We start from the raw sequence: 112,209 nt of genomic DNA on the forward strand, positions 1-112,209 counted from the left end.
AGCGGGAATAGCTCAGTGGTAGAGCATCGCCTTGCCAAGGCGAGGGTCGGGAGTTCGAATCTCCTTTCCCGCTCCAATCGGTTGCTCAATATCGGCCAAGGCTCGAGTCACGAGCTGGGGCGCCAGCCCGGTCGAATCTCCTTTCCCGCTCCAATCGGTTCCTCAATACCCTTCAGATTCTTGATCGTGGGCCAGGGCACAAGCCTGGTTGCTGACGACTCCGTCACACCGCGTTCCTGTCTCAACAGATTGCATTATTTCCCCGGTCAGGCCAGGGCTCGAGATATGAGCCGTAGTGTCCGCCCGGCTATTCCTGTTCGTTTGAGTGCGCTATGGTGCCTCCTGGACACGGGGTGCGGCCGCGGCCGCTGAGATGATACCCGTCGAACCTGATCCAGTTCACACTGGCGAAGGGATGTCGGCCGACTCCAGCGCGGCGCCCTTTGCCGCGTACCCAGGAGTCGTCATGACCGTTTCCTCTCTATCCATCGACCAGCAGGCCATCGACCAGCAGGTCGTTCTCATCACCGGCGGTGCCCGTGGCCTCGGCGCTCACCTGACGCGCGCCTTCCTCGGCCAGGGCGCCCGCGTGGTGGTGAACTACTTCCAGAGCCGCGAGGCCGCCGAGGCGCTGGTGGGGGAGGCGCCGCAGCGCGTGCAGGCCGTCCAGGCCGACGTGCGTGACGCCGCGGCGGTCGGGGCCTTGTTCGAACAGGCTCGGGCCCACTTCGGGGCGCCGATCACCACCGTGGTCAACAACGCTCTGCCCGAATTCACCTTCAACGGCGACGCGCGCCCCGACGCCGATACGCTCGACTGGGCACGCCTCCACCAACAGCTCGAGGGCGTCAACCGAGGCGCGCTTAACACCATCCAGGCGGCGCTAGCCGGCATGCGTGAGCGGGGCGGCGGCCGCATCGTCAACGTCGGCACCAACCTCTTCCAGAATCCCGTCGTGCCCTATCATGACTACACCGCCGGCAAGGCCGCGCTGCTCTCGCTGACCCGCACCCTCGCCAACGACCTGGGGCCCGACAACATCACCGTGAACATGATCTCCGGCGGACTGCTGCGCACCACCGATGCATCCAGTGCGACCCCGGAGGCGGTCTTCGACCTGATCGCCCAGAATACGCCCCTGCGTCGGGTGACCACGCCGGAAGAGTTCGCCGACGCGGCACTCTTCTTCGCCTCGCCCTGGGCCCGGGCGGTCACCGGCCAGAACCTGATCGTCGACGGCGGACTGGTGAAGGGATGATGACGCCACGTACAGCCCACGAAAAGCTGCATCTCAATCTGTTCGTCATGGGCTGCGGTCACCATCGCGCGGCCTGGCGGCACCCCGACTCCTGTGCCGAGCGGCTCGGCGACATCGTCTACTATGAATCCCTGGCCCGCACTGCCGAGCGCGGCAAGCTGGACGCGGTGTTCTTCGCCGATGGCATGAGTGTTGGCAGCGTGGAGGACGGTTTTCACTGGCATCTCGAGCCGCTGACCGCGCTGTCCGCCATGAGCCGGGCCACCCGGCGAATCGGGCTGATCAGCACGCTCTCCAGCACCTTCTACACTCCCTTCCACGCGGCCCGGCTGGTGGGCTCGCTGGATCATATCTCCGGCGGGCGCGTGGGCTGGAACGTGGTGACCTCGATGTTCGACAGCGAGGCGCGCAACCACGGCTACCCGGCCATGCCTCCGCATGGCGAGCGCTATGCCCGCGCCGAGGAATTCGTGCAGGCGGTGCTGGCGTTGTGGGACAGCTGGTCCGATGACGCCATCGAGCGCGACCGGCAGGGCCGCTATGCCGACCCGGAGAAGGTGCAGGCGATTCACCATCATGGCGAACACTTCCTGGTGGACGGCCCCCTGAACCTGCCGCGTCCGCCCCAGGGAAATCCGGTGCTGGTGCAGGCGGGCGCCTCGGCCCAGGGGCGCGACCTGGCGGCACACTTCGCCGAGGCGATCTACGCGGTCGCCTACGACCTGGAGGCGGCCCAGGCCTACTACGGGGATATCAAGTCGCGCGTCGCCGCGGCCGGGCGCGCCGCGCCGGTGCCGGTCCTGCCGGGGCTGGTCACCTATGTCGGCTCCACCATGGAAGAGGCCCGCGCCAAGCAGCGCGAGCTGGACGACTGCCTGCCGGTAGCGGCCTCGTTGCGCCAGCTGGGACTGTTCATCGAGCAGGACTGCAGCGACTGGGAGCTGGATGCCCCGGTGCCGCCGTTGCCACCGCTGGCCGAGTTCCGCGGCCCCCAGGGGCGTTATGCCACCATCCTGCGTATCATCGAGACGGAAAGGCCCACCCTGCGTGAGCTGCTGGGTCGGCTCGCCGCCGGTGGTGGTCACTGCACCATGGTCGGCACCCCCGAGAGCATCGCCGACGAGATGGAGCGCTGGTTCCATGGCCGTGGGGCGGACGGTTTCAACCTGATGCCGCCGTCGCTGCCCTCGGGGATCGAGGACTTCGTGGACCAGGTGGTGCCGGAGCTGCAGCGCCGCGGACTGTTCCGCGAGGCGTATGAGGCGACGACGCTGCGTGGCCACTTCGGCCTCGAGCGGCCGCCGGGGCGGCGCGCCTAGCGCTTCACGCCTGGCCCCCAGCGCTTAACACCTGGCACCCAGCGCTTAACACCCGGCACCATCGAGCCCTTGAGAGATGCTCCAGGACGCCAAACGCCCCTCGACGGGGCGTTTTTTAGCCTTCGAAGCGCCGGGCGCCGGCACCCAGCGCGGTAAAGTCGAAGCGCTGCTTCGCCGGCAGCAGGACCAACAGAGTGAGGCCCGTCACGACCGGCATGAAGGTGGCCAGCAGGAAGGATTCCATCAGGGTGTTCAAGGCGTCGCCCGGGGCCGGGAAGAGGATGAGGCCGGCGACCAGGCCGCTGAGGGTGGCGAGTACCGCGGCGCGCCCGTCGAAGCGGCGGTGGAAGAGCCCGAAGAACACCGGGAAGGCGGCCGCGCAGCAGAACAGGTCGGCCAGCAGGAAGAGGTAGAGCACGCTGTAGCCCTGGGCGGCCACGAAGGTCACCGGCAGGGCCAGCAGCAGGATCAGCCAGCGCGACAGGCGCATCAACCGCTGGTCACTGGCCTTGGGCAGCAGGCGCCCGCCGTCGACGGCGATCAGGCTCGAGGCGGCGCTGATGGTGGTATCGGCGCTGCTCATGACCAGCGCCAGTCCCAGCAGGATCAGGCCCACGGCGAACCAGCCGGGGATGTCGGCGAGCAGCACGCTGAACAGTGCGACCGAGCCATCGCCGGCCAGCCCCAGCCCCACGAACGCCAGGCCGAACAGGCCCATCACGAAGATCATCGGGGCGCTCAGCAGGCCGCCGAGCAGAAAGCCCAGGCCCACGGCGCGGTTGCTCCGGGCCGCGTAGACGCGCTGCCAGTTGCCCTGATAGAAGAGCCCGGTCAGCATCACGGCCAGGAAGAAGGTGAGGCCGGCCTTGAGGCCTACCGGGTCGGTGATGTCGAGCAGCTGCGGCGCCGTCGCCTCGAGCCCGGCGAGGGTCGGGCCGACGCCGCCGGCGGCCTGCCAGCCGACGATCAGCAGCACGGCGAGCAGCGGCATGATCACGACCATCTGCACCTTGTCGGTGAAGATCGAGGCGCGCAGGCCGCCATACAGGGTGTAGAGCAGGGTGGCGGCCATGACCACCGAGCTGGTCGCCCATAGCGGGACCGGCGCCAGCAGCCCGACCATCTTGGCGATGGCGGTGATCCCCGCGGCCAGGGAGATGAACAGATAGAACAGCATGATGGCGAGGGTGAAGGCGTACATGGGGCGCCCGTAGCGGCTCATCACGAACTCGGTCAGCGAATGGCCGCCCGGCGAGAGCTCGCGCAGGCGCCGCCCCAGGGGGATCATCACCAGCCGTGGCGCCAGCGAGCCCAGTGCATAGCCGGCAATGGCGCCCAGGCCGCCCCAGGAGGCCGCCTGGGCGGGGCCGAAGAGGATCCAGGTGCCCAGCGTCGAGGCCATCAGGGTCAGTACCGTGGCGGTGGCGCCCTGGCTGTTGCGGGCGATGATGAAGTCTTCGAGGCTCTCGTTGTGGCGGCGGGCATAGAGCATCCCCGGCACGGCGAACAGCACCGAGAAGGCGATTAGCCACCCGAAGGCGTGGGCGGTCGACAGCATGACGTTCTCCCTAGCATGGAAAGGCCCGGTGCGATGCCGAGCGTCGCTACGAGAGGACGCAGTTGCGTTGGGTGAGAAACGTGGCCGTATGGCACTTCCTTCCCTTCGCCGGCATGACCCGGATCAGGTTCGAAGGGTTACCGGCAGCGCGTCGTCTGGACACGGCGTCGGAGTCTCAGTCCGTCAGGACCCCCCTAGGAATGGATGCCAGCTTAGGGCCCCGGCGTCACGGGGTCAACACGGTGCGATGGCCCGCTGAAAACCGCCAGGGCCCGCTTGAATCGGTAGGGCATCGCCCGCATATCGTTAGCAGCTTAGTGATTGCGGCAGCCCCGCACTCAAACCCCGAATCGTTTCAAGGATTGCGCATGGCCGAACCGGCTCTGTCCATCCGTGGCCTGACCAAGGTCTACGGCAATGGCTTCCAGGCCCTCAAGGGCATCGACCTCGATGTTGCCGAGGGCGACTTTTTCGCGATGCTTGGCCCCAACGGTGCCGGCAAGTCCACCACTCTGGGCGTGGTCTGTTCGCTGGTGCAGAAGAGCGAAGGCAAGGTATCGATCTTCGGAATCGATATCGATCGTGACTTCGCCCGTGCCAAGTATCACCTGGGCGTGGTGCCCCAGGAGTTCAACTTCAACCAGTTCGAGAAGGTCCTGGACATCGTGCTGGCCCAGGCCGGCTACTACGGCATGTCGCACCGCGAGGCGCTGCCCCGGGCCGAGGAACTGCTGCGTGACCTGGGGTTGTGGGACAAGCGCAACGGCAGCGCGCGGATGCTCTCCGGTGGCATGAAGCGCCGCCTGATGATCGCCCGGGCCCTGATGCATCGGCCCAAGCTGTTGATCCTCGATGAACCTACCGCCGGGGTGGATATCGAGCTGCGCCGCAGCATGTGGGAGTACATGCGCCGCATCAACCGCGAGGAGGGCACCACCATCATCCTCACTACCCACTATCTGGAAGAAGCCGAAAGCCTGTGTCGCAACGTGGCCATCATCAACCACGGCGAGATCATTCGGAACACCAGCGTGCGTGACCTCTTGATGGAGCTGGATACCGAGACCTTCCTGTTCGACCTGGCGCATGCGCTGGATGCGGCGCCGGACGTGCCGGGCTTCGAGGTCACGCAATCGGAGCCGGCGCAGCTCGCCGTGGCGGTGCATCGCGGCCAGCGCCTCAATGATGTCTTCGAGGCGCTCTCCCGCCAGGGGATCCAGGTGGTGTCCATGCGCAACCGCGCCAACCGCCTCGAGGAGATGTTCGTCTCCATGGTGGAGCAGGGCAACAAGGCCCTGGATGAGTCCGCCGCCGCCGACCAAGACAAGGAGGCACGCGCATGAGCCCCCAGCAGATCGCCATCGCCCTCTGGACCCTGGTCGTCAAGGAGATCAAGCGTTTCACGCGCATCTGGCCCCAGACCCTGCTGCCGCCGTCGATCACCATGACGATGTACTTCATCATCTTCGGCAACCTGATCGGGTCGCGCATCGGGGAGATGGATGGCTATACCTACATGGACTTCATCGTCCCCGGGTTGATCATGATGGCGGTGATCACCAACAGCTACTCCAACGTCGCGTCCTCGTTCTTCTCCAACAAGTTCCAGCGCAGCGTGGAGGAGATGATGGTATCGCCGATGCCCAACTGGGTGATTCTCTCCGGCTTCGTGCTCGGCGGCATGGCGCGCGGGCTGGGGGTCGGCCTGATCGTGACGGTCGTGTCGCTGTTCTTCACCCGCCTGAGCGTGGCGCACCCGGTGCTGACCGTGCTGGTGGTGGTGCTGACGGCGGCGCTGTTCGCCATCGGTGGCTTTATCAACGCCCTGCTGGGCAAGAAGTTCGATGATATCTCCATCGTGCCGACCTTTATCCTGACGCCACTGACCTATCTGGGCGGGGTCTTCTATTCCATCTCGCTGCTGCCGGACTTCTGGCAGGGCGTCTCGATGCTCAACCCCATCCTCTACATGGTGAACGTGTTCCGCTACGGTTTCCTCGGGGTCTCGGACATCCCCGTGGGCTGGGCCCTGGCCGCCATCTTCGCCTTTATCGTGGTGCTGTTCGCCGTGGCCCTGTGGATGCTGGAGCGCGGCAAGGGGATCCGTTCATGAGCCGGCGTCCCGAGACCCTGGCGGAGGCCCCGCTGGGGCGCGAGTCCGCCTATCCCCAGCACTATGATGCCTCGCTGCTCTATGCGATCCCGCGTGCCGCCAACCGCGTACCGCTGGGCATCGAGGAGGGCGCCTTGCCCTTCGTCGGCGAGGACGAGTGGCACGCCTTCGAGGTCAGCTGGCTCAATGCGCGGGGCAAGCCGGTGGTGGCCGTGGCGCGCTTTCGCCTGCCGGCGGCCTCGCCCAACCTGATCGAATCCAAGTCCTGGAAGCTCTACCTCAACGGCTTCAACCAGACCCGCTTCGACGGCCCCGAGGCGGTGATCGAGACGCTGGAGCGCGACCTGGCCCGGGTCGCCGGGGCAGCAGTCGACGTCGAGCTGTTCGGAGTCGATGACGCGGCGCTGATGCCGCGTCGCCTTCCCGGGGAGAGCCTGGACGAGCAGGATATCGAGATCAGCGACTATACGCCGGTTGGCGGCGAGCGCCTGGTCGCCGGTGAGGATATCGTGGAGGAGACCCTTTACTCCCACCTGCTCAAGTCCAACTGTCCAGTCACCGGCCAGCCCGACTGGGGCAGCGTGCTGATCCGCTATCGCGGGCCGCGGCTCGACCGAGCCGAGCTGCTGCGCTACCTGGTGGGCTATCGTCAGCACCAGGACTTCCACGAGCATTGCGTGGAGCATATCTTCATGGACCTGATGCACCATGCCCGGCCGGAGCGACTGTTGGTGCTGGCGCGCTACGTGCGCCGCGGCGGCCTCGATATCAGCCCCTGGCGAGCCACGCCGGGGCAGCGGCCTCCCGAGCCGCTGCGCCTGGCCAGGCAATAGGCCGCCGGGGCGGCCACACCGCCACGTTCAACCCGGCGGGGTGCCCGCAAGCTCTGCCATCGGGTCTTGGCCAGGTTCGCATTCGTCGGCTGAAAAAGACTGCCCCCGTTGCCTTGCGGCAACGGGGGCAGTCTCGTCTGGGACGCCATGGACGGCGATAGGCTTAGTTGCCGCGGTAGGTGGAGTAGCCGTAGGGGCTCAGCAGCAGCGGGATATGGTAGTGGTCCAGCTCGCCGTCGATGGCGAAGACCACCGGCACCTCGGGGAAGAAGGTCTCGGTATCGTGGCTGTCGAACCACTCTCCGGTATCGAACGTAACGCGGTAGGTGCCGTTTTCCAGCTCGGTGTCTTCGGGGTAGAGGGCGCTGACGCGGCCATTGTCACCGGTCACGGCGCTATTGATCTCTTCCCATTCACCGTCGTCGTGACGCTGCTCGAGCGTGACGCTGACGTCCGGCGAGGGCAGGCCGTTTTCGATATTGAGCACGTGTACGCTCATGGGGTTGTCGGCGGCCGTTGCGGTGCCAGTCGTGGCAGCCATCAGGGCGCCGACGGCGAGTGCTGTAGGCAGTTTCATGGTCATGGTGTCTCTCCTGAGCAAAAGCTATTCAAATCTTATACATGATGCTGTGTGTGGGTTAAGTTTTATAGCACTTCGTCGATAGCGTCAAGGACGTCCTTGTCTTCGCGATGGCCTCGAGGGCCATCAGCCGTTTCTTTACTGCCGTATGCGAGACGGCTTCATCCCGTTGCTGATACGCTCATCGCGCGCGCGGCCGAATGGCCGAATGACTGTGCCAGCAAGGCGATACGCGCTGTTTGATCGATGGACCAAGGGAGAGATAACGATGGACGCGATGACGCTGCTGCATGAACGCAGCTCCATGGGCAAGCTGATGGCCCCGGCGCCCGATGCCGAACAACTCGAGGCCATCTATCGTGCGGCCCTGCGGGCGCCGGACCACAAGGAGCTGCGTCCCTGGCGGTTTATCGAGTTTTCCGGCGAAGGCCGGGAGCGGCTGGGGGAGCTGTTTGCCGAGGCGGAGTATCGTGAGGACCCTCATGTCGGAGATACCGCCCTGAACGCCGCCCGCAAGAAGCCCCTGCGTGCCCCCATGGTGATTGCGGTGATCGCCAAGGTTACCCCGGAGGTGCCCAAGGTACCCAAGGTGGAGCAGGTGATCTCGGCCGGCTGCGCGGCCCACGCCATCCTGCTTGCCGCCCATGCCCAGGGCTTCGGCGCCATGTGGCGCAGCGGCAAGTACGCCTTCGACCCCGTGGTACGCAAGGGGTTGGGGCTGAACGAGGACGACGAGGTGGTGGCCTTCATCTATCTCGGCACCCTGGGTGGCCGCCACAAGCCCATCGCCCAGCATGATATCGACGACTTCGTCGAGCGCTGGCGCTGAGATGCGTGAGATCGGCGTTCCCCACCCGCGACTCCCCCTGCCGCCCCAGGGCGGCGAGGATGACCCTGGCGAATTCCTCGCCTGGCTAGGCGAGGCGATTCCCCTGGTTCGGCAGCTGGGCATCCGCGAGATGCGCCGCGAGGGCGACCGGCTCGGCTGGGAGCTGGCGCTCGCCCCCAACCTCAATGACAAGGGCACCGGTTTTGGTGGTTCCCTCGCCGCCCAGACCACCCTGCTGGGCTGGTGCTGGACCACTCTATGGCTGCGCCGACACGGCATTAGCCGCGATGTCGTCGTGGCCGAGGCCGGTCAGCGCTTTTTGGCGCCGGTGACCGGCGACTATCGGCTGGAATGCCTGCCCGAGCAAGAGAAGGGCCCCGATAACCTGGCCCGGCATCTGGGGGAGAAGGGACGCGGGCGCATCACCCTGGTGCAGCGACTATGGTGCGATGACACCCTTTGTCTAAAGGCCCGGGGTGACTATGCGGTGTTGGCGGAGCGCTCGTGACCACGGGTTGTCTCGGCGGTCACGAGCCGGCCGCCAGGCGCGCTTGTCCTATCGGCGCCTGGCGGGGGGGAAGGCTTAGAGCTTGACCAGCATCTTGCCCTGGTTGCCGCCGGTGAAGAGGGCTCGGAAGGCCTCCGGCGTACTCTCCAGCCCTTCCATGACGGTTTCCTGATAGTCAATCTCGCCCTTGGCGACACGCGGGCCGAACTCGTTCAGGAAGTCGCCGTGATGCTGCCAGTGATCGAAGACGATAAAGCCCTCGGCGCGTGCGCGGCGAATCAGCAGCATCGCCAGGTTGGCGGGGCCGGCGGCGGGGCCTTCGTCGTTGTAGCGTGAGATCATGCCGCAGATGGCGATGCGGGCACCGACCCTGAGGTTATCGAGGGCCGCTTCCAGGCAGTCGCCGCCGACGTTTTCGTAATAGACATCGAAGCCCTCGGGGCAGGCGTCCTTGAGCGCCTGGCTCAGCTGGCTAGCATCCTTGTCGCGGTAGCTGACGGCCTTGATGCCGTGGGATTCGAGCCATTCCAGCTTCTTCGGGTCGCCGGCGATGCCGACCACGGTGCCGCCCTTGGCCTTGGCCAGTTGTACCGCAAGCGAGCCCACGGCGCCGCCGGCGGCGCTGACCAGCACGTTGTCGCCTTCCTGCATGTCGGCGATCACGTTAAGGCCTACCCAGGCGGTAGTGCCCGGCATGCCCAGGACGCCCAGATAGGCCTGGGGCGGCACATCGAAGGTCGGCAGCGGCTCGAGCTGGTCGCCGGGGAGCTGGGCGATATCGCGCCAACCGCCCATGTGGCGAACCTTGTCGCCCTCCTTGAAGCGGGCATCCCGGGACTCGATGACCTCACCCACGGCGGCGCCTTCCAGGGGCTTGCCGAGCGTGAAGGGGTCGATGTAGGTCGTGACGCCGGACATGCGTCCACGCATATAGGGATCGACGGAGAGCCAGGCGTTGCGAACGCGCACCTCGCCTTCCGCCAGGGCGGCCAGCTCGGTCGTTTCGAGTTGGAACAGCTCGGGGGCGGGCATGCCCTGGGGATGTTCATGAATCGTGAAATAGCGGCTTTGCATGGAAACTCCTTGGTGTCTCGGGTCTCTGCAGGAGGGCATACGGGTCGAAGTCCCGTTCCTCATCAGCGATGCATCAATGCTACGGCATTCGAGTGATATCACGCCAATGCAAGTTGCTTAAAAGCAATATGCGAAAAGCTGATATCATTGCCATTGAAATACCGATGCCCATCACCATGAAGGCGTGCCCATGCACCTCGCCGATCTCGCCCGCCACGATCTGAATGCCCTGGTGACCCTGCATGCGTTGCTGGACTCCCGCAGCGTCACTCGGGCCGCCCAGCGCCTCAATCTCAGCCAGCCCGCGGTGTCACGCACCCTGTCGAGGCTACGCCTGGCCTTCGATGACCCGCTGTTCGTGCGCACGCATCGTGGGCTGCGCCCCACGGCCAGGGCCGAGGCGCTGGGGCCACCCCTGGAACGCCTGCTGGAAGAGCTGGGGGCGCTGCTGGCGCCGCCCACGTTCGATCCGGCCAGTACCCGTCGCCGCTTTCAGCTGGCGTCCACCGACTATGGCATGCACGCCTTCCTGGCGCCCCAGTGGCAGATCCTCAAGCAGCAGGCGCCCCACCTGCGCCTGGATGTTCAGGCCTCCAGCGGCAGCATCGAGCAGAGGCTCGACGAGGGCGGCCCCGAGCTGGCGCTCTGTGTTCTCGGCGAGCATGTGCCGGCCAACGTGCACGGCCGCGAGCTGGGTCGCGACCATTTCGTCTGTGTGATGCGCGAGGGGCATCCGCTGGCCCGGGCGCCCGAGGCGGCCTTCACGCTGGAGGCCTTCCTGGAGGCCGATCATCAGCTGATCAGCATGGGCGGCGATGATCGCGGTGCGGTGGATCTGGCCCTGGCAAGGCAGGGCCTGACGCGACACGTCAGCCTGCGTCAGCCGCACTTCCTGGCGAGCTTTTCGGCCACCCAGCACAGTGATTTGCTGTTGTGTGTGCCAGGGTGTCTCGCCGCCAGCGTGGTGGAGCACTGGCCGCTGGCGTTGCGGCGGCTGCCCCTGGAGGTGGCGTCCTTTTCCTACTGGCTGGTGTGGCATGAACGCCACCATGCGGATGCCGGCCATACCTGGCTGCGCCAGACCCTCTTCGAAGGCCTAGAGGCGCGCTATCACTCGCTGCGCCGCCGCCTGCCGGCGGTATAAGCCAACCGCCCTCGGAGCAGGAGGCCTAGAGGCGGGCCTTGAGCCACGCGATGGCGTGACGGGCGCGAGCCGTGAGCGGCCATTCGGCGCGCTGCAGAAGCCATAGCGAATCCACGACCCGGGGCAGATTCTCGACGACCTGGATCGCCTCGGGGCGCGCGAATGCCTGGCGGGCAAAGCGCGGCAGGACGCTGAAGCCCAGCCCCTCGGCGACCGGATCAAGAATCAGGCCGATCTGATTGGTAAAGCCTCGGCAGGGCAGCTGGCGCACCCCCGGATTCCCGGGGAAGCAGCGACTCAAGAGTCGAGTGGCCATGTCATGGCCATCCGGATGATCAATGAAGCCCAGCCGCATCAGGTCCTCCCAGCCGTGTACGCCTGCCCCGGCCGGCACCACCAGCTCGAGGGCCTCCCGCGCAAACAGCGACACCGCGAGGCGCGGGTCCTCCGGCTGCTGGCTGGCGAGCCCGAACTCCACACGATTATCGAGCACACTCTCGATGACCTCCGCGGTCGGGCCAAAGCGATGATGGATGGTGAGCCCGGGCGCCTCGCCTTGCAGTGCCAAAAGGTGCGGATAGATGGCCAGGCCGATGCTGCCGGGGGTGATAAGGCTGAGCCTGCCCCGGGTCGCGTCATCGCCGGCCAGGCGCTGTTGCAGGCGCTGGTCGGCGGCCTGCATCTCTCGCTGATAGTCGAGCAGGGCATGGCCCGCGGGGGTCAGCTCCAGGCGCCTCGGCTGGCGGAGCAGTAGCGGGCCGAGCCGGGTTTCCAGGTGCTTGATATGTTGGCTGACCGCGGCCTGGGTCAGGTCCAGGCGCTCGGCCGCCCGGGTGAAGTTACCCAGCTCGACCACGGTCTCGAAGGTATGCAGCCAGTGAGGATGAAGCATAAGATTTTTTTATTGCCGGGATAAGTGAGTGATTATTTTGTTTATGCCACGGGCTGCCTAACATGGCCAGTGTTATCGCCCCAGACGACACCACAGGAGCTTTCGTCATGAGCCAGCCCTATCCCCGCACCTTCTCGCATATCGGCATCTCGGTTCCCGATGTCGAGGCGGCCGTCGCGTTCTACACCGAGATCCTCGGCTGGTACGTGATCATGGAGCCCACCACCATCGTCGAGGACGACTCCGCCATCGGCGTGATGTGCAGCGATGTCTTCGGCCCGGGCTGGGAGTCGTTCCGCATCGCCCACCTGTCCACCGGCGACCGAGTCGGCGTGGAGCTGTTCGAGTTCAAGGGGCAGGAAACGCCCGAGAACAACTTCGAGTACTGGAAGACCGGTGTCTTCCACTTCTGTATCCAGGACCCCGACGTGGAAGGGCTCGCCGAGCGCATCGTCGCGGCCGGCGGCAAGCAGCGGATGCCGGTCAGGGAGTATTTTCCCGGCGAGAAGCCGTTCCGCATGGTCTATATGGAAGACCCCTTCGGCAACGTCCTCGAGATCTATAGCCACAGCTATGAGCTGACCTACTCCGCCGGGGCCTATGCCTCCTGAGGCGAGCCGACGCGACACCGATTCCCAGGTCACGATGCCCGCTATGGAGCGGGCATCGGCGTTGGTTGTTCGGGGGGTGACCCGTAAGCGGGGACGGTGGTCGTCGGCCATGACTCGAGGCTGCTCGGTACAGATATCGGCTGCACGATGGCCTAAGGCCTAAGGAAGGTAGAGACAAAGAAAAAGCCGCTGATTTCTCAGCGGCTTGATCAAAAATCTTGGCGGAGGGGGAGGGATTCGAACCCTCGAAGCCTTTCGGCTTACCCGCTTTCCAGGCGAGCTCCTTCGACCACTCGGACACCCCTCCGCAATGTTATTCCCACGCCAGGGCGGTTGCCTTTCGCGTCAGAACGGCGCATATAGTATCGACCTAAGTATGCGAATGCAAGCAGTTTTCGCACTTCGGCGGGTGAGGACCAGGGCTTGAAGGCCAGGGGTGCGCCCGAGGGCACTGGTTCGCTATGCTGGGGCCGAATCCACGACAGGGAGAGTCCCATGTCCTTACGCACCATGTCTTTACGAACCGTGTCTTTACCCGCCATGTTCGCCGGCCTGCTGCTGGCGCTGCCTATCTCCGCCCTGGCCGAGACGCCCAATATCGTGCCGGGGGAGTGGAAGTTCACCAGCACCACCTCGGTTTCCGGCGACCTGCCGTTTCCCGACCAGACCGAGACGTCCCGGCAGTGTATCGCCCAGGGGGATCTCGATGATCCCGACTTCCAGATGATCGAGGAAGAGGAGAACTGTGAGCTGCTCGAACACAATGTGGGCGTCGATGGCATGGACTACCGCATGGCCTGTCAGGCCGAGGGTGGTCAGGCGGATATCGTCGGTAATATGGAGTTTCTCGGCGAGACCAGCGTGGGTCATGTCGAGGTCACCATCCAGTCGCCGCAGATGGGCGAGATGGAGATGGTGACCGAGGTCGAGGGGCAGCGTGTCGGCGAGTGCTGATGCCCTCGCCCTAGGCACAACGCAAGACGGCCACCCGAGGGTGGCCGTCTTGCGTTCCGGGGTCGGGTGGGGTCAATGCCCCTCCGGGGTCGCCTCCATTTCACGCTCGAGGCGTTTCGTGACATCGCCGGGGGAGCCGGTGTGCCGCGCCAGCAGGTCGTAGGCCACCGGCACCACGAAGAGGGTAAACAGGGTGGCGGCGGCCAGGCCGCAAAGGATGACGATGCCGATCACCAGGCGCGTCTCGGCCCCGGCGCCGGTGGAGATGATCAGCGGTATGGCGCCCGCCATGGTGGTGACGGCGGTCATCACGATGGGGCGCAGGCGAGTCACCGAGGCCTCTACCAGCGCGTCGTGGAAGGCCCAGCCCTGGTCGCGCAGCTGGTTGGCGAACTCCACGATCAGGATGCCGTTCTTGGCCGCGAGCCCGACCAGCATTACCAGCCCGACCTGGCTGTAGATGTTCAGCGACTGACCGGTGACATGGAGCCCCAGCAGGGCGCCGCAGATCGCCAGGGGCACGGTGAGCATGATCACGAAGGGGTGTATGAAGCTCTCGAACTGGCCGGCCAGCACCAGGAAGACCACCAGGATGCCGAGGCCCAGCAAAAAGCCCGTGGCGCCGCTGGCTTCCTGAAAGTCGCGAGAGGCGCCCTTGACGTCGGTCTGGGCCTCGGGGGGGAGTTGTTCACGCACCGCCTCTTCCAGGTACTCCAGTGCCTCGCCCAGCGGATAGCCGTCGGCGAGGTCCGCCTCGAGGGTGATGGCGCGCACCCGATTGAAGCGATTCAGTGTGCTGGGGCCGGCAAAGTCGGTGAGGGTCACCAGGCTGGCCAGGGGAATCAGTTCGCCGCTGCGCTGTGAGCGGACCCGCAGGCTCTCCAGGCTTCGAGGGCTGGGGCGCGCGCCGGGTTCGCCCTCGAGGATGACGTCGTACTCTTCGCCATCGTCGATATAGCGGGTGGCGGTACGCCCGCCCAGCAGGGTCTCCAGGGTGCGCCCGATCTCGGTGACGGTGACCCCGAGCTCGGCGGCTCGCTGGTAATCGACATCGACCTCGAGCTGGGGCTGGGTCTCCTCGTAGTCGCTGTCCAGCCCGGTGAGGCGAGGGTTGTCCTCGCGGATATGGGCGAAGAGGGTGTCGCGCCAGGCCTCCAGCTCCTCGTAGGTGCCGCCACCCAGCACGAACTGCACGGGCTTCTCGACGCTGGCGCCGAAGCCCTGGCGCATTACCGGAAAGGCGCGCACCCCGGGCAGGTCGGTCAGCTTGCCACGGATCTCGTTCATGATGGCCCAGGCCGAGCGGCGCTCCCCCCAGTCGGCGAGGTTGATGATGACGAAACCGCTGTTGAAGGTCTCGATATTGCCCCAGCCCATTGGCGCGCGCACCACCACGCGCTCGACCTCTCCGGCCTCGACCATCGGCAGCAGCCGGGCCTCGATCTCGTCCATGTAGTCGAGCATATAGTCGTAGGTGGCGCCGGGGGGACCATTGACGATCACCCAGAAATTGCCACGATCCTCCTGGGGCGTGTATTCGTTGGGCAGTTCATTGTTGAGCCACAGCATGGCGCCGACTACCGCGAGAAGCAGTACCATCACGACCAGGCGCAGCCTGAGGGCGCGTTCCAGCAGGCGGCGGTAGAGGCGGCGCGAGTAATCCAGGGCCCGCTGTACGCCGCGGGCGAGGGGCCCCTCATGCATGCCCGCCTTGAGGAGTTTTGAGGCCATCATCGGCGTCAGGGTCAGGGCCAGCAAACTGGAGATGGCTACGGCCGCGGCCAGGGTCAGGGCGAACTCCGAGAACAGCCGGCCGATATCGCCCTGGAGGAAACTCAGCGGCACGAATACCGCGATCAGCACCAGGGTGGTGGCGATCACCGCGAAGGCGATCTGGCGGGTGCCGCGTAAGGCGGCCACCAGGGGTGTCTCGCCATGGTCATGCATGCGCCGGTGGATGTTTTCCAGCACCACGATGGCGTCGTCGACGATCAGGCCGATGGCCAGCACCAGGGCCAGCAGGGTGAGCAGATTGATGGTGAAGCCCATGGCGGCCAGGGCGCCAAAGGCGCCGATCAGGGCAATGGGCACGGTTACCGCGGGGATCAGGGTGGTGCGCAGGTTACCCAGGAAGAGAAAGATCGCGACCACCACCAGGCCCATGGCGATAAACAGGGTCTGCACCACCTGGGAAATGGCGCCCTGGACGAATACCGAGGAGTCGAAGTTCAGGCGCAGCGTCATGCCGTCGGGTAACCCCGGCTGCTGGCGGGCCATCTCGTCCTGTACCTCGCGAGAGATCTCCAGCACATTGGCGGTGGACTGCTTGACCATGCCCAGGCCCACCATGGGCGTGCCGTTGCCGCGGAAGATGGTGCGCTCCTCCACGGCACCGACCTCCACCCGGGCCACGTCGCCCAGGCGTACCAGGTAGCCGTCGTCGGCCTTGTCCAGCACCAGGCGTCGGAAATCCTCCGCCGTCGCGAAGCCCCGCGGCAGGCGCACGATAAACTGGCGCTCGCTGGATTCGATGGAGCCCCCGGGGAGTTCGGCGTTATCGGCGCGCAGGGCGTCTTCCACGTCGCCGGCGGTGAGCCCGCGGGCCGCCATGGCATCGGCATCGAGCCAGACGCGCATGGCGTATTCCCGTCCGCCGCCGATGATGACGCGCGAGACCCCCGGCTGGATCGAGAAGCGATCCACCAGGTAGCGGTTGGCGTAATCGGTGAGTTCCGCCATGGTGTAGCCCTCACCGGACAGCGACAACCAGATCACCACCTGGGAGCTGGAGTCGGCCTTCTGGACCTCGGGCGGGTCGGCCTCGTCGGGCAGGTTGCCGGCGGCGTCGGAGATGCGATCGCGGATATCATTGGCCGCCGAATCGATGTCCTGGTCGAGGCCAAATTCGATATTGATGCTGGAGCGACCGTCCCGGCTCGAGGAAGAGATCACCTGGATGCCGGAAACGCCGGCGATACGGTCCTCCAGTACCTGGGTGATCCGGGTTTCCACCACGCTGGCCGAGGCACCCGGGTAGCGGGTATCGACGCTGACGATGGGTGGGTCGATGGACGGATACTCCTGCAGCGGCAGGCGCTGCAGGGCGAGCAGCCCGAAGGCCACGATCAAGGCGGCCAGCACCGTGGCGAGTACCGGGCGCTGGACGGAAATATCGGAGAGGCGCATCAGCCGCTGGCCTCCGGGGTGTCACGATCCGCGCGCAGCAGCTCGGGGACGCTGGTGGATTCGTCGAGGATGCCCAGCAGTCGGGTGGGCTGGCCGTCGCGTACTCGCTCGGTGCCGTGGGCCACCACCAGCTGGCCTTCGCGGAGACCGTCGAGTATCTCCACTTCCCCCCTGCGGCGGGCGCCGAGGGTGATTTCGCGGCGCGTCACCCGGTGCTCGTCGTCCGGGGCCAGGGTCAGCACGAACTGACGGCGTCCCTCGGGGATCAGCGCCGATTCGGGAATCACCAGGGCCTGGCGGGCTTCGCGCTGCACTACCACATTCATCAGCATGCCGGGGCGCAGGAGGCCCTCGGGGTTGTCGATCAGGGCACGCACGGTGAGGCTGCGGCTGACCGGGTCGACCCGGCTGGCGATGCTGTCGATCTCGCCGTGGAAGACGGTATCGCGATAGGCGGCACTGGTGGCACTGAGCGTCAGCCCCGGGGCTATCTCGCCCAGGGCCCGCTCCGGCAGGGTGAAGTCGAGCTTCATCACATCGAGCTTGTCCAGCGTGACAAGCTCGGTGCCCGGCGTCACCAGGGTACCCACGCTGACGTTGCGAAAGCCGACACGGCCGGCGAAGGGCGCCCGCAGGCGATAGTCGTCGAGGCGTGCCTCCAGGGCCTGGATATCGGCCTCCACCTGGCGCAGTCGCGACTGGGCGTCTTCCAGGTCTCCCCGCGGCGCCAGGTTCCGACGCTGCAGCTGGCCCAGGCGATTGACGGCGTTGCGGCGCTCCTCCCTCAGGGCCTGGGCGGCACGCAGGTTGGCCTGGGCCTCGTCATCGGCCAGCCGTACCAGCAGCTGGCCCGACTCGACGCGATCGCCGTCGCGGAAGTTCAGCTCCGCCACGGTATCGGTGACCGTCGCGGAAAGCGTGACACTCTCGTCGGCGCGCAGGGTCCCCAGCGACGCCAGTGGATCGGACCAGGAGACCCGGCGGGCCTCGGCGGCGATTACCGCCGTGGGCTGCTGGGCGTGTAGCGGTGTGGTCACCGCCAGTAGCAGACCCATCAGCAGGGGCAGTGAACGTAACAGGGTGCGTGGCGGCATAGGAGCAGTCTTGTCGTGAAGCGAAGTTGTCGTGAAACGCAGTGTGAGCGGCAGGGACGTCGTACAGCGTAACCGGATGCAGCCGCCGGAGTGTGACAATATTTCACAACCCGTCGAGGGCCCATGAGGGTTAATTGTACAAAGTTTGTACATGTGAGGCTAGCCTCGGCGCCTGGCAGCGCGGCTGCTAGAATGCGCGCCTCGCCGTTGGCGGTACGCGATATAGCCGGGAGGGCTCAAGGGTGACATACGACGTGATAGTGATCGGCGCCGGCGCCGCGGGGCTGATGTGTGCCCTGAATGCCGGCTACGCGGGGCGACGGGTGCTGGTCCTCGACCATGCCAACAAGGCCGGCAAGAAGATCCTGATGTCCGGTGGTGGGCGCTGTAACTTCACCAACCTCAACTCCACGCCGGCCAACTTCTTTTCGGGCAATCCCCATTTCTGCATCTCGGCCCTCAAGCGTTATCGGCCCGAGCACTTTGTGGAGCTGGTGGAGCGCCATGGCGTCGAGTACGTGGAGAAGGCCCCGGGGCAGCTGTTCTGTGCCGACTCCGCCAAGGAAGTCCTGCGCGTGCTGCTGACCGAGTGCGACTGGGCGGGCGTGGATATCCGCCTGAAGACCCGTATCGACGCGGTGGAGCGGCGCGGGGAGGGCATGCGTCTGACCACCTCGACCGGCGTGATCGACGGTGGGGCCCTGGTCGTGGCCTGCGGGGGCCTCTCGATTCCCACCATGGGGGCCAGCGGCTTCGGCTACGAGATCGCCCGCCAGTTCGGGCTGACGGTGACCGATACGCGTCCGGCGCTGGTACCCTTCACCCTGACCTCACAATGGAAGGCGCGGGCCGAAGCGCTGGCCGGGGTCAGCTGCGAGGTGGAGGCCAGCTGCCGCGAGGGGCGCTACCGTGAGCCCATGCTGTTTACCCACCGCGGCCTGTCGGGCCCGGCCATGCTGCAGGCCTCGAGCTACTGGCAGCCCGGCGACGAGATCGCCATCGACCTGCTACCCGGCGAGGATGCCTTCGCGTCGTTATGTGCGGCGCGGCGGGACACGCCGAAGCGCCGCCTCTCTACCTGGCTGGGCGAGCGTCTGCCCAGGCGGCTGGCACAGGCGCTGGTGGAATGGCAGGGCGATGATGGCGTGCTGGCCGAATGCGGCAACGCGCGTCTGCAAAGCTGGGGCGAGGCGCTTAATCGCTGGCGGCTGAAGCCCGCCGGCACCGAAGGCTGGCGTACCGCCGAGGTGACCCTGGGTGGCGTGGATACCGGGGCGGTATCCTCTCGTGACTTCGCCGTCACGGGGCTGCCGCAGCTACGCTTTATCGGCGAGGTGCTGGATGTGACCGGGGAGCTGGGCGGCCACAACTTCCAGTGGGCCTGGGCCAGCGGCGTGGCCTGTGGGCAGAGCCTTTAAGCACGAGCCTTTAAGCACGAGTCTTTAAGTACGAGTCTTTAAGTACATGGGATCCCGACGATGATGAAAAGAGTGTTGCTGGTAGCGCTGTTGGCCCTGGCGGGGCTTACCTGGTTCGAGGAGCAGTCGGAGCGGCCTGGAGAGGCCGGGCCGCCCGCCGTGGAGCAGCGTCTGCCGGGGCAGGCGCAGATCGATGCCACCCTACGCCTGATCGAGCGCGATGGGGCCTTCCCCCATTCACAGGACGGCACGACCTTCTTCAATCGCGAAGGCCGGCTGCCCCAGCAACCCCGCGGCTACTATCGCGAATATACCGTGGAGACGCCGGGGCTCTCCCATCGCGGGCCCCGGCGCATCGTGACCGGGGGAAAGCCGCCCGAGGTCTTCTACTACACCGCGGATCATTACGACTCCTTTCGGATACTGGAGGATCGTCGATGAAGCCGCCTGTCTCGAAACATGCGACCTCCTCGAGAGGTGTGCCCTCCTGGAGAGCGGCCCTGGCTCGCCATGTGAGCGATCCGGCCCATGCCGGCGTCTATCGCCTGGAGGCACCCCGGCTCGCGGCCCTGTGTGATATACCGCATGGGGCAGTGGGCGATGCCTCGGGCGTCGACTGGCACTGCCTGGCCGCCGCGCCGCGCTGGAATCGCGAGGCGCTGCTCGATGGTCTGGCGGCGAGCCTCGCCTTCCCCGATTATTTCGGGCGTAACTGGGACGCCGCCTGGGACTGCCTGACCGAGCTCGCCTGGGCGCCGGGCAGGCCGCGGGTGATGGCGGTGCCGGCGGCGCCCATGGAAGTGGGCGCCATGGCGACGTTCGTGGAACTGATGGCGGATGCCGCCGAGCACTGGGTGGCCCGGGGGCAGATACTGGTCACGCTGATTGGCTGGAACGATGAGGCGTCGGCCGGATTGCCGGCGCTGCCCGACCTCCCGCCTCAGGCGATGGATGGGTCGGCGTGATGAGGGCCTTAGCGTAGCAGGCGGCGCACCCGGTTGATCGCCAGGGCGCCGGTTGTTGCGCGACGGCCGTAGTGAAGCAGGCGGCCGCGGTGCTTGCTTAGCCTCAGCACCAATAGCCCCCCCAGAGCGTAGAGGGGCGTCTTGAAGCGCATCAGCCTGTGCCACCCGCTGTCGAGCGGTTGAGTGGCGGTCTGCCAGCGGCTGGCCTCGACCAGAATATCCACGCGTTGCTGTTCGATGCGCTCTTCCAGGGCGGCCTTCTCGTCCGACCGACTGGCATACGCGCCGTGTTTAGCCGCCATGCCGGGTCTCCTCGTGCCGGCGTTCGTGCTCCAGCAGTTCGCGGTCGGTGGCAAGATGCTTGAGGGTGCTGGCCAGCAGGGTGCGCCGCCGTGCCAGCTGCATGACGCGCAGGCAGAGCAGCAGGCCGCTGCCCAGCAGGACACCCGCGCTGACGGCGATGGCGGTCAAGCGGTAGCTGTCCCAGAAAAACACGATCACCAGGGTGGTGAGCACCGCGATGCCGAGCAGCAACAGGATCATTGCCAGCCCGGCAAGCAGCAGCATGCCCACCAGGCGGGCACGCTCCTCCTCGAGTTCCAGCACGGCGAGACGCAGGCGCGTTTCTCCGGTGGCCAGCAGGCTACCCAGCAGGCGCCTGCCGGCGGTGAATACCCGCTGAGCCGGTCCCTGGCTGGATGCCATCAGCGCCGTCCGATCAGCATGCCGATCACGACACCCACGCCGGCGCCGATGCCGATGCTGGTCCAGGGGTTGTCTCGCACGTAGCGGTCACAGGCATCCACCTGATGGTCGAGAGTTTCTCGAGCCTCGCCATAGAAGCGCTCGCCGCGGGATTCGAGGCGTTCGCGAGTGTCCTTGAGTCGCTTCTCGGCACGCTCACGCAGTTCCTTGATATTGCTGCGTGAATCGTCGGCTGTGGCGTTGACCAGCTCCTCGACGGTCTGGCTGAGGTGCTGAAGGTCTGCCTTGAGTTGCTCGGTGGATTCGTGGGTACGATTCGCCATTTGAGTCTTCCTGTGACGGTGGGTGACACGGCTAGCATAGCAGCCGGGGCACGGCTTGGCAGCGCCCCGGCCCGCGGCCGGCTGCGACTAGCGCAGCAGGCCGCTGTTGGGTGAAAACAACGGGTTGAGGCTGAAGCCCAGGCTGAGGCGCTGGGTCGTATGATCGTAGTCGATCAGGCTCTCGCCGTAGCCGTGATAGTACTGTACATGGGCGCGAACCTTGCTGTCGAAGAGCGGCCAGGAGTAGTCGAACTGCCCGCCCATATGCCCGGCCCCGGGATTGCCGCGCAGCATCAGGCTGAGCTCACTGTTGCCGAAGCGTCGCGCGACGGTGACGTCGCCGTAGCCCATATAGCGCTCGATATCGGGGTTGTCGTCATCGCCGGTGGTTTCCGGCAGGCGGTAGTGGGGGGCCAGGCTGAGCGCCCAGTCGCCACGCTGGAAGATGGTCTCCAGATAGAGGCGGTTCCAGCTGCGCGACAGTTCATTGGAACGGCCGTTGGACTGATGGTTGATGGCGATGCGGTTGCGTATATTGGCCCAGCCGAAGACCTGCCAGTCATTGTCGAGGCTGAGGAATACTTCAGGCTCGTAGTTGGTCTCGCGAAATGGCGAGGAATCGTCGGTGTTGTAGGCTTGCCACCAGCTGCGTTGGGTATAGGCGAAGTAGAGGTCGCCGGTATCACCGAACAGCCCTTCGGCAATGGCCACCTTGGCGCTGAACTGAAACTTCAGCTCGTTACGCTCCATGCCGTCCTCGCCGGTCAATTGCGCGTAGGTGGCATGGTTGGGCTTGCGGTTATAGGTGAGCGGAAACAGGTAATTGCGCCGATAGGCAGTGATGGCATAGGGATTGCGGTTCGAGGCCTTTTCCAGCTCGCGCCGTCCGGCGGCCTCGACCACGGCAACGTCCCCCGGGGCGAGCCTCGGGGCCGGAGGCCAGGCGAATTCCCTCGCGTTCGGTACGGCCTCGTCCGGCGACTCCTCCAGGGTCTCGAGCCTTGCCTCCACGTCGGCGACCTCGGTGCGCAGCTCGTCCAGGCGTGCCTGAAGTTCGGCACGACTTTCGGTATCCGTTGCCGCCTGGGCCATGCCGGTGAAGAGCAGAGAGAGTGAAGCTAGGGCAGCGATGCTTATCGGCAGACGCATGTCGGGGATCCGGGCAGAAAGGTTGGGACCATCGTTCTACCATGCTCGAGGGGCAAGTCAACCAGGAAGCGTCGTGGCGATTGCCTTGCCGAGGATGGGCACGGAGAATCGACGGCCAGGATCATATAACGGGAGAGGGGCGTGAGCGGACGACCGGACGCGGGTGTCAGGGAAGGCGGGAGGTGTCTTGCCATATATTGGCTGCTGGGGTTGATGCTCCTGGCCATGACATGGCCGGCCCTGGCTCAGCAGGCGTCGCTGCCCGAGCGCGCCGCCGTGGAGGAGCGTCTCACCGGCCTTAAAGAGGGGGCGGGGGAGGCGGGGCCCACCGATGAGGAACAGGCCACCATCGAGTTGCTCGGCGCGACGCTTGCCGACCTCGATGCCCTGGCCAGGGTCGGCGAGCGCCAGGACGCCCTCGAGGAGCGGGTGGACCAGGCGCCCGAGGAGCTGATGCGCCTGGAGCGCGAACTGGAGGATGAGGCCTCGGCGCCCCGAGACTCCGCCGCCGAGCTGGATAAACTCTCCCTGGATGAACTGGAGGCCCGCCAGCAGCAGACGGTGGTGGCGCTGCAGCGTCTTCAGGACCGCCTCGCCGAGGTCAATGCCCAGCTGCTGACGGCCCGGACGCTGCCCGAGCGGGCCCAGCAGGCAATAGCCGAGGCCATGCGCCAGGTAGAGGAGGCGCGGCGGAAGCTCGACGAGCTGGATGTCAACAAGGTGCCGGCGGATGCCCCCGAACGCTGGCGACACCAGGTGGCGCGCGCCCTTGCCGAGGCGCGACTGCTTTACCATCAGCGTGAGCTGTCGACCAATACTCGCCTGCGTGAGCTGGACCAGCAGCGCCAGGAACTGCTGACGCAGCAGCAGGCTCGTCAGCAGGCGGAACTGGCGCTGTTGCAGAGCGTCATCGAACGCAAGCGCCGCCTGGCGTCCGAGCAGGCGATCGCCGATGCGGTCCGGGATGATCCGTTGCTGGAAGCGGGGCATCCGGTGCTGGAGAGTGCCCAGGAGGTAAACCGTACCCTCAGCCAGGAGCTGCTGCGTGCCAACGACCGCAGCAGCGTCCTGGTGCGTGAGGGCCTGTCGGTGCGCAGCATGCTCGACCAGGTGCGCCAGCTCGAGCGTAGCCTCAACGAGCAGATCGAGGCGATCCGTGGTTCGACGCTGCTGGCGCGCATACTTCACGAGCAGCGTCGCGCGCTGCCCGAAGTGGAGGCGCGCCGCGACCTGCAGGATGAGATCGCCGATCTGCGTCTGCGCCAGTTCGACCTGGCACGCCAGCGAGACAAGCTGCGAGAAGGAGAACGACTGGCCGGGCAGCGCCTGGAGGAGGCGGGGGTGACCCGCAACGAAGGGCTGGTCGATTCCTTGCAGCGTCTCTATCAGTCGCGCCGTGAGCTGGTCGACCGGCTCGAACAGACCTATGGCAACCTGCTCAGCTCGGCCATCGAGCTACAGCTCAATCAGCAGCAGCTGCGTGATACCACGCAGGAGCTGCGAGCCACGATCGATGAACAGCTGTTCTGGGTCGCCAATACCCGCCCGCTGGGCCTGGCCTGGCTGCGTCAACTTCCCGCCAACCTTGCCATGGAGTGGCGCGAAGGCGAATGGCGGCAGGCGTTGCCGGCGACCTGGGGCCTTCCCTCGGTAGGCGCCCTGGTGGGGCTGTTGCCGCTGCTGCTGGCCCTGGTCCTGGGCTGGAAGCGTCGCCGCATCCAGGCGCGCCTCGTCGGCCTGCATGAACAGATCGGTCATCTGCGCCGGGATACCCAGCTGCATACCCCGCTGGCCATATACCTCAATGCCCTGATGGCGGCCCCGGGCCCACTGCTGCTGGCGGCGGCCAGTCTGGCGCTGCTGGCCGGGGGTGACGTTACTGCGGGGGCACTGGGAATGGCAGGGCTGGAGCTCTCCCTGGCATGGGGCGTGGTGGCATGGTCGCGTCGGCTCCTGGTGTCCGATGGCGTGGCCACGACGCATTTTCACTGGCCGGCCAGCTATGCCGCCCGCCTGCGCCGGCTGCTGGGCTGGCTGGGGATGGCCCTGGTGCCCGTGCTGGGCATTGCCACCCTGGCCAGGGAGTCGGACTTCGAACTGAGCAATCGCCCGCTGGCGCTGAGCCTGCTGTTGCTGGGGCTGCTGGTCATGAACGTCAAGATGACGCGGCTGATCCTGGCCCATGTGCCCTTCTTCGGCCTCAAGCTGTTCCGTCTGGTGCTGGGGCTGGCGATGGCCGGCGTGCCTCTGGTACTGATCGGGCTGGTGGTGGGCGGCTATGAGTATACCGCCCTGAGCCTGGTCGGCCGCTTTGTCATCACGCTCTATTTGTTGGGGGTGTGGATCCTGGTGGAGGCAACGGTGGTACGTGGCCTCGCGGTGGCGGCACGCCGCCTGGCATTTCGACGCGCGCTGGCGCGCCGCCATGCCGAGGAAATGGAGGGTGCCGAGGGCGGGCCGGAGGTAGTCGAGGAGCCGCCGCTGGATATGGAGCAGATCAACCAGCAGTCGCTGCGCCTCGCCAAGCTGTTCCTGCTGATCGCCTTTGCGTTTCTGTTCTACCTGGTATGGGCGGATCTGTTGACCGTGCTGGGCTATCTGGAAGAGGTGCGAATCTGGGGCGGCGAAGGGGATGAGCTGGTCACCGATGCCCTGTCGGTGGCCGATATCTTCACCGCACTCTTGATCGTGGCGCTGACCATGATGTTGGCGCGCAACCTGCCGGGCCTGCTGGAGGTGAGCCTGCTGTCGCGCCTCGAGCTCAAGCAGGGCAGTGCCTATGCCATCACGTCACTGCTTTCCTATACCATCATCGGTACCGGCCTGGTGGCCTCCCTGGGAGCCGTGGGGGTCTCCTGGGACAAGCTGCAGTGGCTGGTGGCGGCGCTGGGCGTGGGGCTGGGCTTCGGCTTGCAAGAGATCTTCGCCAATTTCATCTCGGGGCTGATCATCCTCTTCGAGCGGCCGGTACGCATCGGCGACACCGTGACGCTGGGCAGCCTGACCGGCACGGTGAGCCGTATTCGCATTCGCGCCACCACGGTGACCGACTTCGACAACAAGGAGATCATCATCCCCAACAAGACGTTCGTCACCGATCAGCTGATCAACTGGTCGCTAAGCGATACCGTCACGCGGGTGGTGCTCAGCTTCGGCGTGGCCCATGGCTCGGACTATTCCGTCGTGCACCAGCTGTTGCGCCGGGTCGCCGACGACAATACTCGCGTATTGGCCGACCCCGAGCCCCAGGTGTTCTTCATGGCCTATGGCGAAAACGCCCTCGACTTCGAGCTGCGTATCTTCGTCAACAGCCTCGGCGACCGGCTCTTCGCCACCGATGAGATCAACTGCCGGGTAAGCGAGCTGTTTGCCGACCATGGCATCAAGGTTGCCTTCAACCAGTTCGATGTCTGGCTACACCGCCCCGATGGCCAGGCCAGGCGGGTCCAGCGGGCCTCGCCTGGCCCGGTGACGCCCCCCGCGCACCCCCCGCCAGGCACCCGGGGTGACCCGGGAGACCTCGATGGCGGTGGTGGCGCCGACGGCCGATGAGGCGTCTTCAGGGTGTCGGCAGGCGCACGGCATGCAGCAGGAACTCGCGATTGCCGTCGCCGCCGAGCAAGGGGCTCTCCTGCCAGTGGCGTATCTCGAGGCCGAGCGGTGCGCAGCAGGCGCGAATGCGCTTCTCCACCTCGGCATAGCGGGTCGGGTCGGCGACCAGGCCCCGGGCGTTGATACCCCCGGGGCCTACCTCGAACTGTGGCTTGACCAGGCTGACAAGCTCGCCCCCGGACGGCAGCAGGGCGGCGACCTGGGGCAGGATCAGTGTCTGGGAGATAAAGGAGACGTCCATCACCGCGAGGTCGGGCCCCGAGGCCTGGCGGTCGGCGATGGCTTCCCTCAGTCGCGCATCCGCGGTCATGGCGCGGGCATTAAGGCCCTCCAGGCAGGTGATCCGAGGATCGTCGCGCAGGCTGGGGTCGAGCTGGTCATGGCCCACTTCCACACCGATCACATGGCGTGCCCCCCGGGACAGGGCGCAGTCGGTGAAGCCACCGGTCGACTGGCCCACGTCCAGCACCAACCGGTCGGCGAGCGCGAGCCCGAGCGTGTCGATGAGTGCCTCGAGCTTGAGGCCGGCGCGGGATACATAGCGCTCCTCGGGGTCCGCCTCCACCGTCAGTTGCGTGCTATCCGGCAGCTTTTCGCCGGGCTTGGCGAGCACTTGACCGGAGTCGGCCAGGCGCACCCGGCCATGGCGAATCAGTCGCTGGGCGCGGGTACGTGAACGGGCCAGGCCCTGGGTGACGAGCAGCATATCGAGGCGAGGCATGGGGGCTCCGGTCGGGGAAAGAAGCCGCCATTATAGCCACCCAGAGGCCTTCGTTGGTGTGCCGGGATCAAGGCCCCTCGTCCGGCCCCTCGGCGGCCTGCAGGTCGGTGGGCGGAATGCGGTCCGCCCCCCAGCTCCGGTAGATATAGTCGGCGACGCGGTCGAGCTCGGCCTGACTGATCTCGGCCAGCTCGCCGCGCTCCAGGGGATCGTAGTGGAAGATATACAGCCTCGACGCGAACTGCTCGAAGGGCAGTGACGACTCGCCGAAGCGCTCGCCGTGGTCGGAGGTGCTGACCTTGATGCCATCTCCCCAGTCCTGGCCGCTGTCGTTGTTGGGGTTGAAGAAGTAGACCCGCATCACGTCAGAGGGGTCGAGGTTGACCCTGAGCATGGTGATCGCGTGCCAGCCGATAAAGCGCGCGGCGCTATCGGTGACCGCAATGCCCGCCGGTTGCGGATGAATAAGCGGCTGACTGCCGTTGTAGTAGGGGTGATAGCTGGCATAGAAATGGCGCAGGAAGGTGTCCAGCTCATCCAGCTGCCCCGTGGCCACGTCGACGTTGATGCGAAAGCCGCGTCCCGACCACCAGCCATGGAATTCGGGGTTGACCCAGCGGTGCGGGTCACCCTCGCGGCCGATGCAGCGGCGCCCCATCTCGCCATAGATGCGGTCCAGGTGAGGTACCACGATCAAGGATACCGGGTCGAGATCCATGGGTAGCGTCTGGGCCACACCCGAGAGGCTGGCCATGGAGGACAGGGGCATGCCCTCGAAGTGAATGATGATTTCGTCGTCCCGGGCCGCCCAGACCACCATCTGCAGCAGGTAGTCGGGATCGTTGTAGGCCCACATGGAGAGCGCCCGGGCGGATTGGCAGGTCGGGTTGTTGCCCTGGCCCACGCCCAGCGGCTGGCCGAGCATGCACAGGACGCCCTCGAGCAGTCGTGCCCGCGGCGAGACGGCTTCGCCGAAGGCCAGGTTCAGCCTCGCCTGGGACCATTCGGTGAGTGTCAGGCCCAGCTGGCGCCACATGGCCGGCGCGACCGGTGGCTGGTAGAGAATGCCGCGCTCGAGCATCAGGGCCAGGCCATAGGCGGCCTGGGGCGTGGCCGAGTGTACGCCGCCGCGAATCAGCGCCGTGACCAGCTCGCGGTAGCAGAGCAGGCAGTCGCGTCCGGTGGAGGAGAGCCCCAGCGCCTCCGCCAGCAGGTGGTCGTTGTGTTCCAGAAGGTGGCGCAACAGCACGGGGTGATAGGGGGAGACCAGGCCGGTATCGTGCATGGCGCGGGCAAACCCGGTGGCTTCGCCCTGCAGGGCGGTGGCATCCATGCGGGACAGGCGTTCGCGATAGACCTCCAGGCCGGGGTCCTCGCGACAGGCACGGGTGGGCCCGAACAGCGAGCTGACCAGGCGGTCGGCCCCCTGTCCGCTGGCGCCCAGGTCGATCGAGGGATCGGCCTGGCAGATGGCAATCTGGGTGATCATCCGCTTGACCGGCTCGACCTGTATCGGGCGCTGCTCGAGGATGCGCCAGATCTCCTCGATCAGGCGATCGATAATATGCTCATAGCCGATACGCTCGGCAAGGTGCCGAAACAGGTGACGAGGCACCTGGGCGAGCCGCCCCTGGGTCTCGCGCTCGGCCTCGCTGGGCGCGCCGAACAGCAGCCAGAGGTTGATGGCCATCGCCTGGGTCAGATAGTGGTGGGCCTGCTCCGCGGAAATCGCGGTGTGGAGGTATTCCTCCTTGGCGACCGCCAGCAGGCGCAGTTCGCTGAGTGCCTCGATCACCACGATGTTGGGGTCGGCACTCTTCAGCGCGTGGGTGGTAAGGGAGGGCACCAGATACTGGGGCGTCTCCCAGTCGGAGCCGGCGAAGATGCCGGCCCGTTCGAGTCTCTGGACGCGGGCTTCGACGGCGGCGGCACCGCCCTCCTGAAGCAGCACGCGGCGTGCGGTATCGAGCACTCGGGGGAGCTTGCCGGGCTTGGCGAAGTCTTGCGCCTCTTCGAACAGGGAGATTGCCGCATCGAGCTTCTCCAGCAAGAGGCGAAGCTTGGTATCGTCGGGTGGCGTGGCGCCACCCGCTTGAGTGTCGTCATGCGTTGTCACGCTGACTCCTTGTCGTCAGGCCGTCATGGCTACCCATGACGCCTAGATCGGGCGAAGAAATCAAGCTAATGCCTCGCTGAATATCTTGGCTCAGACATCCCTTGGCTTACTTTTAGCTTAGACATGTTCTGTCTTAGACATAGAAGTCGGTCTCTTCCAGCTGCTTGAGCAGCTCCTTCATGCGCGCCGCCTCATCGCCCTTGAAGTAGACCAGGCCCCAGTGCGTGCCGAAGGCGGTCCGCTTGGTGACCGTTTCCTCCAGCGGTGCCGTCAGCTCGTGGGACTCGAAGTAGGGGTCGTCCTCGACCTCTTCGGGGATCTCCAGCTTGCTGACGACTCGGCGCCGTGGGTATACCCCGAAACAGCCGGCGTAGCCATCGGCGTCCTCGACCTCCCTGGGGAAGAACTCGGCGACCTCTTCCGGCGTGCTCGTGGGGTCAAACACCAGCATCGAGGCCTGGTAGGCGTTGAAGCCATAGACCCGCTCGAGCAGCTCGAAGACCTTGAAGCCTGGCGGCCGATAGGCCACCTCGCCGAAGTACATTTCGCCATCGTTGGTGACGAAGTACTCGGGATGGATCAGGCCGAATTCGATGTCGAAGGCCTTGATCAGCTTCTCGATCTGGGCGGTGATCTGCGGGCGGTATTTCTCAAGCTCCGGGGAGGCCGGCACAAACACCGAATAGCCCAGGGTCACGTATTCGGAGATGTTGAGGAAGACGATCTTGCCGTTGTGGATCCAGGCCTCCACCGCGAACTCCCAGCCGTCCAGGTGCGACTCCATCAGCACCGGGAATTCCTCCTCGGGAATGGTATCGACCTCGTCGGGGGTACGGATCACCCGATGCCCCAGGCAGCCAGCCTTGTCGAAGGCCTTGAGGTGGATGGGGTCGTTGGGGTCGCCATCGAGCTTGAGCAGGGTCTGGTTGACCCGCTTGAGGAAGCGGATGACGTCTTCCTTGTCGTGGGCCTCCTCGAAGATGCCCACGCGGATGCCGCCAAGCTGGGCACGACGCTTCATCAGCGCCTTGTCGCGCAGCAGCAGCGACTGCCCGTAGAGCCGTGGGTTATCGAGCAGCACCGAGTTGATGGCGCCGGCCCATTCCACGGTTTCCTCGAACAGTGGAATGGCCACGTTGACGTCCATTTCCTTGAGGGTCTCGGCGATCTCCATGGAGCGGTCGTTCAGGCGCTCGAAGTTCCAGGGGACGTAGGGGATGTCATGCTGCTGGCAATACTCTTCCGCCCAGTCGGGCGCCACCACAACGTAGCGTCGGTCGAAACTCTCGGCGGCTTCGACGGCATTCAGGCTCCAGCCCAGCAGGGCGATATGGCCCTTGTTCGGATCCTTTTTCATGGGGCGCCTCCTGTTGTTCGCGATGGTCACTTTCCTCTCCAGGCCGTGACAAGGAAGGCGTAAGAGAGGGCATTCTGCATGCTACAGCACGTGACGCCGGTCTACATCCCGTAGCGAAGCGTTCGTGCGCTCTTGCCTGCATCCCGAGGCGCTGTTATAGTGCGCACTCTCTCGGCAAGACGTTGATCGATAACGTCAATCGCGCCGAGTTGGCATCATCGTGATGCCGTGCTGTGGTGGCCCCGTCGGTCCTCCCGCAACGCTAAACTGCAAACCCCGCCAGGCCCGGAAGGGAGCAACGGTAGTGGTGGACGCGTGTGCCGGGATGTGGCTGTCGGGGCCGCCTCCATTTTGGGCAGCGTCACCCCCCCCCCTTATCTTTATCCCCTCGACTGTATTCCCCCCTATTCTTTTCGATTCTCGGACTCCCCGTTTTCGGGACGTCGGTGATCTGATGGCTCAGTGGTCGTTCGGGTGTTAACCCCCAGAGTAGCTGCTAAACGGACGTTCGTTGGAAAGTCGTATTGGCTGCGGCCGCGAAGCGCGCTAAGGTGCAGGGCCGGCCTTTTCAAGGCGGTTCAGAAGCTCATCGATCGAAACAACTCAAATGAATAGAAGAGGGAACACCATGATGCGGCGTCGAATTCTCTCCGCGGTGCTGGGCTCCATGCTGGTGGCCGGCGTGGCACAGGCCGAGACCGTGAACCTGGGCATCACCCAGATAGTCGAGCACCCGGCCCTGGATGCCAGTCGCCAGGGGGCCCTGGACGAGCTCGCCGAGCGTGGCTATGTCGAGGGCGACAACCTCGAGGTCGACTTCCAGAACGCCCAGGGGGATACGTCCATTGCCGCCCAGATCGCGCGCAAGTTTGCGGGCGATCGTCCGGATCTGGTGCTGGCCATTAGCACTCCCTCGGCCCAGGCCGCGGCCTCGGCGCTGCAGGATGATATCCCCGTTGTGTTTACCGCCGTCACCGATCCGCTGATCGCCAAGCTGGTGACCGACATGGAGGCCCCCGGCGCCAATATCACCGGGGTAGTGGATGCGCCGCCCCTGAAGGCGCAGCTGCAGCTGATCCGTGACATGTTCCCCGAGGCCGAGCGGCTGGGAGTCATCTACAACCCCGGCGAGGCGAACTCCGTTTCCCAGGCCGAGAAGCTCAATGAGATGGCGCCCGAGCTCGATTTCGAACTGGTCGAGGTAACCGCCTCGCGCACCTCCGAGGTGATGGGAGCCGCACGCAGCCTGGCTGGCCGTGCCGACGCCATCTATGTACCGGTAGACAACACCGTGGTCTCGGCCCTGGAGAGCGTGTTGAAGGTCGGCTATGACGCCGATATTCCGGTCTTCACCGGCGACAACTCCTCCGTCGAGCGCGGTGCCCTGGCGTCTCTGGGCTTCAGCTACTACGACATGGGGCGCCAGACCGGCGGGATGATGGCCGATATCCTGGGAGGTGAGAAGGCCGGCGACCTGTCGGTGGGCACCGTCGAGAAGCTCGAGCTGATCCTGAACCGTGATGCCGCCGAGCAGATCGGTTATGAGATCCCGGCCGAGTTCGAGGAACAGGCGGTCGAGATCTTCGAGTAATGAGCCTTATTGCCTTTCTAGGGGCCATCGAGCTTGGCCTCATCTTCGGTTTCGTGGCGCTCGGCGTTTACCTCTCCTTCCGCGTTCTCGACTTTCCCGACCTGACCGTCGACGGCAGTTTCCCCCTGGGGGCTGCCGTGGCGGCGGTGTGGATCGTGGGCGGCGGCAATCCCTGGGTGGGTACCGGCCTGGCGGTGATTGCCGGTGCCATGGCCGGCACGGTGACCGCCTGGATGGCGGTGAAGCTGAAGATACTCAATCTGCTGGCGTCGATCCTGTCGATGATCGCGCTCTACTCAATCAACCTCCGGGTGATGGGGCGGCCCAATATTGCGCTGCTGACCGATGAGACCATCTTCACGCCGCTGGAGGCGTTGCCGGTCAGTCGCTATGTGATCTTTCCGCTGGCGATCTTCGCGGGCCTGGTGGTGGTCACGGCCCTGCTCAACCGCTTTCTCAACAGCGAAGTGGGCCTGGGGATGCGTGCCACGGGCGAGAATGCGCGCATGGCCTCGGGCAACGGCATCAACACCTCGGTCATGGTGCTTTCCGGCATGGCCCTCTCCAATGCCCTGGTGGCGCTGGGTGGTGCCTTGTTCGCCCAGAGCCAGGGCAGCGCCGACGTCACAATGGGGGTGGGTACCATCGTGGTGGGCCTGGCGGCGGTGATCGGCGGCCAGTCACTGATCCCGGGGCGTACCATCCTGGTGGCTACCCTGGCCTGCATCTTCGGTTCCATCCTCTATCGCCTGATGGTGGCGGTGGCGCTCAATGCCGACTTTATCGGCCTCAAGGCCCAGGATCTCAACCTGGTCACGGCGCTGCTGGTCGGTTTCGCGCTGGTGCTCCCGCGGCTCAAGCTCAGGAGGCGCAGCGCATGATCGAACTTCATGACATTCACGTTACCTTCAACCCCGGCACCCCGCTCGAGAACCACGTGCTCAAGGGGATCGACCTGACCATCGACGAGGGCGAGTTCGTCACCGTGATCGGCGGTAACGGGGCCGGCAAGTCGACGCTGCTCAACGTGCTGGCCGGGGAGATCATCGCCCAGCCGGGACGAGTGTTGATCGGCGGGCGAGATGTCACTCGGCTGTCGGCCTTCAAGCGCGCCGACCTGGTGGCGCGTGTCTACCAGGACCCGCTGGCCGGCACCTGCAGCACCCTGACCCTCGAGGAGAACATGGCTCTGGCCTTCGCTCGTGGCCGGCGTCGGCGCCTGGGGCGTGCCCTCGATGCCTCGCTGCGCAGCCGTCTGCGGGACAACCTGGCCCGCCTGGGCCTGGGCCTGGAGGATCGCCTGCACGACAGCATCGGACTGCTGTCCGGGGGGCAACGCCAGGCGGTCAGCCTGCTGATGTCGGCGCTGCAGCCCATGGAGATCATGCTGCTGGATGAGCACACCGCGGCCCTGGATCCCCGAATCGCCAGCTTCGTGCTGGAGCTCTCCGCCGATATCATCCGCGAGCAGCGCCTCACCGCGTTGATGGTCACCCACAGCATGCGTCAGGCACTGGATGTGGGGCATCGCACCATCATGATGGATCAGGGAGAGATCGCCTTCGACGTCAAGGGCGAGGAGCGTGCCGGGCTGGATGTGCCGGACCTGCTCAAGCTGTTCGAGCGTGCCCGGGGCGAGCAGGTCGACGACGACTCGCTGTTGCTGGGATAGCGGGTCGTCGGGCTGAGGGCTGGCGGGCGGAAGGCCGCCCCTAGCCCTGGCTCCCCAGGTGTTTGCGCAGAAAGTGGCAGGTGCGCTCGTGGTCGGGGTCGGAGAACAGGCGGTCCGGGGTGTTGGCTTCGACCACGACGCCTTCGTCCATGAACATTGTCCAGTCGGAGACGTCTCGGGCGAAGGCCATCTCGTGGGTGACGATGAGCATGGTCATGTGCTCCTCGGCCAGGCCTTTCATCACCCGGTTTACCTCTTCTACCAACTCCGGGTCGAGCGCCGAGGTGGCCTCGTCGAACAGCATTACCTTGGGCTGCATGGCCAGAGCGCGAGCGATGGCGACGCGCTGTTTCTGACCGCCGGAGAGCGAGCTGGGGTAGGCCTTGGCCTTGTCTGCCAGGCCCACGCGCTCGAGCAGCTCCATGCCCAGTTCGCGTGCGTCTGTCGACTGCATGCCTTTCAACCTGCGCGGCGCCAGGGTCACGTTGTCCAGGGTCGACATGTGCGGGAACAAGTTAAAGTGCTGGAACACCATGCCCATGTTCTGGCGGATATGATTGATGTGCCGCTCGAACGCCAGCCCCTTGAGGTCGGGGCGGTTGACCGGCATGCCGTCGAGTAGGATGTTTCCGCCGTCGATGACCTCCAGATGGTTGATCGAGCGCAGTAGCGTGCTCTTGCCCGAGCCCGACGGGCCGATGATCGAGATGATTCGGCCGCGGTCGACGCGCAGGTCGATTCCCTTCAATACCTCGAGGTCTCCGAAATGCTTCTTGACGCCCTTGAGCTCGACCATCGGGGTGTCCGTGCTTGTTGTCATGCGTAAACCTCGTTAGCGGCGATAGGCGGCGCGACGCTCGATCCACGACTGGCCGGCTTCCATCATGAGATTGATCAGGTAGTAGATCACGGCGATGGTGATGTAGAACTCGAAGGGGCGAAAGGTCACGCTGATGGCGTACTGGGAGACATATACCAGCTCGCCGATGCCGATGGCGGAGAGCACCGAGATATCCTTGACCATGATGATCATGTTGTTGCTCAGCTGCGGCAGGGCGCGATAGAAGGCCTGGGGCAGGATGATGTAGATCAGCGTCCTGATATGGCCGAAACCCAGGGAGCGCGAGGCTTCGTACTGACCGTCCGAGACCGACCGGATGGTGGCGACGAAGATGTCGGCGTTATAGGCCATGTAGTGGAAGCCGAGCCCCAGAATGCCGACCACGATGGCGGGAATCAGGATCAGCTCGCCGAGGCCGAAATACAGGAAGTACAGCTGCAGCAGCAGCGGTGTGGTCATGAACAGCCAGATGAAGAAGCGCAGCGGCCAGCTCACGACACGGCGGGTATAGAGCGAGATCACCGCGACGATCTGGCCGCCCACAATCGACATGACGGCGACGGCCAGGCCGATCAGCAGGGTGACCCCTACGCCTTGCACCAGCGTGGGGAAGTACTCGATGACAGGGCTGAAGTCGAATTCCATGAGGCGATCCTTGAGCGCTCGGTCGTTGAGCGTGGTTGCGCTAGCGGTAGGTGTAGCGCGTGGCGCGTCGATACAGGAACTCGATCATCCCCATGACCGCGTAGATGATCACGATGTACATCAGCGCGCTGAGCATGAATACCTCCAGGGGCTTGTAGGTGGAGCCGATCAGGCGTTGAGCCTGATAGGTGAGCTCGACCACGGAGATGATGGAGACCAGCGACGAGTTCTTGACCAGGATGATGGCGAGCACTCCGATGGAGCGAATCATCAGGCCGGCCGCCTGGGGCAGGATGATATGCTGCAGCGTGGCCAGGCGACCGAAGCCCAGCGAGCGCGAGGCTTCGCTCTGGCCGCTGTCGACCGACTCGATGGCGCCGCGCATGGCTTCGCTGATGTAGGCGCCGATGTTGAAGGCGCCCACCATCACGCCGCAGGTGAAGGGGTCCAGGCGCAGGCCGATCGCCGGCCCGCCGTAGAACACCAGCAGCAGCTGCACGAAGTAGGGCGTGCCGCGAATCACGCTGATATAGGCCCGCGCCAGCCACCGCGGCGGCGCCAGGCGAGATGTCCTCAGCGCCACCAGGGCCGCGGCGATGAACAGGCCAAGGAACAGGGCCCGCGCCGAAATATCGACTGTGACCCACGCCGCCTTGATCAAGAGCGGCGTGATGTCGATCATCAGATTGAAGTCCATGATCGGTACCTAGTTGAGCTCGACGCCTTCGCCGATCCACTCGTCGACGATCTCCTGATAGGTACCATTCGCCTTGATTTCCGCGAGCGCCTCGTTGAGCGCCGCCATGAGCTTGGGCGTATCCTCCTGGATGGCAATGGCGATGGGGCCACTGGGAAGCTCACCGACGTCGACCTGCTTGATGTCGACATTCTTTTCGTTGAGCGCCACGTAGACGGGGATGTCGTCGGTGATCATCACGTCGATGCGCCCGGTGGTGAGGGCGTTGAGCATATCGGGAAGCCCCTGGAAGGTCTGGTTGCGCCAGCGCCCGTCGGTTCTCTCGGTGGCCCACTGGTTGCCCGTCTCGCCCAGCGTCGAACCGACCCGCTTGCCTTCGAAGTCCTCGACGCTGGAGATGTCGTCATTCTCGCCGCGCACCCAGATGGAAATGCCCGACATGTAGTAGCCGTCGGTGAAGTCGACCGCCTTTTCGCGCTCTTCCGTAACGCTCATGCTGCAGATACAGGCGTCGAAGCGGCCACCGGTCAGGGCGGCGACGATGCCGTTCCAGGGCGAGGATTGAATGTTGACGTCAACGCCCATTTCATCCGCCAGCGCCCTGGCGATATCGACGTCGAAGCCTACCAGGTTGCCGTCGGTATCGACGTAGCTGAAGGGCGGATAGGCGCCGGAGTTGGCCACCTGAAACACGTCCTGCTTGATCGCAGGAAGGTCGCGCGCTTCGGCCGGCGTGGAGGCTAGCGTCACCGCACCCAGGAGGGCGACGGCGCCGGCCATGGGATATAGAAGAGAGCGAAGGTGAGCGTGGAAGGGCACTTTGTGCATTGTCATGTCGGTACCTGCATGTTGTTGGTTGTTTATGATGACGGTATCAGCGTATGTGAAAGTAGAGTTAATAGTTAGGGGTAGAGTCGGCAATGCCTCCTTGGTCAGCGTTCAAGAATCAGGGCGATGCCCTGGCCACCGCCGATACAGGCGGCGGCACAGCCATAGCGTCCCTGGCGATGTTGCAACAGTCGAGCGAGGGTGCCTGCCAGGCGAATGCCGGTGGCGCCCAGCGGGTGCCCCAGCGCCAGGGCACCGCCGCAGACGTTGACCCGCTCGGCATCGATGTCGAGTGCGGCCATGGCATGGAGCGGCACGGCGCTGAAGGCCTCGTTGATCTCCCACAGGTCGATGTCGTCGACCCCGAGGCCCGTCTTGTCCAGCACGCGGCGGATAGCCGCCGCGGCGCCGGCGCCCATGCGCTCCGGGGCGACGCCGCAGTCGACGATCTCCACCATGCAGGCCAGCGGTGTCATGCCGTGCCGGGCCAGTGCGGCTTCGGACATCACCAGCGCCGCGCTGGCCCCTGATGTCAGCGGCGAGCTGTTGCCCGCCGTGATCCGGCCGTCTTCGCTAAAGGCCGGGCCAAGCTCGGCCAAGCGCTCCAGGGTGGTATCGGCGCGGATATTGGCATCGCATTCGACGCGTTCGCCCTCGGGTGTGATCAGGCTCAGCCGCTCATCGTCGAACCAGCCGGATTTTTCTGCCGCGGCGGCGCGCCGATGCGAGCGCAGCGCGAAGGCGTCCATGGCCTGGCGGCTGATACCGGCCTCTTCGGCCAGCCTTTCGGCGGTCAGCCCCATGTTCATGGCCACATTGAGTTCCAGCCAGTCAGCCTGCTCAAGCGCCTCGGGCATCGTCAGCACGCCCTCCTTGAACAGGCTCGGGCCCATGGGTACCCGAGACATGTTCTCGAAGCCGCCGGCCAGGCCCACCTCGATGGCACCGGCCTGAATTTCGCGCACGCTGCCACGCAGGGCGGCAAGGCTCGATCCGCACTGCTGGTCGATCTGGCGCGACGGGCAGGCCTGGCCGGCGCTGGCCAGCTGCCGTGATAACCACTGGGGATAGCGACCGCCGAAGCTCCACTGCTCCTTGACCGGGAGGGCACAGCCGATGCTCAGGTCTTCCACAGCGCCTCCCTCAACGTCGCTGCGCTCCAGCAACGCATCGATTACCTGGCCTAGCAGGGCGTCGCCGCGCTGAGCGGACCAGGCATCGACGTCCGGCTTGCGCGGATGGGCCCGGGTGAAGGCGCTGCGGCCATAGTCGGCCAAGTAGGCGGCTCTCATGGCAGGCTCCGTTTGGCGCCAGGCTCGGCTTTTGCCCAGCGGCTGATAAACAACGCATAGGTGGTCAGCACCCGCTGGATCGAGGCGATCTCCACGCACTCATCCACGCCGTGAATGCGCTGGGCGACGGGGCCATAGCAGGTACCGTTGATGCCGCCCTGGACGTGAAAGGCGCGCAAGTCGGTGGTGCAGGTGGCGAGATAGTGGGCCGGCGGTTCGCCGACCAGGTCCTCATGGCAGCGCGACAGCAGGCGGATGGCCGGCGTCTCCAGGTCGACGAGGTGGCCTTCGGAGCGAAAGCCGTGGAACTCGATCTGCGGTTCGGGGCCAGCACCGCCGAGCTCGACGTAGCGCTGAGCGATGGCTTCGCGAACCCGGGTCATGGCCTCGTCGGTGCTCATGCCCGGCGGGAAGCCGACGCGCCCTTCGATAATGGCGTGGGCCGGCACGCTGGAGGCCCAGTTGCCGCCCTCGATCTTGCCGATGCTTAGGTTAAATGGATGATCCAGCGCCGCGTAAGGCGCCGGGCGCGGCAGCACATTCATTTCGTCCTCCAGCGCCTTGAAGGCCGGCAAGTAGGCCAGGATCTGCTCGATGGCGTTGCTGCCGGCGCGGGTGTCCAGCACGTGGGCCGGCACGCCGTCGAGGCGCAGCCGGAACCACAGCACGCCGACCTGGCCGCTGTATATCTGGGCGCCGAAGGGTTCGGGAATCAGCGCGAAGTCGCCGCCGTAGCCCTGATGCAGGCAGGCCAGGGCGCCGTTGCCGGTACACTCTTCCTCGATCACCGTCTGCAGCGTCAGCGGGAAATCGAGCTCCACGCCGGCCTGGCGCACGGCCTCCACCGCCATCACCATGGCGGCGATGCCGGCCTTCATGTCGCCGGCGCCGCGGCCGTAGAGCCAGCCATCTTTCTCCCAGGGCTCCCAGGGCGGGCGCGTCCACATGTCGGTGGGCTCGGCGGGCACCACGTCCAGGTGGCCGTTGAGCACCAGGTGGGGCTTGCCGGAGTCAGGGTTGAGCCGCGAGACGACGTTGTAGCGGCCTTCGCTGCTCCAGCGGGCCGGCGCGCGGTGCGGATTGTCGGCGAAGCCCGGCGCGTCCAGCGCCACGCGCTCGGTGGGCAATTCGAGGCGCCCGAACCAGCGCTCCATGGTGGCAAGCGCGCCGTGCTCCTGGCCCAGCACGCTGTAGCCGCGCACCAGGTCACGGGTCAGCGCCAGGGTGTCGTCCATCAGGGCATCGCAGCGCTCGAGAATGCGTTGTTCGGTGGCATTGAGCATCAGAACCTCCCCAGCCGCGATTCGTCGATGATCAGCTCGGCCCCGGTGGCGGCGCGCAGCGCGTCCACGCTCAGATCTTCGGCGATATCCACCACTTCAAGTCCTGAATGGGTCACGCGCATGGCGGCCTTTTCGGTGATGATCAGCGACACGCAGCGTGGCGCGGTCAACGGCAGCCGGCAGTGCTCGAGAATCTTGGGGTTGCCGTGCTTGTCATTGTGCGAGCACAGCACCACAAGGCGCTCGACCTTCTGGGCCAGTTCCATGGCGCCGCCGATGCCCGGCGAGAACTTGCCGGGAATCTTCCAGTTGGCCAGGTTGCCCTGCCGGTCGACCTCGAAGGCGCCCATGAAGGTGATGCCCACCCGACGACGGCGAATCATGGCAAACGACAGGGCACTGTCGAACACGCTGGCACCGGGACGGGTGCCGATGTAGGCGCCGCCCGAGTCGATCATCTCCGGGTCGGCCTCGGCGCCGTTGTCGATCAGCTGGCAACCCAGCACGCCGTTTTCCGAGTGCACCAGCACCTCGAGATCCGGCGGCAGGTAGTGAAACAGCCGGGTGGGCAGGCCGATGCCCAGATTGACGATCTGCCCGGCGGTGATCTCCCGGGCGGCACGGGCCAGGATGCGTTGCTGATCAGATGGCATGGGCGCGCCTCCCTTGTTCGCTGGTGGCAGGGTCGACCTGGACAATCTGGCTGACGAAGGCGCAGGGCGTATGAATCTGTTCGGGCACCAGGCCGCCGGGCGCCTTGACCGCAAAGGCCTGGGCGATGACGCGTTCGGCGGCCATGGCCATCAGCGGGTTGAAGTTGATGGCGGTACCGCGGTACACGAGATTGCCGTAGCGGTCGGCCAGGTCGGCATGCACCAGGGCGACGTCGGCGTGGATGGCCGGCTCGACGGCCCAGGTCTTGCCGTCGAAGTCGATCTCGCGGCGTCCTTCACCGATCTCGGTGCCGAGGCCGATGTCGGTCAAAAAGCCAAAGTGGCCGGCGCCGGCGCAGCGAATCTTCTCGGCCAGCAGCCCCTGGGGGTGAATCTCTACCGTCAGGCGGCCGGCATTCATTTCTTCGATGGCCACTCGGTTGAGGCCGATGTGCGAGGTGATCAGGCGGTCGACGCGACCGGCGCCAATCAGCTTGCCGATGCCGATATCGGATTCGTTGGCGTCGTTCTTGATCAGCGTCAGCCGGCGCTGGCCCTGCTCCAGCAGGGCGTCCAGCAGGGCGAAGGGGGTGCCGGGCGAGCCGAAACCGCCGACCATGATCGAGGCGCCGTCTTCAATCCGCGCGATGGCGGCATCGATGTCCATGTATTTGTCATTGAGTCGCGTCATGGGGGCTCAGCCTGTGATGCCGGGGGTGTGGGAGTCGTCGCGCAGTGGTGCTATGACATCGTCATCAAGTCGTGAAAGCGCCCGTTCGAGACGTTCGAGCAGCTGCTCTACTTCGCCCTCGTTGATGATGAACGGCGGGCTGACCAGGAAGTGATCGCCGGCCACGCCGTCGAGAGTGCGACGCGGGTAGATCAGCAAGCCTTCTTCCTTGGCGAGTGCGGTGGCCTTGGCAAACAGGTTGGCGTCGGCGGGAAAGGCGGTCTTGCTGTCGGCGTCGCTCACCAGCTCCACGCCCCATAGCAGGCCCAGGCCGCGCACGTCGCCAATCCAGTCGAAGCGTGCCTGCAGCGCGTGTAGGCCTTGCTGCAGCTGAGCACCGCGCGCCGCCACGTTCTCGAGCAGGTTTTCCCGCTGAATGGCGCGGATGGCCGCCAGGGCGGTGGCACAGGCCAGCGGATTGCCGGCATAGGTGTGGCCATGCTGAAAACCGTCGCTGGTCATCACGGCCTCGACAATCGGCGCCCGGCTGAGTATGGCGCCCACCGGGTAGTAGCCCGCGCCCAGGCCCTTGGCCGTGGCCAGAATATCCGGCGCCACGCCCCATTGCTGATAGGCGAACCAGCTGCCGGTGCGGCCCACGCCACACAGCACCTCGTCATAGATCAGCAGGCAGCCGATCTCGTCGCACAGGTCGCGCAGGCCCTGGAGATAGCCGCGGTCGACCAGGCGTGCCCCGGTGCTGGCGCCGCCCACCGGTTCGACCACGACGGCGATAATGCTGTCGCCGCCGGCGGCCTCGAACCGGGCGCGGGTCTCGCTAAGCAGTCGGGCAATGTGAGCCTCGCGGCTGCCGTCCTGCTGGCGGTAGAAATCGGGGCTGGGCACCTTGATCGAGCCGGTGATGATGTCGGCGAAGGGAGCCTCCAGCGGCTGATAGCCGGTCAGGCCCAGGGCGCCGAGGGTGCTGCCGTGGTAGGAAGGGCGCAGCGAGACGAAATGACGCCGCTGGGGCTTGCCGATGGCGACAAAGTACTGGCGCGCCAGCTTCTGAGCCGACTCCATGGCTTCGGAACCGCTGGAAACGAAGAACACCTTCTCGAGCTCGCTGTTGGTCATCTCGACCAGAGTTTCTCCGAGCTCGATGGCGGGGCCGTTCTCGAACTGGGTGCGGTAGGTGAAGGCAACGCGATCCAGCTGCTCGAGCATGGCGGCGCGAATGTCGGGATGTCCGTGGCCCAGGTTGCAGGAGATGGCCCCGGAGCAGCCGTCCAGGTATTCCTTGCCCCGGGTATCCCACAGGAAGACTCCCTGGCCGTGGCTCACTTCCGGCATGGCGGGGCCGGCCTGATAGAACAGCGGGGATGTCGTCATGGCGTCGGTCCGCTAGTGGTGGAGGTGGCGAGTAGAAATAAGCGTGGTGTGGTGAAGCCTGCTCTCAGTCTAGGTAGCCCCACTGAAACATTTCAATATATGATGTTTTTAGCGATTTCGATGAGAGAAAGTCATGGTGGACGTCACGATTCACTCGCTGAAGGCGCTCGCCGTCTTCAAGACGCTCTTCGAGGCCGGCAGTGCCTCCCAGGCGGCGCGGATGCTAGGCATGACCCAGTCAGGCGTGAGCCGCTCCCTGGCTCAGCTGGAGGAGAATCTGGGGCTGTGCCTGTTTCACCGTGAGAAGAATCGTCTGATAGCGACGCCGGAGGCCGGCGAGCTCTACGACGAGGTGCTGCGGTTGATGGGCAACATCGAGGAGCTGCGACACAGCGTGCTGGCGCTCAAGGAGTTCGGGGTGTCACGGCTGCGGATCGCCGCCGTGCCGGGGCTTTCCTTCGGTTTCGTGCCACGCCTGGTGGCGTCTTTACTGCGCGAACAGCCGCGGCTGAGCGTCAGCCTCGACATGATGGCCAGCCACGAGGTGCAGACGGCGGTGGAGTCGAGCCATGCCGATATCGGCTTCGTGACGCTGCCGGTGGCGGCCCATGCCATCCGTATAGACCCCTGGTTCGAGACCGAGGCGGTATGTCTGCTGCCGACGAGTCACTCTCTGGCTCGATTACCCTCAATCGACGTCGGCGACCTGCGCGACCAGCATCTGGTGGTCAGCAATCAGCCGAGCGTGCGCGCCAACCCTTTGCTGGAGCTGGTAGCGCATCACGGCGTGCCGATCGCCGCCAAGACCGAGGCCAATATCGGCACCATCGTGTCGCTGGTGGCCAACGGAGTGGGCATCACGGTGATGAACCGGATCACCGCCGAAGATCAGCTGCCCTCCGGGTGTCGCGTGGCCGTGCGGCCCTTTACTCCGGCGATGGGCTTCAGCTTCGGACTGGCCTACCGCGACAACTGGCGCCAGGGGAGGGCGCTGACCTTTATTCGCGAGCAGGGACGTCGCCTCAGCCGAGACTACTGCCAGTCCGACCAACCACACTAGTCCTGCATGCCGCTGCTTACCGTGCGTGCCGGGGCTGAGCGTGGCCTCATGGACGGCGCCGAACGGGTGAATCCGCTCGCCATCGATGGCATGCTTGATCGCCTGCGACGTCTCCACTCCGAGGACCCTTTCACGCCATGCGTATCTATCACTCCGACATGACCAAGGCGCGGCGCGCCCGGACCGAGCTCGACGGCGGCAAGCTGGTGGTGCCCTGGGAGTGTCCGGAGCGGGTCGACATGATCCTCGCGGCCCTGGGCGAGGCGGGGTTCACTGAAGTGGTCGAGCCGGCCGAATATGGGCTCGCGCCGGTGCTGGCGGTGCATGATGCCGATTACGTCGACTTCCTGGCGACCTGCTGGGATGACTGGCAGGCGCTGGGTCGAGATGGCGAGGCCATCGCCTGGGTCTGGCCCACCCGTACGCTGCCGGGGCGTCGGATTCCCGACTGCGTCGATGGGCGTCTGGGGTACTACGCCCTGGGGGCGGACACCTCGATCTGTGAGGGTACCTTCGAGGCGGCCATGGCCAGCAAGGATGTGGCGCTCTCGGCGCTGGATCATGTGCTGGCAAGCGGCGAGGCGGCTTTCGGGCTGTGTCGCCCACCGGGCCATCATGCCGCGGTGGACCAGTTCGGCGGCTACTGTTTCTTCAACAACGCCGCCGTCGCCGCCCAGCGCGCGCTGGATGCGGGGCTATCGCGAGTCGCCATCCTCGATGTGGATTTTCATCATGGCAATGGCACCCAGCAGATCTTCGAGCAGCGCAGCGACGTGCTGTTTATCTCGATCCACGGGGACCCCATGACGTGCTTTCCCTACTTCACGGGCCATGCCGACGAAGTGGGCGAGGGGGACGGAGCGGGTTACACCGTGAACTACCCGCTGCCGAAGGGCAGCGGCGCCGAGGTGTGGTTCCATGTGCTGGAAGCCGCCAAGGAGCGCATCCGAGAGTCGGGCTGTGAGTTGCTGATCGTGTCGTTGGGAGTGGATACCTTCGAGGGTGACCCGATCAGTGCCTTCCGACTGAGCGGCGATGACTTCACCGCGATGGGGCGGCGCCTGGCGGCGCTGGGCCTGCCGACCCTGCTGTTGATGGAGGGCGGCTATGCGGTGGAGGAGATCGGCACCAACGTGGCCAACGTGCTGAGCGGTATTACGGAGGGAGGGGACGAGCGCGGTTAATCCCTCATTCCACCTCGGTCGCCCGGCCCCCACGTTGAGGCCGGGCGTTTTTGGCTGTGTCCCTTCGCGCCGGTCGCTTTCCGCGACGCCCCCTGGGCGCTAGAATGAGCCTTTCTCGCCGGCGTTGCCGGCCTCCGTTTTCCCGCAAGGATATCGCGCCGCATGAGCTATCAGGTTCTGGCCCGCAAGTGGCGACCGCGCACCTTCCATGAGCTGGTGGGTCAGGAGCACGTGCAGCGTGCGCTGGTGAATGCGCTGGACCAGGGACGGCTGCACCACGCCTACCTGTTTACCGGTACCCGCGGCGTCGGCAAGACCACCCTGGCGCGCATACTCGCCAAGTGCCTCAACTGTACCGCCGGCGGTCGCGGCGACGAAGGCGTGACCTCCACGCCGTGCGGCGAGTGCGACAGCTGCCTGGCCATCGACGAGGGCCGATTCGTCGACTTGATCGAGGTCGATGCCGCCTCACGCACCAAGGTGGAGGACACCCGGGAGCTGCTGGACAATGTGCAGTATGCGCCGACCCAGGGACGCTACAAGGTGTACCTGATCGATGAAGTCCATATGCTCTCTACCAGCAGTTTCAATGCGCTGCTCAAGACCCTGGAGGAGCCGCCTCCACATGTGAAGTTCCTGCTGGCGACCACCGACCCGCAGAAGCTGCCTCCCACGGTGCTGTCGCGCTGCCTGCAGTTTACGCTCAAGCATATGCCGCCGGAGCGCATAGTCGAGCACCTGGGTGCGGTGCTTGCGGCCGAGTCGGTGCCCTTTGAAGAGCGAGCCCTGTGGCTGCTCGGGCGTGCCGCCGAGGGCTCCATGCGTGATGCCATGAGCCTGACCGACCAGGCGATCGCCTTCGGCCAGGGGCGGGTCGAGCATGCCGACGTGGCGGCCATGCTGGGCACCCTGGACCAGCATCATGTGCTGGCCCTGGCCGAGGCCCTGGCCGACGTGGATGCCGCGCGCCTGCTCGCCGAGGTGGCCAGCCTGGCCGAGCGTGCCCCGGACTTCGCCGGCGTGCTCGACGAGGTGACCGGCGTGCTGCATCGGTTGGCCATCGCCCAGATGGTTCCCGAGGCCCTGGATAATGCCCAGGGCGACCGCGAGGCTCTGCTGGCGCTCGCCTCGCGATTTACCGCCGAGGACGTGCAGCTCTATTACCAGATCGGCATCCAGGGGCGCGGCGATATGGCCAATGCCCCGGATCTGCGTACCGCGCTCGAGATGACCCTGCTGCGGATGTTGGCCTTCCGGCCCCAGGGCGTGCCCCGGCCGGCGACGACACCGCTGCCGCTGCGTGGCACGCCCGACAATGATGGCGCGTCACCGAGCGGCGCGACACCGGGCGGCGCGGCACCGGGCGGCGACGCGCCGCAGGGCAGGGCCGCCGGCGAGGCTTCCGTATCCCCGGCCCCTGCGGCATCCGCCGCCCCGGCCCCCGAGGCACCGCCCCGAGAGCCGCCATCGAATCAGCCGCCACCGAGCCAGCCGCCAGCCGAGACGGTCGCTCCGCCGCCCTGGGTCGAGGCCACCCCCGCACCTTCACGCTCAGCCGAGCCCTTGCAGGCGCCACCGGCGGACTCGAAACCCGAGCCGGTCGACTCCAGACCCGAGCCGGAGCCGGCGCCTCCGGTTGAGTCGGCTCCGGCCGCAACGCCCCCGGCGTCGGCCGGCGACCCGGCGCCGCTCGAGCCGGCTGAGCCCATCGCGGACGAGGAACCCGAGCCGGCAACGCTGTCCAATGCCGTGGAGGGCCACTTTGCCCACGCCGACTGGCTGGCCATATTCGAGACGCTGGGACTTGGCGGGCTGACCCGGAACCTGGCAGCCGGCTGCGTGGTCGAGGAAGACGATGGCGAGCAGCTACGGCTGCGCCTCGACCCGACGCTTTCCGCGATGCGCGCCGAGGTTCACATCGAGCGTATGCAGCAGGCTCTTTCGAGGCACGGCGTCACTCGCCGCCTGGTGGTGGAAGAGGGCGAGATCCCCTCGGGCGTAGAAACGCCCCGTCAGCAGGCCGAGCGCCTGGCGGCGCAACGCCACGCCAAGGCGGTTGAGGCGCTGGGCAGTGACCCCCATGTACAGAAGCTTCAGCAGGCCTTCGGTGCCCGGCTGATCGAGTCCACGGTGAAACCCGCCGACGGCCTACATTAGATATTAGACGACTACCCACACTATTAGACGACAAGCGAGGACACACCATGTTCAACAAGGGTGGAATGGGCAACATCATGAAGCAGGCCCAGGAAATGCAGGAGAAGATGCAGCAGGTCCAGGAGGAGGTCGCCCGCGCCGAAGTGCTGGGCGAGGCCGGTGCGGGCATGGTCAAGGTCACCATGAACGGCCGTCATGACGTCAGCAAGGTGGATATCGATCCCAGCGTCATGCAGGAGGACAAGGAGCTGCTCGAGGACCTGTTGGCCGCCGCGGTGAACGATGCCGTCCGCAAGGTCGAGGCCAACTCCAAGTCCAAGATGTCGGAGGTGACCGACGGCATGAACCTGCCGCCCGGTTTCAAGATGCCGTTCTAATGAGTTTTTCCCCTCTCATCGAGACACTGATGGAGTCGCTGCGCGTGCTGCCGGGCGTAGGGCCCAAGACGGCCCAGCGCATGGCCATGCATCTGCTGGAGCGCGACCGCGATGGCGGGCGTCGTCTGTCCGCGGTGCTCGACGATGCCCTGGAGCGGGTCGGCTATTGTCGGCGGTGCCGGACGCTCACCGAGGATGATGTCTGTACGCTGTGCCAGAGCGCGCGTCGCGACGACGGCCTGCTCTGCGTGGTGGAGTCCCCCGCCGATCAGCTCGCCATCGAGGAAGCCGGCGGTTATCGCGGTCGCTACTTCGTGCTGCATGGTCATCTCTCGCCCCTGGACGGTGTCGGCCCCGAGGACCTCGGGCTCGACCATCTCGAGGCGCGCGTCGGCGAAGAGGGGGTCGAGGAGGTCATTCTTGCCACGAACCCCACCGTCGAAGGGGAGGCCACGGCCCACTATATCTCCACCCAGCTCACCGGCCATGGCGTGCGCCTCTCGCGTCTCGCCTACGGCGTGCCCATGGGGGGTGAGCTGGAGTATGTCGACGGTGGGACCCTGAGTCGGGCCTTCAATGGTCGCTTGCCGTTCCGGGGCGAGTGAGCCCCGCACGCCTCGCCCTTTTTCCTTTACCACTGCCGGAGCCCTGATGCCCCTGACCCCCGAGATTCACTGGATCGATACCCCCGAGGCTCTGGATGCCGCCTGCCAGGCGGTGGAGGATGCCGATGTCATCGCCCTGGATACCGAGTTCTTTCGCGAAAACACCTTTTACCCGGTGCCCGCACTGATTCAATTTTCTGCCGGTAGTGCGGCCTGGCTGGTGGACCCCCAGGCCGTGTCGTGCACCGATGCCTTCCGCCGCCTGCTGGCCGAGGGGCCGGTCAAGCTGCTGCACGCCGCCAGCGAAGACCTGGAAGTGTTCACGCGCTGGGCCGGAGTAACGCCACGCCCCCTGGTGGATACCCAGTTAGCCCAGGGGCTGCTCGGCGAGAATCCCGCCATGGGCTATCAGAAACTGGTGGAACACTGGGTCGGCGAGACCCTGCCCAAGGATGAGACGCGCTCCGACTGGCTGGTACGACCGCTCTCCGAGACCCAGCAGCAGTACGCCGCCCTGGATGTAGTCTATCTGGTGCAGGTATGGGAGCAGCAGCGTCGCGATCTCGAGCGTCTGGGGCGTCGTGAGTGGCTTCAGGCCGATGGTGACGCGATGCTCGATCAGGCTGAACGCGGTGTCGAGGCCGATGGCCAGTGGTACCTGCGTCAGCGTCAGCTGTGGCGCCTGGCCCCGCGGCAGATCGAGGCCTATCGGCGGATGACCATCTGGCGCGAAGGCGAGACGCGTGACCGGAACCTGCCCAGGGGCTGGCTGGTTCACGACCGCGTGCTGTTTGCCATCGCCGAGGCGATGCCGGGCAATCGCCATGAGCTGGCACGGGTCGAGGGCGTCAGGCCGAGCCTGATCAAGCGCGACGGCGATACACTGCTGGCGCTGTTGGCCGAGGCGAAGCACTGCGACGAGGCCGACTTGCCCGGTGAGTTGCCGTCGCCCATGGAGCCCGCGTTCAAGCGTGGCATCAAGACCCTGAAGACGGTGGTGAATGCCGAGGCCGAGGCGCTGGGGCTGGCCCCCGAGGTGCTGATGCGGCGCCGCGATCTGGAGGCCCTGCTGGTGTCTCACCTCGAGGGGAGCGAGCCTGCACTGCCCGCCGGATGGCGGGGAGAACGCCTGAATGCGGGACTCTTGAAGGCTCTGGAGGATGTGCCACGATGAGTGATGATCGGATGTCCGGCAACCGCCTGCTGTGCCAGGTGTTCAAGAGCTCGCGCAAGGATGCCATGTACCTCTATGTCGACAAGCGCGAGGGCGTGGAGCGGGTGCCCGAGCCGCTACTGGAGCGCTTCGGCAAGCCGGTGCCGGCCATGACGCTGATCTTGAGCCCCGACAAGCGGCTGGGGCGCGCCAATGCCGAGGAGGTGATGCAGGCGATCCGCGATCAGGGGTTCTATCTGCAGCTGCCCCCGGCCAAGGAAGAGTATCTGCTGGATCTCTACCGCACCCCGACCGAGGCGCGTTATTAATTTATTGCGCCCGAGCGAGAAGGGACTGTCCCCGGCAGTGGCACCGATGCTGGCGACGAGCATAAACACTGACCTGGTGGCTCGGCCGGGGACAGTCCCTTACGGCCGGGGACAGTCCCTGAGGCCTCCGGCAGTGCGGCCGGGGAGAGTCCCGACTGGCACTAAGTAAGTGCCATGATAGCCCCATTACGCCCGCCATTGTGTGGGAGGAAGGCAAGGTGCCATGCGAGAACGTTTCTGGGAGCACTATCTCCTCGAAGAATTGACCGCCGAGGAGTGGGAGGCGCTCTGCGATGGCTGCGGCCAGTGCTGCCTGCTCAAGTTCCAGGACGACGAGTCCGGGGAGTTGGCGGTGCTCAACCTGGCCTGCGAGCTGCTGGATGTCCAGAGCTGTCGCTGCAGCGACTACCCCAATCGTCTGGCGCGGGTGCCGGAGTGTACTCAGCTGACGCCGGAGCGAGTGGATGAGTTTCGCTGGCTGCCGCGCTCCTGCGCCTATCGGCGGGTCGCCGAAGGGCGCAAGCTGGCCGCCTGGCACCCCCTGATCAGCGGCGACCCGGAGCGGGTGCATCGCAAGGGCGTCAGCGTGCGCAGCTTCGCGGTCACCAGTCGCGGGGTCCCCGAAGAGTACTACGAGGACCATATCATCGCGGTCATTCCGGTGGAGTGAGGCCCAGCGCCCAGAGGATGAAGGCGTCCTGGCGGGCGCCGTCGTGCCATGCCTTGAAGCGCCCCGAGGCTCCGCCATGGCCGGCCGCCATATCGGTGCGTAGCAGCACCGGGCCCCGAGCGGTGCCGAGTTCGGTGAGCCGGGCATAGAGCTTGGCCGGTTCCCAGTAAGGCACGCGAGTATCGTGCCAGCTGCCCTGCAGGAACATGGCGGGGTAAAGACGCTCGCCGAGGTTATCCAGCGGCGAATAGGCCTCGATACGCCGATGCACGTCGGAGTCGGTAGGGTTACCCCATTCGGTGTATTCGGCGATCGTCAGCGGCAGGTCGGGGTTTTCCATGGTGCGCAGCACGTCCACGAAGGGCACGTCGAGCACCGCCGCGCAGAAGGCCTGGGGGGCCAGGTTGAGGCTGGCGCCCACCAGCAGTCCCCCGGCGCTGGCACCGTAGGCGGCGATGCGCCCGGCGTCGGCGATGCCGTGTTCCACCAGGGTGTCGCGTGCCGCCAGAAAATCATGGAAGCTGTTGGCCTTGTGCTCGAGCTTGCCGGCGAGGTACCAGGGTTCGCCGCGGTCACCGCCGCCGCGCACATGGGCCACGGCGAAGGCCACGCCGTGGGCGAGAAGCTCCAGACGAGCCACCGAGAACCAGGGGTCGAGCACCTCGCCGTAGGCGCCGTAGCCGTAGAGCAGGGTCGGGCGCGGGTGGCCGACCAGGTCGGCGCGCATCACCACCGAGACCGGGATGCGCTCGCCGTCGTGGGAGGTCGCCCAGAGCCGCTGGCAGGCGAGTTTCTCGGGCTTGAGGTCACCGTGGACCGGCTGTTGCTTGAGCCGCCGGCGCTCGCCGCTGTCCAGATCATGCTCGACCCAGCTTGACGGTTGAACGAAGGACTCCTCGTGCAGGCGTAGGCGGCGGCTGTCGAAGTGGGGCGCATCGCCCAGCGCCTGGCTGCAGGGCGTTTCCGGCAGCGGCAGGTGCTCGTCCCGGGTGATGGCGTGATCGGGATCAAACTCCATGACCCGCAGGTGTACCTGGGCCTCGTCATGATCGCGTTCGGTGACCACCAGTCCCCACTGGAAGGCGTCGACACCCTCCAGGGTGTGGTGGTCGCGATGGGGAATCAGCGACCGCCAGCGTTGGGTATCGGCGGCCTTGTCGAGGCATGACGCATCCAGCCGGTCGAGTCGGAAATGAGGAGCCTCGCGGTTGTGCAGCAGGTAGAAGTGGCCGGGGCGGTGATCCAGCGCCATTTCCACGCCGTTCTCCCGGGGGCGGAAGCAGCGTGGCGGGGTAGCCGGCGCCCGGGCGGGTATCAGGTGGCATTCGCTGGTGTCCTTGGAGGCGCTCTCCAGCACCAGCCACTCCCGGGAACGGGTCTTGCCCAGGCCCAGCCAGAACTCGGGGTCCTCCTCGCGCAACACCAGGACGGGGGCGTCTGCTTCGCCCTCGTTCAAGCCCAGGCGCCAGACGCTCTCGGGGCGCTGGGTGGCGTCATAGCGGGTAAACAGCAGCGTGGCATTGTCCTCGGCCCAGGTGAGATCCGGGCCGATGCCGTTGAGCAGGCACCGGGGCTCGCCGTCGGTGAGGAGGACCAGGAAGAGGTCGAAGACCTCGTCGCCGGTGGTGTCTTCGGTCCAGGCCAGCCAGCGCTCGTCGGGAGAGAGCGCCATATCGCCGATCTCGAGGAAGTCGTGAGCCGCGGCGCGGGCTTCCAGGTCGAGGAAAGGAGCGGCGGCGTCGGGCGTGCCGTTGGGGTGGCGCCACCATACCGGGTAGTCGGCATCGGCGGCGGTCTCGCTCCAGTAGGTATAATGGTCCAGCGGCGTGCGCAGGCCATGGACGGCGAGTTCGCGGCGTGCCAGGTGGCCGTGATACAGGCGTTCGACCAGGGCCTCGAGTGGGGCGAACCAGGCATCGCTCTCGGTATTGGCGTCTTCCAAAAAGCGTGTTACCTCCGCGTCTTCACGCTGTTCCAGCCAGTGCCACTCGGGGTCTTCGGGACGTTGGCGGTGGAATGCCGGGGAGGCGGAAGAACGCTCGAGGCGCTGTGGTGGCTGTGCTTTCATGGCGCGAGATGTACCATACTCGGATAAGTGAAAAGTGAGGTGGCAATGCCTATTACCGAATCAATGAGCCTACTATGGCTGAGCTATGGCGTCTTGTCGCTGGTGATCTTGCTCACCGGCTACCTGGGCCTGGCATTTCTGCCACGAATGCTGCGTCTGCCGATCACCTGGCTGGTGGCCGGTGTGATGTGGATGCCGGCACGCTTCCAGCTGCCGCTGCTCGATGAGGGCGATGTCTACACCGGTCTTGCGCCGGCGGTGGTCGTGGCGACGGTGGCCTTCCTCGAACGCAACGCCGAAGCGCTGACGCCGGCCCTGACGCTGACGCTGCTGGGGGCCGGTCTTGGCGTGCTCTTCGGGCTCCTGCTGTGGTGGCTCGGCAGGCGCCGCCACCAGCCGGCCACCCGGGAGGCCCATGACGATGATACCGACGAGCCTCGCGGTGCCGTGCGTCGGGAGCCGGTGCTTGGCCAGGGGTGATCGACTCGGGATGATCGAATAAGGAGGCCGGGATGGCCAGCAGAATCCGGGGCAGGGTGGCGCGGGGTGTCGGCATCTGGATGGCGTTCGTCTGTCTGGGGGTAGTCCATGTGCCTGCCGCCTTGGCGCAGGCGGTGACGGAGCCACCCGAGGTGCGAGTGATCATCGATGTCTCCGGCAGCATGCGCGTCAATGACCCGGAGCATCTCAGCGCCAGCGCCCTGGAGCTTCTGGTATCGCTGCTGCCGGAGGGAACCACCGCCGGCGTCTGGACCTTCGGCGAGACCGTGACCAACCTGCTGCCGCCCGCCGAGGTCAATGCCGACTGGCGCCGGCGGGTCGAGGCGCTGGGGCCGGCGCTTGAGGGGGGGCAACCCTATACCGACATCGAGGCCGCGGTGCGGCGTGCCGCACGGCCCGATGCCGATGGCTGGCGTCACCTGGTGTTGCTGACCGACGGGGTGATCGATCTGCCGCCATCCCGTGGGGCCAAGCCCCGAGTGGATGCGGCCTCGCGCCGGGAACTGCTCGACGAGCTGGCGCCGAGCCTGGCCAATGACGGAGTGGTCGTGCATGGCATTGCCTTCTCCGACCAGGCCGATATGACGCTGGTGGAATCACTCGCCCGCACCACCGGCGGCCTGCCTGCCCTGGTGGCATCTCCCGAGAGTCTCCACGGAGCCTTTCTGGATATCGTCGAACGGATCTTCCCCGCCGACCGCATTCCCCTGGAAGCGGGGCGCTTTCACATCGAGCCTGGCATCGAATCCTTCTCGGCGTTGCTCTTTCATGACCCCGACGCCGAACCGCTGGTGCTGGTGGGGCCGGAAGGCAACGAGTATCGCGCCACCACGCCCGTCCCGGGCGGACGCTGGCAGGTGGAGCCGCGTTTCGATCTGCTGCGAGTGCCCGAGCCGATGCCCGGGGAATGGCGTGTCGAAGGCGCCCTCGAACCGAAAAGCCGCATCGGGGTCGCCTCCGCCCTGACCCTGCGTGCCGGCGAACTGCCGGCCACCGCCTTCCTGGGTTTCCCGCTGCCGATAGAGGCGTGGCTTGCGCGTAATGGCGTGCCCTACACCGAGGAGCTCGAGGGGCTGACCCTGCGTGTCGATCTCGTCGATGCCGACGGTGAGGTGCTGGGAGCGACGCCGCTTGCCCGTGACGGGAAGCGCTTTCGCGGGGTACTGCCAGCCCCTTCACAGCCGGGTAGCGCCCGCCTGGTCATCGGTGCCGAAGCCGAAGGCTTTGTCCGCCAGCAGGTTCAGGCGATCAATCTGCTGGCGCCCCTGGTGGCCAGTCATGAACCGGATCGCCAGCGCGTGGTGTTGAGGGCCCGCCATCCCGAGCTGGACCATGACAACACACGCCCCTGGGCAGAGCTGGCCGGCGAGCGTCTCGCTGTCGAACCGCTGGATGGGCAGCGCTGGGCGTTCGCCTTGCCCCGGCTCGATGAAAGCGTCAGCCGTCCACTGCTGATGGGGGCCGAGATAGACCTGAATGACGAGACACGAGAACTGAGCCTGCCTCGCTTGATGCTGTTTGCCGATTCCGCCACCGGCCTCGACCTGGCCGCGACAGAAGGCGAACTCTCCGCCGAGCGCTTCCATCAGGATCTCTCCGCCGGTCGTGGCGAGAAAGCGGCGCCCGATGGCAGCGTGGAGCGTTCCGTGGCCGCCCTCAACGAGTTTGTCGCGGCCGTTGTCGAGCGTTGGCGCACTGCCTGGTGGCCCCGGCTGCTGGCGGTGGCCGCCCGGCCGCTGGCCTGGGGCGTGGCCGGCGCCGGTGCGCTGCTGGTCGTGTGGTTTCTTGTATGGCGTGGTCGTCGCGAGCGGCGACGTCATGCTCACCGGGAGGACCCGAATGTGTGAGCTGTTGGGCATGAGTGCCAATGTGCCGACCGATATCTGTTTCAGCTTTACCGGCTTTCTGCATCGAGGGGGTGGCACCGGACCGCATCGCGACGGCTGGGGCATCGCCTTCTATGAGGAGGGCGGCTATCGCGACTTCCGCGACCCGCATCCGTCGGTACGCTCCCCCATTGCGCGCCTTATCTGTGACTATCCAATCAAGTCACATAGCGTGATCAGCCATATCCGACAGGCCAATGTCGGCCAGGTGCGGCTGGCCAATACCCATCCCTTCGTCCGCGAGATGTGGGGCCAGCCGTGGTGCTATGCCCATAATGGCCAGCTCGAGGGGTGGCAGTCCCTGCCCCTGACGTTCTATCGTCCGGTGGGGGATACCGACAGCGAGCATGCCTTCTGCTGGCTGCTCGGCGAGCTGCGTCGTGGCTTTCCGCAGCGCCCGGAGAGTGCGGAGCAGCGCCAGGGGTTGTGGCAACTGCTTCACGCGCTTTGCGAGCGGCTTCGGGGGCTGGGGGTGTTCAATCTGCTGCTCGCCGATGGTGACTACCTCTATGCCTACTGTTCCACCAAGCTGGCGCATATCACCCGCCGTGCCCCCTTCGGCAAGGCCAGCCTGTCGGACGCCGAGCTGACGGTGAACTTCGCCGAACACACCACTCGCCGCGACATTGTCTCGGTGATTGCCACCGAGCCCCTCACCGACAACGAGGATTGGGAGCGCATGGCACCCGGTGAGCTTCTGGTGTGGCGAGACGGCCAGATCGAGGCGCGTTTCGGCCATGACGAGGCCTCCTCGAGCCTTCCTGCCTAAACAGGCAAACGACAGTTTTAATCGCTTGTTTTACAGCATGGAGGGCACGGTAGTAAGGTTGGCTTCGGGAAAACAACAAGCGTCGATGCCACATCGGCGATATTGCGGAGACACGCCATGAACGAACATGCCAGCGCCCCCATCCTCGAAGGTCCCGAGCTTACCGGCATGGAGGCTTACCGGTCGATCACCGATATCTTCCATGCCGCGGTTGGCAAGTATGCCGACAAGCCGGCCTTCAGCTGCATGGGACAGACGCTGAGCTTCGCCGACCTGGATCGCCTCTCCAGCGATTTCACGGCGTGGCTGCAGCATGAGACGAATCTGCAGCCGGGTGATCGCATCGCCATCCAGCTTCCCAACGTGTTGCAGTTCCCGGTGGCGGTGTTCGGCGCCATGCGGGCCGGCCTGGTGGTGGTGAATACCAACCCGCTGTACACCGAGCGCGAGATGGCCCACCAGTTCAAGGATTCGGGAGCCAAGGCTATCGTGATCCTCGCCAATATGGCGGACAAGCTCGAGAAGATCCTCGAGAAAACCGAGATCGAGCATGTGGTGGTGACCGAGCTTGCCGACCTGCACCGTTTCCCCAAGCGAACGTTGATCAACCTGGCGGTCAAGCACGTCAAGAAGATGGTGCCGGCCTATCGGCTACCCGGTCATACGCCTCTGCGTCAGGCCCTGAAGAAGGGGGGCGCCCGCCGGCATCAGGATGTGGAGCGCGACCTCGACGACGTTGCCGCGCTGCAATACACCGGCGGTACCACGGGGCTTGCCAAGGGCACCATGCTGACCCACCGCAACCTGGTGGCCAACATGATCCAGGCCGGCCAGGCCATCGGCCTCGGCCTCGACCACGGCAGTGAGGTCGTGATAGCACCGCTGCCGGTCTATCACATCTACACCTTCACGGTGAACTGCCTGTTCATGGTCGAGACCGGCAACCATTCGGTGCTGATCACCAACCCCCGGGATCTGCCGGGCTTCGTCAAGGAGCTACGCAAGGTGCCCTTCACCGGTTTTATTGGCCTGAATACCCTGTTCAATGCCCTCTGTAACCGTGAGGATTTTCGCTCCCTGGATTTCTCCCGGTTGAAGCTGACCATCTCCGGCGGCATGGCCCTGACCAAGTCGGTGGCCGAGCGCTGGAAGGAGGTGACCGGCTGCGATATCGCCGAGGGCTACGGGCTCACCGAGACCTCGCCGATCGTCAGTTTCAACCCGGTGGATGCCATCGAGCTGGGTAGCGTCGGCAGGCCCGTGGCCGGCACGCGGATCAAGGTGGTGGATGCCGATGGCAATGACCTGCCCCTCGGGGAGCCGGGCGAGATCTGCGTCCAGGGGCCCCAGGTGATGAAGGGCTACTGGAACCGCGATGACGAGACCGCCCTGGCGATCGATGCGCAGGGCTGGTTCCATACCGGGGATATCGCAGTGCTGCAGGATGATGGCTATATTCGCATCGTCGACCGCAAGAAGGACATGATTCTGGTCTCGGGCTTCAACGTCTACCCCAACGAGATCGAGGACGTGGTAGCCCGGCATCCCGATGTGCTGGAGGCGGCGGCGGTGGGCATTCCCGACGACGTCAGCGGCGAGACGATCAAGCTGTTCGTGGTGCCCCGCGGCAGTGCCGAGATCGACCCGGAAGCGCTGCGCGCCTGGTGCAAGAAGGAGCTTGCCGGCTACAAGGTGCCCCGCACCGTCGAAGTGCGTGACGAGCTTCCCAAGTCCAATGTGGGCAAGGTGTTGCGCCGTCAGCTACGCGAGTAGCCCCAAGTTTCCATGACCATGATTGGCCGCGGCCATGGCCGCGGCGTTACAATCAATCGCCCGCGCCGGAGCCTCCGTCGCGGGCGTTGTTGTCAGCCCTGACCGGAGTTGCCGTGTCCGACGAGACCCCCGCCGCCATGTCCCCAGAACTGTCCGATGCCGATCGTCTGCGCCAGCTGCGCCGAGGGCTGGAGAGCGTGCTGCTGCGTGATCGCCCCGGCCTGGAGAAACGCCTCAAGGGGTTGTCGCGTCGCGTGAAGGAGGGCAAGCCGGCCGATCGTGGTCTGGCCGAGGTGGAGACGGTCATGGCACGCTCCCGTGGCCTGGTGGAGCGGCGTACGGCACGACCGGTGGCGCTGAACTACCCGCCTGAACTGCCGGTGGTGGAGCGTCGCGAGGATATTCTGGAGGCCCTGCGCGACCATCAGGTCGTGGTGGTGGCCGGCGAGACCGGCTCCGGCAAGACCACCCAGCTGCCCAAGCTCTGCCTGGAACTGGGCCTGGGACGACGCGGGCTGATCGGCCATACCCAGCCGCGGCGCCTGGCCGCCCGCTCGGTGGCCACCCGCCTGGCCGAGGAGCTCGAGACACCGCTGGGCGAGCAGGTGGGCTATCAGGTGCGTTTCACCGACCAGAGCGGCGATGACACCCTGGTCAAGCTGATGACCGACGGCATCCTGCTGGCCGAGACGCGTCACGACCCCGATCTGCGCCGCTACGAGGCGATCATCATCGACGAGGCCCACGAGCGCAGCCTCAATATCGATTTCCTGCTCGGCTATCTGCGCCGCCTGCTACCGCGTCGCCCCGACCTCAAGGTGATCATCACCTCGGCGACCATCGACGTGGAGCGCTTCGCCGCACACTTCGCGTTGCCCGAGGAAGGGGCAGAACCGACGCCAGCGCCGGTGGTCGAGGTGTCGGGGCGCACCTATCCGGTCGAGGTGCATTACCGTCCGTTGGCGCGCGAGGCCGATGACGAGGAGGATCGCACCCTCCAGGAGGGCATCCTCCACGCCGTGGAGGAGATCGAGCGGATCGAGCGCGAGAAGGGCTGGCGCCATGGCCCCCGGGATGTGCTGGTCTTTCTGCCCGGTGAGCGGGAAATTCGCGAGACCGCCGATACCCTGCGGCGTGCCGAGTTGCGTGGCACCGAGATCCTGCCGCTCTATGCGCGGCTCTCCAATGCCGAGCAGAACCGTGTCTTCGCCCCCCATGCGGGGCGGCGTATCGTGCTCTCCACCAACGTCGCCGAGACCTCGCTGACCGTGCCGGGCATCCGCTACGTGATCGACCCCGGCCTGGTGCGCATCAGCCGCTACAGCTACCGCTCCAAGATCCAGCGCCTGCCGGTGGAGCCGGTCAGTCAGGCCAGTGCCAATCAGCGCAAGGGGCGCTGTGGGCGTATCGCCGAAGGAGTGTGCATTCGCCTGTATGACGAGGAGGATTTCCTCGCCCGCCCCGAATTTACCGACCCCGAGATTCGTCGTACCAACCTGGCCTCGGTGATCCTCTCGATGCTGTCGCTCAAGCTGGGCAGCATCGAGGCATTTCCCTTCGTCGATCCGCCCGATGCACGCTTCATCACCGACGGCTTCAAGCTGCTGTTCGAGCTGGGGGCGGTCGACCAGGCGCAGCGTCTGACCCCCATCGGTCGCAAGCTGGCCCGGCTGCCCATCGACCCGCGCCTGGCGCGCATGGTGCTGGCCGGCGCCGAACAGGGCGGGCTGCGTGATGTGCTGATCGTGGTGTCGGGGCTGGCGGTGCAGGACCCCCGTGATCGCCCGGCGGATAAGCGCCAGGCCGCCGACCAGGCCCATCGGCGCTGGCAGGATCCCGAGTCCGATTTCATGGCGTTGCTCAATCTCTGGCACGGCTTCGAGGCTGCCCGAGAGGAGCTCACCGGAAACCGCCTCCGGCGCTGGTGCAAGGAGCGCTATATCAACTATCTGCGCATGCGCGAGTGGCACGATACCTTCCGCCAGCTTCGCCAGCTGCTGCGCGACATGCAGATCGAAGTGCCGCCGCCGGCGCCTCTCCCGGTTTCCGAAGATGGCGAGCCCACGGAAGCCGCCCGCGAGGCGCAGCGACGCAACAGCCTGGCGCTGCATCGCGCGCTGTTGCCGGGGCTGCTCTCTCATCTGGGGCTTCTCACCGAGAATCGCGACTATCTGGGGGCGCGCAATCGCAAGTTCGTCATCCATCCCGGCTCGGGACTGGCCAAGAAGTCCCCCAAGTGGCTGATGGCCTTCGAGTTGGTGGAGACCACGCGGCTCTTTGCCCGCACCGTGGCCAGGATCGACCCCCGCTGGATCGAACCGGCGGCCGGCCACCTGGTCAAGCGCAGCTACGCCGAGCCTCACTGGGAAATGAAGCGGGCCCAGGTCGTGGCCAGCGAGCAGGTGACACTGTTCGGCCTGCCCATCGTGAGTGGTCGGCGGGTGCACTATGGACCCATCGCACCGGCCGAGGCCCGGGAGCTGTTTATTCGCCGCGCCCTGGTGGAAGGCGAGTTTCGGACTCGCGGGGAATTCTTCGCCCACAACAGGGCGCTGGTCGAGGAGGTCGAGGATCTCGAGGATCGTGCCCGCAAGCGGGACATCCTGATCGACGAGGAGAGCCTGTTTGCCTTCTACGACGAGCGTATCCCCGCGGAGATCAACAACGGCAAGGGGTTCGAGGCCTGGCGCAGTCAGGCCGAGCGGGACAACCCCGCCATTCTCAAGTTCGACCGCCATGCCCTGTTGGCGCGGGAGGCCAGCGAGGTCACCGCGAGTGACTACCCGGATGCGCTCACCCTCAAGGGGGTGCGCTACCCGCTCGACTACCATTTCGCGCCCGGGGCCGTGGACGATGGGGTGACCCTTACCGTGCCGGCGGCGATGCTGCCCCAGCTGCCGCTGGCACGCCTCGAGTGGCTGGTGCCGGGGCTGCTGCGCGAGAAGTGTATCGCGCTGATGAAGTCCCTTCCCAAGTCGATTCGTCGCCAGGTCGTGCCGATTCCCGACTGGGTCGATGCCGCCCTGGACACCATGGTCCCCGAGAACGTGCCGCTCACCGAGGCGCTGGGCGAATTCCTGCGGCGCAGGACCGGTGTGCGGGTGCAGCCCGATGACTGGCGACAGGATCAGCTCGAGCCGCACCTGGTGATGAATCTACGGGTGGTGGATCATGGGGGGGAGCTCCTGGGCCAGGGCCGCGATGCTCGGGAGCTCGAGCGCCGCTTCGAGGCCGCCGCAGGCGAGGGGGCTCGGGCACTGGCCCGTCAGGCCAGCGCCGCCGACGACATCGAGGGCCTGCCCGAGGCAGGGTTGCCGGAGTCCCGGGCCACCACCCAGGCCGGTATTCGCGTCGAGGCCTTCCCGGCCCTGGTGCCCACGGAGAAGGCCTTTCGGGTGGAGTTGTTCGACCATCCCGACAAGGCACGCCTGGCCCACCGCGATGGCCTCGTGGCCCTGGCCATGCGGGAGCTGCCCCAGGTCGTTCGCGAGATCGAGCGGCTCAAGGGGGTGGAAACCTGTGGGCTGCTGTTCGCCAAGGTGGGCAGCCGACGCCAGCTCGCCGATGATCTGGTGCGGGCGGTGTTCGCCGGCATCCTGGCGGTGGAGCCGCTGCCGCGCTCCCGGGATGAGTTCGCGGTGCGGTTGACGCAGTGCCGCGAGGCGCTGCTGCCTGAAGCGAAGCGACGCCTGGCCCTGGTGGAAGGCGCCCTGAAGGGGCACCTGACCGTGACCAAGGCGCTGAAAGGGAGCCTGAACCTGGCCCTGGCACTGGTCTACTCTGATCTCAAGGCGCAGATGGCCCGTCTCGTGTACCCCGGCTTCATCAGTGAAGCAGGGGAATGGCTGGAGGCGTATCCTCGCTATATGGAAGCGGCCTCGGTGCGTCTGGAGAAGGCCGCCAGGGAGCGCAATCGTGACCAGATGCAGATGCAGCAGGTCCAGGAATTCGAGGCACGGCTTGCGGCGCGACTCGACAGCGAGCGTCGCGGTGGCGTGGTGCCCGCCGAACTCGAGGAGTTTCGCTGGTGGATCGAGGAGCTACGTGTCTCGCTCTTCGCCCAGCAGTTGGGTACCGCCTTTCCCGTGTCTGCCAAGCGGCTCGAGAAACGCTGGGCCGAGATTACCGGGCGTGGTTGAGCGCGCGGGAGCCAGGGGTCGCCGTGACGACCCCGGCGGCGATGCCGTCACAAGGAGAATGTCATGAAGCAAGCGGTGATTACTGGTACGGGGCTCTTCACTCCGCAGGACAGCATCGATAACGATGCCCTGGTGGCGTCGTTCAATACCTGGGTAGACGCCGAGAATGCGCGTCGTGAAGAGGCGGGCAACGCAGAGCGCCTGGTGTATTCCAGCAGTGAGTTCATCGTCAAGGCGTCGGGTATCCACAGTCGCCATGTGCTGGACGCCGAGGGCATCCTCGACCCCGAACGCATGCGTCCACGCCTGCGCGAGCGCAGCAATGATGAGCCCTCGATTCAGTGCGAGATGGGTGTCACTGCCGCCCGCGAGGCGCTGGAGCGTGCGAGCGTGTCGGCCGAGGATATCGATCTGGTCATCGTCGGCTGCTCCAACCTGGAGCGCCCTTATCCGGCGTTGGCGGTGGAGCTGCAGGCCGAGCTGGGGTCCGGCGGCCATGCCTTTGACATGAACGTGGCCTGTTCCTCGGCCACCTTTGCCATCGAGACGGCGGCCAACGCCATCCGTGCCGGAAGCGCCAGTCGAGCCCTGGTGGTCAACCCTGAAATATGTTCGGCGCATCTTAATTTTCGTGATCGCGACAGCCACTTCATCTTCGGTGATGCCTGCACCGCCCTGGTGCTGGAGCGCGATGACCTGGCAACCAGCGATGATCGCTTCGAGATCCTCGGCACCCGCCTGGTGACGCGCTTCTCCAATGCGATTCGCAATAATGCCGGCTTCCTGAATCGGGTGACCGATGCGGATCCGCTGGCCGTCGACAAGCTGTTCGTGCAGGAGGGGCGGCGGGTCTTCAAGGAGGTGTGCCCCATGGTGGCGGCGCTGATTCGCGACCACCTGCATGACCTGGGGCTGGAGAGCGAGGATGTGACGCGGCTGTGGTTACACCAGGCCAACCGTCACATGAACGACCTGGTCGCCCGTCGCGTGCTGGGGCGTGATCCCGACGAGCACGAGGCACCGATAATTCTCGACCGCTATGCCAACACGAGCTCGGCGGGGTCGATCATCGCCTTTCATCTGCATCGTGATGATCTGGACGCCGGCGATAGCGGCGTGATCTGTTCCTTCGGTGCCGGCTACAGCGCGGGAAGCGTGATCGTGCGTCGCGTCTGACACGAATAATTTCAGGGAGATGATGATGAGCAATGCCAAGGGGCAGGGTAAGCGAGTGCTGCGTGGGGCGATGGCGCTGACGGCGGCCGCGCTGCTGGCGGGGTGCGCCAGCAGTGGGGCGACTCAGGAGCGTCACCCGGACGACCCCTGGGAGGGGTTCAACCGCAAGATGTTTGCCTTCAATGACGTCCTGGATCGTTATGCCCTGAAGCCGGTAGCGAGGGGGTATCGCTTTATTACCCCCGACCCGGTGGAGACCGGCGTAGGGAACTTCTTTTCCAACCTGGGCGAGCCGCGTACCGTTCTCAACAGCCTGCTCCAGGGCAAGCCACGCAACGCCAGCGTCGCCACGGCTCGCTTCCTGATCAACACCACGGTGGGGGTGGCCGGCCTGTGGGACGTTGCCAGCCGCATGGAGGTTACCGGCCAGGAAGAAGACTTCGGCCAGACCCTCGGCGTTTGGGGATGGGATGAGTCGCGTTACCTGGTATTGCCGCTGTTCGGCCCGAGCACCGTCCGTGATACCGGTGGGCTGCCCGCGGACATGTACGCCTACCCGACGGCCTACATCGAGGATGACAAGACGCGTCTGGGGCTGACGGCGCTGCGTTTCGTCGACAAGCGAGCGGGGCTGCTGGACCAGGAGGCACTGATCCAGGGGGATCGCTACAGCTTCGTGCGTGACGCCTGGTTGCAGCAGCGACGCTTCGAGGTCAGCGATGGTGAGCTGGGAGATGACCCCTTCGCCAGTGATGATTTCGACTTCGACGATGGCGATTTCGACGACGCTTTTGCCGACTGAGGCCTGACCATGGAACGTCCCAAGCAGCTGATCGGCGTCATCGATGAGCCGGGCCCGGCGCGTGATGCCCTGGCAGAGACCATCGCGCGCGATGGCCTGTCGGTAGTGGCGGTCACCGACAGCGGTGCGTTGCCGCCGGAAGTGGCGCTGGCGGTGGCGCACGTGCGGGCCGTACCGGCGGCCGACTGGCCGGCACTCTGCGAGAATCTGCCGACTCTGGTGGTCAGCGATAGCCGCGATGCCCCCGATCTGCTCTCGGCGGTGGATGCGGGGCTGGTCAACTATATCGTGGAGCCGCGTCGACACGGTCAGCTGCTGCGCCGCATGATTCGCAAGGCGATTCGCCTGCGTGCCCTCGAGGATGACCGGCGCCGCGACAGGCTGCGCCTGGAGGAACTCAACGAAACCCTGGAAACGCATCTGGCCATGCTGCGTCTCGATCAGCAGGCCGGTGGCCAGATCCAGCGCAGGCTGCTGCCGTCCAGGCCTCAGACCCTGGGGGGAGTGACCTGCGATTACTGGTTTGCACCCTATCTCTATCTGTCAGGCGACTTCCTCGATTTCCATCTGCTCGACGAGCGTCATGTTCTGTTCTATTTTGCGGATGTCTCGGGGCATGGCGCGTCCTCGGCCTTCGTTACGGTGCTGCTCAAGTACCTGGCCAATCGGTGGCAGACCGAGTGGGACGGTCGGCAACCCGAGACCTTGCCGGCGCGCTGGCTGGCGGATCTCAATCGGGAGTTGCTGGATACCGGCATTGGCAAGCACGCCACTCTGTTCGTGGGTATCATTGACCTCGAGCAGCGCTATCTGCACTATTCGCTGGGCGCTCAGCTGCCCATGCCCTTGTTGGTGGCAGGGGGCAAGGTGACCCCACTGGCCGGCGAGGGCATGCCGGTGGGGCTATTTCCGGGTGCCGAGTATCCCACGCTGGGGTGTTCGTTGCCGGAAGACTTCCATCTGTGGTTGTGTTCCGATGGAGTACTGGAGTGTCTGCCGGGCGATACGCTCGACTCGCGGCTCAGGGAACTCGAGCAGCAGATTCAGGCGAGCACGACGCTTGCCGACCTGCGGGCCAATATGGCCCTTGACCTTGCGTTGGGTGATGAAGCCTTGCCCGACGACCTGACGATCTTGATGTTGAGCGGATTTGGCCATGCTGATTCATGAAGGGCGTATCAAGGCGGCATTCGATGCCGGCGTATTCGTCCTCAAGCTGTGCGGCGACGTACGGCTCACTCTCTGCGCTACCCTGGACCGTCAGGCCCAGCAGCTGGCGCAGACGCCCGGTCTCGAAACGTTGATCATCGATCTGCGCGATGCCAGTAATGTGGACTCCACGGCGCTTGGCTTTCTGGCCAAGGTGGCCATGGCGGTGCAGGGCCGGCTGGCCGAGTGGCCCACCATCGTGGTCGACAGCCCCGACGTTCGGCGCATGCTCGACGTGATGGGGTTCTCGCGTTTCTTCACCATGGTGGAGTCGCCCATCACCGAGGTCTGCGAGCTCTGTGACCTGCCTGAGATTCCCACCGATGTCGAGGAGACCCGGCGCCGGATCCTCGAGGCGCATCGCATCCTGATGCGCATGAACGAGCATAACCGCGAGGAGTTTCAGCCCCTCGTCGAGATGCTCGAGGCACAGGAAGACCCCTCCCGCCCCTAGTGGTGGGTTGAGGAGGGGCGCCTGCAGGCTAGCCCTTTCTTAGCTCGCTCAGCAGGCCTTCCAGCTTGCGCTGGTCACCCATGAACTTGCGAATTCCCTCGGCCAGCTTTTCGGTGGCCATGGCGTCCTCGTTGAAGGCCCAGCGGAATTCCGCTTCGTCCAGCGGCTCCGGGGGGCGTGTTTCGGCACCCTGAGGCGTCAGCCGTCTCTCCAGGGAGCCCTGGCTCTCGGCGAGCTCCGCGAGCAGGGCCGGGGAGATGGTCAGGCGGTCACAGCCGGCCAGGGCGAGGATCTCGCCGCTGTTGCGGAAGCTGGCGCCCATCACGATGGTCTGGTAGCCGTGGCCCTTGTAGTGGTCGAAGATGTGCTTTACCGAGCGTACGCCAGGGTCATTGTCGCCGCTGAAGTCGGCCTCCGGCTGCTGTGCCTTGTGCCAGTCCAGGATGCGCCCCACGAAGGGCGATATCAGCGTGACGCCGGCATCGGCGCAGGCCTGGGCCTGGGTAAAGCTGAACAGCAGGGTAAGGTTGGTATGGATGCCCTCGCGCTCGAGCTGGCGGGCGGCGCGGATACCTTCCCAGGTGGCGGCAACCTTGATCAGGATGCGTTCGGGGCCCACGCCGTGGCGGGCGTAGCGCTCGATCAGCGAGTGAGCCCGGGCCAGGGTGGCGTCGGTGTCGAAGGACAGGCGTGCACTCACCTCGGTGGAGACATAGCCCGGTACCAGTTCGCTGATCTCGCTGCCGATCTCCACCGCCACGGCGTCCAGGGCATCGTCGAGATCGGTGGCCGCCCGGGCGATCTCGGCCAGACGCTGGCGGCGGGCCTCCTGCTGTGCTGCCTGCAGGATCAGCGAGGGGTTGGTGGTGGCATCGCTGGGCTGGAAGCGGCGAATGGCGTCGATATCGCCAGTATCGGCCACCACCGTGGTCATGTCCTTGAGTTGTGCTAGCAGGTTATCGGCCATGAGGGGCTCCTCCGTGAATCGGATTCCCACTCTAGCAAGCCAGCCGGGGAGCGAACAGCGCCCGGCAAGGGCATGAATAATCGGTTATCATTTGCAGGCTATTTAAAGTTTTCATGCAATCCGCGAGGAATCGCCTTGACGCTCAACCCTCAACGCCTGGCACTGCTGGTGGCGGCCAATACCGCACTTGCGCCCTTCGCCATCGATGCCTATCTACCAGCGATGGCCGCCCTGGCGGAAGACGTGGGTGCCAGCATTCACCACACCGAGCTTTCGCTTTCCGCCTTCCTGGCGGGCTTTGCCCTGGGGCAGCTGATCTTCGGCCCCGTCTCCGACCGGGTGGGTCGCAAGCCGGTGCTGCTCGGTGGACTGGTGGTGTTCCTGCTCGCCAGTCTGGTGATTACCAGTGTGGGCTCACTGCCTGAGCTGCTGGCGTGGCGCTTCGTCCAGGCCCTGGGCGGCGGGGCCACCGTGGTCAACTCGGCGGCCATCGTGCGCGACTGCTTCCACGGTCGCGAGGCGGCCAAGGTGATGTCGACCATGGCGATCATCATGCTGATGGCGCCGCTGGTAGCGCCGGTAGTGGGCAGCGGGTTGCTCTATCTGGCCGACTGGTGGCTGATTTTCGTCTTCCTCGCCGTCTATGCGGGGTTCTTGATGTGGCTGCTTGGCACCCGGCTGCCCGAGACGCGAGCCCCTGCCGAGAGCACCACCTCGCCGCGCCAGATGCTGGGCAACTATGCCAGCGTGCTGCGCGACCGGCGTGCCATGGGCTTTATCACCGCGGCATCCATGACGTTTGCCGGCCTGTTTGCCTTCGTCACCGCCTCGCCGTTTCTCTATCTCGAGCACTTCGGCCTGACGCCATCGTTCTATCCGCTGGTGTTCGGCGTCAACGTCCTGACCATGGTGGCCTCCAACCGGCTCAATATTCGCCTGCTGAGACGCTATACGCCGTTGCAGAACCTGCGGTTTGGCCTGGGCATCCAGCTGGGTGCGGGAATCGCGCTCGCGCTGGTGGTGGCCACGGGGCTGGAGTCGCTCGCCACCATGGTGCCGTTGATCATGCTGTTTGCCGGTACCATCGGCCTGGTGGCACCCAATGCCATTACCTCGCTGCTCGACCGCTTCCCGCACATGAGTGCCACGGCGGCGGCCCTGCAGGGGAGTATCCAGTTCTCCTGCGGAGCGCTGTCCGGGGTGCTGGTCGGTGCCTTCGAGATCGACAGCGCCTGGCCCATGGTGGGCACCATGCTCGGCGCCACGCTGCTGGCGAACCTGGGGATTCGCGTGCTGGCGGGCATGCCGGAAGAAGGGGAAGAGGGGCGGCTGGAACATGGCTGAGTGGGGGTGGCCCGGCGGATTCGAGATGAGTGCCGCAACCTGGCTGGGTTGTGCCCTGGTGCTGGCCCTCGGGGCCTTCGTACAGCGTGCCACGGGTTTCGGTCTGGCGGTGGTAGGGGCGCCATTGTTGTTGATGCTGGAGCCGCGTCTGGTGCCGGTGGTATTGGTGCTGTTCGGCTTTACCGTTTCGCTGCTGACCCTGCGCCACTATCGCCATGAGGTGCGGCTGAGCGAGATCGGTGCCGCCCTGGTGGGGCGTCTGCCCGGCAATGCGCTGGGGGCCTGGCTGCTGCTGGCAGCCCCGATGGCCATCCTGGAAAAGCTGATTGCCGGCAGCGTGCTGTTTGCCGTTGCCGTGACCCTGTTTCAGCTACGGCTGCCGGTCAACCGCGGCACCCTGTTCGGGGCCGGTGTCTTCTCCGGTATCTTCGGCACCGTAGCGGCCATCGGGGGGCCGCCCATGGTGCTGCTGCTGCACGGCCTCCCTCCGGACCGTCTGCGCGGAACCCTCTCGGCCTTCTTCGTGGTGACGTCGCTGCTGACCCTGTTCACGCTGGCGCTGGTGGGACGGGTCTCTGTCTGGCACCTGGCCATGGCCTTGAGCTTCGCGCCGGCGGTGCTGTTCGGTACCTGGCTGGCCAATCATGTTGCCCATCGCTGCGATCGTCGCCTGCTGCAGGGGGCCTCGCTCTCCCTCTGTACCCTGGCGGCCCTGGCGCTGCTGCTTTAGCAAAAAAACCGCGTCAACCTCCGGCCAATGTGATAGCACCGCTGAGACGAGGGGCAGGCGGATATCCTTGCGGCTTTTCAGGCGCGTCTGGCCCGCATGGACAACCGCTCCCAGCGGCGCGCGGCGCTATGTTGAACGGCCTGCGCGCCCTTCGGTTTCCATGGCGGACGGGGCCTTTCGTACGGGCAGGCGCCGCATCGCCCACAGGCCCAGCAATGGTCCCGGCAGCAGCCACCACACGACCCAGACCCCTTGCTGCGCCCATAGGGTGGTGGTCAATGAGATGGCGGGTATGGTGAGCGCGAAGCCCACGGCGTTCATGACCGCCAGGGTCGAGCCGACCCGTTCGTTTGGGGCGCTGGCCGCGGCCAGGGCGGAGAATTGCGGCGAGTCGGCGATCACGCTGAGCCCCCACAGGGCCAGGAGTGCCAGCAGCCACCAGGGTGGCAGCCAGGTTGCCAGCGGGTAGATCAGGCAGATCAGCCCGGAGGCGACCAGCGCCCAGCGTGCCACCCACAGGCTGCCGAGCCGACGGCTCAGCTGCCCGCCGCCCACGCAGCCGCCAAGCCCCAGGGCGATGATGCCGAACGACAGCCAGGGAACCCAGGCGGGGGAGGCGCCGAGGCGTTCCACCTCCCGGGCGACCAGGAAGGGGGTCAGCGTCCATAGGGCATAGAGCTCCCAGCAGTGGCCGAAATAGCCCCCGGCCACGGCGCGAAAGCGTGCCTCGCGAAGCGCCGCCAGTCCCTCGGTCAATCGTGCCTTGCCGCTCGAGGCGGGCAGGTGTGGGCCGTCGCCGAGGAGCAGGATCAGGCCGCCGCCGCCCAGTGCCAGGAATGTCGCCCCCAGTAGCGGCCATTCCCAGGGCAGGCCGGCGGTGGAGCCTCGCAGTAGATGGGGCAGGGCGGTGCCCAGGGTCAGCATGCCCACCAGCCAGGCCAGGGCCGCACCGGTGTGTTTCGGCGTCCAGCCGATCACCAGCTTCATGCCCAGCGGGTAGATGCCGGCGAGGCATAGCCCCGTCAGCAGGCGCAGGGTGAGCGCCAGGGCCATATGATCGGCCACCAGCACGAAGCCGGCATTGGTGAGGGCGCCGGCAAGACTGGAAACGGCGAAGATGCGGCTGGCGTGAAAGCGATCGGCCAGACCGGTGGTGGCGATCAACAGGGTGCCGCCGATAAAGCCGGCTTGCACGGCCAGGGTCAGGTGGCCCAGGTCGGCCTCGGAGAGGCCCAGAGAGTGCGACAGGGAGGCCCCCACGCCGTTGACGGAGAACCATAGCGATGTGCCGAACAGCTGGGCCAGCACGATGACAGGCAGCGGGTAGCGCCGCAGGAGGGAGGCAGACATTCCTCGATCTTCACCGGGAAGCGGGTCCGACGCAAGACCGGAGTGAGCGGCATTATGGTATAGAGCCGCACCGGTATCTGGATCCGGCCATGACGTCTTTTCGTCAGGGTGGGGTTGGAATAAATAGACGATCGGTCTATATTGGCAGCATGACACACGACAGCACCGACAAGCCGCGTCGCCGTGGCCGGCCCCCGAAGGTGGCGCGAGACGATCCCGATACTCGCGCCGCACTGCTCCGCAGTGGGCTCGAGGTCCTGACCGAGCACGGTTTCACCGTGTCGGGTATCGACGGCATCCTCAAGCGAGTCGGCGTGCCCAAGGGGTCCTTCTATTACTACTTCGACAGCAAGGAAGCCTTCGGACGCGCCGTGATGGAGCAATACGGCGCCTATTTCGCCGCCAAGCTAGATCGTCATCTGGGCGATGATTCGCGGCCGCCGCTGGCGCGCCTCGAGGCCTTTGTCGAGGACGCCGCGGCGGGCATGGCGCGCCACGATTTTCGGCGCGGATGCCTGGTGGGCAACCTGGGACAGGAGGCCGGCAGCCTGCCCCAGGGATACCGTGAGTGGCTGCAGGCGACGCTTGCCGACTGGCAGAGGCGACTAGCGCACTGTCTACACGAGGCCCGGGCGATTGGCGAGCTGGCCAAGAGTGCCGATTGCGACCGGCTCTCCGAGGCCTTCTGGATCGGCTGGGAAGGGGCCGTGATGCGTGCCAGGCTGGAGCGCGGGCCGCGCCCCCTGGACACCTTCATCACGACCTACATGCAGGGTTTGCCTCGCTAGGTGGAGGTAATCATTTTCAGGCCTTTTTATAGACGATCGGTCTAAAAGGCGTCAGCGACGAGAGGTGCATGATGTTCAAGGCAATTTTGATCGACAAGCAGGACGGTCAGCAGCAGGTTGGGCTCGAGACCCTTGATGAGTCACGGCTGCCCGAGGGAGATGTCACCGTCAGGGTCGACTACAGCACGCTCAACTACAAGGATGCCCTGGCCATTACCGGCAAGGGGCCCGTGGTCCGGACGTTTCCGATGGTGCCGGGGATCGATCTGGTCGGCACGGTGGAGAGCTCTACGAGCGATGCCTATGCCCCCGGGGATGCCGTGCTACTCAATGGCTGGGGCGTTGGTGAGGCCCACTGGGGCGGGCTTGCCGAGAAGGCGCGCCTGGACAGTCGCTGGCTGATTCCGCTGCCGTCGGCGTTTACGCCGGCTCAGGCCATGGCCATCGGTACCGCCGGATACACCGCCATGCTCTCGGTGATGGCGCTGGAACAACAGGGTGTCACTCCGGATCAGGGGGAAGTGCTGGTCACCGGTGCCAACGGCGGGGTGGGCAGCTACGCTATCGCACTGCTCGCACGGCTTGGCTATCGCGTGGTGGCCTCCACCGGCCGCCTCGAGGAGGCGGATTACCTCGAGGGGCTCGGAGCCGAGCGAGTCATCGACCGGGCAGAGCTTTCCGAACCGGGGCGTCCGCTGGCCAAGGAGCGCTGGGCGGGGGTCGTGGATTCGGTAGGCAGTCACACCCTGGCCAACGCCCTGGCCGGGACCCGCTATGGCGGTACCGTTACGGCCTGCGGGCTGGCACAGGGCATGGACCTGCCGGCGAGTGTGGCGCCCTTCATCCTGCGGGGCGTGACCCTGGCGGGGATCGATAGCGTGATGCGCCCCTATGCGGATCGTGTGGCGGCCTGGCGGCGACTCGGTGAGCTGCTGGTTCCCGAGAAACTCGATGCCATTACCCGCACCATCGCCCTGGAGGAAACCATCGAGACGGCCAACGAGTTGTTGGCCGGCAGGATTCGTGGGCGTGTGGTGGTGGCCATCCAGGCCCCCAGCCGCCCTTAATCGACCAGCTCGACGGCTACCGCCGTGGCCTCGCCGCCACCGATGCACAGGCTGGCGATGCCACGCTTGCCACCCCGGGTGCGCAGGGCATGGATCAGGGTCGCGATGATGCGCGAACCGGTAGAGCCGATGGGGTGGCCCTGGGCGCAGGCACCGCCGAAGACGTTGACCTTGTCATGGGGAATGTCGAGCCCGTCCATGGCCAGCAGCGTCACCACGGCGAACGCCTCGTTGATCTCGAACAGGTCGACGTCATCCACGCTCCAGTCGAGCTTCTTCAACAGCTTGTCGATGGCGCCCACCGGAGCAATGGTAAATTCGCTGGGGTGCATGGAGTGGGTGCTGTGGCCCAGCATGCGTGCCAGCGGCTTGGCACCGAGGCCTTCGGCGGCGGCGGAGCTTGCCAGGATCAGCGCGGACGCCCCGTCGGAGATGGAGCTTGAGTTGGCCGCGGTGATGGTGCCTTCCTTGGCGAAAGCGGGTCGCAGCGAGCGGATCTTGTCGAGCTTGGCCTGGAAGGGCTGCTCATCATGGCTGACCACGCTCTCGCCCTTGCGGCTGGTGATGGTCACCGGCGCCATTTCTGCGTCCAGGTGGCCGGCGTTGGTGGCCTCCATGGCGCGCTCCAGCGAGGCAATGGCGAAGTCATCCAGGCGTTCGCGGCCGTAGTCACGCTGGGACGCGATGTCCTGGGCGAAGACGCCCATCAGCTTGCCGGTCTCGGCATCCTCGAGGCCATCGAGGAACATGTGATCCTTGATTTCACCATGGCCCAGGCGGTAGCCGGTGCGAGCCTTGGGCAGCACGTGGGGGGCATTGGACATGGATTCCATGCCGCCTGCGAGCATGACCTCGGCGCTGCCGGCGCGGATCAGGTCGTGGGCCAGCATGGTGGCCTTCATGCCCGAGCCACACAGCTTGTTGATCGTGGTGGCACCGATGGCATCGTCAATGCCTGCCTGGCGCATGGCCTGGCGCGCGGGGCCTTGCTTGACGCCGCCGGGCAGCACGCAGCCCAGGATGCCCTCATCGATGCTGTTGGCATCGATGCCGGCACGCTCGATGGCGGCGCGGATGGCCACGGCACCGAGCTCGGGGGCGGTGAGGCTGGCGAGGCTGCCCAGCATGCCGCCCATGGGGGTGCGGGTGGCGGAAAGAAAAACGATATCGTTGGGCTGGCTCATGGTAGTTCTCCCGAGGGTAGACGGCTCTCGTGTCGCCGCGCTGTGGTAGACGTTGTGCTTGTGGGTTCCCCCTGCCGCGTTGACCCATCGACGGGGCTATGGTTCTCTCAGGGTCAACCAAGCAAGCGCTAGTGTAAATGCCGATGAATGTAATGAATGCGTCCCCCCGCCGCAAGGAGTTGACGCGCCTGGCGGCCCAGCTGTTCGTCCAGGAGGGCTTCGATCGCACCACGGTGCGCATGCTGGCCCAGGAGATGGGCATCAAGTCCGGCAGCCTCTTCCATCACTTCCGCGACAAGCAGGAGATTCTGGCGGCGGTGATCGAAGAGGGCACCGAGAATGCCCTGGTCATCGCGAAAGAGGCCCTCTCACGCTGTGACAGTAGTGCATCGTCGCGGTTGCATGCCATGGCGCGTGCTCATCTCGAGACCCTGCTGACCGATCGTAACGCCCATGTGGTGGCCCTTTACGAGTGGCGGCGGCTCGATTCCGAGGCGCGTGCCCATCTCGGTCATTTACGCGATGCCTACGAGTCGCTGTGGGAGGAAGTGATCGATGACGCCCTGGCCGCCGGGCTCGTTCACGGCGATCGTTTCCTCGTCTCGCGTTTCGTGATGGGGGCCCTCAACTGGACGGTACGCTGGTATGACCCGGATGGTACCCGCACCCCCGACGAACTGGCCGATGAGCTGGTTGTCATGATCACGCGCTCGGCTTCAACTCGTTGAATTCGGCGCCTGTTTGGCGCCGTCTCGACTATGGTCTAGGTCCTTCTCTCCATTCCTGCCCTTGTTCTGTGCGGTTCGACTCGCTAGGTTGGACCTAGCGCTTGTTAGGTTTACGCTTACGTTAACTGTAAATCATGACAATCACAAAATCCTCCGAGGAGAACAGCCATGAGCACGCCAGCCCGCCGAGTCGAGTATCGCGATTACCTGGAGCATTTTTCCATCGATGACGTCACCGCACGGCTCGACGACCATCGAGATGGCAAGTTCAATGCCTTCGAATCCTGCTGTGGCCACCACCTTCGGGCCGGACGCGGAGAGGTGCTGGCCCTGGTCCACGAGGATACCCAGGGCAACGTCAACAAGATGACCTATGCCGAGCTCGAGGCCGAGAGCGCCAGGCTCGCCGGCTGGTTTGCGGCGCGTGGCCTGGGCGTGGGTGACCGCATCGCCTGCATGCTGCCGCGCACTCCACAGCTGCTGGTGGTGGTCCTGGCCACCTGGCGCATCGGTGCCGTCTACCAGCCGCTGTTTACCGCCTTCGGCCCCGACTCCATCGACTATCGCCTGGGTCGCGCCGGCACCCGGCTTGTGATCACCGACCATGCCAACCGCTTCAAGTTCGACGGGGTGAGTCAGTGCCCGCCGGTGCTCGCCATCGGTGGCCCCAGCGATGACCACCCCGATGATGTCGACTGGCACCAGGCGTTGGCGCATGCACCGATCGAGACCCAGCCACCGCGCCTGGAGCGCGAGGCGCCCTTCCTGCAGATGTTTACCTCGGGCACCGTGGGCAAGCCCAAGGGCGTGGCGGTACCGCTTGCCGCCATGCCGGCCTTTGCCCTCTACATGGAGCTGGCCGTGGGCCTGGACGACAGCGATCGCTTCTGGAACATGGCCGATCCGGGCTGGGCCTACGGGCTCTATTACGCCATTACCGGGCCGCTGCTGCTGGGCGCCACCACCCACTTCTGCGAGGCAGGCTTCACGGCGGAGGGGGCGCTTGCGTTCATGCGCCGGCACCGCCTGACCAACTTTGCCGCCGCCCCCACCGCCTATCGCCTAATGAAGGCCTCCGGCCTGTTCGACGACGCCCATGAGACCCTGGAACTGCGTGCGGCCAGCTCCGCCGGTGAACCGCTCAACACCGAAGTGGTGAGCTGGGTGGAGCGCTCCCTGGGGTGTTCGGTGACCGACCACTATGGTCAGACGGAAACCGGCATGACCTGCAACAACCATCAGGCCCTCGAACATCCCAAGCACGCCGGCGGCATGGGGATGCCCCTGCCGGGTTACCGGCTGGCGATTCTCGACGCCGAGTACAACGAGCTGCCGCCGGGCGAACCCGGGGTGCTGGCGGTGGACATCGCCAACTCTCCGGCGTTCTTCTTCCCCGGCTACACTTGGCAGGAGAAGCATCCCTTCGCCGAGGGGTACTATCTCACCGGTGACGTCGTGATTCGCAACGCGGACGGCACCTTCCAGTTCGCCGGTCGCGATGACGACATCATCACCACCGCCGGCTATCGGGTCGGTCCCACCGACGTCGAGAATAGCGTCATGACTCACCCCTCCGTGGCCGAGTCGGCCGCCGTGGGACAGCCCGACGAGATTCGCGGCGAGATCATCAAATCCTATGTGGTGTTGCGCGATGGCTTCGAGCCGAGTGACGAACTGGCCGACGAGATCCGCCAGCAGGTACGCGAGCGTCTCTCGACCCACTCCTTTCCGCGGGTGATCGAGTTCGTCGACGAGCTTCCCAAGACCCCGAGTGGCAAGATTCAACGCTTCAAGCTGCGTAATGACGCCGTGGACAAGACCTCAGACGAGTAATTCGAGGAGTGACTATGCACATCAAGGACAGCACCTTTCTGATCACCGGCGCCGCCTCCGGGCTGGGTGCGGCCACCGCCGAGCGCCTGGTGGCAGCGGGCGGGCGCGTCGTGCTCTGCGACCTGAGCGATGCCGTCAATGCCCACGCCGAGCGTCTGGGCGAAGCGGCCAGGGCGGTGAAGGGCGATATCACCTCGGGTGACGATATCCAGGCCGCGGTGGATGCCGCCGTCGAACTCGGCGGCCAGGGTGGCCTCGCCGGGGTGGTGCACTGTGCCGGCATCGTCAGCGTCGGCAAGCTGGTCGACCGCGAGGGCAATCCTGCCGATCTGGACGCCTATAACCGGGCCATCCAGATCAATCTGGTGGGCACCTTCAACGTGATGCGCCTGGCTGCCGCCGCCATGTCGAAGAACGCGCCGGGGGAGGACGGTGAACGAGGCGTCATCATCAACACCGCCTCCATCGCCGCCTTCGACGGTCAGGTGGGGCAGTGTGCCTACAGCGCCTCCAAGGCCGGGGTGGTCGGCATGAGTTTACCGGCGGCCCGGGAGTTGTCGCGCCACGGCGTGCGGGTGATGGCCATCGCGCCCGGCGTCTTCGAGACCCCCATGATGAGCGAGATCCCCGATGAGGCCGCCCAGGCCCTGGCCGCCGCCGTGCCTTTCCCCAAGCGCCTGGGTCGTCCCGATGAGTTTGCCCGGATGGCCGAGCAGATCATTACCAACACCATGCTTAACGGTGAAGTGGTTCGCCTGGACGGCGGTATTCGCATGCAGTGATCCGGCTTCGCCGGACGCTATAAGCGATCCACAACATCTTCATGGCCGTTGAACTGCACCCCGCAGGTTGGACACCCAATCCAGCCTTCGGGGTGTTTTGCATGGCGCGGTGGGGCCTGTGCCGCCCATTTTTAAACGAACGCTTGACTCTCGATCCTGTGGAGGCTAGTTTCAAACACATGTTTGAAAGCGGCCGTCGCCGCTGCCTGCGTCCGATTCCCAGGCGCGCCCGATTTCCAGGAGAGACGAGATGCCCGATTATCAGGCCCCCCTGCGTGACCTTCGCTTCGTGATGGATGAAATGCTGGACTTCCCGGCCCACTACGCCAGCCTGCCCGGCGGTGAAGAGGCGAGCCCGGATGTCGTCGCCGCCATTCTGGAGGAGGGCGCCCGCTTCTCCCGCGAGGTGCTGCTGCCGCTGAACCAGAGCGGTGACCGTGAGGGCTGCCTGCTGGAGGGCGGCGAGGTAAAGGCACCCAGGGGCTTCAAGGAGGCCTACGCCCAGTACGTGGCGGGTGGCTGGCCGAGCCTGGCCGCCGATCCCGCGCATGGCGGCCAGGGTCTTCCCCACTCGTTGGCCATGGTACTCAACGAGATGATCTGCTCTACCAACCTGGCCTGGGGCATGTATCCGGGGCTCTCTCACGGCGCCGCCGATGCGCTGCGCCATCACGGCACCGAGGCTCAGCAGGCCACCTATCTGACCAAGCTGGTGGAGGGCACCTGGACCGGCACCATGTGCCTGACCGAACCCCACTGTGGCACCGACCTGGGCCTGATCAAGACGCGTGCGGTGCCGAGTGCCGACGATGCCTATGAGATCACCGGCACCAAGATCTTTATCTCCGCCGGCGAGCATGACCTGGCCGAGAACATCGTCCACCTGGTGCTGGCCAAGCTTCCGGATGCCCCGGAAGGCTCCAAGGGTATCTCGCTGTTTGTGGTGCCTAAGTACTTGCCCACCGAGACGGGCGAGCCGGGTGAGCGTAACGGCGTGGTATGCGGTTCCCTGGAGCACAAGATGGGCATCCACGGCAACGCGACCTGCGTGATGAACTTCGACGCCGCCAAGGGCTTCCTGGTGGGGGCGCCCAACAAGGGCCTGGCCTGCATGTTCACCATGATGAACGCCGCCCGCATCGGGGTGGGCATTCAGGGGCTGGGCCTGACCGAGGCGAGCTTCCAGAATGCGCTGGCCTATGCCCGCGATCGCCTCCAGATGCGCGGGCTTTCCGGTACCCAGGCCCCCGACAAGGCGGCCGATCCCATCATCGTTCATCCCGATGTCCGCCGCATGCTGCTGACCCAGAAGGCCTTCGCCGAGGGTGGGCGGATGCTGACGCTCTATACCGCGCAGATGATCGATGTCGTCGAGCACGGCACCGATGCCGGCGAGAAGGAGCGTGCCGAGACCCTGCTGGGCCTGCTGACGCCCATCGTCAAGGCCTTCCTTACCGAGACGGGCTTCGAGGCGGTCAACGAGGGTGTGCAGGTATTCGGCGGGCATGGCTTCATCCAGGAATGGGGCATGGAGCAGCTGGTGCGCGATGCGCGCATCACTCGCCTCTACGAGGGCACGACCGGCATCCAGGCCCTCGACCTGTTGGGCCGCAAGGTGCTGATGAGTCAGGGCGAGAGCCTCAAGGCCTTCACCCGGGAGATCCACAAGTTCTGCCAGGCCGAGGAGGGCAATGCCGAGCTCGCCGAGTTCGTTCGCCCGCTGGCCAAGCTCAACCAGGAGTGGGGCGAGATGACCATGGCTATCGGCATGAAGGCCATGACCGACCGTGAAGAGGTCGGGGCGGCCAGCGTCGACTACCTGATGTATTCGGGCTATGTGACCCTGGCCTACCTGTTCGCCCGTGCCGCCAGGCAGGCCCGCGTCGCACTCGACGAGGGCACCGACGAGGCGCCCTTCTACCGCGCCAAGCTGGATACCGCGCGTTTCTTCTACCAGCGCCTGCTGCCGCGCACCCAGGCCCACAAGGGCGCCCTCGAGGCGGGTGCCGAATCGCTGATGGCGACCAGCCCCGAAGACTTCGGCCTGGGCTTCGAAATCTGATCCAACGCTTGTCGAGCACAAACGATCGCCGGGCGGCGGGGGCAACCTCGCCGCCTTTCCTTTCGCGCCTGTGGTAACGTAAGGCCTTGAGTTGTCTTTCCTTTAGCAACGGAGGCCAATGTGCTGGATCGGCTGCAACGCTGGTTGGGACTGCAGACCATACCGGGGGTGTTTTTTACCTCGGCCGGGATTGCGGCACTCTTTGTGGCCCTGGCCATTCCGTTTGACGAGGCGGTTGCCGACAGTTTCGGGCAGCTCACCGGCTGGGTCGCACGTAACCTGGGCTGGTTCTACATTCTCTCCGTCAGCGCCTTGCTGATCTTCCTGCTGGCCATCGCGGTCAGCCGCTATGGCAATATTCGCCTGGGTGCCGATGATAGTCGTCCCGACTACTCCAACCTGACCTGGTTCACCATGCTGTTCGCCGCCGGCATCGGCACCATCCTGATGTTCTGGGGCGTGGCGGAACCCGTTTCCCACTTTGCCAATCCGCCGTTTGATGGCGTGGAACCGGGCTCGGAGCGCGCCGCTGGCGACGCCATGATGATCGCGCTCTACCATTTCGGCCTGCATACCTGGACCATCTTTGCCTTGCCGGGCCTGGCGATCGGCTACTTTGCCTATCGCCACAATCTGCCCATGCGTATCAGCAGCCTGTTCTATCCACTGCTCGGTGATCGTGCTTTCGGACCCCTGGGCTGGGCGGTAGACGTGATTGCCGTACTCGGTACCCTGTTCGGCGTGGCAACCTCCCTGGGCCTGGGGACACTGCAGCTGAACAGCGGGCTGACCTACCTGTTGGGTATACCTTCAACCGGCCTGGTCCAGGTCATCTTGATTGCCGTCATCACCAGCATCGCCGCCACCTCGGTGGCGTTGGGCCTGGACAAGGGCGTGCGCCGGCTGTCCCAGCTCAATATCGTGCTGGCCATGGCATTGCTTGCCTTCGTGCTGATTGCCGGCCCCACGGTGTTCATCGCCGAGGGCATGGTCCAGGGCCTGGGGGATTATTTCGACGCCTTGCCGTGGCTCGCCTTCTGGACCGAGACCTTCAAGGACAGCGACTGGCAGCGACAGTGGACCCTGTTCTACTGGGCCTGGACCATATCCTGGGCACCGTATGTCGGTATCTTCATCGCCCGGATATCTCGCGGACGGACCATTCGCGAATTTGTCGGGGGTGTGCTGTTTGCCCCGACGGCCTTTACGCTGGTGTGGTTCGGTATCTTCGGCCTATCGGCCATCCAGGTAGAGATGAACGGCCAGCTGGCCCTGGCCGAGCAGGTTCTGCAGGACCCCTCGGTCGCGATCTTTTCCTTTCTGCAGTCCTTCCCGCTGGCGGGGGCGGCGTCGACGCTGAGCGTGGTCATTATCGTGATCTTCTTCACCACCTCTTCCGATTCCGCCTCCCTGGTGATCGATATGCTGACGCGCCGGGATGACCAACCCTCCCTGGTTCGCCAGCGCATCTTCTGGGCGGCGGCCCAGGGGATGATTGCCGCGACACTGCTGCTGGCCGGTGGGCTGGATGCCCTGCAAAACGTCATCACCTCCCTGGGCCTGCCGTTCTGCATTCTCCTGGTGTTCATGGCGGTAGCGCTCTTCAGATCGCTGCGAGCCGATTACCGGGGCTACAGTGTGAGTGAACTGGTCAAGGGCAGGGCCTTTCCCGAGGTGGAGGCCAGCACCCAAACCCAACAGGAGGTCGGTCATGTACCAGAAAGTGTTGATCGCCATTGATCCGAAGGATGACGGCGAAGGCAAATGCGCCCTGGGGGCTGCCATGGATCTGTTGGCCGAGGGGGGTGAGCTTCACCTGGCCAGTGTCTTCAGTCCGGGAGGCGGGGGATTCTTCCCCCATGTGGCGGGTGATGCGCCGGAGCAGAAGGAGGCCGAGGTCCGGGAGACCCTCGACCTGCTGGTGCGTAAATACCTGCCCTTGAATCACAACGCGAGGCTGCATGTGGTGGCGGGCAGCGCCGGCGAAAGGCTGGTGGGCCTGGCGGGGCAGCTGGGTGCCGACCTGATAATGCTGGTGTCACGTGGCGCCAGCTCCTGGCCCCTGCGCCGTGCTACGGTGGAGTATGTGTCGGTCAACGCGCCGTGCCGGGTGCTTGTCCTGCCGGCGTTGGAAAAGACCGGCGAGCAGAATCGCCAGGAGCAGGAGCGCCTCGAGCAGGACCCGGCACCCGTTGATGGGCGGGCCGTCTGATAGAGGTCAGGAGGCCGAGTACCACTCGATAAGGGAGGAAAGGACGGATGATCGACGATACCGATATGGCCCATCTGGAGCGCTGTGTGGTGCTGGCGGAGAAGGCGCTGGAGGCGGGGGATGAACCCTTCGCCTCGGTGCTGGTGAGTGGGGCCGGCGAGGTGCTGGCGGAGGACCATAACCATGTGGTTGGCGGCGATGCCACCCGCCATCCCGAGTTCTTCCTGGCACGCTGGGCGGCAGAGCGACTCTCCCCCGAAGAACGAGCGGCCGCCACCGTGTACACCTCAGGTGAGCACTGCCCCATGTGTGCCGCGGCCCATGGCTGGGCGGGGCTCGGGCGTATCGTCTACGCCAGCTCGTCGGAGCAGCTCGGCAGCTGGCTGAAGGAGATGGCGGTCGCCCCGGCGCCGGTGGCACCGCTGCCCATCCAGACAGTGGTGCCGGGCGCATGGGTCGAGGGGCCGGTGCCGGCCTTCGCCGAGCGAATTCGCGAGCTGCACCGCCGCCTGCATGGCGCCTGAGAGGCCTGTATCCGTTTGTCAGGCTCTTTCGCCAAGAGCGGTGATGTGGCTTGGCAGGCGGTCGTGGGTACCGTACATGAAGTGGTTCTCCATCCGCTCGGCAAACCGGGCGGCTTCGGGTTCACGGCCAACGGCCATGGCCACTTCACGAATATGCATCGGTGATGCCCCACAGCACACCCCGAGATAATGAACCCCGCCGTCGTAAACCTCGCGAGCGAAGGCGCCTATTTCATAGCGATTGCAGAACAAGGGGTCCAAGGCGGTCGGGAAGGGGCGTCCGTGGGGAGACGGGCAGCCGCAACCCTGGTTGTCGGAAAGATTGAAAAAGGTCGATTCCTGCTCGGTGGTACGAAAGGTCACCGGCAGCGCCGCGACATGGCAGGAGACCGCCTCGCGAATCTGCTGGATCCAGGGCAGCATGGTATCGGGGCCCCTGAAGCAGTTGAGGCCCACAACGCTAGCGCCGTTCTTCTCGAGTGCGACACAGGTTTCCACGATGCCGGGGCCATCGATCATGCGATTCTCGGCCATCGGCGCCAGGGTGATTACGGCAGGCAGTCCCCTGGCCTTGATCGCCTCCAGTGCTGCCTGGGCCTCGCCAGCATAGTAGAAGGTTTCGCCGATGATGAAGTCGGCGCCTTCCTCGACGGCCCATTGCACCATTTCGTCGAACATGGCCCGTACGCTTCGCTGGGATGCCGGGTCTTCCGGGTCCCAGACGTTGCTGTTGGAAATATTGCCGGCCATCAGGTTGCCCGCCTGCTCATCGGCCACCTTGCGCGCAATCTTGAGCGCGGCCCGGTTCAGGGGCTCCAGCAGTTCTTCCTTGCCGATCACCCGCATTTTCTCGCGGTGGCCGTTGTAGGTGAAGGCCTGAACGATATCCGAGCCGGCATGCTGGAAATCGCGGTGCAGGGCCTCCAGGGCGTCCGGTCGCAATAGTGCCACTTCGGGCACGAACTCGCCGGCGGAGAGATAGCCGCGCCGTTCAAGTTCGAACAGAAAGCCTTCGGCACAGATGAGGGGGCCCTGGTCGAGTCGCTGGGTAATCGGGTCTTGTGGCATGAGTCAGGTTCTCCGAGGTGGGGGTGTCGTCATTGAGGAATCGAGAGTCATTCTGGCAGCCCCTTGCCTCCCCAACTAATGAAGTCTTTTCGCCTGGACGTGAGCTGAATTCATTCAAAGTCTTTTTAAATTTAGTTATTTAAATATAAAGAGCGTGCCTCTTGTGGTGGTTGCCGGATGGCCGCTGGAGGCTGCTCCGACGAGAGGAGCCGTCGCCCCCAACGAGCGTTCTGGTAAGATGGTCGGCTCAGACCGAATGTCTCTGCCAGGTGAGGCTCATTCAGCATGTTTCCCGTCCGTCTACCCCAGCTCGATAGCATCGCCGCCGAGCGTGCCGTGCAACGCCTCGACCAGCTCACCAAGCCCCCCGGCAGCCTGGGGCGCCTGGAGCGCCTGGCCGTGGAGTTGGCGGCCATCCAGGGGCAGTCGATACCGCGGGTCGCCCCGCCCGCCATGCTGGTGTTTGCCGCCGATCACGGCGTGGCCGCCGAAGGAGTCTCGGCGTTTCCCCAGGCGGTCACCGCCCAGATGGTGGCCAACTTCACCGCCGGTGGCGCCGCCATCAATGTCTTCGCGCAACAGCACGCGGCGCACCTGGAAGTCATCGACGTGGGGGTCGCGACGCCCTTGCCCGAGGCGGTGGCCCGTCATCCGCTGCTGGTGAACGAGAAGGTGCGCGCCGGTACCGCCAATATGCTGGAAGACGACGTCATGACGCGAGACGACGCCTTGCAGGCCATGGCGGCGGGCGAGCGTGCCGCCCAGCGTGCCGCCACCGCCGGTTGTCGCTGCTTGATCATCGGCGAAATGGGGATCGCCAACACCACGGCGAGCAGTGCCTTGCTGGCCGCGCTGACCGGTAGGCCGGTCGCGAGGCTGGTCGGGGTCGGGACCGGTATCGATAGCGCCGGTGTTGCCCACAAGCAGGCGGTGATCGAGCGTGCCCTGGACGCGCGTCAGCCGGATCCGGATGACCCGCTGGGGGCCCTGGCCGCGGTGGGTGGGCTGGAAATCGCCGCCATGGCCGGGGCGTTTCTGGGGGGAGCGAAACAGCGCCTGCCACTGCTGGTGGATGGCTTTATTGCCACCGTGGCCGCCCTGGTGGCCCGTCGACTGTGCCCCGGCCTGCGTGAGTATCTGATCTTCGGTCATCGTTCCCGGGAGCCGGGACATGAACTGGCACTGCAGGCCCTCGATGCCCGGCCGCTGCTCGACTTCGAGCTGCGCCTCGGCGAAGGGACCGGCGCCGCCCTGGCCTTCCCGCTGCTCGACTCGGCCTGCCGCCTGCTGGAAGGGATGGCCACCTTCGGCGATGCCGGGATCGACACGTCCTCATGATGTCAGGGGGTTCCCGACTCGCCTTTGGGCCCGGGCTGACGCTGGCCGTGGATGAGGGGTGCGTACAGCTGACGACCCCGCGCCCCCTCTGGACATTGAGCAGTGCCCTGGTGGGCGGCGGCTTCGGCTGGCGACGCCATTACTGCAACTTTCATGTCGACAAGGACTACGCTGGCCATGCGCCGGCCAGGGATCTGGCGACCTGGCTCGAGGCTCGTCGCATCCCCTCGGGGGAGGCCATGGCCATGATGACCGCGGTGCGTCTCGAACACCTGGCGGTGGTGGAAGGCGATGGCATTCTGGCGGCGGTAACGGCGGGAGCGGGCAACGCCGTGGACATCACCGCCCCCCTGGAAGGTGATCCACGGCCGGTAGGCACCATCAATACCCTGGTGTTTCTCGATGGCTGCCTTACCGACGGCGCCATGGTCAACGCCTGTCTGTCCGCCAGCGAAGCCAAGGTACGCGCCCTCCAGTCGTTGGAGGTGCATGACCCCCACAGCGGCACCCCGGCCAGTGGTACTTCCACCGACTGCCTGGCCATTGCCGCGACCCAGACTGGGGCGCAGACGCCCTACGCGGGTTCCGGCACGCGCCTGGGGCGCGAACTGGGTCTGGTGGTATATCGCGCCACACGAGAGGCCCTGCTGGCGTCCCGGGAATGGCGCCGAGACGCCGAGCAGCGGGCGGTGCCCCATGGCTGAGCCGTTCTCCCTTGCCATGCTGGGTCTGGTGCTCGCCGCCGTGGGCCTCGACCTGCTGGTCGGTGATCCGCGTCGCCTGCCGCATCCGGTGGTGGGCATGGGGGCGGTGATCGCTCGCCTGGAAGGCGCCTGGAACCAGGGCAGCCCGCTGAGCCGCCGGCGCAAGGGGGCCTTGATGACGGCACTGGTGGTGTTGGGCACCGGGGGCCTGGCCTGGCTGACCATCGCTGCGCTGGCGCGACTCCACCCCTGGCTGGGATGGCTGGCCGAGGGGTGGCTATTGGCCTGCTGCCTGGCGATTCGAGGCCTTCGCGATGCCGCCCTGGCAGTGGCCGTGCCGCTGGCGGATGGCGACCTGGCCAGTGCCCGCCGGGCGCTTTCCATGATCGTCGGGCGCGATACCGCCGAACTGGACGCCGCCGAGATCGCTCGTGGCACGGTGGAAACCGTGGCCGAGAACACCGTGGATGGCATCACCGCGCCGCTGCTCTTCGCCCTGCTCGGCGGTGCGCCCCTGGCGCTGGCCTACAAGGCCATCAATACCCTCGACTCCATGGTGGGTTATCGCAGCGAGCGCTATATCGACTTTGGCCGGGCCTCGGCCCGGCTCGATGACATGGCCAACTGGCTGCCGGCGCGCCTGACCGCCCTGACACTATGGCTCGGCGCCCGGCTGAGGAGCGCTCAGCGCACGCCGGGGGCACTGGTTGCGACCCGTCGAGAAGCGCCACGCCATCCCAGTCCCAACAGTGGCTGGCCCGAGGCCATGGTGGCGCACCTGCTGGGCGTCCAGCTGGGCGGCAACAACCACTACCGCGGGAAGCGCTCCGAGCGGGCTCGACTCGGCTCGCCACATGAATCCCTCGGTGCCCGACATATCCCGGCAGCGCTTCGCTTGATGCATGGTGGTTGGCTCGTCTTCCTGGCGCTTCCGGCCGTGGTCATCCTGTTGAAGGAGGTCCTGACATGAGCTCGCAAGAGTGGCCGCTCCACGGCGGGCAGCCGGCGCCGCTGCTGGCCCGCTTCGGGCTGGCGGACGACATGCCGCTGCTGGATGCCAGCGCCAATCTCAACCCCCTGGGGCCGCCGACCTGGCTCCCCGGCTGGTTGGCGGCCCGCCTGCAGGGTGGGGCCGAGGCGCTGGCTCGCTATCCCGATCCCGACTATCGTGACGCGCGTGCGGCAATCGCCGCCGAGGATGGCGTGGCGCCCGAGGGGGTATTGCTGACCAACGGTGGCGCCGAGGCGATCACCCTGGCCGCCGCCCTCCATGCCCGGGAGCATCCGGGCACCCCCGTGGCCATCGTCGAGCCCACCTTTGCCGAATATGCGCGCGCCTGCACGGCTCATGGCCTGCCGGTCATTCACCTCGGCCTCGAACCGCCGGACTTTCGTTTCGACCCCGAGGCGGTGGTCGACGCGCTGGGCGAGGCGCGGCTGATCTTCCTGTGCCGACCCAACAACCCCACCGGCACCCTGGTGTCGCGAGCGCGGGTGGAGCGGCTGCTCGAACTCACCGCCGAGCGCGGCTGTCGGGTGGTGGTGGATGAGGCCTTTATCGACTTCGTGGGCAGTGACGGCGGGCAGGCGGCGAACGAGGCGTTGACGCCGCTGTTGAGTCGCTTCGAGCACTTGATCCTGCTGCGCTCCTTGACCAAGCGCTTTACGCTGCCCGGGTTGCGCCTGGGCTATCTGCTGGCCGCCCGCGAGACGGTATGCGATGCCGGGGCCTGCCAGCCCGCCTGGAGTGTCAACGGCCTGGCGGCGTCATTGGTGGCGCCGCTGCTCGCCGATCGTGAGTTCGCCGAACGCACCGAGGCGTGGCTCGTCACCGAGCGGCCTCGGCTGCAGACGGGTCTCGCTGCCCTGGGCCTGGAGGTCATGCCCAGCCGAGCCAACTTCTTCCTGGTGCGTCATCCGGGGGGGCGTGAGGCGACGCGTCGGCTGTTGCCGGCGCTGCTTCGTCGTGGCGTGCTGGTGCGCCATACCGAATCCTTCATGGGCCTCGACGGCGGTTGGTTGCGCCTGGCCCTGGGGGATGCCGCGTCCAACAAGCGCCTGCTGTCGGCCCTGGCCGAGGTGCTTGAAGCCGGGGAGGGTACGCCATGATCGCCTTCGTCGGCGGCGGAGCCCGCTCCGGCAAGAGTCATCACGCCGAGGCGCTGGCCGGCGCGTGGCATCGCTCCCGCGGCGGGGAGCTCGTCTATCTCGCCACGGCCCGAGCCGCAGACGCCGAGATGGCGGCGCGTATCGCGCGCCACCGACGCGAACGAGACTCCGGTTGGCGCACCCTCGAGGCGCCCCTGGCGCTGGACGCCGCCCTGGCCGAGGTGGCCGAGGGGGACAGCGTGCTGCTGGACTGCCTGACTCTCTGGGCCAGCCAGTGGCTCTACGCCGGCGGCGGCCGGGAGGCCGACGGGGAGGCGATGCTGGGCCGGGTGGTCGAGATGGCTCGAACGCGTGATATTGCCCTGGTGGTGGTCTCCAACGACCTCAACGAGGAGCCGCCGCCCACCGATGCCGAAACCTGGCGCTATCTTGCCTTCCTCCAGCGATTGCATCGCCGGCTGGCTCGAGAGGCGGACAGGGTGATCGAGGTGGTGGCGGGCATGGCGATCGACTGGAAGAACGCCGACGGCGTGCCCGCCGGTGAGGGCGATACGGAGGCACTGCGATGAAGGAGGCCCTCTACGGCCTGATACTGGCCCTGCAGTTCCTGACCCGGATACCCCTGCCGATCGCCTGCCCCTGGCATGCCGGCACCTGTCGCTGGGCACTGCGTTGCTATCCCCTGGTGGGCCTGCTGATCGGCGCCGTCCTGGCGGGGCTGGCCGTCTTCGGACAAGCGCTTCCCACGCCGCTGCTGGCCCTGGCCCTGCTCAGCCTGTGGGTGGCCCTCAGTGGAGGGCTACACCTCGATGGCGTCATGGACCTGGCCGATGCCCTGGGCAGCAATGCGCCCCTGGAGCGGCGCTGGGCGATCATGAAGGACAGCCAGGTGGGCAGCTTCGCCATCCTGGCGCTCGTCTTCCTCCTGGCCTGGAAGGGGGTGCTGCTGTGGGCGCTGCTCGAGGCCGGGGTCAGTCCCTGGTTATGGGTGGCACTGCCGGCCCTGGCCCGCTTCGGTGCGCTGGTTCTGCTGCGCCTGGCGCCCCTGGCGCGGCGCGAAGGGCTGGCCTGGACCTGGCGGCAACATCTTGAATATCGCGACCTGGCCCTGTCGCTGTTGCCGTTGGTGGCCATCTTCGGCTTCGTGCCCGGCGGCGTCTGGCTGCTTGGGCTTCTGCTGATCTTTCTATGTCTTTATGGCCTGTTCATGGTCAGGGCCTTTTCCGGCATCAACGGCGATATCGCCGGTGCCGCCATCGAGGGGGGAGAACTATGGTTGCTGCTCGGCGCCTGGAGCTTGTGGTGGTTCGGCATGGCGTGACGCCCTGGAACCTTGAACGACGCTATCAGGGGCAGCGCGACATCCCGCTCCTGCTACCCGATGCCGTGCCGGACATGGACCGGCTGCGCGAACACCTGGCCGGCGCCGAGTTCGATGCCATCCATTGCAGCGACCTGGCGCGCTGTCGTCAGACCCTGGCCCATGTGCAGCCGGGTCGCGATGCCTCGGCGTTGTTCGACCCGCGCCTGCGTGAGCTGGACTTCGGTGATTACGAGGGACGCCGCTGGGATGAGCTCAAGGACGATCCGAGCTATCGGGCCTGGATCGATAGTGCCGGAATGCAGGCACCGCCCGGCGGTGAGTCGGCCGACATGCTCTGGGAAAGGCTCTCTGCCTGGCTCGACGATGTCCTGTCACAGGCCGAGGATCGACGCCATGTGCTGGCGGTGAGCCACGGCGGGGTGATCCGCGAGCTACGTCGTCGCCTGGAGGCCGTCGACTTCTGGGAGGGCGTTGTCGGCCAGGCCCAGGGGCGGCATTTCACATTCATTCACCAGGGAGGAGCCTGGCGATGCAGTGCTTCATCGGCGGTGCCTGTTCCGGGCGAAGCGACCTAGTCGACGAGCGCTTTCCAGAAGCACGCTGGCACCGGCTGGCGCCGGGGCAGGGTGTTGCGGACTGGCTCGACGAGGTGCCCATGGGGGCGACCCTGGTGATTACCGGCTGGGCCGCCTGGCTTTCTGCCACCCTGGCCGAGGACCACGACGACGGCGTGCGGGCGAGCTGGCGAGCCCTGCTCGAGGCCCTGGCGGCGGCGCAACGTCGCCAGGGCCTCGAGCTCGTGCTGATCCTTGACGAGATGGGGCGCGGCATCGTGCCCATGGCACCCGAGGCGCGCCGGCTGCGCGACCTCAACGGCTGGCTGGCCCAGGAGGTGGCGTCGCGCTGCACGCCGGTGTGGCATGTACGCCATGGCCTGGCCAGACGACTGGACCGCGTTGACGCTTCTGGTAGGGGTTGGTAGCTTACGCGCACTCTCAGGTGCTGGCGGAGTGAGTGCCGCCAGGTAAACGGGAAGTCGGTGCGCGGTGTTCTTCTGCCCGCCACTCCGACGCTGCCCCCGCAACGGTGATCGAGTCAAGAGCCGCCACTACCTTCAACGGGTGCGCCACTGTGCCAATCGGCATGGGAAGGCGGTGGTTCAGCAGGGCCGCAGGCATCGCGCCTGGCCCTCGCTCGTCAGTCCGGAGACCGGCCCGAGAGCGCATGCCGGACCGCGGAGGGTGGTCAACAGGCAGGGCATCGACCGCACCCTTTTGCGCCGTCCCCCTTCCTTCTGTCCTCTGTGCCGGCCCTAAAAAAGAAGCAGGATACCGTGCGGGTGAGTACGGTAAGCAAGGGACAGAAATGAACACGACACACGCAACGCGTGGCCTGGCGACCTTCGCACTGGCCACTCTTCCCCTGGCCGTGCAGGCCGCAGAGCCCCAGGCCGCCGAGACCGGCGAGCCCCAGGCGCTCAATCCCATGGTGGTCACGGCGGCCCTGGCGCCGCGCACCGCCGATGAAAGCCTCTCCTCGGTAACGCTGCTGGACGAGGCCACCCTGCGCCGCCAGGACCCCACCAGCCTGACCGATCTCTTTCGCGGCCAGCCGGGGGTGGATGTTAATACCAACGGCAGCTTCGGCAAGACCAGCAGTGTTTCCATTCGGGGCACGTCCAGCAGCCAGAGCCTGCTGATGATCGATGGAATCCGCCTACGCTCCGCAACTCTTGGTGGGGCCTCCTGGCAATTTCTCGATCCGCGCATGTTCGAGCGCGCCGAAATCGTGCGCGGCCCCCGCGGCAGCCTCTATGGCGCCGATGCCATGGGGGGCGTGGTCCAGTTGTTTACGCCGGAAGGCGAAGAGGGCGAGCCGACACCGAGCCTCTCCTTCGGCGGCGGCTCCTTCGACACCCAGCGCTACAGCGCCAGTCTCTCCGGGGCCGAGGGCGGCACCCGTTATTACTTTGCCGCCAGCCGCTTCGATACCGAGGGCGTGCCGGTGCGGCGTGATGGTGACGACAAGGGGTACGATAATACCAACGGCCTGGTGCGGCTTTCCCATACATTTGATAACAGTGCCGAGGTAGGTCTACTTGCACTGCGTAGTAAAGGTGCCACAGAATTTGATGGTGGGGAAACTGACTTCGTTCAGCAAACCCTTGGCGTCTATGGTGAAATATCGATATCGGAAAATTTTCACAGCCGGTTGACATTGAGCGATGCAAAGGACGAGCAGGTTACACCTGCTTATAGCGATGCCTACCTGACAGAGACTCAAACAGCGCGCTTGGAGAATACTTTCTACCTTTCCGGTCATGAACTGGTTATTGGTGCCGAGCATACTGAAGACAGCGTTGACGGAAGTGATACGGGGAGTGGGGCGTACGACATCGAGAGTCGTTACAATTCGGCAGTGTTCGCCCAAGGGTTGTTCGATTTTTCGCCTGTGTCGCTTCAGGCTAGCCTCCGACACGACAGCAACGAGGCATTCGGTGACGAAGTGACGGGAAGTTTGGCTTTGGGGTACGAGTTAGATACTTATCATACTCTGAGGGCTAGCTATGGTACGGCATTCAGAGCACCTAGCTTTAATGATCTCTATTTTCCTTATACCGATTATGGTTTTGGGTTTACGTTTGAGGGTAATCCTGACTTGAAGGCGGAAACATCGTCTTCCGTAGAGGTTGGTGTTCGCGGACAGTACAGTAGCTATTTTTGGGACTTCGTCGTTTACCAGACTGATATTGATAACAAGATCGTATCTGTAGGAAAATCAGTTGACAATGTTGATAGCGCTGAGATAAAGGGTGCTGAACTTTCGGCCGGTACAGATATCGCTGGTTGGGCATTGCAAGCAGCGCTAACCTATACGGACGCTGAAGACTCTGATTCTGGCGACAGGCTTCCGAACATAGCCAAACGCAGTATCAGGCTTGATCTAGACCGCTCAATCTCGGATTTTGATATTGGTGCGTCATGGCTGGCGCAAAGCGATCGAATTGATGGGTTTAGTCAGGAGCGTGTAGCAGGTTACGGCATCGTCAATTTGCGTGCCGGCTGGACGTTTGCCCCGATGTGGTCGGCCCGTGTGACCGTCGAAAACGCCCTGGACAAGGAGTACGAGACCGCGAAGGACTACATCAACGCCGGCCGTGCGGCTTTCCTGAGCGTGCACTTCGGACCGTGATCACGAGACGGCTTTCTCGGCTACTTCTGGCCGGCCTTGCGCTGCTGCCCCTGGCGGCGGCGCAGGCCCAGGATGAAATATGCGTGGTCGATGCCCTGGATCGCGAGATATGCCTGGAAAGGCCCGCCTCGCGCATCGCCACGCTGTCACCGGGAGCCACCGAGCTCGCCTTCGCCGCCGGTGCGGGCGAGCGGGTGGTGGCGGCGGTCGAGTACAGCGACTATCCGCCCGATGCCCTGAAGATTCCTCGAGTCGGCAGTCATGGCCGCCTCGATCTGGAGCGTCTGCTGACGCTCGACCCTGATCTGGTGATTGGCTGGGTCACCGGCAACCCCGCCGAACAGCTCGAGCGCCTGGAGGCGCTGGGCATGGCGGTGTTCTATATCGAGCCACGCACCGTTGCCGAAATAGGCACCACGATCGAGCAGCTGGCACGCTTCGCCGATACCCGGGAAACGGGAGAGGCCGAGGCCGAGCGTTTCCGCCGGGAAATGGCGGCGCTGGCCGAGCGTCATGCCCGGGCCGAGCCGGTCTCGGTCTTCTACCAGGTCTGGGACGAGCCGCTGATGACCATCAACGACCGGCACTGGATCGGCCAGGTACTGCGGCTATGCGGGGGTACCAATGTCTTCGGCGAGCTCGAGCGCCTGGCGCCGCGCCTCGACGAGGAGGCGCTGCTGGCGGCGAACCCCGAGGTGATCCTCGCCGGTGGCAGAGGGGAAGACAATCGCGACTGGCTGGAACACTGGCGTGGCTATCCATCTCTCACCGCCGTTGCCAAGGACAACCTCTTCTTCGTGCCGCCGTCGCTGATTCAACGGCCGACGCCGCGGCTGCTGGAGGGCACCGGTATGGTCTGCAAGCAGCTCGACCAGGCCCGGGAGCGGCTTGGGGAGAGGCAGGAGTGATTGCGCTGCTTCGCCCCCTGGGCCTGTTGTCACTCGCCGCCCTGGCGGCTCTGGCGCTGTCCGTGGCGCTGGGCAGCGTGACGCTGCCGCCTGGCGAGATCCTGGCCGCCCTGGGCGGCGTGGGCGAAGGCCTCTCGCGTACCCTGATCCTCGAGTTGCGACTGCCGCGCTCACTCGCCGCCTTTGCGGTGGGCGGGCTGCTCGCCGTGGCCGGGGCACTGATGCAGGTATTGCTGCGCAACCCCCTGGCCGACCCCTATGTGCTGGGTCTCTCCGGCGGGGCCGCAGTGGGGGCACTGATGGCCATGCTGGCGGGCGTCGGGGGGCTGATGGTCTCCGGCTCCGCCTTCGTGGGGGCCCTGGTGTCGACCCTGCTGGTGTTCGGGCTGGCCCACGGGCGCGGCGGCTGGACGCCCTCGCGGCTGCTGCTGACCGGCGTGGTGGTGGCGGCCGGCTGGGGGGCGGTGATTACCCTGATGCTGTCGGTCAGCCCCGTCGAGCGCCTGCCCGGCATGCTTTACTGGCTGATGGGGGATCTCGCCCATGCCGGCACGCCCTGGCCGCTTTTGGCGCTGCTGTTGGGTGCCTGTCTGCTGGTGGTGCCCCTGGGGCGCCACCTCAATGTGCTGGCGCGGGGGCCGCTACAGGCCGCCGCCCTGGGGGTCGCGGTGCGACGCCTGGAATGGGGGCTCTATCTGGCCGCCAGCCTGCTGACCGCGGCGGCGGTGACCGGTGCGGGCAGCATCGGCTTCGTGGGCCTGGTGGTGCCGCATATGCTGCGCCTGGCGCTGGGTAACGATCAGCGACTGATCCTGCCGGCCTCCGCGCTGGCCGGTGGCACCCTGTTGGTAGTCGCCGATACGCTGGCCCGCACGGTGATCGCGCCGGAGCAGTTGCCGGTGGGGGTGATCACCGCATTGCTCGGTGTGCCGACCTTCCTTTACCTGCTCTATCGGGAGTCCTGATGATCGACCATGCGACGCCACCCCTGGAGGCCCGCCATCTGGTGATCGATGTGCCGGGGCGCGAGGATGGCAGGGTCCTCGACCTGGCGGTCGAGTCGGGACAGGTCTGGGGCGTGCTGGGTCCCAACGGGGCCGGCAAGACCACGCTGCTGCATACCCTGGCGGGGCTGAGACCGCCTCGGGCAGGCGCGGTATGTCTGGGCGAGGCATCGCTTGCCTCGCTGCGTCGACGCGACGTAGCGAGACGCCTGGGGCTGATCTTTCAGGAACGCCACGATGGCTTTCCCGCCACGGTGCTCGAGACGGCGCTGATCGGCCGTCATCCCTGGCTTTCCGCCTGGCAGATGGAGGACAGCGAGGACCGGCGCCTGGCCGAGGCGGCGCTCGAGCGACTCGATGTGGCGCACCTGGCCGAACGCCTGGTGAGCACGCTTTCCGGCGGCGAGCGCCAGCGGCTGGCCATTGCCACGGTGCTGACCCAGGCACCGGCGATCTGGCTCGCCGACGAGCCTACCAACCACCTGGACCTGCGCCATCAGGCGTCGGTAATGGCGCTGCTCGCCGAGCAGGCGAGAGAGGGGCGGGCGGTGATGATGTGTCTGCATGACCTTAACCTGGCCGCTCGCTGGTGCGATCACCTGCTGCTGCTCTATCCGGACGGAGAGGCGTGCTGGGGACCGGCCCGGGACATGCTGGTGCCCGAGGCGATGGAGCGTCTCTACGGTCAGCGGTTGGCGAGCGCCGAGATCGATGGGGCCCCCGTTTTCGTACCGCTGGACAAGCGGAGAGGAGTGAACCATGCATGATCCCAATACGCCCTTCTCCGCCACGGAAAAGAGGGGGCTTTATCGTGCCATCCATGAGCGCCGGGACGTGCGTTCGCACTTCCTGCCGGACCCGGTGCCGCCGTCGATACTGCACCGACTGCTGGATGCGGCCCATCGCGCGCCCTCGGTGGGCTTCATGCAGCCCTGGGACTTCCTCTTGATCGACAGTCTCGAGGTGCGTCGGCGGGTGCACGCTATCTTTACCCGGGAAAATGAGAAGGGGGCGCAGCAGTTCTCCGGAGAGCGCCAGCAGCGCTACCGTAGCCTGAAGCTTGAAGGCATCCTCGAAAGCCCCCTCAATCTCTGCATTACCTGCGATCGCCGCCGCGGCGGCGGCCCGGTACTGGGGCGTACCAGCATCGTCGACACGGACCTGTTCAGCAGCTGCCTGGCGGTCCAGAACCTCTGGCTGGCCGCGCGTGCCGAGGGCATCGGCGTGGGCTGGGTCAGCATTCTCGATCAGGACGAGCTGGCCGCGGCGCTGGGCTTGCCGGAACACGTCTACCCACTTGCCTATCTGTGCATCGGCTACGTCAGCGAATTTCTGGATGAACCGGAGCTGGCTCGTAAGGGCTGGCGTCAGCGGCTGCCCCTGGCGGAGCTGGTGCATGCCAACGGCTGGGGGCAGGAGGTCACCGATGAAGCGCTCTGCCGGGCGCTGGAGGAAGACTCGGAGCGCCGCTGACGCGCCGGGACACCGGGGCCCTGGCGGCCCGGCACAGGGCGCGCCGCAGTGGGAGGCGGTCAGAGAGTGACGCGGTCGATAAAGCGGCGGAAGTACATTTCGACCCGCAGGGTGAGCGCCCAGCGGGGCTCGCGGTCGACGTCACGAGGAAAGTGAAGTGCCGGTGCGACGTCCAGGAAGGTGAAGCCCTTGTGGATATCGCGGCGGAAGCGCAGCTGCAGATAGCTATCCTCGATGGTGGCATGGGAGAGGCCCTCGCCCAGCACCGCGGCGGAGTAGCGCAGCACACTGCGACTGTTGACGCGCTGGTTGAGTTCGGCGACCTGACGGAACTCCAGGGTGTCGACTTCTTCACGCCACTGGGCATTGCTGATGAAGCGCAGGTGGCGTTTCTCGTCCACCAGGCGACCGAGGTCCCAGCGGGTACGCGCGGAAAAGCCGTCCTCGTTGAACCAGGAAAAGCGATTGTCGCTATGCAGTTTCCAGGGGCCGTCATTCAGGGTCCATAGCCGCTGGGTAGAGAGGCGCGCATAGGGGTCGAGGGGCAGACGGACCTTGATGCCGGCACCCAGCTCGGTATCCCATTCCCGGGTCCTGTCGCCTTCCCCCAGATGGCGCAGCCCGACCAGCACATCCTCGATGCTGTTGCCCCGATCATCGGCCAGCGATGACTCCTGCTCGTCGAGCGTGCCGCGTGTCTCGTCCGGTTCGCTTTCGATGATCAGGCGCAGGCGCTCTTCGGTGGTCGGCAGGTCGAGGCGGAAGCGCACGCCCAGGTCCTGGTCAAACTCTTCCCCCTCTTTCCAGGCGAGCTCCTGGCTGATGCGCAGGTAGGAGTCGGAATCCACCGTCAGGGCATCGGTGGTGCCGAAGAAACCGTCGATGCTGCGCGAGGTGCCATCCACCCAGTCGGTCATGGTGGCGTGGAAGGGGCCGATTTGCTTCTCTGCCCACTCCGGCAGATCGCTGTCGTCGCTGGGTGCCGGGGTGTCCGCATGAGCGGCAATGCTCAGGAAAGCCGTCAGAGCGATCAGCGCCTTCTTCATCTCGGTAGTCTCGCGTTGTTTTCGTTGCACGCAGAGTCTATCGGAACCAGCCCTTCATGACCTCGGTAATCTGCCGAATTTGTGCTTCCGAGGTGACATAGGCGGGCATGGTATAGAGCCAGCGGCCGATGGGGCGCAGCCAGATGCCCTGTTCCCGCGCCCAGTCTGCCACGCCATCCAGTGCGGATGCGTCGTGGGTTTCAATCACCGCGGTGGCGCCCAGCACGCGTACATCCGCTACCGCCGGATGCTCGTTCAGTTGCTCGTCTTCGAGCAGTTCCCGGCGCAGCACCTCACTGAGAGCGGCGATGCGACCCAGGTAGTCCTCCTCTTCAAACACCGCCAGGCTCTCCAGCGCTACCGCGCAGGCCAGCGGATTGCCCATGAAGGTGGGGCCATGCATGAAGGCATGCTCAGGCGAGTCGCCCACGAAGGCGTCATGTACCCGGGTGGTGGCGAGTGTCGCCGCGTGTCCCAGATAGCCCCCCGTGAGTCCCTTGGATAGCACCATCATGTCCGGGGTGACATCGGCATGGTCGGCGGCAAACATTCGCCCGGTGCGTCCGAAGCCCGTGGCCACCTCGTCGAATACCAGCAGCACGTCGAACTCGTCGCATAGCGCCCGGGCCCCCCGCAGATAGTGAGGCGACGTCATGTTCAGTCCCCCCGCGGCCTGCAGCAGCGGCTCGACCAGGAGGGCCGCGATCTCCTCGTGATGGCGTTCCAGTACCTTGCGCAGATTGGCCAGGTCCACCGCTACCGCGTCGGGGGCGGCATCGAAGGGGGCCGTTGGCGCCGGGGCGAAATGATGGCGGGGCAGGTAGCCGGCGAACAGGGAATGCATGCCTTCTTCGGGGTCGCACACCGCCATGCAGCCGGCGGTGTCGCCGTGGTAGGCCTTCATCAATGACAGCATGCGGTGCTTGCGGCTCTTGCCGCGAAGCTGGTGGAACTGTACGGCCATCTTCATGGCCACTTCCATGCCCACCGAACCGCTGTCGGAAAAGAACACATGGTTGAGGCCCGGGGGCGTGATACGCACCAGCTCGCGGGCCAGGCGGTCGGCGGGATCATGGGTCAGGCCGCCGAGCATGACATGACAGAGCGTGTCGGCCTGCTGCTGGATGGCGCCTACCAGCCGCGGGTGGCGATACCCATGGATCATGCACCACCAGGAGCAGGTGGCGTCGAGCAGGGTCTCGCCGCTTTCCAGCCGGAAGCTCGGGCCTTCGCCGCCGACTACCTTGGGCGCCGGTTGCTGAGTCTTGAGATGGGCGTAGGGGTGCCAAAGAGGAGATAAGGACATCAAGATTCCTGTTGGGACGTGGAAACTGGCCTATTGTAAACTTATTTAAAATAAAATGTTTACTGAGGTTTGGGGTGTCTTTCCCTGGCGGTGGTATGGGTCGATCGCTCTTGCGGTCGTTGGGTTTCGCTGGCAATATACGGCTCCTTCGAAGGTGGACAACCCTCGAATGCGTCGGTGGTGGAATTGGTAGACACGCGAGGTTTAGGTCCTCGTGCCTTCGGGTGTGTGGGTTCGAGTCCCACCCGACGCACCATCTCGGCTCTTGCACTCGCTCTCGCCCCATGTCCTGGTTTATTGATGGCAGGTGAGACACGCAAGGCGCAGATTTTCCCTTCTATTATCGCAGCACTCTTGTCTGCGATGCCCCGGAAACATTATTCGTTGAATACATCGTCGGGCCGATAGGCGGCGCGTTGTGATTGTGCCCGAATGATTTCACGAACCATGCTTTCATCCAGTATTCAGCTCTCGGGCAACACCAGATAATCCGCCGCGGCTGTAGCCATCTCGCCGGCGGGAAGATGGGGGACGATACCCAGGCAGGGGGCATCGAGGGTGCGCTCCAGGGTCGCCAGGTTGTCACGGTAAAGGGCCTCATCCAGGCCGAATGACGAATCGACGAGGCTGCCCGCCCAGCCGGCGAGGCGCAGGCCATCGGCGCGTATGGCCTCGGCCGTCAGGCGGGCGTGGTTGATGCAGCCCAGCCGGAGGCCAACCACCAGGATCACCGGTAGCCCCAGATGCGTCGCCAGGTCGGCGAGGTCTTCCCGTTCGTTCAGTGGTACCCGCCAGCCGCCGGCGCCTTCCAGCAGCGTCAGGTCCCGGTCCAGGGCCAGCCCCTCGCGCAGGCTCTCGCTCAAGGCGTCGAGCGTCAGCGTGATGCCGACCTCTCGCGCGGCCAGGTGAGGCGCGATTGCCGGCGCGAAGGCATGGGGGTTGACCGTGGTGTAGGGCACCGGGGGGTGGCTGTGGGCCTGTAAGGCCAGGGCGTCCGAGTTGCGCAAGCCTGCATCGGTGGGGTCGCTGCCCGAGGCGACGGGCTTGAGGCCCAGGGTCGACAGGCCCTGGCGGCGTGCCAGGGCCAGCAGGCCGGATGTGATCAGGGTCTTGCCGGCGTCGGTGTCGCTGCCAGTAACCAGGAGGGCGGCCATATTAGCGTTCGAGCTCCAGCGTCAGTAGGTGATAGGTGACAGGCAGCCCCTCGGGCTCGCGCAGGCGTTCGTAGCGCTGTGATGCGCGGACAAGGTCGGCCCGGGTCAGGTGGCCCCCGGGGCGTGAGGCCTGGGCGCCGACGCCCTTGATGGAGGCCATGACCGCGGTCATGTTCGGGTAGTGGAACCTCGGCCGGGAGGCGTCTACCGAGACTCGCCGGAACCCCGCCCGGCAGGCGGCCTCGCGATAGTGCTCGGGGCGGCGAAAGTCGAGCAGGGCGGTGCGCCGCCCGGGGCGCTGCCAGGCGTAGCCGACCTCGGCCAGGGTCTCGGGGCCGAGGGTGTTGATCAGGGCGCGACCGCCGGGGCGCAACGTGCGGTGGAGCTCGGCCAGTGCGGCGTCGAGGTCGGGACACCACTGCAGCGCCAGGTTGGAAAACACCAGATCCAGGCCGGCACTGGCCAGCGGCAGGGCGGTGGCGTCACCGCAGACCCAGTGCACCCCGTCGCCTCGATCACGGCGGGCGACGTCCAGCATTCCCGGGGCCAGGTCGAGGCCGATAACCCGGGCACCGGACGCGTAATGCTCGGCCAGGCTTTGGCTCCAGCCGCCTGGGCCACACCCCAGGTCGAGGATATGCATCGCTTCCCGGGGTAGCCGGGCCCAGAGAGCGTCGCCCATGACTCGCTGTGCCGTCGCCAGGCGTTCGTAGTCGATGGCGGCGCGGGAAAAGGCGTGGGATACGCGTTGTCGCCAGCCGTCGGGGGCCGCCTCGTGGCGCAAGGCCGGTGAACTCATGCGTGCCCCTCGGGGTTGGCGGCGGCGCGACTCTCCAGGCACTCCCGGGCGAGCTCGACCAGGTGCGTCACCAGGGTGTCGGGACGCGACAGCATGGGGCAGTGACCGGCGCCGTCGATGCGCCGGTCGGCGCCGTGGCGGCGTCTCTCGGGCAGCAGGGGGTCATGGGTTCCCGACAGGTAGCGCACCGGGCAGGGGGGCTCGGCCAGGCAGTGGCCGTTGTCGAGTTCGGCAAGCCACTGTAGCCCGGCGGCAAGGGTGGCCGCGTCGGGGGGAGGTCCCTCCCCGAGCAGGTCGAGAAGGCGTCGGTACGCGTCTCTGGGGCGCGTCTCGCCGCGCAGCATCCAGCGCCGAAAGTGTGTCAGTGTCGCGACGGGGTCGCGGTCGAAGGCGCGACGAAAGACCGCCAATTCCTCCTGCGTTACCCCCTCTGGGTGGCAAAAGCCTGGGCCCGTGCCCATCAGGATCAGCCCCCGGGGCGGGACCAGCGTTGTCGACCCGAGGCCGAGCAGGGCGGCCGCCAGCAGCCCGCCCAGGGACCAGCCGACCCAGACGGCGTCCCGGGGGAGTTCGTCGGCAACGTCCCTGGCAAGGGCCTCGAGATCGCCGGGAGACGCCAGCGCCGGCCGGCCACCGTAGCCCGGCCAGTCGGGTGTGGTGACGGTGACTCCGGCCGGCCACAGGGGCGCCAGGGGCCGCCAGATTCGCGCGTCGATCCCCCAGCCGGAAAGCAGCACCAGCCGGGTCATGTCGCCGTATCCTCGCCTGTCGCGGCGTGTGTATCCCGGCACTCGGCCAGGGCATCGATCAGGGCGTCCAGATCATCGTCGGCATGGGCGGCGGAGAGGGTGATACGCAGCCGAGCCTTGCCGCGTGGCACGGTGGGCTCGCGAATGGCCCCGACCTGGATGCCACGCTCGGCGAGTCGAGAGGCCCAGGCCAGGGTGGTGGCATTGTCGCCGAGCACGATGGGCTGGATCGGCGTGGTGCTGGCGACCAGGGGGAGTCCGAGGCGCTCGGCGGCCGTCCGGAAGCGGGCGATCAAGGCATGCAGGCGCTCGCGCCGTTCCGGCTCTTCGGCAAGGAGATCCAGTGCGGCCAGGGAGGCGGCCGCCACCCCGGGCGGTTGGGCCGTGGTATAGGTGTAGGGGCGTGCGAACTGGATCAGGTGCTCGATCAGTGCCTCGCTACCCGCGACGAAGGCCCCGGCGGTGCCCAGCGCCTTGCCCAGGGTGCCTACCAGCACGGGGACCTCATCGATGCCGTAGGCCCGGCCCACGCAGCCGTCGCCTCGCTCGCCCAGCACGCCCAGGCCGTGGGCATCATCGACCATCAACCAGGCGGCGTGGCGGCGCGCCGTGGCGGCCAGCCCGGGAATATCGGCCACATCGCCATCCATGCTGAAGACGCCATCGCTCACCACCAGCCTGGGGTGCCGGGCCGGGCTGCGCTCCAGGAGTCGCTCCAGGTCGGCGGTGTCGCGGTGATGGAAGCGGCGGGAGACGGCCCCGGAAAGCCTGGCACCATCCAATAGCGAGGCGTGGTTGAGACGGTCCTGGAAGACCCTCGTCCGGGGGTCGCAGAGCGCCTGGATCACTCCCAGGTTGGCCATGTAGCCGGTGGAGAAGAGCAGTGCCCGGGGGCGCCCGGTGAGCTCGGCGAGACGCTGCTCGAGGGCCTCGTGAACCGCCAGATGCCCGTTGACGAGGTGCGAGGCGCGGGCTCCGGTGCCGTAATCGCGTGCCCCCTTCGCCATGGCCTCGGCCAGTCGCGGGTCCCGGGAGAGGCCCAGGTAGTCATTGCCGGCAAAGTCGCGCCGCCGGCTCGCCGGCTGGCGCGTGTTGCGGTGTCGCCACAGGTGGCTTGCCCGGCACGCCTGGGCGCGCTCGGCGAGGTGGCTCGGCCAGTCGCAAAGGGTCATGGCTCAACGCTGGCGGCATCATAGGCCAGCTCACTCACCCGGGCGGCGGCCCGGTGTGCCGCCTGCTGGTCGAGGTCGGCCTCCACGCTGGCCTGAATGTGAGCGTCATCGGCACAGGTGTCCCGGCGCTCCGGGTGAAGGCCGAGCCGGGTGAACAACGACCTGTCGCGTTCCGCCTGGGGGTTGGCGGTGGTCAGCAGCTGGTCACCGTAGAAGATGGAGTTGGCACCGGCCAGAAACGCCAGGGCCTGGGTCGAGTCATCCATCTGCTCGCGACCGGCGGAGAGGCGCACATGGCTTTTTGGCATCAGGATGCGCGCGACGGCGATGGCCCGGATGAACTCGATGGGGTCGAGGTCCTCGACGTTCTCCAGGGGGGTGCCGGGGACCTTGACCAGCATGTTGATCGGCACCGACTCGGGGTGCGGCTCGAGGCGCACCAGCTGCTGGAGCAGGGCGGCGCGGTCGCGGGGGGCCTCGCCCATGCCCAGTATGCCCCCCGAGCAGACCTTCATGCCCGCCCCGCGCACCTGGTCGAGCGTCTCCAGGCGGTCGGAATAGGTGCGCGTGGTGATGATCTCGCCATAGTACTCGGGGGAGGTGTCGAGGTTATGGTTGTAGTAGTCGAGCCCCGCCCGGGCCAGGCGGTCGGCCTGGTCGCCGTCGAGCATGCCCAGCGTCATGCAGGTCTCGAGCCCCAGCGCCTTGACCCGGCTGACCATCTCCAGCACGACGTCCAGGTCCTTCTCGCGGGGGCTCTTCCAGGCCGCCCCCATGCAGAAGCGGCTGGCGCCGGCGGACTTGGCTGCCCGGGCCTGTTCCACGACCTTGTCGATCTCCAGCAGCTTTTCCTTGCCCAGGCCGGTGTTGTAGTGCCCGGATTGGGGGCAGTACTTGCAGTCCTCGGGGCAGGCACCGGTCTTGATCGACAGCAGGGTGGAGACCTGCACGGCGTTGGGGTCGAAGTGGCGGCGGTGTATCTGCTGGGCGCGGTACAGCAGGTCGTTGAAGGGGAGCGCGAAGAGCGCCTCGATTTCCTCGAGCCGCCAGTCGTGGCGTATTTCGGCCGGGCTGCCTAGGGTCTGAGTATCGGCTGTGCGGGCTTGCGAGGCTTGAGACATGAAGGGATCGCCTTTGGTCAACTTTGCTAATAAGTTAAAGTTGACCAGTAGCCTACGGACTGACGCTTCGATGTCAACCGAAAGATTTGGGTTGGTTGACAGGGTGCTGCGCCGGGCGCTGCCAGGCCGTTGTGCCTTTTGTCTGGCGCCCGTCCTCGACGAGTCCCCCTGGTGTCAGGCCTGCTTCGCGGGGCTGCCCTGGAACCGGCCCGCCTGTCCCGTCTGCGCCGAGCCTCAGCCAGGCGCCCGACAGGCCCGGATATGCGGCGCCTGCCTGCGCCGGCCGCCGTCCTTCGTGAGGGCGAGGGTGCCGCTGCGGTATGCCGAGGAGGTGGCCTGGCTGGTGCGGCGCTTCAAGTTTCATGCCTCACCGCGGGCCGGCGCGGTGTTGCTTGAGCTGCTGACGGCGGGGCTGCAGGAGAAATGGCGCGACTGGCCCCAGGCCCTGGTGCCGGTTCCGCTGCATGAGTCGCGTGCCCGTGGGCGCGGCTTCGACCAGGCCGAATGGCTGGCGGTGCGATTGGCCAGGCAAATGAGGGTGCCACTGGGGCAGGGCAGGCGCCTGCGTGATACCCCCAGCCAGCGTGGGCTCGACCGCCGCGAGAGGCGGGCCAACCTGCGCGGCGGGTTTCGAGTGCCGGTTCGCCTGCCGCCTCGCGTGGCACTGCTCGATGATGTGATGACCACCGGGGCGACCCTGGAGGCGCTGGCCCAGGCCTGCCTGGCCGCCGGTGCCGAGGAGGTCGAGGCCTGGGCCGTCGCCCGCACGCCGCGGGGGGGAAATATGAGGCAAGCCTGGTAGAGTGGAGGCTTTTCCGGGAGGACGGACCATGGATGCCGATCAGCACCCCTTCTCCACGCTATCGCCGGCTCGGGTCGTGGCGGCCATCGAGTCTCTGGGCTTCTGGCTGCCCGGCGAGCCCTTCGCGTTGAACAGCTACGAGAACCGTGTCTACCTGGTGCATGACGACGAGCGTCGTCGCTGGGTGGCGAAGTTCTATCGGCCCGAACGCTGGAGCGATGCCTGTATCCAGGAGGAGCACGACTTCCTCGCCGAACTGGCATCGGCGGGCGTGGCGGTGGCCGCGCCCTGGTGCGATGCCGAGGGGCGCAGCCTGCAGCATGCCGAGGGCTTTCGTTTCGCGCTCTTTCCTCAGCGGCCGGGTCAGGCGCCGGAACTGGAGGATCCCGATCACCTGTTCGCCCTGGGGGAATTGATCGGCGGCGTGCATGCGGTGGGGGAGCGTGAATCCTTCCGGCATCGTGGCGTCATGGAGCTGGATGCCATGGTGGTCGAGGCCCGTGAGCGGGTACTCGCCGGGCCCTGGCTGGACCGCCATCAGCGCCAGGCCTACGAGCGGATCACGGCGGCACTGCACGAGGCGCTGGCGGCGTATCGCTGGGCCCCCGAACGCGCGATACGCGTCCACGGCGACTGCCATATCGGCAATATCCTGGGCCGCGACGCGGACTTTGCGCTGGTGGACTTCGACGACTGCCTGATGGCCCCGGCGGTGCAGGACCTGTGGATGCTGATCACGGCACAGTCGCCCGAGGAGCGCCACATGCAGCTGTCCGAGGTGATCGAGGGCTACGAACAGCAGCGTGAGTTCGACCGCCGTGAGCTGGCGCTGACCGAGCCGCTGCGGACCCTGCGCCTGCTGCGCCACAGTGCCTGGCTGGTATCACGCTGGGAGGATCCCGCCTTCCCGGTCGCCTTCCCCTGGGTGGCCGATGCCGGCTACTGGGAATCCCACATCAAAACGCTGGAGCAGCAGCGCCAGGCGCTGGAGAACGCGCCGCGCTGGCTGGCATAAAGGCTCTCAATAAACGGCGGGCCTCGCCTTGTGAGCAAGGCGAGGCCCGCGACAGCGGCAGGGTGGCGGCTAGGAGTCTTCGGGGTCAGGCTGTTCGGAGGAGGCCTGGCGCCGCTCGATATTGATTTGCTCGGAGGGATTCTCCTGCTCCTCGATGGCCAGGTCGCCGGCCAGCTGAAGCTCGAAGCCGTGCTCCGGAGAGAGTTCACAGAGCCCGTCCTGACAGGCATCGATACCGAAGTTGCCATCGCCGTCATAGGCGGCTGCGGAGATATCGCCGCTGTAGATATGGCTGTCGTTGCCTTCGGTGTCGATGCAGGTAACGCTGGAGGTCGTGATACGGATCCGCTCGTCATCGAGCTGTGCGTCACCCACCACGACACAGTAGTCGGGTACCTGATGGCTACCGCTGCCGTTGGCGACCGGGTGCAGCAGGATATCATCCTGACGCGGCGTGTCCGGGCCGAGGGTCAGCGACTCGACGAGCTGCACTTCCAGCCGGGCATCGGCAGGGAGTTCCAGGGTGTCGGCGAAGGCGAGGGTGGGGGCCAGGAGGAGGCCCAGAAACAGGGGTGTCTTGGTCATGTCGGGCTCTCGTCGCTAGATCTGCACAGCATGAAAGTCTGCATAATATCACAGCCTGAGGCGTTGGCTCACTGGCCTTCGCAAGGTGCGGCAGGATGTCGCGAGGTGGCGATGGCCGGCCAGGCTATCATGAATGCCGTATTGGCGCGGTGTGCTGCTAGACTAGGGGCTCTAAATGAAGCAATATTGTACTTATTAAATCGAGTGTACATTTGTTGTACATGAATAATTGATAACCAGACACGAACCGATGGGGCCCCCATGACAGAAGAGCTCGCCAACCATTATCGGCAGATCATCCTTGCGCTGGGCGAGGATCCCGAGCGGGAGGGCTTGCGTGATACCCCCAAGCGCGCCGCCAAGGCCATGCAGTTTCTCAATCACGGCTACCTTCAGTCGCTGGAAGAGATCGTCAATGGCGCCGTCTTCGCGTCCGAGACCGACGAGATGGTACTGGTCAAGGACATCGAGCTCTACTCCATGTGCGAACATCATCTGCTGCCTTTTATCGGCAAGTGCCATATCGCCTATCTGCCCGACGGCAAGGTGCTGGGACTCTCCAAGTTTGCGCGTATCGTCGACATGTTCGCCCGGCGCATGCAGATCCAGGAGAGCCTCACCCGGCAGATCGCCGAAGCCGTACAGGAGGTGACCGGCGCCCGTGGTGTGGCGGTCGTGATCGAGGCCCGCCACCTGTGCATGATGATGCGTGGCGTCGAGAAGCAGAACTCCAACATGACCTCCTCGGTGATGCTCGGTGGTTTTCGCGAGAATCCGTCGACCCGTCAGGAATTCCTGACGCTGATCAACGGTCGCTGAGACCATCCCGGCACCGTCCCGGACGCCTACACCCAGTCGCGACATCAGGAGAGCCATCCATGCCGCTGCACGCCATCGATGACCAGCATTTCGACCATGACCTGGCGACCATTCGTATCAAGAACCTCCGGCTGCGCACCCATATCGGCATCAAGGAGGAGGAGATTCGTAATCGCCAGGACGTGGTGATCAATGCGGTCATCCGCTATCGGGCCGACAAGGCGGTGGCGTTCAACCATATCGAGCAGGCGCTGAACTATCGCACCATCACCAAGCAGGTGATTGCTCACATCGAGGAGAATCGCTTCCTGCTGCTCGAGCGCATGACCCGCGAGGTGCTCGACCTGATCATGGGCCATGAGCAGGTGCTGACCGCGCAGGTCGAGATCGACAAGCCCCATGCCCTGCGCTTCGCCGATTCGGTGTCCATTACCCTCTCCGAGACCCGCAAGCCGCGTTGATTCGGAACAAGTTGATCCCGGAGTGAGAAGAGAAGGCCTCGTCGCTTGGAGTGACGGGGCCTTTGCGCTTAGCATGAGGGCAGACCTATCAGTGCCGCATTGCGGCGGGAGCACAACATGGAAGCCCTCAAGGAAACGCAGCTTTACTGCCCCTTCGCCTATATCGATGGCAGTTGGGTGGCGGCAGACAGCGGCGAGCAGATTCACGTGGTCAATCCGGCCACCGGTGATGTCATGGGCGATGTGCCCCGGCTCGGCCGCGCCGAGACCGAGCGCGCCATCGAGGCGGCGAATGTCGCGTTGCCGGCCTGGAAGGCGCTGAGTGCCCTGGAGCGCGCCGATATTCTGATGAAGTGGCATGACCTGATGCTCGAGCATCAGGATGATCTGGCCATGATCATGACCTTCGAACAGGGCAAGCCGCTGAAGGAGGCCGCCGGCGAGATTGCCTACGCCGCCAGTTTCCTGCGCTGGTTCGCCGAGGAGGCGCGGCGTGTCTATGGCGAAACCATTCCCGCCGCCAAGGGCAACCAGCGTATCGTTGTCACCAAGCAGCCCGTTGGCGTGGTGGGGGCCATTACGCCCTGGAACTTCCCGGCGGCCATGATCACCCGCAAGGCCGGTGCCGCGCTGGCCGCGGGCTGCACGATCGTCTGCAAGCCGGCGAGTCAGACGCCGTTCTCGGCCACTGCGCTTGCACTGCTGGCCGAGCGCGCCGGCGTGCCACGCGGGGTGTTCAACGTGGTGCCCGGGCGCGCCAGCGAGATCGCCGCGGCCATGACCGAATCGCCGCTGGTGCGCAAGATCACCTTCACCGGCTCCACCGAGGTAGGCCGTGAACTGATGGCCAGCGCCTCGCAGCACATCCAGAAGATCTCCCTGGAGCTGGGGGGCAATGCGCCCTTTATCGTCTTCGAGGATGCCGACCTCGACGCCGCGGTGGAGGGCGCCATGGCGGCCAAGTTCCGCAATGCCGGCCAGACCTGCGTCTGCACCAACCGGCTGCTGGTGCAGTCCAGCGTGGTCAACGCCTTCTGCGAGAAGCTCGCCGTGGCCATGAACAGCGAGCTGAAGGTGGGGGACGGTACCCGGCCTGGGATCAATATCGGGCCGCTGATCGACGACAAGGCGGTTGCCAAGGTCGGCGAGCATGTCCAGGACGCCGTGGACAAGGGGGCCGAGCTGCTGCTGGGGGGCCATCCCCACCCGCTGGGCGGCAACTTCTTCAGCCCGACCCTGATCAGCTTTGCCACCGACGAGATGCGGGTCGCCCGGGAGGAGACCTTCGGTCCGCTGGCGGCGGTGTTCCCCTTCGACGATGAGGAGAGCGCCGTGGAGATGGCCAACGACACCGAGTATGGTCTCGCCGCCTACTTCTATTCCCAGGACCTGGGGCGGGTGTGGCGCGTCGCCGATGCCATGGAGTACGGCATGGTAGGCATCAATACCGGCTTGATTTCCAACGCCGCCGCCCCCTTTGGCGGCGTGAAGGAGTCGGGTCTCGGCCGCGAAGGCGGACACCAGGGGCTGGAGGAGTTCCTGGAGACCAAGTACCTCTGTATCGATCTCGGGTAACCGGGCTTCGCCCGACGCCGTAAGCGTTACGCTTTAAGCGGTAAGAAAAACCCCATTCGGACATTCCGAATGGGGTTTGTTACGATTTGCTTACGGCTTACGGCTTACGGCTTACGGCTTACAGCTTACGGCTTACAGCTTACAGCTCGCCGCAGGCGCTTAGTGGCGGAAGTGGCGCATGCCGGTGAATACCATGGCGATGCCGGCCTCATTGGCGGCGTCGATCACTTCCTGGTCGCGCATGGAACCGCCGGGCTGGATCACGGCGGCGATGCCGGCGGCGGCGGCGGCATCGATGCCGTCACGGAACGGGAAGAAGGCGTCGCTGGCCATCACCGAGCCGGGCACCGAGAGGCCTTCGTCGGCGGCCTTGATGCCGGCGATGCGGGCCGAATAGACGCGGCTCATCTGGCCGGCGCCGACGCCGACGGTCTGGCCGTTCCTGGCGTAGACGATGGCGTTGGACTTGACGTACTTGGCCACCTTCCAGGCGAACGCCAGATCGCGGAGTTCCTGCTCGGTAGGCACGCGCTCGCTGACCACCGTGAGCTCGTCGCGGCCCACCATGCCCAGGTCACGGTCCTGGACCAGCATGCCGCCGGTGACGCGCTTGACATCATGAGCATGGCCGCGCTCGCCGGGCCAGCTGGCTCCCACGTCGAGCAGGCGCACATTCTGCTTCTCGGCGACGATCCTGGCGGCCTCGTCGTCGACGCCGGGGGCGATGATGACCTCGACGAACTGCCGGTCGATAATGGCCCGGGCGGTGTCGGCATCCAGCGCCACGTTAAGGGCGATGATGCCGCCGAAGGCACTGGTAGGATCGGTGGCGAAGGCCTTGTCATAGGCCTCCCTGGCGCTGGCGCCCACCGCCACGCCGCAGGGGTTGGCATGCTTGACGATCACGCAGGCGGTATCGGTGAAGGCCTTGACGCATTCGAAGGCGGCATCGGTATCGGCGACGTTGTTGAAGGAGAGCGCCTTGCCGTTGAGCTGCACGGCGGTGGCCACCGAGGGCTCGCTGGCATCGGCCTCGACGTAGAAGGCCGCGTTCTGGTGAGGGTTCTCGCCGTAGCGCATGGCCTGCTTCTTCTCGAACTGCAGGTTGTAGGTTCGCGGGAAACCCGCCTCGCCGCCGGGTACCCGCTGACCGAGATAGTCGGCGATGGCGGCGTCGTAGCCGGCGGTGTGTTCGAAGGCCTTTACCGCCAGGTCGAAGCGGGTCGCATCGGAGACCCGGCCGTCCTGGGAGGCGATCTCGGCCAGTACCCGAGCGTAGTCGGTGGCATCGACCACGATGCTGGTGTGGGCGTGGTTCTTGGCGCAGGCACGCACCATGGTGGGACCGCCGATATCGATGTTCTCGATGGCGTCCTCGAGGGTGCAGTCGGGATTGGCTACCGTCTGGGCGAAGGGGTAGAGGTTGACCACCACCATGTCGATGGGCGCGATATGGTGCTCGGCCATGACCGCGTCATCCTGGCCGCGGCGACCGAGAATACCGCCGTGAATCTTCGGGTGCAGCGTCTTGACGCGGCCGTCCATGATCTCGGGGAATCCGGTGTGCTCGGAGACCTCGGTCACCGCGATACCGTTCTCCTGGAGCAGGCGAAAGGTGCCGCCGGTCGAAAGCAACTCGACACCATGCTCGTTGAGCCCGCGGGCAAAATCGACGATACCGGTCTTGTCGGAGACGCTGATCAGGGCGCGGCGTACCGGGGAGGAGAAGGCTTGGTCCATGGTGACACTCTCTTGACGTCTGGGACGGTGGGTGGGAAGGGGGTGAAGAGTCAGTGAAAAGTCGTGACGGCGGGGCGTATGACGCACCGAAGGGAGCGCGAGGCTCCCTTCATTATATCAAGTCATGCTGTTTTAGCTTTTTGCGAAGCGTGCCGCGATTGAGGCCGAGCATCTCGGCGGCGCGGGTCTGGTTGCCCTGGGTGTGCTCGAGCACGGAGGCGAGCAGTGGTGCCTCGACTTCGGCCATCACCATGGCGTAGAGGCCGGTCACTTCGCCGCCATCAAGATGAGCAAAATAGCGGCGCATGGAGAGGTCCACGGCTTCACGAAGGGGTTGCTGGCCAGCCTCCGGCGACGACTGTTCCGTCGTTGCCTCGTTCAGTAGGCGGCCTTTCGAAAGCGCTGGATCGGAGGGAAGGGCTTGACTGGTCATGCGGCTCGTATTCCTTTCGCGGTCTCGCCCGGTTCGTCCGACGCAGTGGTCGACGAACGGGCATGACCAAAGAGGTCGTCGATAAAGCGATACTGTTCGGCAGGGCTTGCGAGGCGGTTGAAGCGCCCCTTGAGTTCACGACGCGGTGCCTCGGCGATGCGGGCGTCACCGGCCAGATACCAGCCAACATGCTTGCGAGCGATGCGCACACCCATATAGTCACCGTAGAAATCGTGCAGTGCCTCCAGGTGGTTGCGGAGCACATCGGCACGCTCGATAGCATCCGGTGGCGCCAGGTGTTCGCCGTGGCGGAGGTAGTGGTCGGTTTCGCGGAAGATCCAGGGGTAGCCCTGCGCCCCCCGGCCGATCATCACCGCATCGGCCCCAGTATAGTCGAGGACGGCGGCGGCCTTTTCCGGAGAGGCGATATCACCGTTGGCGAATACCGGGATCGTGACGGCCGCCTTGATGGCGGCGATGGTGTCATACTCGGCGTGACCGGAGTAGCGCTGCTGACGATGGCGGCCGTGTACGGCCAGGGCCTGGATGCCGGCCTCTTCGGCCAGGCGTGCCACGCGCAGGGCGTTGTTGCTCTCGGCGCACCAACCGGTACGAATCTTGAGCGTCACCGGTACCTCGACCGCCGCCACCACGGCGCTGAGGATATCGGCCACCAGGGCCTCATCGCGCAACAATGCCGAGCCGGCCGCCTTGTTGCAGACCTTCTTGGCCGGACAGCCCATGTTGATATCGATGATTTCGGCGCCCTGGTCGGCATTGATGCGCGCGGCACTGGCCAGCATGGCGGCATCTCCCCCGGCGATCTGCACGCTGCGCGGTCCCGGTTCACCCCGATGATCCATGCGCAGCCGTGACTTGCGGGTATGCCACAGGCTGGTATCCGAGGTCACCATCTCGCCGACCACCAGGCCGGCGCCCAGCTGACGGCAAAGTTGCCGGAAGGGGCGGTCGGTCACGCCGGCCATCGGTGCCAGGATAACCCGGTTGGGCAGGGTGTGATCACCGATGCGGGGCAATGGCTGGCTGGAGTCGGGCATGGCTCGGATAGTAGTGGCAAGAGGGGGGCATATCATACGCCCCCCATCGGGAAGGGTGAAGTGGCAGCGTCTAGGCGGGGCGGCGACCGGTGAGGCGGACCCAGCCTTCCCGGGTGACCGCATCGTCCATCAGCAGGCCCTGCTCGCGATAGACCTGAAGCACCTCTTCGGCCTGGTTCTCGAGTATGCCGGAAAGCGCCAGGCGCCCCCCCGTGGCGACGTGACCGGCGATCATCGGCGCCATCTCGACGAGTGGGCCGGCGAGAATATTGGCCACCACGATGGGGAAGGCCTCGGCGTCGTCAAGCTGTTCCGGGTAGCAGAGTCCCAGGGAGGTCTCCGCGACGCCGTTGCGTTCGGCATTGTCGCGGCTCGCCGTCAGCGCCTGGGGGTCGATATCGGTCCCCAGGGCGCGCCGGGCGCCCAGCTTGAGGGCGGCAATGGCCAGAATACCCGAGCCGGTGCCGATATCGAGAACCGCCTGGCCATCGAGGGCCTCGGTGATGGCCAGGGCATCGAGCCAGGCCAGGCAGAGTGCGGTGGTCGGATGGGTACCGGTGCCGAAGGCGAGCCCCGGGTCCAGATGCAGATTGACTGCGCCGGGTTCGGGAGGCTCATGCCAGCTGGGAACGATCCACAGCCGCTCACCCATCTGCATCGGGGTGAAGTCGTCCATCCACTCGCGCTCCCAGTCGCGGTCGGCGAGCAGCTCCACCTCGACCTCGGGGCAGGGGTCCTCGGGCTGCTCGGCAGCCCAGGCCTGGTGCACCCGCTCGAGCATGGCGTCGACCCCCTCGAGGTCATCGTAGAGTCCGGTGAGCACCGTCTCGTGCCACAGCGGGGTGCTGCCGCGCTCCGGCTCGAAGACCGGGTCATCGTGGGCATCCTGCAGGGTGATGGCGGTGGCGCCTTCGGCGAGCAGCAGCTCTTCGAGGGTTTCGGCCTGTTCCGGGGCGACATGGGCCTTGAGTTGCAGCCAGGGCATGGGGTCTCCGATTGGCAAGGGGGCGGTAACGCAAGCGGGGCGGCCGTGGCCGCCCCGCTTGCATCGTGACCGGGCCGGCTAGATGCCCAGCTTCTTTTCCAGATAGTGGATATTGACGCCGCCCTGTCGGAAGTACCCGTCGCGTACCAGGTCCTTGTGCAGCTCGGTGTTGGTCTTGATGCCTTCCACCAGCAGCTCGTCGAGGCCGATGCGCATGCGGGTCAACGCCGTCTCACGGTCCGCGCCCCAGGTGATCAGCTTGCCGATCAGCGAGTCGTAGTGGGGCGGTACCGTATAGCCGGTATAGAGATGCGAATCCATGCGCACGCCCAGGCCGCCCGGGGGATGGTAGAGCGTCACCTGGCCGGGAGACGGCATGAAGGTGCGCGGATCCTCGGCGTTGATGCGACACTCGAAGGCGTGGCCGCTGAGCTTCACATCTTCCTGGCGGATGGAGAGGGGCAGGCCCGAGGCGATGCGCAGCTGCTCCCTGACGATATCCACGCCCGTGACCATCTCGGTGACCGGGTGCTCCACCTGCACGCGGGTATTCATCTCGATGAAGAAGAACTGGCCATCCTCGTAGAGGAACTCGAAGGTGCCGGCACCGCGATAGCCGATGGTGATGCAGGCCTCGCGGCAGGCCTCGAGCACCGCGGCGCGTGCCTCGGGGTCGAGCATCGGCGCCGGGGCCTCCTCGATCACCTTCTGGTGGCGGCGCTGCAGGGAGCAGTCGCGGTCATAGAGATGAATGGCATTGCCCTGGCCGTCGGCCAGTACCTGTACCTCCACATGGCGCGGGTTCTCGAGGAACTTCTCCATGTAGACGGTGCCGTCGCCGAAGGCCGAATGTGCCTCGGTGCGGGTCACGTTCACCGCGGAGAGCAGGTGGGCCTCGGTGTGTACCACGCGCATGCCACGACCGCCGCCGCCGGACGCCGCCTTGATGATCACCGGGTAGCCGATGCGGCGTGCGGTGGCCAGTACCTCGCCCTCGTCGTCCTCGGGCAGGGGGCCGTCGGAGCCGGGTACCGTCGGCACCCCCGCCTTCTTCATCGACTCGATGGCGCTGACCTTGTCGCCCATCAGGCGAATGGTCTCGGCCCGGGGGCCGATGAACGTGAATCCGGAGCGCTCGACCTGCTCGGCGAAGTTGGCATTCTCGGAGAGAAAGCCGTAGCCGGGGTGGATGGCGCTACTGTCGGTGACCTCGGCGGCGCTGATCAGCGCCGGGATGTTGAGGTAGGATTGGGCCGATGAGGCCGGTCCGATGCACACGACCTCGTCGGCCAGGCGCACATGCATCAGCTCGCGGTCGGCCTTGGAGTGGACCGCCACCGTCCTGATGCCCAGCTCCTTGCAGGCGCGCAGGATGCGCAGGGCGATCTCGCCGCGGTTGGCGATTAGAACCTTGTCCAGCATGATGGGTCCGCCAGTATCGGGTGAATGAAGAGGGAGATGGTGTTCAGGCGATGACGACCAGAGGCTGATCGAATTCCACCGGCTCGCCGTCCTCTACCAGGATGGCCTCGACCACCCCGTCACGCTCGGCTTCGATCTGGTTCATCATCTTCATGGCCTCGACGATGCACACCGTCTCGCCCTTCTTGACCTGGGAGCCAACCTCGGCGAAGGCCTGGGCACCCGGTGCCGGGGAACGGTAGAAGGTGCCGACCATGGGCGAGGTGATGGCCTGACCCTGGAAGGCGGGGGCCTCGTCGGTGGTGGCCGGCTCGGCGCCTACGGCGGGTGCCGGTGCCGCGGCGGGAGCGGGGTAAGGCGCCGGGGCATAGCCCTGGGGCTCGCTGGGCTGCCAGTTGGTGCCGTTGGGATGGCGGCTGATGCGAACCGACTCTTCGCCTTCCTGGATCTCGATTTCGCTGATGTTCGACTCTTCGAGCAGTTCGATCAGCTTCTTGACCTTGCGGATATCCATGACATTCGTTCCGATCGGTTGGGTGCGGTGTGTGGCCGTTGATCCGGTGCTGTCAACCTGGGCCTGATCTCATTAGATCGCGGCAAGATGGCGACTCTTCCGCCTCTTATCGGCCGTTAAAGCAGGATAGCGGCGGATTTTGCCGAAAAAAGGCGAGGATGTCCAGCGGCCCTGAAAACGCTGTTCGGGTGTGGGATCCTCGCGTCGTCAAACCCGGCGATGCCGGGTCATGCACGGTCCCCCTCGTTGCTCCAGTCGAGAACGCTATCCAGGTGGCCGGCGAGCTCCGGGGCATCCGGGGTACCCAGGATGCGTGCCTCGCGGATCTCCTCGCCTGCACGGAAGAATAGCAGGCTGGGGGGGCCGAAGAGCTCGAAGCGTTCGAGCAGCTCGCGGCTGGCGGCATCGCTATCGGTGACGTCGACATTGATGCGGGCGAAGGCCGACAGGGGGCCCGCGACCTGGGCGTCGGGATAGACCCGGCGCTCGAGCTGCTTGCAGGCGATGCACCAGTCGGCGGTGAAGTGAACGAAGGCGGTCTGGTCGTCCGGCACGGAGGCCAGGGCC

Annotated in this window: 105 protein-coding genes, 3 tRNA genes, 1 other RNA gene and 3 riboswitches (1 of these 112 running past the window's edge); of the genes, 66 read left to right on the top strand and 43 right to left on the bottom strand. The window is 65.8% G+C overall.

Annotated features, from left to right (window positions below; genetic code table 11):
• Window position 1 precedes the first annotated feature (1 nt).
• The 3 genes from Q358_RS0115050 to Q358_RS0115060 all read left to right on the top strand — a co-directional run bounded on the left by Q358_RS0115050 (window position 2) and on the right by Q358_RS0115060 (window position 2,577).
• Window positions 2–76 (top strand) — tRNA-Gly (locus Q358_RS0115050).
• Between the two features lie 263 nt (window positions 77–339).
• A riboswitch (TPP riboswitch) is annotated at window positions 340–433 on the top strand.
• Between the two features lie 33 nt (window positions 434–466).
• Complete coding sequence (locus tag Q358_RS0115055) at window positions 467–1,258, top strand: 3-oxoacyl-ACP reductase (protein ID WP_051530443.1); 792 nt, start codon at window positions 467–469, stop codon at window positions 1,256–1,258.
• Window positions 1,258–2,577 carry an LLM class flavin-dependent oxidoreductase gene (locus Q358_RS0115060; protein ID WP_027962726.1) on the top strand — a complete coding sequence of 440 codons (1,320 nt, stop codon included), beginning with the start codon at window positions 1,258–1,260 and terminating at the stop codon, window positions 2,575–2,577. Before Q358_RS0115055 ends, Q358_RS0115060 begins: the two co-directional genes overlap by 1 nt.
• Window positions 2,578–2,692: 115 nt before the next feature.
• Here the strand turns inward: Q358_RS0115060 and Q358_RS0115065 are convergent, their stop codons facing one another.
• Window positions 2,693–4,135: a sodium:solute symporter family protein gene (locus Q358_RS0115065; protein WP_027962727.1), complete on the bottom strand. Its 1,443-nt coding sequence runs from the start codon at window positions 4,133–4,135 to the stop codon at window positions 2,693–2,695.
• 83 nt (window positions 4,136–4,218) lie between these two features.
• Window positions 4,219–4,341: riboswitch (TPP riboswitch) on the bottom strand.
• Window positions 4,342–4,503: 162 nt separating this feature from the next.
• Between Q358_RS0115065 and Q358_RS0115070 the strand changes: the two genes are divergently transcribed.
• The 3 genes from Q358_RS0115070 to queF are packed head-to-tail and all read left to right on the top strand — an operon-like array spanning window position 4,504 to window position 7,081.
• The gene (locus Q358_RS0115070; protein ID WP_027962728.1) at window positions 4,504–5,478 is read left to right on the top strand and encodes an ABC transporter ATP-binding protein; all 975 of its coding nucleotides are present in this window, start codon (window positions 4,504–4,506) and stop codon (window positions 5,476–5,478) included.
• On the top strand, window positions 5,475–6,248 hold the full coding sequence (locus tag Q358_RS0115075) for an ABC transporter permease (RefSeq protein WP_027962729.1): 774 nt from the start codon (window positions 5,475–5,477) through the stop codon (window positions 6,246–6,248). Before Q358_RS0115070 ends, Q358_RS0115075 begins: the two co-directional genes overlap by 4 nt.
• Window positions 6,245–7,081, top strand: coding sequence for an NADPH-dependent 7-cyano-7-deazaguanine reductase QueF (queF, locus tag Q358_RS0115080; protein WP_027962730.1), 837 nt, complete (start codon window positions 6,245–6,247; stop codon window positions 7,079–7,081). The genes Q358_RS0115075 and queF overlap by 4 nt, the downstream gene beginning before the upstream one ends.
• Before the next feature lie 163 nt (window positions 7,082–7,244).
• Here the strand turns inward: queF and uraH are convergent, their stop codons facing one another.
• Window positions 7,245–7,664, bottom strand: a complete 420-nt coding sequence (gene uraH, locus Q358_RS0115085; protein WP_211248345.1) for a hydroxyisourate hydrolase — start codon at window positions 7,662–7,664, stop codon at window positions 7,245–7,247.
• A 265-nt stretch (window positions 7,665–7,929) separates the two neighbouring features.
• On the opposite strand from uraH, the gene Q358_RS0115090 reads away from it, so the two are divergent.
• Window positions 7,930–8,490: an NAD(P)H nitroreductase gene (locus tag Q358_RS0115090; RefSeq protein ID WP_027962732.1), complete on the top strand. Its 561-nt coding sequence runs from the start codon at window positions 7,930–7,932 to the stop codon at window positions 8,488–8,490.
• A gap of 1 nt (window position 8,491) precedes the next feature.
• A complete protein-coding gene (locus tag Q358_RS0115095; protein ID WP_027962733.1) occupies window positions 8,492–8,998 on the top strand; it encodes a YiiD C-terminal domain-containing protein in 507 nt (168 codons plus the stop codon).
• 75 nt (window positions 8,999–9,073) lie between these two features.
• On the opposite strand, the gene Q358_RS0115100 is transcribed toward Q358_RS0115095, so the two are convergent.
• Complete coding sequence (locus Q358_RS0115100) at window positions 9,074–10,072, bottom strand: NADP-dependent oxidoreductase (protein ID WP_027962734.1); 999 nt, start codon at window positions 10,070–10,072, stop codon at window positions 9,074–9,076.
• Window positions 10,073–10,262: 190 nt separating this feature from the next.
• Here Q358_RS0115100 and Q358_RS17750 point away from each other — a divergent pair, with 190 nt between their 5' ends.
• On the top strand, window positions 10,263–11,216 hold the full coding sequence (locus Q358_RS17750; protein WP_051530445.1) for a LysR family transcriptional regulator: 954 nt from the start codon (window positions 10,263–10,265) through the stop codon (window positions 11,214–11,216).
• 25 nt (window positions 11,217–11,241) lie between these two features.
• Here Q358_RS17750 and Q358_RS0115110 read toward each other — a convergent pair whose 3' ends face one another.
• Complete coding sequence (locus Q358_RS0115110; protein ID WP_027962735.1) at window positions 11,242–12,108, bottom strand: LysR family transcriptional regulator; 867 nt, start codon at window positions 12,106–12,108, stop codon at window positions 11,242–11,244.
• Between the two features lie 107 nt (window positions 12,109–12,215).
• On the opposite strand from Q358_RS0115110, the gene Q358_RS0115115 reads away from it, so the two are divergent.
• Window positions 12,216–12,719 (top strand): lactoylglutathione lyase family protein, encoded by a 504-nt coding sequence (locus Q358_RS0115115; protein ID WP_027962736.1) that lies wholly within the window; start codon window positions 12,216–12,218, stop codon window positions 12,717–12,719.
• Window positions 12,720–12,938: 219 nt separating this feature from the next.
• Here the strand turns inward: Q358_RS0115115 and Q358_RS0115120 are convergent.
• Window positions 12,939–13,026: transfer RNA gene (locus Q358_RS0115120), tRNA-Ser, on the bottom strand.
• Window positions 13,027–13,214: 188 nt separating this feature from the next.
• Between Q358_RS0115120 and Q358_RS0115125 the strand changes: the two genes are divergently transcribed.
• Window positions 13,215–13,673 carry a DUF3617 domain-containing protein gene (locus Q358_RS0115125; protein WP_245598336.1) on the top strand — a complete coding sequence of 153 codons (459 nt, stop codon included), beginning with the start codon at window positions 13,215–13,217 and terminating at the stop codon, window positions 13,671–13,673.
• Window positions 13,674–13,745: 72 nt separating this feature from the next.
• On the opposite strand, the gene Q358_RS0115130 is transcribed toward Q358_RS0115125, so the two are convergent.
• Window positions 13,746–16,859: an efflux RND transporter permease subunit gene (locus tag Q358_RS0115130; protein WP_027962738.1), complete on the bottom strand. Its 3,114-nt coding sequence runs from the start codon at window positions 16,857–16,859 to the stop codon at window positions 13,746–13,748.
• Entirely contained in the window at window positions 16,859–17,953 is a 1,095-nt protein-coding gene (locus tag Q358_RS0115135; protein WP_043488569.1) for an efflux RND transporter periplasmic adaptor subunit, read from the bottom strand. The genes Q358_RS0115130 and Q358_RS0115135 overlap by 1 nt, the downstream gene beginning before the upstream one ends.
• 242 nt (window positions 17,954–18,195) lie before the next feature.
• Here Q358_RS0115135 and Q358_RS0115140 point away from each other — a divergent pair, with 242 nt between their 5' ends.
• The 3 genes from Q358_RS0115140 to Q358_RS18060 all read left to right on the top strand — a co-directional run bounded on the left by Q358_RS0115140 (window position 18,196) and on the right by Q358_RS18060 (window position 20,336).
• The gene (locus tag Q358_RS0115140) at window positions 18,196–19,371 is read left to right on the top strand and encodes a BaiN/RdsA family NAD(P)/FAD-dependent oxidoreductase (RefSeq protein ID WP_027962740.1); all 1,176 of its coding nucleotides are present in this window, start codon (window positions 18,196–18,198) and stop codon (window positions 19,369–19,371) included.
• Between the two features lie 60 nt (window positions 19,372–19,431).
• On the top strand, window positions 19,432–19,812 hold the full coding sequence (locus tag Q358_RS0115145; protein WP_027962741.1) for a guanyl-specific ribonuclease: 381 nt from the start codon (window positions 19,432–19,434) through the stop codon (window positions 19,810–19,812).
• 71 nt (window positions 19,813–19,883) lie between these two features.
• Complete coding sequence (locus Q358_RS18060) at window positions 19,884–20,336, top strand: barstar family protein (protein WP_051530447.1); 453 nt, start codon at window positions 19,884–19,886, stop codon at window positions 20,334–20,336.
• An 8-nt stretch (window positions 20,337–20,344) separates the two neighbouring features.
• On the opposite strand, the gene Q358_RS0115155 is transcribed toward Q358_RS18060, so the two are convergent.
• The 4 genes from Q358_RS0115155 to Q358_RS0115170 all read right to left on the bottom strand — a co-directional run bounded on the left by Q358_RS0115155 (window position 20,345) and on the right by Q358_RS0115170 (window position 22,513).
• Window positions 20,345–20,638, bottom strand: a complete 294-nt coding sequence (locus Q358_RS0115155) for a YqjK-like family protein (RefSeq protein ID WP_027962742.1) — start codon at window positions 20,636–20,638, stop codon at window positions 20,345–20,347.
• Window positions 20,628–21,041 (bottom strand): phage holin family protein, encoded by a 414-nt coding sequence (locus Q358_RS0115160; RefSeq protein WP_043488571.1) that lies wholly within the window; start codon window positions 21,039–21,041, stop codon window positions 20,628–20,630. Before Q358_RS0115160 ends, Q358_RS0115155 begins: the two co-directional genes overlap by 11 nt.
• Window positions 21,041–21,364: an ElaB/YgaM/YqjD family protein gene (locus tag Q358_RS0115165; protein ID WP_027962744.1), complete on the bottom strand. Its 324-nt coding sequence runs from the start codon at window positions 21,362–21,364 to the stop codon at window positions 21,041–21,043. Before Q358_RS0115165 ends, Q358_RS0115160 begins: the two co-directional genes overlap by 1 nt.
• Before the next feature lie 87 nt (window positions 21,365–21,451).
• Entirely contained in the window at window positions 21,452–22,513 is a 1,062-nt protein-coding gene (locus tag Q358_RS0115170; protein WP_051530449.1) for a phospholipase A, read from the bottom strand.
• Window positions 22,514–22,654: 141 nt separating this feature from the next.
• Here Q358_RS0115170 and mscK point away from each other — a divergent pair, with 141 nt between their 5' ends.
• Window positions 22,655–26,065, top strand: coding sequence for a mechanosensitive channel MscK (mscK, locus tag Q358_RS0115175; protein ID WP_027962746.1), 3,411 nt, complete (start codon window positions 22,655–22,657; stop codon window positions 26,063–26,065).
• A 7-nt stretch (window positions 26,066–26,072) separates the two neighbouring features.
• Here mscK and Q358_RS0115180 read toward each other — a convergent pair whose 3' ends face one another.
• The 3 genes from Q358_RS0115180 to Q358_RS0115190 form a co-directional block, all read right to left on the bottom strand.
• The gene (locus tag Q358_RS0115180) at window positions 26,073–26,846 is read right to left on the bottom strand and encodes a TlyA family RNA methyltransferase (protein WP_027962747.1); all 774 of its coding nucleotides are present in this window, start codon (window positions 26,844–26,846) and stop codon (window positions 26,073–26,075) included.
• 67 nt (window positions 26,847–26,913) lie between these two features.
• Window positions 26,914–28,962, bottom strand: a complete 2,049-nt coding sequence (locus tag Q358_RS0115185; RefSeq protein ID WP_027962748.1) for a hypothetical protein — start codon at window positions 28,960–28,962, stop codon at window positions 26,914–26,916.
• A gap of 133 nt (window positions 28,963–29,095) precedes the next feature.
• Window positions 29,096–30,319, bottom strand: coding sequence for an ATP-grasp domain-containing protein (locus Q358_RS0115190; protein ID WP_027962749.1), 1,224 nt, complete (start codon window positions 30,317–30,319; stop codon window positions 29,096–29,098).
• A gap of 243 nt (window positions 30,320–30,562) precedes the next feature.
• Between Q358_RS0115190 and ffs the strand changes: the two genes are divergently transcribed.
• The 4 genes from ffs to Q358_RS0115205 all read left to right on the top strand — a co-directional run bounded on the left by ffs (window position 30,563) and on the right by Q358_RS0115205 (window position 33,582).
• Window positions 30,563–30,659, top strand: an RNA gene (ffs, locus tag Q358_RS18460) — signal recognition particle sRNA small type.
• A gap of 288 nt (window positions 30,660–30,947) precedes the next feature.
• A complete protein-coding gene (locus tag Q358_RS0115195; RefSeq protein WP_245598337.1) occupies window positions 30,948–31,910 on the top strand; it encodes an ABC transporter substrate-binding protein in 963 nt (320 codons plus the stop codon).
• Window positions 31,910–32,791, top strand: a complete 882-nt coding sequence (locus tag Q358_RS0115200) for an ABC transporter permease (protein ID WP_027962751.1) — start codon at window positions 31,910–31,912, stop codon at window positions 32,789–32,791. Before Q358_RS0115195 ends, Q358_RS0115200 begins: the two co-directional genes overlap by 1 nt.
• Entirely contained in the window at window positions 32,788–33,582 is a 795-nt protein-coding gene (locus Q358_RS0115205) for an ABC transporter ATP-binding protein (protein ID WP_027962752.1), read from the top strand. Before Q358_RS0115200 ends, Q358_RS0115205 begins: the two co-directional genes overlap by 4 nt.
• Before the next feature lie 40 nt (window positions 33,583–33,622).
• On the opposite strand, the gene Q358_RS0115210 is transcribed toward Q358_RS0115205, so the two are convergent.
• From Q358_RS0115210 to Q358_RS17765, 9 genes are all read right to left on the bottom strand, one after another.
• Window positions 33,623–34,402: an amino acid ABC transporter ATP-binding protein gene (locus tag Q358_RS0115210; protein WP_273142744.1), complete on the bottom strand. Its 780-nt coding sequence runs from the start codon at window positions 34,400–34,402 to the stop codon at window positions 33,623–33,625.
• A gap of 12 nt (window positions 34,403–34,414) precedes the next feature.
• The gene (locus Q358_RS0115215) at window positions 34,415–35,068 is read right to left on the bottom strand and encodes an amino acid ABC transporter permease (RefSeq protein ID WP_027962754.1); all 654 of its coding nucleotides are present in this window, start codon (window positions 35,066–35,068) and stop codon (window positions 34,415–34,417) included.
• 40 nt (window positions 35,069–35,108) lie between these two features.
• Window positions 35,109–35,765 carry an amino acid ABC transporter permease gene (locus tag Q358_RS0115220; protein WP_027962755.1) on the bottom strand — a complete coding sequence of 219 codons (657 nt, stop codon included), beginning with the start codon at window positions 35,763–35,765 and terminating at the stop codon, window positions 35,109–35,111.
• A 9-nt stretch (window positions 35,766–35,774) separates the two neighbouring features.
• On the bottom strand, window positions 35,775–36,599 hold the full coding sequence (locus Q358_RS0115225) for a transporter substrate-binding domain-containing protein (protein ID WP_245598338.1): 825 nt from the start codon (window positions 36,597–36,599) through the stop codon (window positions 35,775–35,777).
• Between the two features lie 98 nt (window positions 36,600–36,697).
• Window positions 36,698–37,885, bottom strand: a complete 1,188-nt coding sequence (locus Q358_RS0115230) for an acetyl-CoA C-acyltransferase (RefSeq protein WP_027962757.1) — start codon at window positions 37,883–37,885, stop codon at window positions 36,698–36,700.
• Window positions 37,882–39,168: an ArgE/DapE family deacylase gene (locus tag Q358_RS17760; RefSeq protein ID WP_043488575.1), complete on the bottom strand. Its 1,287-nt coding sequence runs from the start codon at window positions 39,166–39,168 to the stop codon at window positions 37,882–37,884. The genes Q358_RS0115230 and Q358_RS17760 overlap by 4 nt, the downstream gene beginning before the upstream one ends.
• Window positions 39,168–39,821, bottom strand: a complete 654-nt coding sequence (locus tag Q358_RS0115240; RefSeq protein ID WP_027962758.1) for a 3-oxoacid CoA-transferase subunit B — start codon at window positions 39,819–39,821, stop codon at window positions 39,168–39,170. The genes Q358_RS17760 and Q358_RS0115240 overlap by 1 nt, the downstream gene beginning before the upstream one ends.
• Window positions 39,811–40,512 carry a CoA transferase subunit A gene (locus Q358_RS0115245; protein ID WP_027962759.1) on the bottom strand — a complete coding sequence of 234 codons (702 nt, stop codon included), beginning with the start codon at window positions 40,510–40,512 and terminating at the stop codon, window positions 39,811–39,813. The genes Q358_RS0115240 and Q358_RS0115245 overlap by 11 nt, the downstream gene beginning before the upstream one ends.
• Window positions 40,513–40,518: 6 nt before the next feature.
• Window positions 40,519–41,883: an aminotransferase family protein gene (locus Q358_RS17765; RefSeq protein ID WP_051530451.1), complete on the bottom strand. Its 1,365-nt coding sequence runs from the start codon at window positions 41,881–41,883 to the stop codon at window positions 40,519–40,521.
• Window positions 41,884–42,016: 133 nt separating this feature from the next.
• Between Q358_RS17765 and Q358_RS0115255 the strand changes: the two genes are divergently transcribed.
• The 8 genes from Q358_RS0115255 to Q358_RS0115290 all read left to right on the top strand — a co-directional run bounded on the left by Q358_RS0115255 (window position 42,017) and on the right by Q358_RS0115290 (window position 49,418).
• Entirely contained in the window at window positions 42,017–42,943 is a 927-nt protein-coding gene (locus Q358_RS0115255) for a LysR family transcriptional regulator (protein WP_027962760.1), read from the top strand.
• A gap of 137 nt (window positions 42,944–43,080) precedes the next feature.
• Entirely contained in the window at window positions 43,081–44,127 is a 1,047-nt protein-coding gene (locus tag Q358_RS0115260; RefSeq protein WP_027962761.1) for a histone deacetylase family protein, read from the top strand.
• 162 nt (window positions 44,128–44,289) lie between these two features.
• Window positions 44,290–46,284 carry a DNA polymerase III subunit gamma/tau gene (gene dnaX / locus Q358_RS0115265; protein WP_027962762.1) on the top strand — a complete coding sequence of 665 codons (1,995 nt, stop codon included), beginning with the start codon at window positions 44,290–44,292 and terminating at the stop codon, window positions 46,282–46,284.
• Between the two features lie 47 nt (window positions 46,285–46,331).
• A complete protein-coding gene (locus Q358_RS0115270) occupies window positions 46,332–46,661 on the top strand; it encodes a YbaB/EbfC family nucleoid-associated protein (RefSeq protein WP_027962763.1) in 330 nt (109 codons plus the stop codon).
• Window positions 46,661–47,266, top strand: a complete 606-nt coding sequence (gene recR, locus Q358_RS0115275; protein WP_027962764.1) for a recombination mediator RecR — start codon at window positions 46,661–46,663, stop codon at window positions 47,264–47,266. Before Q358_RS0115270 ends, recR begins: the two co-directional genes overlap by 1 nt.
• A 46-nt stretch (window positions 47,267–47,312) precedes the next feature.
• Window positions 47,313–48,440 (top strand): ribonuclease D, encoded by a 1,128-nt coding sequence (rnd, locus tag Q358_RS0115280; RefSeq protein ID WP_027962765.1) that lies wholly within the window; start codon window positions 47,313–47,315, stop codon window positions 48,438–48,440.
• Window positions 48,437–48,748, top strand: coding sequence for a YcgL domain-containing protein (locus tag Q358_RS0115285; protein WP_027962766.1), 312 nt, complete (start codon window positions 48,437–48,439; stop codon window positions 48,746–48,748). The genes rnd and Q358_RS0115285 overlap by 4 nt, the downstream gene beginning before the upstream one ends.
• Window positions 48,749–48,971: 223 nt before the next feature.
• A complete protein-coding gene (locus tag Q358_RS0115290; RefSeq protein WP_027962767.1) occupies window positions 48,972–49,418 on the top strand; it encodes a YcgN family cysteine cluster protein in 447 nt (148 codons plus the stop codon).
• On the opposite strand, the gene Q358_RS0115295 is transcribed toward Q358_RS0115290, so the two are convergent.
• Window positions 49,402–51,486: a S9 family peptidase gene (locus Q358_RS0115295; protein ID WP_027962768.1), complete on the bottom strand. Its 2,085-nt coding sequence runs from the start codon at window positions 51,484–51,486 to the stop codon at window positions 49,402–49,404. The genes Q358_RS0115290 and Q358_RS0115295 overlap by 17 nt on opposite strands.
• Window positions 51,487–51,531: 45 nt before the next feature.
• On the opposite strand from Q358_RS0115295, the gene Q358_RS0115300 reads away from it, so the two are divergent.
• The 9 genes from Q358_RS0115300 (at window position 51,532) to Q358_RS0115340 (ending at window position 64,195) form a co-directional block, all read left to right on the top strand.
• Entirely contained in the window at window positions 51,532–51,966 is a 435-nt protein-coding gene (locus tag Q358_RS0115300) for a hypothetical protein (protein WP_027962769.1), read from the top strand.
• 32 nt (window positions 51,967–51,998) lie between these two features.
• Complete coding sequence (locus tag Q358_RS0115305) at window positions 51,999–53,834, top strand: vWA domain-containing protein (protein ID WP_027962770.1); 1,836 nt, start codon at window positions 51,999–52,001, stop codon at window positions 53,832–53,834.
• On the top strand, window positions 53,827–54,642 hold the full coding sequence (locus Q358_RS17770) for a class II glutamine amidotransferase (protein ID WP_043488578.1): 816 nt from the start codon (window positions 53,827–53,829) through the stop codon (window positions 54,640–54,642). Before Q358_RS0115305 ends, Q358_RS17770 begins: the two co-directional genes overlap by 8 nt.
• A 117-nt stretch (window positions 54,643–54,759) precedes the next feature.
• Window positions 54,760–56,415 (top strand): AMP-binding protein, encoded by a 1,656-nt coding sequence (locus Q358_RS0115315; RefSeq protein WP_027962771.1) that lies wholly within the window; start codon window positions 54,760–54,762, stop codon window positions 56,413–56,415.
• Between the two features lie 137 nt (window positions 56,416–56,552).
• Window positions 56,553–60,554, top strand: coding sequence for an ATP-dependent RNA helicase HrpA (gene hrpA, locus Q358_RS0115320; protein WP_043488599.1), 4,002 nt, complete (start codon window positions 56,553–56,555; stop codon window positions 60,552–60,554).
• A 63-nt stretch (window positions 60,555–60,617) separates the two neighbouring features.
• Entirely contained in the window at window positions 60,618–61,730 is a 1,113-nt protein-coding gene (locus tag Q358_RS0115325; RefSeq protein ID WP_027962773.1) for a beta-ketoacyl-ACP synthase III, read from the top strand.
• Window positions 61,731–61,755: 25 nt separating this feature from the next.
• Window positions 61,756–62,532, top strand: coding sequence for an MlaA family lipoprotein (locus Q358_RS0115330; RefSeq protein WP_245598339.1), 777 nt, complete (start codon window positions 61,756–61,758; stop codon window positions 62,530–62,532).
• 9 nt (window positions 62,533–62,541) lie between these two features.
• A complete protein-coding gene (locus Q358_RS0115335) occupies window positions 62,542–63,702 on the top strand; it encodes a PP2C family protein-serine/threonine phosphatase (RefSeq protein ID WP_027962775.1) in 1,161 nt (386 codons plus the stop codon).
• A complete protein-coding gene (locus Q358_RS0115340) occupies window positions 63,689–64,195 on the top strand; it encodes an STAS domain-containing protein (RefSeq protein WP_027962776.1) in 507 nt (168 codons plus the stop codon). The genes Q358_RS0115335 and Q358_RS0115340 overlap by 14 nt, the downstream gene beginning before the upstream one ends.
• A gap of 28 nt (window positions 64,196–64,223) precedes the next feature.
• Here Q358_RS0115340 and tal read toward each other — a convergent pair whose 3' ends face one another.
• On the bottom strand, window positions 64,224–65,162 hold the full coding sequence (tal, locus tag Q358_RS0115345) for a transaldolase (RefSeq protein WP_027962777.1): 939 nt from the start codon (window positions 65,160–65,162) through the stop codon (window positions 64,224–64,226).
• A 135-nt stretch (window positions 65,163–65,297) separates the two neighbouring features.
• On the opposite strand from tal, the gene Q358_RS0115350 reads away from it, so the two are divergent.
• Both Q358_RS0115350 and Q358_RS0115355 read left to right on the top strand, forming a co-directional pair.
• Complete coding sequence (locus tag Q358_RS0115350; RefSeq protein WP_027962778.1) at window positions 65,298–66,506, top strand: Bcr/CflA family multidrug efflux MFS transporter; 1,209 nt, start codon at window positions 65,298–65,300, stop codon at window positions 66,504–66,506.
• A gap of 25 nt (window positions 66,507–66,531) precedes the next feature.
• Complete coding sequence (locus tag Q358_RS0115355) at window positions 66,532–67,236, top strand: sulfite exporter TauE/SafE family protein (protein ID WP_027962779.1); 705 nt, start codon at window positions 66,532–66,534, stop codon at window positions 67,234–67,236.
• A gap of 126 nt (window positions 67,237–67,362) precedes the next feature.
• Here Q358_RS0115355 and Q358_RS17775 read toward each other — a convergent pair whose 3' ends face one another.
• Entirely contained in the window at window positions 67,363–68,586 is a 1,224-nt protein-coding gene (locus tag Q358_RS17775; RefSeq protein WP_051530454.1) for an MFS transporter, read from the bottom strand.
• Window positions 68,587–68,735: 149 nt separating this feature from the next.
• Here Q358_RS17775 and acuR point away from each other — a divergent pair, with 149 nt between their 5' ends.
• Window positions 68,736–69,374: an acrylate utilization transcriptional regulator AcuR gene (gene acuR, locus Q358_RS0115365; RefSeq protein ID WP_027962780.1), complete on the top strand. Its 639-nt coding sequence runs from the start codon at window positions 68,736–68,738 to the stop codon at window positions 69,372–69,374.
• 71 nt (window positions 69,375–69,445) lie between these two features.
• Complete coding sequence (gene acuI, locus Q358_RS0115370) at window positions 69,446–70,441, top strand: acrylyl-CoA reductase (NADPH) (protein ID WP_027962781.1); 996 nt, start codon at window positions 69,446–69,448, stop codon at window positions 70,439–70,441.
• Here acuI and Q358_RS0115375 read toward each other — a convergent pair.
• Window positions 70,438–71,625, bottom strand: coding sequence for an acetyl-CoA C-acyltransferase (locus Q358_RS0115375; RefSeq protein ID WP_027962782.1), 1,188 nt, complete (start codon window positions 71,623–71,625; stop codon window positions 70,438–70,440). The two genes, acuI and Q358_RS0115375, sit on opposite strands and share 4 nt — an antisense overlap.
• Before the next feature lie 152 nt (window positions 71,626–71,777).
• Between Q358_RS0115375 and Q358_RS0115380 the strand changes: the two genes are divergently transcribed.
• The 7 genes from Q358_RS0115380 to Q358_RS0115410 all read left to right on the top strand — a co-directional run bounded on the left by Q358_RS0115380 (window position 71,778) and on the right by Q358_RS0115410 (window position 79,766).
• The gene (locus tag Q358_RS0115380; protein WP_043488580.1) at window positions 71,778–72,353 is read left to right on the top strand and encodes a TetR/AcrR family transcriptional regulator; all 576 of its coding nucleotides are present in this window, start codon (window positions 71,778–71,780) and stop codon (window positions 72,351–72,353) included.
• 168 nt (window positions 72,354–72,521) lie between these two features.
• Window positions 72,522–74,186, top strand: a complete 1,665-nt coding sequence (locus Q358_RS0115385; protein ID WP_027962784.1) for an AMP-binding protein — start codon at window positions 72,522–72,524, stop codon at window positions 74,184–74,186.
• A 14-nt stretch (window positions 74,187–74,200) separates the two neighbouring features.
• Window positions 74,201–74,968, top strand: coding sequence for an SDR family NAD(P)-dependent oxidoreductase (locus Q358_RS0115390; RefSeq protein ID WP_027962785.1), 768 nt, complete (start codon window positions 74,201–74,203; stop codon window positions 74,966–74,968).
• A gap of 250 nt (window positions 74,969–75,218) precedes the next feature.
• Window positions 75,219–77,030, top strand: coding sequence for an acyl-CoA dehydrogenase C-terminal domain-containing protein (locus tag Q358_RS0115395; protein ID WP_027962786.1), 1,812 nt, complete (start codon window positions 75,219–75,221; stop codon window positions 77,028–77,030).
• A 120-nt stretch (window positions 77,031–77,150) separates the two neighbouring features.
• Window positions 77,151–78,770, top strand: coding sequence for a BCCT family transporter (locus tag Q358_RS0115400; RefSeq protein ID WP_027962787.1), 1,620 nt, complete (start codon window positions 77,151–77,153; stop codon window positions 78,768–78,770).
• A complete protein-coding gene (locus Q358_RS17780) occupies window positions 78,742–79,242 on the top strand; it encodes a universal stress protein (protein WP_084286603.1) in 501 nt (166 codons plus the stop codon). Before Q358_RS0115400 ends, Q358_RS17780 begins: the two co-directional genes overlap by 29 nt.
• A gap of 47 nt (window positions 79,243–79,289) precedes the next feature.
• Window positions 79,290–79,766, top strand: a complete 477-nt coding sequence (locus Q358_RS0115410; RefSeq protein ID WP_027962788.1) for a nucleoside deaminase — start codon at window positions 79,290–79,292, stop codon at window positions 79,764–79,766.
• Between the two features lie 18 nt (window positions 79,767–79,784).
• Here Q358_RS0115410 and Q358_RS0115415 read toward each other — a convergent pair whose 3' ends face one another.
• A complete protein-coding gene (locus Q358_RS0115415; protein WP_027962789.1) occupies window positions 79,785–80,834 on the bottom strand; it encodes a homocysteine S-methyltransferase family protein in 1,050 nt (349 codons plus the stop codon).
• Between the two features lie 285 nt (window positions 80,835–81,119).
• Here Q358_RS0115415 and cobT point away from each other — a divergent pair, with 285 nt between their 5' ends.
• From cobT to bluB, 13 genes are all read left to right on the top strand, one after another.
• Window positions 81,120–82,172, top strand: a complete 1,053-nt coding sequence (cobT, locus tag Q358_RS0115420; RefSeq protein ID WP_027962790.1) for a nicotinate-nucleotide--dimethylbenzimidazole phosphoribosyltransferase — start codon at window positions 81,120–81,122, stop codon at window positions 82,170–82,172.
• On the top strand, window positions 82,169–82,876 hold the full coding sequence (locus tag Q358_RS17785; RefSeq protein WP_245598340.1) for an adenosylcobinamide amidohydrolase: 708 nt from the start codon (window positions 82,169–82,171) through the stop codon (window positions 82,874–82,876). Before cobT ends, Q358_RS17785 begins: the two co-directional genes overlap by 4 nt.
• Window positions 82,869–83,846 (top strand): adenosylcobinamide-phosphate synthase CbiB, encoded by a 978-nt coding sequence (gene cbiB / locus Q358_RS0115430; RefSeq protein WP_027962791.1) that lies wholly within the window; start codon window positions 82,869–82,871, stop codon window positions 83,844–83,846. Before Q358_RS17785 ends, cbiB begins: the two co-directional genes overlap by 8 nt.
• Window positions 83,843–84,985 (top strand): threonine-phosphate decarboxylase CobD, encoded by a 1,143-nt coding sequence (gene cobD, locus Q358_RS0115435; RefSeq protein WP_027962792.1) that lies wholly within the window; start codon window positions 83,843–83,845, stop codon window positions 84,983–84,985. Before cbiB ends, cobD begins: the two co-directional genes overlap by 4 nt.
• Window positions 84,982–85,554 (top strand): bifunctional adenosylcobinamide kinase/adenosylcobinamide-phosphate guanylyltransferase, encoded by a 573-nt coding sequence (locus tag Q358_RS17790; RefSeq protein WP_043488581.1) that lies wholly within the window; start codon window positions 84,982–84,984, stop codon window positions 85,552–85,554. The genes cobD and Q358_RS17790 overlap by 4 nt, the downstream gene beginning before the upstream one ends.
• Window positions 85,551–86,306, top strand: coding sequence for an adenosylcobinamide-GDP ribazoletransferase (locus Q358_RS0115445; protein ID WP_027962793.1), 756 nt, complete (start codon window positions 85,551–85,553; stop codon window positions 86,304–86,306). Before Q358_RS17790 ends, Q358_RS0115445 begins: the two co-directional genes overlap by 4 nt.
• On the top strand, window positions 86,258–86,884 hold the full coding sequence (locus tag Q358_RS0115450; protein ID WP_027962794.1) for a histidine phosphatase family protein: 627 nt from the start codon (window positions 86,258–86,260) through the stop codon (window positions 86,882–86,884). Before Q358_RS0115445 ends, Q358_RS0115450 begins: the two co-directional genes overlap by 49 nt.
• On the top strand, window positions 86,839–87,291 hold the full coding sequence (locus Q358_RS0115455; protein WP_027962795.1) for a bifunctional adenosylcobinamide kinase/adenosylcobinamide-phosphate guanylyltransferase: 453 nt from the start codon (window positions 86,839–86,841) through the stop codon (window positions 87,289–87,291). Before Q358_RS0115450 ends, Q358_RS0115455 begins: the two co-directional genes overlap by 46 nt.
• A riboswitch (cobalamin riboswitch) is annotated at window positions 87,290–87,541 on the top strand. Its footprint overlaps the gene before it by 2 nt.
• Window positions 87,542–87,674: 133 nt before the next feature.
• On the top strand, window positions 87,675–89,501 hold the full coding sequence (locus Q358_RS0115460; protein ID WP_027962796.1) for a TonB-dependent receptor domain-containing protein: 1,827 nt from the start codon (window positions 87,675–87,677) through the stop codon (window positions 89,499–89,501).
• A complete protein-coding gene (locus tag Q358_RS0115465) occupies window positions 89,501–90,409 on the top strand; it encodes a cobalamin-binding protein (RefSeq protein WP_425402565.1) in 909 nt (302 codons plus the stop codon). Before Q358_RS0115460 ends, Q358_RS0115465 begins: the two co-directional genes overlap by 1 nt.
• On the top strand, window positions 90,406–91,374 hold the full coding sequence (locus tag Q358_RS0115470; protein WP_211248347.1) for a FecCD family ABC transporter permease: 969 nt from the start codon (window positions 90,406–90,408) through the stop codon (window positions 91,372–91,374). Before Q358_RS0115465 ends, Q358_RS0115470 begins: the two co-directional genes overlap by 4 nt.
• Window positions 91,374–92,180 (top strand): ABC transporter ATP-binding protein, encoded by an 807-nt coding sequence (locus Q358_RS0115475; RefSeq protein ID WP_027962799.1) that lies wholly within the window; start codon window positions 91,374–91,376, stop codon window positions 92,178–92,180. The genes Q358_RS0115470 and Q358_RS0115475 overlap by 1 nt, the downstream gene beginning before the upstream one ends.
• Window positions 92,173–92,886, top strand: a complete 714-nt coding sequence (gene bluB / locus Q358_RS0115480; RefSeq protein WP_027962800.1) for a 5,6-dimethylbenzimidazole synthase — start codon at window positions 92,173–92,175, stop codon at window positions 92,884–92,886. The genes Q358_RS0115475 and bluB overlap by 8 nt, the downstream gene beginning before the upstream one ends.
• Window positions 92,887–92,945: 59 nt before the next feature.
• Here bluB and Q358_RS0115485 read toward each other — a convergent pair whose 3' ends face one another.
• Both Q358_RS0115485 and bioA read right to left on the bottom strand, forming a co-directional pair.
• The gene (locus Q358_RS0115485; RefSeq protein ID WP_245598341.1) at window positions 92,946–93,962 is read right to left on the bottom strand and encodes a hypothetical protein; all 1,017 of its coding nucleotides are present in this window, start codon (window positions 93,960–93,962) and stop codon (window positions 92,946–92,948) included.
• 7 nt (window positions 93,963–93,969) lie between these two features.
• Window positions 93,970–95,238: an adenosylmethionine--8-amino-7-oxononanoate transaminase gene (gene bioA, locus Q358_RS0115490; protein WP_027962802.1), complete on the bottom strand. Its 1,269-nt coding sequence runs from the start codon at window positions 95,236–95,238 to the stop codon at window positions 93,970–93,972.
• Between the two features lie 171 nt (window positions 95,239–95,409).
• Between bioA and Q358_RS0115495 the strand changes: the two genes are divergently transcribed.
• Window positions 95,410–95,494, top strand: a tRNA-Leu gene (locus tag Q358_RS0115495).
• Between the two features lie 208 nt (window positions 95,495–95,702).
• On the opposite strand, the gene bioD is transcribed toward Q358_RS0115495, so the two are convergent.
• The 5 genes from bioD to bioB are packed head-to-tail and all read right to left on the bottom strand — an operon-like array spanning window position 95,703 to window position 100,233.
• Window positions 95,703–96,392 (bottom strand): dethiobiotin synthase, encoded by a 690-nt coding sequence (gene bioD, locus Q358_RS0115500; protein ID WP_027962803.1) that lies wholly within the window; start codon window positions 96,390–96,392, stop codon window positions 95,703–95,705.
• Between the two features lies 1 nt (window position 96,393).
• Window positions 96,394–97,191: a methyltransferase domain-containing protein gene (locus tag Q358_RS0115505; RefSeq protein WP_027962804.1), complete on the bottom strand. Its 798-nt coding sequence runs from the start codon at window positions 97,189–97,191 to the stop codon at window positions 96,394–96,396.
• Entirely contained in the window at window positions 97,188–97,940 is a 753-nt protein-coding gene (locus tag Q358_RS17795; protein ID WP_051530456.1) for an alpha/beta fold hydrolase, read from the bottom strand. The genes Q358_RS0115505 and Q358_RS17795 overlap by 4 nt, the downstream gene beginning before the upstream one ends.
• Window positions 97,937–99,112: an 8-amino-7-oxononanoate synthase gene (gene bioF / locus Q358_RS0115515; RefSeq protein WP_027962805.1), complete on the bottom strand. Its 1,176-nt coding sequence runs from the start codon at window positions 99,110–99,112 to the stop codon at window positions 97,937–97,939. Before bioF ends, Q358_RS17795 begins: the two co-directional genes overlap by 4 nt.
• Window positions 99,109–100,233 (bottom strand): biotin synthase BioB, encoded by a 1,125-nt coding sequence (bioB, locus tag Q358_RS0115520; protein WP_027962806.1) that lies wholly within the window; start codon window positions 100,231–100,233, stop codon window positions 99,109–99,111. Before bioB ends, bioF begins: the two co-directional genes overlap by 4 nt.
• A 70-nt stretch (window positions 100,234–100,303) precedes the next feature.
• Here bioB and Q358_RS0115525 point away from each other — a divergent pair, with 70 nt between their 5' ends.
• Both Q358_RS0115525 and Q358_RS0115530 read left to right on the top strand, forming a co-directional pair.
• Window positions 100,304–101,035: a ComFC family protein gene (locus tag Q358_RS0115525; protein ID WP_043488584.1), complete on the top strand. Its 732-nt coding sequence runs from the start codon at window positions 100,304–100,306 to the stop codon at window positions 101,033–101,035.
• A 28-nt stretch (window positions 101,036–101,063) separates the two neighbouring features.
• Window positions 101,064–102,050, top strand: coding sequence for a serine/threonine protein kinase (locus Q358_RS0115530; RefSeq protein ID WP_027962808.1), 987 nt, complete (start codon window positions 101,064–101,066; stop codon window positions 102,048–102,050).
• 69 nt (window positions 102,051–102,119) lie between these two features.
• Here Q358_RS0115530 and Q358_RS0115535 read toward each other — a convergent pair whose 3' ends face one another.
• Window positions 102,120–102,635, bottom strand: coding sequence for a TraB/TrbI/VirB10 family type IV secretion system protein (locus tag Q358_RS0115535; RefSeq protein WP_027962809.1), 516 nt, complete (start codon window positions 102,633–102,635; stop codon window positions 102,120–102,122).
• Window positions 102,636–102,896: 261 nt separating this feature from the next.
• Here Q358_RS0115535 and folE point away from each other — a divergent pair, with 261 nt between their 5' ends.
• The 3 genes from folE (at window position 102,897) to Q358_RS0115550 (ending at window position 105,490) form a co-directional block, all read left to right on the top strand.
• Window positions 102,897–103,454: a GTP cyclohydrolase I FolE gene (folE, locus tag Q358_RS0115540; protein ID WP_027962810.1), complete on the top strand. Its 558-nt coding sequence runs from the start codon at window positions 102,897–102,899 to the stop codon at window positions 103,452–103,454.
• Between the two features lie 59 nt (window positions 103,455–103,513).
• Window positions 103,514–103,915 carry a dihydroneopterin triphosphate 2'-epimerase gene (gene folX / locus Q358_RS0115545; RefSeq protein ID WP_084286604.1) on the top strand — a complete coding sequence of 134 codons (402 nt, stop codon included), beginning with the start codon at window positions 103,514–103,516 and terminating at the stop codon, window positions 103,913–103,915.
• A gap of 117 nt (window positions 103,916–104,032) precedes the next feature.
• Window positions 104,033–105,490 (top strand): NAD-dependent succinate-semialdehyde dehydrogenase, encoded by a 1,458-nt coding sequence (locus Q358_RS0115550; protein WP_027962812.1) that lies wholly within the window; start codon window positions 104,033–104,035, stop codon window positions 105,488–105,490.
• 159 nt (window positions 105,491–105,649) lie between these two features.
• Here the strand turns inward: Q358_RS0115550 and purH are convergent, their stop codons facing one another.
• The 7 genes from purH to dsbD all read right to left on the bottom strand — a co-directional run.
• A complete protein-coding gene (gene purH, locus Q358_RS0115555) occupies window positions 105,650–107,230 on the bottom strand; it encodes a bifunctional phosphoribosylaminoimidazolecarboxamide formyltransferase/IMP cyclohydrolase (RefSeq protein ID WP_027962813.1) in 1,581 nt (526 codons plus the stop codon).
• Window positions 107,231–107,342: 112 nt separating this feature from the next.
• Window positions 107,343–107,663: a DNA-binding transcriptional regulator Fis gene (gene fis / locus Q358_RS0115560; RefSeq protein ID WP_027962814.1), complete on the bottom strand. Its 321-nt coding sequence runs from the start codon at window positions 107,661–107,663 to the stop codon at window positions 107,343–107,345.
• Entirely contained in the window at window positions 107,660–108,721 is a 1,062-nt protein-coding gene (gene dusB / locus Q358_RS17800; RefSeq protein WP_051530459.1) for a tRNA dihydrouridine synthase DusB, read from the bottom strand. Before dusB ends, fis begins: the two co-directional genes overlap by 4 nt.
• 70 nt (window positions 108,722–108,791) lie before the next feature.
• Window positions 108,792–109,706: a 50S ribosomal protein L11 methyltransferase gene (gene prmA / locus Q358_RS0115570; protein WP_027962815.1), complete on the bottom strand. Its 915-nt coding sequence runs from the start codon at window positions 109,704–109,706 to the stop codon at window positions 108,792–108,794.
• A gap of 78 nt (window positions 109,707–109,784) precedes the next feature.
• Window positions 109,785–111,128, bottom strand: coding sequence for an acetyl-CoA carboxylase biotin carboxylase subunit (gene accC / locus Q358_RS0115575; RefSeq protein WP_027962816.1), 1,344 nt, complete (start codon window positions 111,126–111,128; stop codon window positions 109,785–109,787).
• 43 nt (window positions 111,129–111,171) lie between these two features.
• Entirely contained in the window at window positions 111,172–111,642 is a 471-nt protein-coding gene (accB, locus tag Q358_RS0115580) for an acetyl-CoA carboxylase biotin carboxyl carrier protein (RefSeq protein WP_027962817.1), read from the bottom strand.
• 227 nt (window positions 111,643–111,869) lie between these two features.
• Window positions 111,870–112,209, bottom strand: the end of a protein-coding gene (gene dsbD, locus Q358_RS0115585) for a protein-disulfide reductase DsbD (protein WP_027962818.1). The gene runs 1,529 nt beyond the window's last position; the window shows 340 of its 1,869 coding nt (coding positions 1,530–1,869); its start codon lies beyond the right edge, outside the window; it ends in the stop codon at window positions 111,870–111,872.

The sequence above is a fragment of the Halomonas halodenitrificans DSM 735 genome, from assembly GCF_000620045.1.
Classification (GTDB): Bacteria; Pseudomonadota; Gammaproteobacteria; order Pseudomonadales; family Halomonadaceae; genus Halomonas; species Halomonas halodenitrificans.

Coding starts and splice junctions, on each gene's coding strand:
- Q358_RS0115055 (WP_051530443.1), top strand. CDS start 467: ATGACCGTTTCCTCTCTATCCATCGACCAGCAGGCCATCGACCAGCAG.
- Q358_RS0115060 (WP_027962726.1), top strand. CDS start 1,258: ATGACGCCACGTACAGCCCACGAAAAGCTGCATCTCAATCTGTTCGTC.
- Q358_RS0115065 (WP_027962727.1), bottom strand. CDS start 4,135: ATGCTGTCGACCGCCCACGCCTTCGGGTGGCTAATCGCCTTCTCGGTG.
- Q358_RS0115070 (WP_027962728.1), top strand. CDS start 4,504: ATGGCCGAACCGGCTCTGTCCATCCGTGGCCTGACCAAGGTCTACGGC.
- Q358_RS0115075 (WP_027962729.1), top strand. CDS start 5,475: ATGAGCCCCCAGCAGATCGCCATCGCCCTCTGGACCCTGGTCGTCAAG.
- queF (WP_027962730.1), top strand. CDS start 6,245: ATGAGCCGGCGTCCCGAGACCCTGGCGGAGGCCCCGCTGGGGCGCGAG.
- uraH (WP_211248345.1), bottom strand. CDS start 7,664: ATGACCATGAAACTGCCTACAGCACTCGCCGTCGGCGCCCTGATGGCT.
- Q358_RS0115090 (WP_027962732.1), top strand. CDS start 7,930: ATGGACGCGATGACGCTGCTGCATGAACGCAGCTCCATGGGCAAGCTG.
- Q358_RS0115095 (WP_027962733.1), top strand. CDS start 8,492: ATGCGTGAGATCGGCGTTCCCCACCCGCGACTCCCCCTGCCGCCCCAG.
- Q358_RS0115100 (WP_027962734.1), bottom strand. CDS start 10,072: ATGCAAAGCCGCTATTTCACGATTCATGAACATCCCCAGGGCATGCCC.
- Q358_RS17750 (WP_051530445.1), top strand. CDS start 10,263: ATGCACCTCGCCGATCTCGCCCGCCACGATCTGAATGCCCTGGTGACC.
- Q358_RS0115110 (WP_027962735.1), bottom strand. CDS start 12,108: ATGCTTCATCCTCACTGGCTGCATACCTTCGAGACCGTGGTCGAGCTG.
- Q358_RS0115115 (WP_027962736.1), top strand. CDS start 12,216: ATGAGCCAGCCCTATCCCCGCACCTTCTCGCATATCGGCATCTCGGTT.
- Q358_RS0115125 (WP_245598336.1), top strand. CDS start 13,215: ATGTCCTTACGCACCATGTCTTTACGAACCGTGTCTTTACCCGCCATG.
- Q358_RS0115130 (WP_027962738.1), bottom strand. CDS start 16,859: ATGCGCCTCTCCGATATTTCCGTCCAGCGCCCGGTACTCGCCACGGTG.
- Q358_RS0115135 (WP_043488569.1), bottom strand. CDS start 17,953: ATGCCGCCACGCACCCTGTTACGTTCACTGCCCCTGCTGATGGGTCTG.
- Q358_RS0115145 (WP_027962741.1), top strand. CDS start 19,432: ATGATGAAAAGAGTGTTGCTGGTAGCGCTGTTGGCCCTGGCGGGGCTT.
- Q358_RS0115155 (WP_027962742.1), bottom strand. CDS start 20,638: ATGGCGGCTAAACACGGCGCGTATGCCAGTCGGTCGGACGAGAAGGCC.
- Q358_RS0115160 (WP_043488571.1), bottom strand. CDS start 21,041: ATGGCATCCAGCCAGGGACCGGCTCAGCGGGTATTCACCGCCGGCAGG.
- Q358_RS0115165 (WP_027962744.1), bottom strand. CDS start 21,364: ATGGCGAATCGTACCCACGAATCCACCGAGCAACTCAAGGCAGACCTT.
- Q358_RS0115170 (WP_051530449.1), bottom strand. CDS start 22,513: ATGCGTCTGCCGATAAGCATCGCTGCCCTAGCTTCACTCTCTCTGCTC.
- Q358_RS0115180 (WP_027962747.1), bottom strand. CDS start 26,846: ATGCCTCGCCTCGATATGCTGCTCGTCACCCAGGGCCTGGCCCGTTCA.
- Q358_RS0115190 (WP_027962749.1), bottom strand. CDS start 30,319: ATGAAAAAGGATCCGAACAAGGGCCATATCGCCCTGCTGGGCTGGAGC.
- Q358_RS0115195 (WP_245598337.1), top strand. CDS start 30,948: ATGATGCGGCGTCGAATTCTCTCCGCGGTGCTGGGCTCCATGCTGGTG.
- Q358_RS0115200 (WP_027962751.1), top strand. CDS start 31,910: ATGAGCCTTATTGCCTTTCTAGGGGCCATCGAGCTTGGCCTCATCTTC.
- Q358_RS0115205 (WP_027962752.1), top strand. CDS start 32,788: ATGATCGAACTTCATGACATTCACGTTACCTTCAACCCCGGCACCCCG.
- Q358_RS0115210 (WP_273142744.1), bottom strand. CDS start 34,402: ATGACAACAAGCACGGACACCCCGATGGTCGAGCTCAAGGGCGTCAAG.
- Q358_RS0115215 (WP_027962754.1), bottom strand. CDS start 35,068: ATGGAATTCGACTTCAGCCCTGTCATCGAGTACTTCCCCACGCTGGTG.
- Q358_RS0115220 (WP_027962755.1), bottom strand. CDS start 35,765: ATGGACTTCAATCTGATGATCGACATCACGCCGCTCTTGATCAAGGCG.
- Q358_RS0115225 (WP_245598338.1), bottom strand. CDS start 36,599: ATGACAATGCACAAAGTGCCCTTCCACGCTCACCTTCGCTCTCTTCTA.
- Q358_RS0115230 (WP_027962757.1), bottom strand. CDS start 37,885: ATGAGAGCCGCCTACTTGGCCGACTATGGCCGCAGCGCCTTCACCCGG.
- Q358_RS17760 (WP_043488575.1), bottom strand. CDS start 39,168: ATGCTCAATGCCACCGAACAACGCATTCTCGAGCGCTGCGATGCCCTG.
- Q358_RS0115240 (WP_027962758.1), bottom strand. CDS start 39,821: ATGCCATCTGATCAGCAACGCATCCTGGCCCGTGCCGCCCGGGAGATC.
- Q358_RS0115245 (WP_027962759.1), bottom strand. CDS start 40,512: ATGACGCGACTCAATGACAAATACATGGACATCGATGCCGCCATCGCG.
- Q358_RS17765 (WP_051530451.1), bottom strand. CDS start 41,883: ATGACGACATCCCCGCTGTTCTATCAGGCCGGCCCCGCCATGCCGGAA.
- Q358_RS0115255 (WP_027962760.1), top strand. CDS start 42,017: ATGGTGGACGTCACGATTCACTCGCTGAAGGCGCTCGCCGTCTTCAAG.
- Q358_RS0115260 (WP_027962761.1), top strand. CDS start 43,081: ATGCGTATCTATCACTCCGACATGACCAAGGCGCGGCGCGCCCGGACC.
- dnaX (WP_027962762.1), top strand. CDS start 44,290: ATGAGCTATCAGGTTCTGGCCCGCAAGTGGCGACCGCGCACCTTCCAT.
- Q358_RS0115270 (WP_027962763.1), top strand. CDS start 46,332: ATGTTCAACAAGGGTGGAATGGGCAACATCATGAAGCAGGCCCAGGAA.
- recR (WP_027962764.1), top strand. CDS start 46,661: ATGAGTTTTTCCCCTCTCATCGAGACACTGATGGAGTCGCTGCGCGTG.
- rnd (WP_027962765.1), top strand. CDS start 47,313: ATGCCCCTGACCCCCGAGATTCACTGGATCGATACCCCCGAGGCTCTG.
- Q358_RS0115285 (WP_027962766.1), top strand. CDS start 48,437: ATGAGTGATGATCGGATGTCCGGCAACCGCCTGCTGTGCCAGGTGTTC.
- Q358_RS0115290 (WP_027962767.1), top strand. CDS start 48,972: ATGCGAGAACGTTTCTGGGAGCACTATCTCCTCGAAGAATTGACCGCC.
- Q358_RS0115295 (WP_027962768.1), bottom strand. CDS start 51,486: ATGAAAGCACAGCCACCACAGCGCCTCGAGCGTTCTTCCGCCTCCCCG.
- Q358_RS0115300 (WP_027962769.1), top strand. CDS start 51,532: ATGCCTATTACCGAATCAATGAGCCTACTATGGCTGAGCTATGGCGTC.
- Q358_RS0115305 (WP_027962770.1), top strand. CDS start 51,999: ATGGCCAGCAGAATCCGGGGCAGGGTGGCGCGGGGTGTCGGCATCTGG.
- Q358_RS17770 (WP_043488578.1), top strand. CDS start 53,827: ATGTGTGAGCTGTTGGGCATGAGTGCCAATGTGCCGACCGATATCTGT.
- Q358_RS0115315 (WP_027962771.1), top strand. CDS start 54,760: ATGAACGAACATGCCAGCGCCCCCATCCTCGAAGGTCCCGAGCTTACC.
- hrpA (WP_043488599.1), top strand. CDS start 56,553: ATGTCCCCAGAACTGTCCGATGCCGATCGTCTGCGCCAGCTGCGCCGA.
- Q358_RS0115325 (WP_027962773.1), top strand. CDS start 60,618: ATGAAGCAAGCGGTGATTACTGGTACGGGGCTCTTCACTCCGCAGGAC.
- Q358_RS0115330 (WP_245598339.1), top strand. CDS start 61,756: ATGAGCAATGCCAAGGGGCAGGGTAAGCGAGTGCTGCGTGGGGCGATG.
- Q358_RS0115335 (WP_027962775.1), top strand. CDS start 62,542: ATGGAACGTCCCAAGCAGCTGATCGGCGTCATCGATGAGCCGGGCCCG.
- Q358_RS0115340 (WP_027962776.1), top strand. CDS start 63,689: ATGCTGATTCATGAAGGGCGTATCAAGGCGGCATTCGATGCCGGCGTA.
- tal (WP_027962777.1), bottom strand. CDS start 65,162: ATGGCCGATAACCTGCTAGCACAACTCAAGGACATGACCACGGTGGTG.
- Q358_RS0115355 (WP_027962779.1), top strand. CDS start 66,532: ATGAGTGCCGCAACCTGGCTGGGTTGTGCCCTGGTGCTGGCCCTCGGG.
- Q358_RS17775 (WP_051530454.1), bottom strand. CDS start 68,586: ATGTCTGCCTCCCTCCTGCGGCGCTACCCGCTGCCTGTCATCGTGCTG.
- acuR (WP_027962780.1), top strand. CDS start 68,736: ATGACACACGACAGCACCGACAAGCCGCGTCGCCGTGGCCGGCCCCCG.
- acuI (WP_027962781.1), top strand. CDS start 69,446: ATGTTCAAGGCAATTTTGATCGACAAGCAGGACGGTCAGCAGCAGGTT.
- Q358_RS0115375 (WP_027962782.1), bottom strand. CDS start 71,625: ATGAGCCAGCCCAACGATATCGTTTTTCTTTCCGCCACCCGCACCCCC.
- Q358_RS0115380 (WP_043488580.1), top strand. CDS start 71,778: ATGAATGCGTCCCCCCGCCGCAAGGAGTTGACGCGCCTGGCGGCCCAG.
- Q358_RS0115385 (WP_027962784.1), top strand. CDS start 72,522: ATGAGCACGCCAGCCCGCCGAGTCGAGTATCGCGATTACCTGGAGCAT.
- Q358_RS0115390 (WP_027962785.1), top strand. CDS start 74,201: ATGCACATCAAGGACAGCACCTTTCTGATCACCGGCGCCGCCTCCGGG.
- Q358_RS0115395 (WP_027962786.1), top strand. CDS start 75,219: ATGCCCGATTATCAGGCCCCCCTGCGTGACCTTCGCTTCGTGATGGAT.
- Q358_RS17780 (WP_084286603.1), top strand. CDS start 78,742: ATGTACCAGAAAGTGTTGATCGCCATTGATCCGAAGGATGACGGCGAA.
- Q358_RS0115410 (WP_027962788.1), top strand. CDS start 79,290: ATGATCGACGATACCGATATGGCCCATCTGGAGCGCTGTGTGGTGCTG.
- Q358_RS0115415 (WP_027962789.1), bottom strand. CDS start 80,834: ATGCCACAAGACCCGATTACCCAGCGACTCGACCAGGGCCCCCTCATC.
- cobT (WP_027962790.1), top strand. CDS start 81,120: ATGTTTCCCGTCCGTCTACCCCAGCTCGATAGCATCGCCGCCGAGCGT.
- Q358_RS17785 (WP_245598340.1), top strand. CDS start 82,169: ATGATGTCAGGGGGTTCCCGACTCGCCTTTGGGCCCGGGCTGACGCTG.
- cbiB (WP_027962791.1), top strand. CDS start 82,869: ATGGCTGAGCCGTTCTCCCTTGCCATGCTGGGTCTGGTGCTCGCCGCC.
- cobD (WP_027962792.1), top strand. CDS start 83,843: ATGAGCTCGCAAGAGTGGCCGCTCCACGGCGGGCAGCCGGCGCCGCTG.
- Q358_RS17790 (WP_043488581.1), top strand. CDS start 84,982: ATGATCGCCTTCGTCGGCGGCGGAGCCCGCTCCGGCAAGAGTCATCAC.
- Q358_RS0115445 (WP_027962793.1), top strand. CDS start 85,551: ATGAAGGAGGCCCTCTACGGCCTGATACTGGCCCTGCAGTTCCTGACC.
- Q358_RS0115450 (WP_027962794.1), top strand. CDS start 86,258: ATGGTTGCTGCTCGGCGCCTGGAGCTTGTGGTGGTTCGGCATGGCGTG.
- Q358_RS0115455 (WP_027962795.1), top strand. CDS start 86,839: ATGCAGTGCTTCATCGGCGGTGCCTGTTCCGGGCGAAGCGACCTAGTC.
- Q358_RS0115460 (WP_027962796.1), top strand. CDS start 87,675: ATGAACACGACACACGCAACGCGTGGCCTGGCGACCTTCGCACTGGCC.
- Q358_RS0115475 (WP_027962799.1), top strand. CDS start 91,374: ATGATCGACCATGCGACGCCACCCCTGGAGGCCCGCCATCTGGTGATC.
- bluB (WP_027962800.1), top strand. CDS start 92,173: ATGCATGATCCCAATACGCCCTTCTCCGCCACGGAAAAGAGGGGGCTT.
- bioA (WP_027962802.1), bottom strand. CDS start 95,238: ATGTCCTTATCTCCTCTTTGGCACCCCTACGCCCATCTCAAGACTCAG.
- bioD (WP_027962803.1), bottom strand. CDS start 96,392: ATGGCCGCCCTCCTGGTTACTGGCAGCGACACCGACGCCGGCAAGACC.
- Q358_RS0115505 (WP_027962804.1), bottom strand. CDS start 97,191: ATGAGTTCACCGGCCTTGCGCCACGAGGCGGCCCCCGACGGCTGGCGA.
- Q358_RS17795 (WP_051530456.1), bottom strand. CDS start 97,940: ATGACCCGGCTGGTGCTGCTTTCCGGCTGGGGGATCGACGCGCGAATC.
- bioF (WP_027962805.1), bottom strand. CDS start 99,112: ATGACCCTTTGCGACTGGCCGAGCCACCTCGCCGAGCGCGCCCAGGCG.
- bioB (WP_027962806.1), bottom strand. CDS start 100,233: ATGTCTCAAGCCTCGCAAGCCCGCACAGCCGATACTCAGACCCTAGGC.
- Q358_RS0115525 (WP_043488584.1), top strand. CDS start 100,304: ATGTCAACCGAAAGATTTGGGTTGGTTGACAGGGTGCTGCGCCGGGCG.
- Q358_RS0115530 (WP_027962808.1), top strand. CDS start 101,064: ATGGATGCCGATCAGCACCCCTTCTCCACGCTATCGCCGGCTCGGGTC.
- Q358_RS0115535 (WP_027962809.1), bottom strand. CDS start 102,635: ATGACCAAGACACCCCTGTTTCTGGGCCTCCTCCTGGCCCCCACCCTC.
- folE (WP_027962810.1), top strand. CDS start 102,897: ATGACAGAAGAGCTCGCCAACCATTATCGGCAGATCATCCTTGCGCTG.
- folX (WP_084286604.1), top strand. CDS start 103,514: ATGCCGCTGCACGCCATCGATGACCAGCATTTCGACCATGACCTGGCG.
- Q358_RS0115550 (WP_027962812.1), top strand. CDS start 104,033: ATGGAAGCCCTCAAGGAAACGCAGCTTTACTGCCCCTTCGCCTATATC.
- purH (WP_027962813.1), bottom strand. CDS start 107,230: ATGGACCAAGCCTTCTCCTCCCCGGTACGCCGCGCCCTGATCAGCGTC.
- fis (WP_027962814.1), bottom strand. CDS start 107,663: ATGACCAGTCAAGCCCTTCCCTCCGATCCAGCGCTTTCGAAAGGCCGC.
- dusB (WP_051530459.1), bottom strand. CDS start 108,721: ATGCCCGACTCCAGCCAGCCATTGCCCCGCATCGGTGATCACACCCTG.
- prmA (WP_027962815.1), bottom strand. CDS start 109,706: ATGCCCTGGCTGCAACTCAAGGCCCATGTCGCCCCGGAACAGGCCGAA.
- accC (WP_027962816.1), bottom strand. CDS start 111,128: ATGCTGGACAAGGTTCTAATCGCCAACCGCGGCGAGATCGCCCTGCGC.
- accB (WP_027962817.1), bottom strand. CDS start 111,642: ATGGATATCCGCAAGGTCAAGAAGCTGATCGAACTGCTCGAAGAGTCG.